General features: G+C 72.0%; 98 protein-coding genes, 1 tRNA gene and 1 pseudogene. 32 read left to right on the forward strand and 68 right to left on the reverse strand.

The features are described 5' to 3' along the window. From VGE38_RS12915 to pepN, 3 genes are all read right to left on the reverse strand, one after another. Positions 1–886 (reverse strand): AAA family ATPase (locus tag VGE38_RS12915; protein ID WP_331142953.1); only part of this gene is annotated, 886 nt, incomplete at its 3' end. Next, complete coding sequence (locus VGE38_RS12920) at positions 886–2,076, reverse strand: exonuclease SbcCD subunit D (protein WP_331142954.1); 1,191 nt, start codon at positions 2,074–2,076, stop codon at positions 886–888. The genes VGE38_RS12915 and VGE38_RS12920, both read right to left, overlap by 1 nt. 60 nt (positions 2,077–2,136) lie before the next feature. Further along, positions 2,137–4,581 (reverse strand): aminopeptidase N, encoded by a 2,445-nt coding sequence (pepN, locus tag VGE38_RS12925; protein WP_331142955.1) that lies wholly within the window; start codon positions 4,579–4,581, stop codon positions 2,137–2,139. A 26-nt stretch (positions 4,582–4,607) separates the two neighbouring features. Here pepN and VGE38_RS12930 point away from each other — a divergent pair, with 26 nt between their 5' ends. Next, entirely contained in the window at positions 4,608–5,087 is a 480-nt protein-coding gene (locus tag VGE38_RS12930; RefSeq protein ID WP_331142956.1) for an OsmC family protein, read from the forward strand. Here VGE38_RS12930 and VGE38_RS17590 read toward each other — a convergent pair. From VGE38_RS17590 to VGE38_RS12945, 3 genes and pseudogenes are all read right to left on the reverse strand, one after another. After that, the gene (locus VGE38_RS17590) at positions 5,074–5,469 is read right to left on the reverse strand and encodes a peptidylprolyl isomerase (protein ID WP_524538552.1); all 396 of its coding nucleotides are present in this window, start codon (positions 5,467–5,469) and stop codon (positions 5,074–5,076) included. The genes VGE38_RS12930 and VGE38_RS17590 overlap by 14 nt on opposite strands. A gap of 282 nt (positions 5,470–5,751) precedes the next feature. Continuing rightward, positions 5,752–5,811: pseudogene (locus VGE38_RS12940) on the reverse strand (hypothetical protein); the annotation flags it as partial. Between the two features lie 33 nt (positions 5,812–5,844). Continuing rightward, a complete protein-coding gene (locus VGE38_RS12945; protein WP_331142957.1) occupies positions 5,845–6,678 on the reverse strand; it encodes an aldo/keto reductase in 834 nt (277 codons plus the stop codon). A 63-nt stretch (positions 6,679–6,741) separates the two neighbouring features. Here VGE38_RS12945 and VGE38_RS12950 point away from each other — a divergent pair, with 63 nt between their 5' ends. Then, on the forward strand, positions 6,742–7,437 hold the full coding sequence (locus tag VGE38_RS12950; RefSeq protein WP_331142958.1) for a sortase domain-containing protein: 696 nt from the start codon (positions 6,742–6,744) through the stop codon (positions 7,435–7,437). A gap of 4 nt (positions 7,438–7,441) precedes the next feature. On the opposite strand, the gene VGE38_RS12955 is transcribed toward VGE38_RS12950, so the two are convergent. Then, positions 7,442–8,584 (reverse strand): zinc-binding dehydrogenase, encoded by a 1,143-nt coding sequence (locus tag VGE38_RS12955; RefSeq protein ID WP_331142959.1) that lies wholly within the window; start codon positions 8,582–8,584, stop codon positions 7,442–7,444. 61 nt (positions 8,585–8,645) lie between these two features. Here VGE38_RS12955 and VGE38_RS12960 point away from each other — a divergent pair, with 61 nt between their 5' ends. Both VGE38_RS12960 and VGE38_RS12965 read left to right on the forward strand, forming a co-directional pair. Then, entirely contained in the window at positions 8,646–9,134 is a 489-nt protein-coding gene (locus VGE38_RS12960; protein ID WP_331142960.1) for a GNAT family N-acetyltransferase, read from the forward strand. 52 nt (positions 9,135–9,186) lie between these two features. Next, positions 9,187–11,265, forward strand: a complete 2,079-nt coding sequence (locus VGE38_RS12965; RefSeq protein WP_331142961.1) for a putative bifunctional diguanylate cyclase/phosphodiesterase — start codon at positions 9,187–9,189, stop codon at positions 11,263–11,265. 180 nt (positions 11,266–11,445) lie between these two features. Here VGE38_RS12965 and VGE38_RS12970 read toward each other — a convergent pair whose 3' ends face one another. Together VGE38_RS12970 and VGE38_RS12975 are read right to left on the reverse strand one after the other, a co-directional pair. Then, positions 11,446–11,739 (reverse strand): hypothetical protein, encoded by a 294-nt coding sequence (locus VGE38_RS12970; protein WP_331142962.1) that lies wholly within the window; start codon positions 11,737–11,739, stop codon positions 11,446–11,448. Between the two features lie 150 nt (positions 11,740–11,889). Next, complete coding sequence (locus VGE38_RS12975; protein ID WP_331142963.1) at positions 11,890–12,081, reverse strand: hypothetical protein; 192 nt, start codon at positions 12,079–12,081, stop codon at positions 11,890–11,892. A gap of 65 nt (positions 12,082–12,146) precedes the next feature. Here VGE38_RS12975 and VGE38_RS12980 point away from each other — a divergent pair, with 65 nt between their 5' ends. Beyond that, positions 12,147–12,587 (forward strand): hypothetical protein, encoded by a 441-nt coding sequence (locus tag VGE38_RS12980; RefSeq protein WP_331142964.1) that lies wholly within the window; start codon positions 12,147–12,149, stop codon positions 12,585–12,587. A 16-nt stretch (positions 12,588–12,603) separates the two neighbouring features. On the opposite strand, the gene VGE38_RS12985 is transcribed toward VGE38_RS12980, so the two are convergent. The 3 genes from VGE38_RS12985 to VGE38_RS12995 are packed head-to-tail and all read right to left on the reverse strand — an operon-like array spanning position 12,604 to position 15,897. After that, entirely contained in the window at positions 12,604–14,949 is a 2,346-nt protein-coding gene (locus VGE38_RS12985; RefSeq protein ID WP_331142965.1) for an ATP-binding cassette domain-containing protein, read from the reverse strand. Positions 14,950–14,992: 43 nt separating this feature from the next. Next, complete coding sequence (locus VGE38_RS12990) at positions 14,993–15,403, reverse strand: VOC family protein (RefSeq protein WP_331142966.1); 411 nt, start codon at positions 15,401–15,403, stop codon at positions 14,993–14,995. Positions 15,404–15,408: 5 nt separating this feature from the next. Continuing rightward, positions 15,409–15,897, reverse strand: a complete 489-nt coding sequence (locus VGE38_RS12995) for a helix-turn-helix transcriptional regulator (protein WP_331142967.1) — start codon at positions 15,895–15,897, stop codon at positions 15,409–15,411. Between the two features lie 223 nt (positions 15,898–16,120). Here VGE38_RS12995 and VGE38_RS13000 point away from each other — a divergent pair, with 223 nt between their 5' ends. Beyond that, positions 16,121–16,273, forward strand: coding sequence for a hypothetical protein (locus tag VGE38_RS13000; RefSeq protein WP_331142968.1), 153 nt, complete (start codon positions 16,121–16,123; stop codon positions 16,271–16,273). A gap of 13 nt (positions 16,274–16,286) precedes the next feature. Here the strand turns inward: VGE38_RS13000 and VGE38_RS13005 are convergent, their stop codons facing one another. Beyond that, positions 16,287–16,514 (reverse strand): hypothetical protein, encoded by a 228-nt coding sequence (locus tag VGE38_RS13005; protein WP_331142969.1) that lies wholly within the window; start codon positions 16,512–16,514, stop codon positions 16,287–16,289. A 25-nt stretch (positions 16,515–16,539) separates the two neighbouring features. Beyond that, the gene (locus VGE38_RS13010; protein ID WP_331142970.1) at positions 16,540–17,556 is read right to left on the reverse strand and encodes a zinc-dependent alcohol dehydrogenase family protein; all 1,017 of its coding nucleotides are present in this window, start codon (positions 17,554–17,556) and stop codon (positions 16,540–16,542) included. A gap of 101 nt (positions 17,557–17,657) precedes the next feature. Here VGE38_RS13010 and relB point away from each other — a divergent pair, with 101 nt between their 5' ends. The 4 genes from relB to VGE38_RS13030 all read left to right on the forward strand — a co-directional run bounded on the left by relB (position 17,658) and on the right by VGE38_RS13030 (position 21,943). Continuing rightward, on the forward strand, positions 17,658–19,190 hold the full coding sequence (gene relB, locus VGE38_RS13015; protein WP_331142971.1) for a type II toxin-antitoxin system RelB family anti-toxin: 1,533 nt from the start codon (positions 17,658–17,660) through the stop codon (positions 19,188–19,190). Between the two features lie 9 nt (positions 19,191–19,199). After that, positions 19,200–19,964 carry a glycerophosphodiester phosphodiesterase family protein gene (locus tag VGE38_RS13020; protein ID WP_331142972.1) on the forward strand — a complete coding sequence of 255 codons (765 nt, stop codon included), beginning with the start codon at positions 19,200–19,202 and terminating at the stop codon, positions 19,962–19,964. Between the two features lies 1 nt (position 19,965). Further along, complete coding sequence (locus tag VGE38_RS13025) at positions 19,966–21,348, forward strand: MFS transporter (RefSeq protein WP_331142973.1); 1,383 nt, start codon at positions 19,966–19,968, stop codon at positions 21,346–21,348. A gap of 208 nt (positions 21,349–21,556) precedes the next feature. Then, positions 21,557–21,943, forward strand: a complete 387-nt coding sequence (locus VGE38_RS13030; protein ID WP_331142974.1) for an RNA polymerase-binding protein RbpA — start codon at positions 21,557–21,559, stop codon at positions 21,941–21,943. 3 nt (positions 21,944–21,946) lie between these two features. Here VGE38_RS13030 and VGE38_RS13035 read toward each other — a convergent pair whose 3' ends face one another. From VGE38_RS13035 to kdd, 7 genes are all read right to left on the reverse strand, one after another. Next, the gene (locus VGE38_RS13035) at positions 21,947–22,423 is read right to left on the reverse strand and encodes an FxsA family protein (RefSeq protein WP_331142975.1); all 477 of its coding nucleotides are present in this window, start codon (positions 22,421–22,423) and stop codon (positions 21,947–21,949) included. A gap of 7 nt (positions 22,424–22,430) precedes the next feature. Then, positions 22,431–23,162 (reverse strand): polyprenol monophosphomannose synthase, encoded by a 732-nt coding sequence (locus VGE38_RS13040; RefSeq protein ID WP_331143047.1) that lies wholly within the window; start codon positions 23,160–23,162, stop codon positions 22,431–22,433. Between the two features lie 40 nt (positions 23,163–23,202). Further along, complete coding sequence (gene lnt, locus VGE38_RS13045; protein WP_331142976.1) at positions 23,203–24,789, reverse strand: apolipoprotein N-acyltransferase; 1,587 nt, start codon at positions 24,787–24,789, stop codon at positions 23,203–23,205. A gap of 382 nt (positions 24,790–25,171) precedes the next feature. Then, complete coding sequence (gene kal, locus VGE38_RS13050; RefSeq protein ID WP_331142977.1) at positions 25,172–25,591, reverse strand: 3-aminobutyryl-CoA ammonia lyase; 420 nt, start codon at positions 25,589–25,591, stop codon at positions 25,172–25,174. Beyond that, positions 25,588–26,328 (reverse strand): lysine 5,6-aminomutase subunit beta, encoded by a 741-nt coding sequence (kamE, locus tag VGE38_RS13055; RefSeq protein ID WP_331142978.1) that lies wholly within the window; start codon positions 26,326–26,328, stop codon positions 25,588–25,590. The genes kal and kamE overlap by 4 nt, the downstream gene beginning before the upstream one ends. Continuing rightward, positions 26,325–27,893: a lysine 5,6-aminomutase subunit alpha gene (gene kamD / locus VGE38_RS13060; RefSeq protein WP_331142979.1), complete on the reverse strand. Its 1,569-nt coding sequence runs from the start codon at positions 27,891–27,893 to the stop codon at positions 26,325–26,327. The genes kamE and kamD overlap by 4 nt, the downstream gene beginning before the upstream one ends. Then, a complete protein-coding gene (gene kdd, locus VGE38_RS13065; RefSeq protein ID WP_331142980.1) occupies positions 27,893–28,912 on the reverse strand; it encodes an L-erythro-3,5-diaminohexanoate dehydrogenase in 1,020 nt (339 codons plus the stop codon). Before kdd ends, kamD begins: the two co-directional genes overlap by 1 nt. Before the next feature lie 103 nt (positions 28,913–29,015). Between kdd and VGE38_RS13070 the strand changes: the two genes are divergently transcribed. Further along, entirely contained in the window at positions 29,016–30,401 is a 1,386-nt protein-coding gene (locus tag VGE38_RS13070; protein WP_331142981.1) for a KamA family radical SAM protein, read from the forward strand. A gap of 3 nt (positions 30,402–30,404) precedes the next feature. On the opposite strand, the gene VGE38_RS13075 is transcribed toward VGE38_RS13070, so the two are convergent. Next, a complete protein-coding gene (locus VGE38_RS13075; RefSeq protein ID WP_331142982.1) occupies positions 30,405–30,860 on the reverse strand; it encodes an Lrp/AsnC family transcriptional regulator in 456 nt (151 codons plus the stop codon). Between the two features lie 121 nt (positions 30,861–30,981). On the opposite strand from VGE38_RS13075, the gene VGE38_RS13080 reads away from it, so the two are divergent. After that, a complete protein-coding gene (locus tag VGE38_RS13080; protein ID WP_414690954.1) occupies positions 30,982–31,884 on the forward strand; it encodes a 5'-3' exonuclease in 903 nt (300 codons plus the stop codon). 6 nt (positions 31,885–31,890) lie between these two features. Here the strand turns inward: VGE38_RS13080 and VGE38_RS13085 are convergent, their stop codons facing one another. The 13 genes from VGE38_RS13085 to dop form a co-directional block, all read right to left on the reverse strand. Continuing rightward, positions 31,891–34,713, reverse strand: a complete 2,823-nt coding sequence (locus VGE38_RS13085; protein WP_331142984.1) for a DEAD/DEAH box helicase — start codon at positions 34,711–34,713, stop codon at positions 31,891–31,893. A gap of 20 nt (positions 34,714–34,733) precedes the next feature. Further along, positions 34,734–35,627 carry a diacylglycerol/lipid kinase family protein gene (locus VGE38_RS13090; RefSeq protein WP_331142985.1) on the reverse strand — a complete coding sequence of 298 codons (894 nt, stop codon included), beginning with the start codon at positions 35,625–35,627 and terminating at the stop codon, positions 34,734–34,736. Positions 35,628–35,654: 27 nt separating this feature from the next. Continuing rightward, the gene (locus tag VGE38_RS13095; protein ID WP_331142986.1) at positions 35,655–36,842 is read right to left on the reverse strand and encodes a right-handed parallel beta-helix repeat-containing protein; all 1,188 of its coding nucleotides are present in this window, start codon (positions 36,840–36,842) and stop codon (positions 35,655–35,657) included. 31 nt (positions 36,843–36,873) lie between these two features. Continuing rightward, complete coding sequence (tatC, locus tag VGE38_RS13100; protein ID WP_331142987.1) at positions 36,874–37,719, reverse strand: twin-arginine translocase subunit TatC; 846 nt, start codon at positions 37,717–37,719, stop codon at positions 36,874–36,876. A gap of 10 nt (positions 37,720–37,729) precedes the next feature. Then, a complete protein-coding gene (tatA, locus tag VGE38_RS13105; RefSeq protein ID WP_331142988.1) occupies positions 37,730–38,023 on the reverse strand; it encodes a Sec-independent protein translocase subunit TatA in 294 nt (97 codons plus the stop codon). Between the two features lie 36 nt (positions 38,024–38,059). After that, the gene (locus tag VGE38_RS13110; protein WP_331142989.1) at positions 38,060–39,136 is read right to left on the reverse strand and encodes a helix-turn-helix transcriptional regulator; all 1,077 of its coding nucleotides are present in this window, start codon (positions 39,134–39,136) and stop codon (positions 38,060–38,062) included. Beyond that, positions 39,133–40,098 carry a helix-turn-helix transcriptional regulator gene (locus tag VGE38_RS13115; protein ID WP_331142990.1) on the reverse strand — a complete coding sequence of 322 codons (966 nt, stop codon included), beginning with the start codon at positions 40,096–40,098 and terminating at the stop codon, positions 39,133–39,135. Before VGE38_RS13115 ends, VGE38_RS13110 begins: the two co-directional genes overlap by 4 nt. Positions 40,099–40,163: 65 nt before the next feature. Continuing rightward, complete coding sequence (locus tag VGE38_RS13120; protein ID WP_331142991.1) at positions 40,164–41,138, reverse strand: FKBP-type peptidyl-prolyl cis-trans isomerase; 975 nt, start codon at positions 41,136–41,138, stop codon at positions 40,164–40,166. 104 nt (positions 41,139–41,242) lie between these two features. Beyond that, entirely contained in the window at positions 41,243–42,604 is a 1,362-nt protein-coding gene (pafA, locus tag VGE38_RS13125; RefSeq protein WP_331142992.1) for a Pup--protein ligase, read from the reverse strand. A gap of 87 nt (positions 42,605–42,691) precedes the next feature. After that, positions 42,692–43,510, reverse strand: a complete 819-nt coding sequence (prcA, locus tag VGE38_RS13130; RefSeq protein WP_331142993.1) for a proteasome subunit alpha — start codon at positions 43,508–43,510, stop codon at positions 42,692–42,694. Then, complete coding sequence (gene prcB, locus VGE38_RS13135; protein WP_331143048.1) at positions 43,507–44,346, reverse strand: proteasome subunit beta; 840 nt, start codon at positions 44,344–44,346, stop codon at positions 43,507–43,509. Before prcB ends, prcA begins: the two co-directional genes overlap by 4 nt. A 36-nt stretch (positions 44,347–44,382) precedes the next feature. Then, entirely contained in the window at positions 44,383–44,580 is a 198-nt protein-coding gene (locus VGE38_RS13140; RefSeq protein ID WP_331142994.1) for a ubiquitin-like protein Pup, read from the reverse strand. Positions 44,581–44,590: 10 nt separating this feature from the next. Beyond that, positions 44,591–46,105 carry a depupylase/deamidase Dop gene (gene dop, locus VGE38_RS13145; RefSeq protein ID WP_331142995.1) on the reverse strand — a complete coding sequence of 505 codons (1,515 nt, stop codon included), beginning with the start codon at positions 46,103–46,105 and terminating at the stop codon, positions 44,591–44,593. 84 nt (positions 46,106–46,189) lie between these two features. Here dop and VGE38_RS13150 point away from each other — a divergent pair, with 84 nt between their 5' ends. Continuing rightward, positions 46,190–47,026, forward strand: a complete 837-nt coding sequence (locus VGE38_RS13150; protein ID WP_331142996.1) for a DUF1206 domain-containing protein — start codon at positions 46,190–46,192, stop codon at positions 47,024–47,026. Here VGE38_RS13150 and VGE38_RS13155 read toward each other — a convergent pair. After that, the gene (locus VGE38_RS13155) at positions 47,012–48,424 is read right to left on the reverse strand and encodes a pyridoxal phosphate-dependent decarboxylase family protein (RefSeq protein ID WP_331142997.1); all 1,413 of its coding nucleotides are present in this window, start codon (positions 48,422–48,424) and stop codon (positions 47,012–47,014) included. The genes VGE38_RS13150 and VGE38_RS13155 overlap by 15 nt on opposite strands. A 53-nt stretch (positions 48,425–48,477) precedes the next feature. Between VGE38_RS13155 and VGE38_RS13160 the strand changes: the two genes are divergently transcribed. Continuing rightward, a complete protein-coding gene (locus tag VGE38_RS13160) occupies positions 48,478–48,960 on the forward strand; it encodes an aminoacyl-tRNA deacylase (RefSeq protein ID WP_331142998.1) in 483 nt (160 codons plus the stop codon). Positions 48,961–48,973: 13 nt separating this feature from the next. Here the strand turns inward: VGE38_RS13160 and arc are convergent, their stop codons facing one another. From arc to VGE38_RS13175, 3 genes are all read right to left on the reverse strand, one after another. Beyond that, the gene (gene arc, locus VGE38_RS13165; protein WP_331142999.1) at positions 48,974–50,731 is read right to left on the reverse strand and encodes a proteasome ATPase; all 1,758 of its coding nucleotides are present in this window, start codon (positions 50,729–50,731) and stop codon (positions 48,974–48,976) included. Between the two features lie 95 nt (positions 50,732–50,826). After that, complete coding sequence (locus tag VGE38_RS13170) at positions 50,827–51,843, reverse strand: tRNA (adenine-N1)-methyltransferase (RefSeq protein WP_331143000.1); 1,017 nt, start codon at positions 51,841–51,843, stop codon at positions 50,827–50,829. 10 nt (positions 51,844–51,853) lie between these two features. Further along, positions 51,854–53,005 (reverse strand): site-2 protease family protein, encoded by a 1,152-nt coding sequence (locus VGE38_RS13175; RefSeq protein WP_331143001.1) that lies wholly within the window; start codon positions 53,003–53,005, stop codon positions 51,854–51,856. A gap of 70 nt (positions 53,006–53,075) precedes the next feature. On the opposite strand from VGE38_RS13175, the gene VGE38_RS13180 reads away from it, so the two are divergent. The 3 genes from VGE38_RS13180 (at position 53,076) to VGE38_RS13190 (ending at position 56,424) form a co-directional block, all read left to right on the forward strand. Continuing rightward, complete coding sequence (locus VGE38_RS13180) at positions 53,076–53,939, forward strand: RecB family exonuclease (protein WP_331143002.1); 864 nt, start codon at positions 53,076–53,078, stop codon at positions 53,937–53,939. A gap of 8 nt (positions 53,940–53,947) precedes the next feature. Further along, the gene (locus tag VGE38_RS13185) at positions 53,948–54,991 is read left to right on the forward strand and encodes a S66 family peptidase (protein ID WP_331143003.1); all 1,044 of its coding nucleotides are present in this window, start codon (positions 53,948–53,950) and stop codon (positions 54,989–54,991) included. 203 nt (positions 54,992–55,194) lie between these two features. Then, positions 55,195–56,424 (forward strand): MFS transporter, encoded by a 1,230-nt coding sequence (locus VGE38_RS13190; RefSeq protein WP_331143004.1) that lies wholly within the window; start codon positions 55,195–55,197, stop codon positions 56,422–56,424. Here the strand turns inward: VGE38_RS13190 and VGE38_RS13195 are convergent. From VGE38_RS13195 to metH, 4 genes are all read right to left on the reverse strand, one after another. Continuing rightward, positions 56,396–58,519, reverse strand: coding sequence for a DEAD/DEAH box helicase (locus VGE38_RS13195; protein ID WP_331143005.1), 2,124 nt, complete (start codon positions 58,517–58,519; stop codon positions 56,396–56,398). The genes VGE38_RS13190 and VGE38_RS13195 overlap by 29 nt on opposite strands. Before the next feature lie 230 nt (positions 58,520–58,749). After that, a complete protein-coding gene (locus VGE38_RS13200; protein WP_331143049.1) occupies positions 58,750–59,454 on the reverse strand; it encodes an HAD family hydrolase in 705 nt (234 codons plus the stop codon). Between the two features lie 93 nt (positions 59,455–59,547). Beyond that, complete coding sequence (locus tag VGE38_RS13205; protein ID WP_331143006.1) at positions 59,548–62,730, reverse strand: M36 family metallopeptidase; 3,183 nt, start codon at positions 62,728–62,730, stop codon at positions 59,548–59,550. A 131-nt stretch (positions 62,731–62,861) separates the two neighbouring features. Beyond that, positions 62,862–66,614, reverse strand: a complete 3,753-nt coding sequence (gene metH, locus VGE38_RS13210) for a methionine synthase (RefSeq protein ID WP_331143007.1) — start codon at positions 66,612–66,614, stop codon at positions 62,862–62,864. 212 nt (positions 66,615–66,826) lie between these two features. On the opposite strand from metH, the gene VGE38_RS13215 reads away from it, so the two are divergent. Then, the gene (locus tag VGE38_RS13215) at positions 66,827–67,675 is read left to right on the forward strand and encodes a PAC2 family protein (protein ID WP_331143008.1); all 849 of its coding nucleotides are present in this window, start codon (positions 66,827–66,829) and stop codon (positions 67,673–67,675) included. Between the two features lie 113 nt (positions 67,676–67,788). Here the strand turns inward: VGE38_RS13215 and mshC are convergent, their stop codons facing one another. From mshC to VGE38_RS13235, 4 genes are read right to left on the reverse strand one after another with little or no spacing between them, the layout of a single operon-like run. After that, positions 67,789–69,027, reverse strand: a complete 1,239-nt coding sequence (mshC, locus tag VGE38_RS13220) for a cysteine--1-D-myo-inosityl 2-amino-2-deoxy-alpha-D-glucopyranoside ligase (RefSeq protein WP_331143009.1) — start codon at positions 69,025–69,027, stop codon at positions 67,789–67,791. Between the two features lie 23 nt (positions 69,028–69,050). Continuing rightward, entirely contained in the window at positions 69,051–69,812 is a 762-nt protein-coding gene (locus VGE38_RS13225) for an Rv2133c family protein (protein ID WP_331143010.1), read from the reverse strand. 27 nt (positions 69,813–69,839) lie between these two features. After that, the gene (locus VGE38_RS13230) at positions 69,840–70,460 is read right to left on the reverse strand and encodes an Rv2134c family protein (protein WP_331143011.1); all 621 of its coding nucleotides are present in this window, start codon (positions 70,458–70,460) and stop codon (positions 69,840–69,842) included. Positions 70,461–70,469: 9 nt separating this feature from the next. Next, complete coding sequence (locus VGE38_RS13235) at positions 70,470–71,195, reverse strand: Rv2135c family putative phosphatase (RefSeq protein WP_331143012.1); 726 nt, start codon at positions 71,193–71,195, stop codon at positions 70,470–70,472. Positions 71,196–71,240: 45 nt separating this feature from the next. Here VGE38_RS13235 and VGE38_RS13240 point away from each other — a divergent pair, with 45 nt between their 5' ends. Then, the gene (locus VGE38_RS13240; protein ID WP_331143013.1) at positions 71,241–72,221 is read left to right on the forward strand and encodes a magnesium and cobalt transport protein CorA; all 981 of its coding nucleotides are present in this window, start codon (positions 71,241–71,243) and stop codon (positions 72,219–72,221) included. A gap of 158 nt (positions 72,222–72,379) precedes the next feature. Here the strand turns inward: VGE38_RS13240 and VGE38_RS13245 are convergent, their stop codons facing one another. After that, positions 72,380–73,201 (reverse strand): undecaprenyl-diphosphate phosphatase, encoded by an 822-nt coding sequence (locus VGE38_RS13245; protein ID WP_331143014.1) that lies wholly within the window; start codon positions 73,199–73,201, stop codon positions 72,380–72,382. Positions 73,202–73,330: 129 nt separating this feature from the next. Here VGE38_RS13245 and VGE38_RS13250 point away from each other — a divergent pair, with 129 nt between their 5' ends. From VGE38_RS13250 to VGE38_RS13260, 3 genes are all read left to right on the forward strand, one after another. After that, positions 73,331–74,278: an aldo/keto reductase gene (locus VGE38_RS13250; protein WP_331143015.1), complete on the forward strand. Its 948-nt coding sequence runs from the start codon at positions 73,331–73,333 to the stop codon at positions 74,276–74,278. 38 nt (positions 74,279–74,316) lie between these two features. After that, positions 74,317–74,535, forward strand: a complete 219-nt coding sequence (locus VGE38_RS13255; RefSeq protein ID WP_331143016.1) for a DUF5703 family protein — start codon at positions 74,317–74,319, stop codon at positions 74,533–74,535. An 82-nt stretch (positions 74,536–74,617) separates the two neighbouring features. Next, positions 74,618–75,616 (forward strand): GGDEF domain-containing protein, encoded by a 999-nt coding sequence (locus VGE38_RS13260; RefSeq protein ID WP_331143017.1) that lies wholly within the window; start codon positions 74,618–74,620, stop codon positions 75,614–75,616. Between the two features lie 31 nt (positions 75,617–75,647). Here the strand turns inward: VGE38_RS13260 and VGE38_RS13265 are convergent, their stop codons facing one another. Beyond that, entirely contained in the window at positions 75,648–76,979 is a 1,332-nt protein-coding gene (locus VGE38_RS13265; protein WP_331143018.1) for a M20/M25/M40 family metallo-hydrolase, read from the reverse strand. 85 nt (positions 76,980–77,064) lie between these two features. Between VGE38_RS13265 and VGE38_RS13270 the strand changes: the two genes are divergently transcribed. After that, positions 77,065–77,148 (forward strand) — tRNA-Leu (locus VGE38_RS13270). Positions 77,149–77,231: 83 nt separating this feature from the next. On the opposite strand, the gene VGE38_RS13275 is transcribed toward VGE38_RS13270, so the two are convergent. Next, positions 77,232–77,906, reverse strand: a complete 675-nt coding sequence (locus tag VGE38_RS13275; RefSeq protein ID WP_331143019.1) for a FadR/GntR family transcriptional regulator — start codon at positions 77,904–77,906, stop codon at positions 77,232–77,234. 47 nt (positions 77,907–77,953) lie between these two features. On the opposite strand from VGE38_RS13275, the gene VGE38_RS13280 reads away from it, so the two are divergent. Continuing rightward, complete coding sequence (locus tag VGE38_RS13280) at positions 77,954–79,159, forward strand: MFS transporter (RefSeq protein WP_331143020.1); 1,206 nt, start codon at positions 77,954–77,956, stop codon at positions 79,157–79,159. Here VGE38_RS13280 and VGE38_RS13285 read toward each other — a convergent pair. Genes VGE38_RS13285 through VGE38_RS13315 form a run of 7 tightly spaced genes read right to left on the reverse strand, consistent with a single transcriptional unit; the run spans position 79,151 to position 87,106 of the window. Next, positions 79,151–80,614 (reverse strand): chlorohydrolase family protein, encoded by a 1,464-nt coding sequence (locus VGE38_RS13285; RefSeq protein ID WP_331143021.1) that lies wholly within the window; start codon positions 80,612–80,614, stop codon positions 79,151–79,153. The genes VGE38_RS13280 and VGE38_RS13285 overlap by 9 nt on opposite strands. Then, positions 80,611–81,417: an ABC transporter ATP-binding protein gene (locus tag VGE38_RS13290; RefSeq protein WP_331143022.1), complete on the reverse strand. Its 807-nt coding sequence runs from the start codon at positions 81,415–81,417 to the stop codon at positions 80,611–80,613. The genes VGE38_RS13285 and VGE38_RS13290 overlap by 4 nt, the downstream gene beginning before the upstream one ends. Beyond that, positions 81,410–82,438, reverse strand: a complete 1,029-nt coding sequence (locus VGE38_RS13295) for an ABC transporter ATP-binding protein (protein ID WP_331143023.1) — start codon at positions 82,436–82,438, stop codon at positions 81,410–81,412. Before VGE38_RS13295 ends, VGE38_RS13290 begins: the two co-directional genes overlap by 8 nt. Beyond that, positions 82,435–83,313, reverse strand: coding sequence for an ABC transporter permease (locus tag VGE38_RS13300; RefSeq protein WP_331143024.1), 879 nt, complete (start codon positions 83,311–83,313; stop codon positions 82,435–82,437). Before VGE38_RS13300 ends, VGE38_RS13295 begins: the two co-directional genes overlap by 4 nt. A 1-nt stretch (position 83,314) precedes the next feature. Further along, positions 83,315–84,265: an ABC transporter permease gene (locus tag VGE38_RS13305; RefSeq protein ID WP_331143025.1), complete on the reverse strand. Its 951-nt coding sequence runs from the start codon at positions 84,263–84,265 to the stop codon at positions 83,315–83,317. A gap of 3 nt (positions 84,266–84,268) precedes the next feature. After that, a complete protein-coding gene (locus VGE38_RS13310; protein ID WP_331143026.1) occupies positions 84,269–85,894 on the reverse strand; it encodes an ABC transporter substrate-binding protein in 1,626 nt (541 codons plus the stop codon). Between the two features lie 9 nt (positions 85,895–85,903). Then, the gene (locus VGE38_RS13315) at positions 85,904–87,106 is read right to left on the reverse strand and encodes an amidohydrolase (protein WP_331143027.1); all 1,203 of its coding nucleotides are present in this window, start codon (positions 87,104–87,106) and stop codon (positions 85,904–85,906) included. 172 nt (positions 87,107–87,278) lie between these two features. Between VGE38_RS13315 and VGE38_RS13320 the strand changes: the two genes are divergently transcribed. Next, positions 87,279–88,001, forward strand: a complete 723-nt coding sequence (locus tag VGE38_RS13320) for a GntR family transcriptional regulator (protein WP_331143028.1) — start codon at positions 87,279–87,281, stop codon at positions 87,999–88,001. 200 nt (positions 88,002–88,201) lie between these two features. On the opposite strand, the gene VGE38_RS13325 is transcribed toward VGE38_RS13320, so the two are convergent. Both VGE38_RS13325 and VGE38_RS13330 read right to left on the reverse strand, forming a co-directional pair. Further along, a complete protein-coding gene (locus VGE38_RS13325; protein WP_331143029.1) occupies positions 88,202–88,705 on the reverse strand; it encodes a flavin reductase family protein in 504 nt (167 codons plus the stop codon). Between the two features lie 29 nt (positions 88,706–88,734). Next, positions 88,735–89,586, reverse strand: a complete 852-nt coding sequence (locus VGE38_RS13330; protein ID WP_331143030.1) for a hypothetical protein — start codon at positions 89,584–89,586, stop codon at positions 88,735–88,737. Between the two features lie 107 nt (positions 89,587–89,693). Between VGE38_RS13330 and VGE38_RS13335 the strand changes: the two genes are divergently transcribed. The 4 genes from VGE38_RS13335 to VGE38_RS13350 all read left to right on the forward strand — a co-directional run bounded on the left by VGE38_RS13335 (position 89,694) and on the right by VGE38_RS13350 (position 92,275). After that, on the forward strand, positions 89,694–90,305 hold the full coding sequence (locus tag VGE38_RS13335; RefSeq protein WP_331143031.1) for a sulfite oxidase-like oxidoreductase: 612 nt from the start codon (positions 89,694–89,696) through the stop codon (positions 90,303–90,305). Beyond that, positions 90,302–91,021, forward strand: coding sequence for an FAD-binding oxidoreductase (locus tag VGE38_RS13340; protein WP_331143032.1), 720 nt, complete (start codon positions 90,302–90,304; stop codon positions 91,019–91,021). The genes VGE38_RS13335 and VGE38_RS13340 overlap by 4 nt, the downstream gene beginning before the upstream one ends. Next, entirely contained in the window at positions 91,018–91,593 is a 576-nt protein-coding gene (locus VGE38_RS13345) for a LysR family substrate-binding domain-containing protein (protein ID WP_331143033.1), read from the forward strand. Before VGE38_RS13340 ends, VGE38_RS13345 begins: the two co-directional genes overlap by 4 nt. A 67-nt stretch (positions 91,594–91,660) precedes the next feature. Beyond that, positions 91,661–92,275 (forward strand): hypothetical protein, encoded by a 615-nt coding sequence (locus tag VGE38_RS13350; RefSeq protein WP_331143034.1) that lies wholly within the window; start codon positions 91,661–91,663, stop codon positions 92,273–92,275. 76 nt (positions 92,276–92,351) lie between these two features. On the opposite strand, the gene VGE38_RS13355 is transcribed toward VGE38_RS13350, so the two are convergent. Genes VGE38_RS13355 through VGE38_RS13365 form a run of 3 tightly spaced genes read right to left on the reverse strand, consistent with a single transcriptional unit; the run spans position 92,352 to position 95,488 of the window. Beyond that, positions 92,352–92,891 carry a nucleosidase gene (locus VGE38_RS13355; protein ID WP_331143035.1) on the reverse strand — a complete coding sequence of 180 codons (540 nt, stop codon included), beginning with the start codon at positions 92,889–92,891 and terminating at the stop codon, positions 92,352–92,354. An 18-nt stretch (positions 92,892–92,909) separates the two neighbouring features. Next, positions 92,910–94,124, reverse strand: coding sequence for an acyl-CoA dehydrogenase family protein (locus VGE38_RS13360; RefSeq protein WP_331143036.1), 1,215 nt, complete (start codon positions 94,122–94,124; stop codon positions 92,910–92,912). After that, entirely contained in the window at positions 94,124–95,488 is a 1,365-nt protein-coding gene (locus VGE38_RS13365) for an acyl-CoA dehydrogenase family protein (protein ID WP_331143037.1), read from the reverse strand. Before VGE38_RS13365 ends, VGE38_RS13360 begins: the two co-directional genes overlap by 1 nt. A 98-nt stretch (positions 95,489–95,586) precedes the next feature. On the opposite strand from VGE38_RS13365, the gene def reads away from it, so the two are divergent. After that, complete coding sequence (gene def / locus VGE38_RS13370) at positions 95,587–96,180, forward strand: peptide deformylase (protein WP_331143038.1); 594 nt, start codon at positions 95,587–95,589, stop codon at positions 96,178–96,180. Between the two features lie 46 nt (positions 96,181–96,226). Here the strand turns inward: def and VGE38_RS13375 are convergent, their stop codons facing one another. The 3 genes from VGE38_RS13375 to cobA all read right to left on the reverse strand — a co-directional run bounded on the left by VGE38_RS13375 (position 96,227) and on the right by cobA (position 99,409). Continuing rightward, positions 96,227–97,288 (reverse strand): NAD-dependent epimerase/dehydratase family protein, encoded by a 1,062-nt coding sequence (locus tag VGE38_RS13375; protein ID WP_331143039.1) that lies wholly within the window; start codon positions 97,286–97,288, stop codon positions 96,227–96,229. A gap of 97 nt (positions 97,289–97,385) precedes the next feature. Next, a complete protein-coding gene (locus VGE38_RS13380) occupies positions 97,386–98,189 on the reverse strand; it encodes a TrmH family RNA methyltransferase (protein WP_331143040.1) in 804 nt (267 codons plus the stop codon). Then, positions 98,189–99,409, reverse strand: a complete 1,221-nt coding sequence (gene cobA, locus VGE38_RS13385) for a uroporphyrinogen-III C-methyltransferase (protein WP_331143041.1) — start codon at positions 99,407–99,409, stop codon at positions 98,189–98,191. The genes VGE38_RS13380 and cobA overlap by 1 nt, the downstream gene beginning before the upstream one ends. 82 nt (positions 99,410–99,491) lie before the next feature. On the opposite strand from cobA, the gene VGE38_RS13390 reads away from it, so the two are divergent. Next, positions 99,492–100,019, forward strand: coding sequence for a YbhB/YbcL family Raf kinase inhibitor-like protein (locus VGE38_RS13390; protein ID WP_331143042.1), 528 nt, complete (start codon positions 99,492–99,494; stop codon positions 100,017–100,019). A 59-nt stretch (positions 100,020–100,078) separates the two neighbouring features. Beyond that, positions 100,079–102,358, forward strand: coding sequence for an EAL domain-containing protein (locus tag VGE38_RS13395; protein WP_331143043.1), 2,280 nt, complete (start codon positions 100,079–100,081; stop codon positions 102,356–102,358). A 13-nt stretch (positions 102,359–102,371) separates the two neighbouring features. Here the strand turns inward: VGE38_RS13395 and VGE38_RS13400 are convergent, their stop codons facing one another. The 3 genes from VGE38_RS13400 to VGE38_RS13410 form a co-directional block, all read right to left on the reverse strand. Beyond that, positions 102,372–103,034: an FMN reductase gene (locus VGE38_RS13400; RefSeq protein ID WP_331143044.1), complete on the reverse strand. Its 663-nt coding sequence runs from the start codon at positions 103,032–103,034 to the stop codon at positions 102,372–102,374. A 2-nt stretch (positions 103,035–103,036) separates the two neighbouring features. After that, positions 103,037–104,212: an LLM class flavin-dependent oxidoreductase gene (locus VGE38_RS13405; protein ID WP_331143050.1), complete on the reverse strand. Its 1,176-nt coding sequence runs from the start codon at positions 104,210–104,212 to the stop codon at positions 103,037–103,039. Positions 104,213–104,354: 142 nt separating this feature from the next. Then, positions 104,355–104,742, reverse strand: a 388-nt coding sequence (locus VGE38_RS13410; RefSeq protein WP_331143045.1) for a class F sortase, incomplete at its 5' end; no start/stop codon positions are given.

The raw sequence follows: 104,742 nt of genomic DNA on the forward strand, positions 1-104,742 counted from the left end.
GGGCGGCGTCGAGCCGCGCCCGCCGCTCCGCGAGGGCACGGCCGTGCTCCAGCTCGGTGCGGACGGCGGTCTCCGCGGCGACCGCGGCTGCCGCCGCATCGCCGGCCTGCTGCCGCTCGATCCGGGCATCGTCGGCCAGACTCGCCACCCAGGCGGTGAGCGAGCCGTCGCCGGCAGGCAGGGCGAGGTCCGCGATGTCCCAGTCGTCGGGCAGCGCGACCCCGGTGGCCTCGCTGGTGCGGCTGACGACGTCGGCGACCTGCTGGTGGGCGGCCTCGGAGCGCCGTCGCAGCTCGACGCGGCGCTCACGCAGCCACCGCTCCACGTCGGTGAACCGCTCGGTGCGGAACAGCCGCTGCAGCAGCTCCTTGCGCTCCTCGGACCGCGCGCGGAGGAACGCTTGGAACCGCCCCTGGGGGAGCATCGCGACCTGGACGAACTGGGTGAGGTTCATGCCGAGCAGGTCCGCGACCAGATGGCCGGCCTCGTCGAGCCGCGTGGTGTGGGTGATCCACTCGCCCTCGACACGCTCCTGGACGACCACGGACGCCTGCTGGGTGGTGGTTCCGGTGCCGCGCTTCTTCGGGCGCTCCCACGCCGGGCTCCGGGTGAGCCGGAACCGCCGGCCCCCGAGCGTGGCCTCGAGGACGACTCGGGACGCGAGGCCGGGCGCGGCCTGGTCGGCGCGCAGCCGCTTGGCCGTTGACCGGTCACCGGGGACGTCGCCGTACAGCGCGAAGCAGACGGCGTCCAAGATGCTGGTCTTGCCGGCGCCGGTCGGCCCCGAGAGCAGGAACAGACCCGCGTCGGAGAGCCGGTCGAAGTCCACGGTGACGGTCTCGGTGAAGGGTCCGAAGGCGGTCACCTCGAGGTGGTGCAGTCGCATCAGAAGAGGACCTCGGCGAACTCCTCGGCGTCCGCGGTGGGGGTGACCAGCGTGTCGACGTCGCCGTCGGCGCAGCAGGCGTCGACGGCCCGGCCGAGCAGCTCGAGCTCGGCGGGAGACGCGGCGGTGCCACGCAGCTCGGCGACGAAGTCGGCGACGAGGTCCCGGTCGCGACGGCTGCTGGTGCCCGGGGTCGTCAGCGGGCCGATGACCGGGGCCGTCGACTCGAAGCCGAGGACCAGCGTGTGCGGGAAGCGGCGGCGGAGTCGCTCCATCGCCTGGGAGGGCCGCACGGCGTCGGTCAGGGTGACCTGCACCCAGCTGTCGCGATGGGCGTCGAGGTCGGGGTCGCTCAGCAGCGACTCGAGCTCGCCGCGCAGCCGGGCCAGTGAGCGGGGGACCGGCGCCGGGACGAACTCCGCGGTCGTCGCGCCCGAGCCGTCGAGATCGACGAGCCAGCTGCCCTTGACGTGCCCGGTCTCGGAGAACGAGTAGGCAAGGGGAGATCCGCTGTAGCGGACGGTGGCACTGAGCGACTGACTGCCGTGGAGGTGGCCCAGCGCGGTGTAGTCGATGCCGTCGAAGAGGGACGCGGACACCATGGACACCCCGCCGACGCTGATGTCGCGCTCGGAGTCGCTGGGCTCGCAGCCGGCCACGAAGGCGTGCGCCATCACCACCGAGCGGGCGCTGCGCCCGGTCAGGTCGGCGCGGACCCGGCGCATCGCCTCGGCCAGGGCGGCCTCGTGGGAGCGGGCGGGGAGCCCCCACGGCTCGCGCACCGCGTCGGGGTCGAGGTAGGGGATGCCGTAGACGGCGACCGGGCCGTGCTCGTCGTGCAGCAGGACCGGCTCCCCGACCCTTCCGGCGTCGGTCCTGATGAACACGCCCGCCGCGTCGATGAGCGAGGAGCCGAACCCGAGCCGCTGCGCGGAGTCGTGGTTGCCGCTGGTGAGCACGACGTTGGCCCGGGAGGCGGCCAGGCGTGCCAGCGTCTCGGAGGCCAGCCGCACCGCGTCGACCTGAGGCAGGGCCCGGTCGTAGACGTCGCCGGAGACCACCACCAGATCCACACGCTCCTGCTCGACCACCTCGAGGAGATGGTCGACGAAGGCGGCCTGGTGGGTCAGCATCCCCTCGCGGTGGAAGGACCTCCCCAGGTGCCAGTCGGAGGTGTGCAGGATCCGCATGCCCGCAACGTTAGGAGGCGCCGCCGACACTCCTGCGGACCCACGCCGTGGCACCCGGGCTCAGGCCGAGAACGCCCGCTTCACGGCGAGCTGGCGGCGCAGCAGGTCCGCCCGGTCGGCGAGCCGGCGCCGGATGGAGGCGTCGAGCGACTCGTCGCTCAGCAGCGCCTCGGCCCGCTCGAGCGTCGCCTGTTCGATGCTGCTGCTGGGGAAGAACCAGTCGGCGGCGTCGGCTAGCACCCAGCCGCTGCGCACCTTGGCGGTGCCGGGCAGCTCGGCGAAGTAGCGCTCGACGTAGGGTGCGGCCAGCTCCGGCTGACCGCTGCGCCACAGGCCGGCTGCGGCGGCCTCGATCTCGTAGTTCGGCAGGTCGACGTCGCCGGTGAAGACCGACCACGCGTAGGCCTTGGCGGCCTCGTCGGGCAGCGAGCACACGGCGCGGGTGTGCTGCACCCGGGCGTCGGCGGTCGGGTCGGCCTCGAACGACGCGGCCAGCTCGTCGCGGTCGGTGGCGCCGAGCTGGGCCAACCGCACCAGGATCCGCCAGGTGACGTCGCCGTCGACCTCGATGCCGTCGGGCGCACCGGCCAGCCACATCCGCAGCCGCTCGGGGGAGCGGCAGGTGGAGATCGCCGCGCGGAACGCCGCGAGCTGCGCCTCCGAGCCCGGCGCGGTCACCGCGAGCTTGCCGATCGCCGCGGCGTGCAGGCGGTCGAGCGCGTCGGCCGGGGCGAGGGGGACGACGGTGCCGAACAGCCATGCGCGGGTACGCCGGCCGTGGTCCTCGGCGTCCTCGATCGGCAGGCTCGCCACCGCGATCTCGACGACGTCGGCCGGGGAGACCAGGGCGTTGTGGAAGGCGCTGCGCAGGTTGTTCCACACGCCGGCGCGCAGCCCCTCGTCGCCGAGCGTCGGCAGCAGCCGCTTGAGCGACTCCACCGTGCCGGAGTCCGGCGTCAGCACCGCCCAGGTGTCGTCGTACGGGTCGAGCACCACCGCCTCCACCGCGCCCTCGGGCGCGTACGGCGTGCGCGGGCCGCTCACGGTGACGGTCTCGGTCTGCCAGCCGTCGTCGCGCGCGACCGCGACGCGGAACGTGTGCTCACGCTCGGCGGGCGCGGCGGTCGGGGGCTGGCGCACGATGACGCCGGCGTCGCGGTCCCAGTGGAGGTGGTCCGGCCCGGCCTTGCGCAGCCACTCCGAGGTGAAGTCGGACAGGTCGCCGGCGCCGGCCCGCTCCCAGCTCGCGATGAGGTCGGCCATCGTCGCGTTGCCGAAGCGGTGACTCTCGAAGTGGTCGACCACCCCGGCGAAGAAAGTCTCGTCGCCGAGCCGGGCGTTGAGCTGACGCAGGATCGCGGAGCCCTTGGAGTAGGAGATGCCGTCGAAGTCCTGCAGCGCGGCGACGGCGTCGACGGCGCCGTTGCCGGCGACCGGGTGCGTGCTCGGGCCCTGGTCGGCGACGAGGCCCCACTGCCGGCGGGCGTAGCTCATGTCGGTCCAGGTGTCGGCGTACTCGGTGACGTCGGCCGTGACCCGGTTGCCCATGTACTCGGCGAAGGACTCGTTGAGCCACAGGTCGTCCCACCAGCGCGGCGTCACGATGTTGCCGAACCACTGGTGCGCCATCTCGTGGGCGATCGTGGTGGCCCGCTGGATCCTCATCCCGCGGGTGACCCGGGAGGTGAACACCAGCGGGTCGCGGAACGTGACGCAGCCGGGGTTCTCCATCGCGCCCGCGTTGAACTCCGGCACGAACGCCTGGTCGTACTTGCCGAACGGGTAGCGGATCCCGAACAGCCGGTGGAACTCGTCGAAGGACTGCCGGGTCAGGGTCAGGATCTCCTCCGCGTCACGCTCCAGCGCGCCGGCCAGGCTCGCCCGCGCGGCCAGGCCGAGCGGGATGCCGTCGTGCTCGGCGCTGACCTGGTGGTACGGCCCGGCCGCCAGCGTGACGAAGTACGTCGACAGCGGCTGCGTCTCGGCCAGCTCCCAGACCCCCGGCTCGACCTGGGTGGCGGCGCCGTTGCCGATCACGACCCAGTCGCGAGGCGCCCGGACGTAGAAGGTGTAGGGCGCCTTGAGGTCGGGCTGGTCGAAGCAGGCGAAGATGCTGGGAGCGGCGTCCATGAAGGACATGCCGTAGACGTAGTGATGGCCGTCGGCCGGGTCGACCGAGCGGTGCAGCCCCTCGCCGTCGTTGCGGAACCGCATCGTGGCCGCGACCACGAGCTCGTTCTCGCCGGCCTCCGTCTCCAGCGGCAGTCGGCCGCGGTCGAGCAGGCCTGGGTCGACCGGAGAGCCGTTCAGGGTGACGGAGCCGACGGCGACCGGCTTGAGGTCGACGAACGTGGGGCCGCCCCTGCTGGTGAACCGGATCCGGGTCACCGACCCGAAGGTCGCCTCGTCACCAGCCAGGTCGAGCGTGACGTCGTACGAGGCGATGTCGAGGAGCGCGCGGCGGGCCTCGGCCTCCGTGCGCTGCAGGCTCAGGTCGGTGCTCACGGCCGACAGTCTGGCACGCTGGGACCATGACCTCTCCGACGACCGATCCCGCCTCGGCTCCGCGCTCGCCCGAGGATGCCTCCTACCGGTTCGTCGACCTCGAGAAGGTCGGCGAGCACCGCTTCAAGGCCACCAACGCACGGGGCGGCGTGCTGCCCGTGGGCCACGGCGAGGACCCGGACTTCACGCCGGTGGAGCTGCTCCTGGCGGGCCTGGCGGGGTGCGGCGCCCTCGATCTCGACTTCATCGCCGGGAAGCGCGCGCCGTTCGCGACGTTCGCCGCCCGCGCCGACGGGCACAAGGTCCGCGACGAGCAGGGCAACCGCATGGTCGGCCTGACGGTGACCTTCGACGTGACCTTCCCCGAGGGGCCCGAGGGCGACGCCGCTCGCGCTGTGCTGGCGCCGACGCTGCAGCGGGTGCAGGACCGGTTGTGCACCGTCGGACGCACCGTCACCGTCGGCGACGAGGTGAGGTACGTCGAGGGACCGCTCAGCGGATCTTGACCGAGGTGATCTCGACGGCATCCTTGGGCGCGCCGTCGCTCTGGCCGCTGTCGGTCCCCTTCTCCGCGATGGCGGAGACGGCGGCGACGCCCGCGGGGTCGACGGTGCCGAAGACCGTGTAGCTCGGCGGCAGCTGGGTGTCGGCGTACACGATGAAGAACTGCGACCCGTTGGTGTTCGGTCCGGCGTTGGCCATGGCCAGGGTGCCCGCGGGGTAGGTCTCGCTGCCGGCGAGCTCGTCGTCGAAGGAGTAGCCGGGCGTTCCCATGCCCGTGCCGGTCGGGTCGCCGCACTGGAGCACGAAGATCCCCTCGGTGGTCAACCGGTGGCACTCGGTCTTGTCGAAGTAGCCGCTCCCGGCCAGGTGGGCGAAGGAGTTCACCGTGCACGGCGCGGTGCCGGCGTGGAGGGTGAGCGCCAGGTCGACCGGGTCCGGCGTGGCCAGCGAGAGCGTCGCGGCGACGTCGGCGGTGCGGGTCGCGGTCGCCGGCGGCAGCTCCGCGCCCGGGTCCGAGCCGTCGGGCGTGTAGGCGCACGCCGGGCCGTCGGCGGCCGGGGCCGAGCTGCCCGCGCTCGCCGAGGCGTCCGTGCTGCCACGGCTCTCCGAGCTCGACGGCGTGGTGCGGGGCTCCTTGGCGGTGTCGTCGGACCCGCAGCCAGCGAGGACGGCGGTCGCGACCAGGGCAACGGCGGGCACAGTGCGCTTGAGCATGTCGGAATCGTAGGGGGATCGTGGCCCGGCCGGGGCGCCGGGCCGTCACTGCTCCTCGTGTGTCTCCGGATCGCCGCCGAAGAGCCGGCCGTCGGGTCGGCCGAGAGCGGTGATCGCGGCCATCTCCTCCTCGGTCAGCTCGAAGGAGAAGACGTCGAGGTTCTGCCGCTGGCGCTGGGGCGTCGCCGACTTCGGGATCGGGATCGACCCGAGCTGCACCTGCCAGCGCAGGATGACCTGGCCGGGGGAGAGGCCGAGCCGCTCGGCGGCCGCGGCGACGGGCGGCTCGGTGAACGGCGCCTGCCGCTTCCCGAGCGGGCTCCACGACTCGGTCTGGATCCCGAGCCGCTCGTGCACGGCCCGCATCTGCGGCTGCGGGAAGTACGGGTGCAGCTCGATCTGGTTGACGGCGGGCGTCACGCCGGTGTCGGCGATGATCTGCTCCAGATGGGCCTCAGTGAAGTTGGAGACGCCGATCGACGCGACCAGGCCCTGCTCACGCAGGTCCACCAGCGCTCGCCACGCCTCACCGAAGAGCCCGACGCTCGGGTTGGGCCAGTGGATCAGGTGCAGGTCGAGGTGGTCCAGACCGAGGCGCGAGAGCGACTCCTTGGTGGAACGGACCGCGTCGTCGTACGCATGGTGCCGGCCGGGGAGCTTGCTGGTCACGAACAGCTCCTCGCGGGGTACGCCGGAGCGCCGGATCGCCTCGCCGACCTCGCGCTCGTTCCCGTAGTTCACCGCGGTGTCGACCAGCCGGTAGCCGACCTCGATCGCGGACGTGACAGCAGCCACCCCCTCCTCGCCGGTCAACGGATAGGTGCCGAAGCCGATGGCGGGGATGGTGCGGCCGTCGTTGAGGGTGCGCGTCAGCGTCATGGGACCAACCTAGGACGGCGATCCAGGCGCACTGAACCGGCTGGGCGTGGGTACCGCGCGCCCATGACCCGCACCCGCACCCGTCTGCGCAGGTCGGCCGGCGCCATCGCCGCCGTCGCCCTCGGCGCCGCGCTCGCCACCGTGCCCGCTCCGCCGACCTCCGCCGCCGAGGGAGCCGCCGAGGGTGACCTCACCGCGGGAGCCGCCTCCGTCGCCTACAGCACCGGCAAGCCCCGCAACGCGCGGCTGACCATCCCGGCGATCGGGATCCACCGGCTCCCGGTGATCGCCTACCGAGGCAAGACCGACGACGGGCCCGGCACCCGCATCCAGAACCGCGGCATCGCCGCCAGCCCGCACGGCCCGCGGGGCGGCACCGGACCCGGTGGCGTCGGCAACTACCAGGTGACCGCGCACCGCTCGTCGCACGGCGCGGCGTTCTGGCGCACGCCGTCTCTCAAGCGCGGCGCGCGGGTGTTCGTCGACGCCGGTCGGTGGCGCTACGTCTACCGGATCGTGAAGACGCGGTGGGTGTCGTTCCGTTCGGCGAAGTCGCTGCGGGCGCAGCGCGCCGCCGTGCCGGGTCGTCCGGGTGTGCGGCCGACCCGTGGCTTCGTCACGATCTCCACCTGCGCCACGCCGGAGGACCGGGCCGCGGGCAACCACTGGCGGGACCGGTTCGGGAACCCCGAGCACCGCATCGACAAGATCGGGGTCCTGGTCAGGCGGGTGCCCAATCCGCACTTCCGACCGCGATGACGGCTCAGCGGCTCGGGTCGACCAGGATCTTCGCGTGCCGCTCCGGGTCGGCCAGGTCTGCGAACGCGCCGGCCACACCGTCGAGCCCGACGGTTCCGGTGTGCAGCGGGGCCGGGTCGACCTTGCCGTCGGAGATCAGGTCGAGCGCGGCGGCGAACTCCGCCGGGTCGTAGCCGAACACGAAGCGGAGGTCGATCTCCTTGTGGATGGCCACCGCGGGACGGAAGGTGTCGGGCTCCATGCAGACGCCCACCACCACGATGCGTGACTGCAGCGGAACGCCGGCGATCACCTCGTCGAGGATCCCGGGCACCCCGACGCACTCGAACACGACCGGACCGGCCGGGCCGGCGCCCAGGACGTTGGCGGCCCGCATCAGCCGCTGCCAGGGGAGGAGCGGAACCTTGCGCAGCAGGCCGGTCGCCTCGACGGCGAGGTCGAGGTAGCCCGGCAGGGAGCGCAGCGGACCCGGCACCGCGAGCTCGGCCCAGAGGTCGGTCTCGCGAGGGTCGACGACGACGTCGGCACCACACTGGCGGGCCAGCTCCCGACGGGCGGGGGAGAGGTCGGAGGCGATCACGCGACGCACGCCGGATGCCTTCAGCATCGCGATGACCGCCAGCCCGATCGGCCCGCAGCCGACCACGACGGCCGGTCGGCGGCCGACGCCGGCGCGGCGTACGGCGTGCAGGGCGACGGCCAGGGGCTCGGTGAAGACAGCCGCGTCGTCCGGCACCCCGTCCGGCACCGGGAAGGCGAGCGCCTCCTGGACGAGCACGTGCTCGGCGTAGCCACCCGGGGCGGCCTCGTCGAACCCGACCAGCCGAGCCGCGCCACCGGTGCGCAGGATCGGCATCGCGACCACCCGGGTGCCGCGCTTCCAGCGGCGGCGGGTGCCGGGGCCGTAGGAGACCACCTCACCGAGGATCTCGTGTCCCATCACGACCCGGTGCTCGGGGCGCATGACGGTGGCGTAGCCGAGCCCCGCCGCCACGTCGGCCAGCACGTCGGCGTGCGCGCGGGCGTGCAGGTCGGAGCCGCAGATGCCGGTCCGCAGAGTGCGGACCAGCACCTGGCCGGCACCCGGCACCGGGGTGGGGACCTCGCTGACCTCGAGCTCGGACTGGTGGGTGACGACGGCGCGCATGGCGACACTGTGGCAGGTGCCCACGCCCGCCGCGAGCCGACCGGCCCAGTACCGTGACGACGTGGACGCCGCGGACCTGCGCTTCGAGCTCGACGATCTCAGTCGCCCGGCGGTCGCGGCGCTGCTCGAGCAGCACCTCGCGGAGATGCACGCGACCTCGCCGCCCGAGAGCGTGCACGCGCTCCCGATCGCCGCGCTGCGTGCGCCGGAGGTGGCCCTGTGGTCCGCCTGGGCGGGGCAGGAGTTGCTGGGCGTGGGCGCACTGAAGCTGCTCGACGGCGCGCTCGCCGACGCCGTCGAGGTCAAGTCGATGCGCACCACGGCGGGGGCGCGGGGTCGCGGCGTGGGCACGGCCCTGCTGCGCCACCTGCTGGACCAGGCCCGGGCCGCCGGCCGGCGCAGGGTGCTGCTGGAGACCGGGGCGGAGGACTACTTCGCGGCGGCGCGACGGCTCTACGCCCGGCACGGGTTCCGGGAGCGGCCACCGTTCGGGCACTACCGGCCCGATCCGCTCAGCGTCTACATGGAGTTGGTCCTCGAGCCCCGGTAACCCGTGCGTGTCGGCCGGCGTCAGGCGATACCATCAGCCGTCCAACGATGACATGCCCTCGGGGGCCGGCATCACCAGCCCGGAGGGAGGCGCGGCCGCGATGACGCACGCCCACGCATCGGCGCACCACGATCCCTTCCTAGTGGCTACCGCTGCGTTGCTGTGCCTGGCCGGCGCCTGGGCGACATCGCGGTTCTTCCAGCGGATGACCGACGACCGCTACGGGCAGCGGGCGAGCTGGCTGTTCCTGACCGCCTTGGCCAGCGGCGTGACGATCTGGTGCACGCACTTCGTCGCGATGCTCGGCTACCACCCGGGCACGCCGATGGACTTCGACCGCTGGCAGACGGCGCTCTCGCTGGCGGTCGCCGTGCTGGGCAGTGCGGCCGGCTTCCTGGTCGCGGGTGGCGACCAGCCGTCGCGCTTCCGTCCGGCCCTCGGCGGGGTCCTCGTCGGCCTCGCGGTCGCGTCCATGCACTACGTCGGCATGAGCGCGCTGCGTGTGCAGGGGACCGTTCTCTGGGACACGCCGGTGGTCGCGGTCTCGGTGGCCTGCGCCGTCGTCCTGGGGGCCGGTGCGCTGCACGTCGCCCGGCGACCGCTGCGTCACGCCGGCAACCTGATGTGGGTGCTGTTCGCCGCGTCGGTGCTGCTGCTGCACTTCGTCGGGATGCGCGCGATGGCGGTCGTCCCGTCCTCGGTCGACGCCACGTACACCGACGACGAGTCCCTCTACGTCCTCGCGGTCACCATCGCGGCGCTGTCCTTCGTGACCATCGGCGCCGGGGCGGCCGGCTACCTGATCGACGACCGGACCCGGACGGCCGCCGTGGAGCGGTTCCGTCGGCTCGCGCTGACCGACGTGCTGACCGGCCTCCCGAACCGGGCCAGCTTCAACGAGCGTCTCCACGCCGACATCCAGCGCGCGCGCCGGCAGGGACACCGGCTGGCGCTGGTCGTCATCGACATCGACGACTTCAAGGAGATCAACGACCTGCGCGGTCACAACGTCGGCGACGAGGTGCTCAGCGTGCTGGGTGGCCGCATGAGCGAGCTGGTGCGCGAGGACGCGGGCGCCTTCATCGCGCGCGTCGGAGGCGACGAGTTCGTCGCGCTCGTCCGGGTGGGGGAGGACCGCGACCTGCCCGGCTTCCTGGCCCGGCTGCAGCACGCGCTGTCGGCGCCCATCCACCTCGACTCCGACCTGCTGGCCCCGCAGGCCAGCATCGGCGCAGCGGTGTTCCCGGACGACGCCGCCGACGCCGAGACGTTGATCAACAACGCCGACCTGGCGATGTACCGCGCCAAGAGCGACCCGCTGCACGAGCTGCAGGTGTACGACGCGATGCTCGATGAGCAGACCCGCGTTCGCCGGGGGATGGCAGCCGATCTCCGCAAGGCGCTGGAGCGGGACGAGCTGTCGCTGCAGTACCAGGTGCAGACCGCCGTCCCGTCGGGCGAGATCCGCGGCTACGAAGCGCTGCTGCGCTGGCAGCACCCGACGCTGGGACCGATCTCACCGGCGGAGTTCATCCCGCTCGCTGAGGCGACCGGCCTCATCGTCCCGATCGGCGAGTGGGTGCTGCGCACGGCCTGTGCCGAGGCGGCGACCTGGGAGCCGGCGTACCGCGTCGCCGTCAACGTCTCCGCGGTGCAGCTGGCCCGGCCCGGCCTCGTCGAGAGCGTGCGCTCCGCGCTGGCCGACTCCGGGCTGCCGGCGGAGCGCCTCGAGCTCGAGCTGACCGAGACGGCGCTGTTCACCGAACGCCAGCGCGCCGGCGAGGCGCTGGCGGAGATCAAGGCGCTGGGCGTCGGCATCGCCCTGGACGACTTCGGCACCGGCTACTCGTCGCTGGACGCGCTGCGGTCGTTCCCGTTCGACCGGATCAAGATCGACCGGTCGTTCTTCTCCGGCTCGGGCACGCCGGAGCAGACCGTGGTGCTCGTCCAGGCCGTGCTGTCGCTCGGCAGGACGTTCGGCATGAGGGTGCTGGCGGAGGGCATCGAGACCACCGACCAGCTGGCGCTGCTGACGACCACCGGCTGCGACGAGGCGCAGGGCTACCTGTTCGGCCGGCCCACGCCGGTCGACGAGATCGTGCGTGCGGGGGACCTGCGCAGGAGCCGGTAGGGCCTCCTGCGCTGCGGCGAGCGCATCCTCCGCACGTGGATTGACATAATGTCGCTTATCGGCGTTCTGGATCACGCACTGCTTCGTCCCGATTTGTCACTACTGGTAGTGGCGCGCCCGGAACGAGCAGAGCCCGCCCCCGCGCAGCGCGGGGACGGGCTCTGACCGGAGTGGGTCCATTCAGCGGTCGACGGAACCGCGGTGGTCGCGGCGGGTCTCGGCGTTGTCGTCGAAGAACTGGCGGCTGCCGGACTTCGCCAGCCCACGGCTGATCATGTAGCCGATGGTCAGGAGCGAAACGTAGAACCAAGCCTCCTGCGCACCGAAGTCACGCTCGTCGACCACCGCGGCGGCGATGAGGACGCCGAGGACGGCAACGACGTACGCCACCAGCTCCGAGGTCTTGAACGACGGCTTGGTCTCGTGGCTGATCCGACGGCCGACGACCGCGCGGGTGGTGTCATTTGCAGACATATGCTCCGGTTCTCCTTTACACGTCGGGCTCTCGCAGAGGCCGACACGTTGATTCGGAATCGTCCGCGCCAGGATGCTGACGCAGTAGCGCTCTGTGACCCCTTCGCGCGCCGTTCAAACAGAGCGGGCGCCGCGCGGCACGTCTTGGTCTCAGTCCGCGTTGCTCGTCCGGCCGGCCAGGAACGGCTCCAGCGTGGCCGCGGGGGCGACGAGGCGCGACATCTCGTCGCCACCGTCGCACGTGAACAGGCCGACGGTGAGGTCGTCGCCGGACCGGCCCAGGACGCGCCAGGTGCCGCCGGCGTCCTCCCAGCGCGTCAGCTCTTCGATGACGTCGGTCACGTCTCCCAGCCTAGGCGCTCGGGCATGTGCGGATGAGCGTGTGCGGCGCCGGTATCGTGAACGCGATGGCTGCGACCGACGACTCGACCGATGACTACTGCGAACGCTGTGACCTGCCGTTGTCCCAGTGCATCCACGGACGGCCGGTCCCGGAGCCGGTCGCAGCACCTCCCGCGCCGCGCGCTGCCAAGCCGCGGACCCGTACGCCGGCAGCCAGCTCCGCACCGGTGACGACCAGTCGTCCGGTGGCCCGTCGCTGGACGCCGCCGGAGGTGCTGGAGCCGCTCATCGTGGACGTGCTGACCGAGGCCGGCGGCGAGCTCGCCGCCGACGACGTCCTCGGCGCCGTCGAGGCGGTGATCGGCGACGGCTTCCGCCCCGGCGACACCGAGCGGACGCCCGAGGGCGAGCTGCGCTGGCACTTCGCGGCGCGCCGGGCCCGGCAGTCCCTCATCCGTCAGGGTGTGATGGTGAAGGCCGGTCCGGGCGTCTGGAAGTTGACATAACGACCGTTCGGACGGGTCAGCTCCCGACGTACTCGGCCAGGTGCTGCCCGGTCAGCGTCGACCGGGCCGCGACCAGGTCCGCCGGGGTGCCCTCGAAGACGACCTGACCGCCGTCGTGGCCGGCCCCCGGGCCGAGGTCGATGATCCAGTCGGCGTGGGCCATCACGGCCTGGTGGTGCTCGATGACGATGACCGACTTACCGGCGTCCACGAGCTGGTCGAGCAGTCGCAGCAGGTTCTCCACGTCGGCCAGGTGCAGGCCGGTGGTCGGCTCGTCGAGCACGTAGATCCCGCCCCTCTCCCCCAGGTGCATCGCCAGCTTGATCCGCTGACGCTCACCGCCCGAGAGCGTGTTGAGCGGCTGCCCGAGCTTGAGGTAGCCCAGCCCGACGTCCGCGAGGCGCGCCAGGATCGCGGCCGCAGCCGGCGTCGCGGCCTCCCCCTCGGCGAAGAAGGCCTGCGCCTCGGCCACCGGCAGGTCGAGCACCTCGGCGATGTTCAGGCCGCCCAGGCGCAGCTCCAGGACCGCTGCCTGGAACCGCTTGCCGCCGCAGTCCTCGCAGGGCGTCGACACGGTGTCCATGAAGCCGAGCTCGGTGACGATGACCCCGGCGCCCTTGCAGGTCGGGCAGGCGCCCTCGGAGTTCGCCGAGAACAGCGCGGGCTTCACGCCGTTCGCCTTGGCGAAGGCCTTGCGGATCGGCTCGAGCAGGCCGGTGTACGTCGCCGGGTTGCTGCGACGCGAGCCCTTGATCGCCGCCTGGTCGACCGAGACGACGCCGGCGTCACCGGGCAGCGAGCCGTGGATCAGCGAGCTCTTGCCCGAGCCGGCGACGCCGGTCACCACGCAGAGCACGCCGAGCGGTACGTCGACGTCGACGTCGCGCAGGTTGTGCCGGTTCGCTCCCCTGATCTCGAGCCGGCCGCTGGGCGTGCGGACGTCGTCCTTGAGCCGCGCGCGGTAGCCGAGGTGGCGCCCGGTGAGGGTGTCCGCAGCGCGCAGGTCCTCGACCGTGCCCTCGAAGCACACCATCCCGCCGGCCGATCCGGCGCCGGGGCCGAGGTCGACCACGTGGTCGGCGATCGCGATCGTCTCGGGCTTGTGCTCGACCACCAGCACGGTGTTGCCCTTGTCGCGCAGCTCGAGCAGCAGGGTGTTCATCCGCTCGATGTCGTGCGGGTGCAGCCCCACCGTCGGCTCGTCGAACACGTAGGTGACGTCGGTCAGTGCCGACCCCAGGTGGCGCACCATCTTGGTGCGCTGCGCCTCTCCCCCGGACAGCGTCCCCGACGGGCGGTCGAGGGAGAGGTAGCCGAGGCCGATGTCCACGAACGAGTCGAGCAGGTGCAGCAGTCCCGCCACGAGCGGCGCGACTCCGGGCGCCTCGATCCCGCGCAGCCACTCGGCGGCGTCGGTGACCTGCATGGCGCAGACGTCGGCGATGCTGAGGCCGTTGATCTTCGAGGATCGCGCCGACTCGTTGAGTCGGGTGCCACCGCACTCGGGGCAGGTCTTGAAGACCGCGGCCCGCTCCACGAAGGCCTTGATGTGCGGCTGCAGCGAGTCGACGTCCTTGCTGAACATCGACTTGCGCAGCTTGGGGATCAGCCCGTCGTAGGTGACGTTGATGCCCTTGGCCTTGATCTTGGTCGTCTGCTTGTAGAGCAGGTCGTGGCGCTCCTTCTCGGAGTACTCCCGGATCGGCTTGGCCGGGTCGAAGAAGCCGGACTCGATGAACGTCGCCACCATCCAGCCGTCGGCGGTGTAGCCCGGGACGAGGATGGCGCCCTCGGTCAGCGACTTCGACTCGTCGATGATCACGGACAGGTCGAGGTCCGAGACGGTGCCGCGACCCTCGCACTCGGCGCACATGCCGCCGAGGTAGACGGCATCCTTGACGATCTTCTTCTCGCCGGTGGCCGTCGTGAAGACCCCGCTCGCCTTGGCCGTCGGGATGTTGAAGGAGAACGCCGTCGGACCGCCGATGTAGGGCTGCCCGAGCCTGCTGAACAGCGAGCGCAGCATCGCGTTGGCATCGGTGACGGTGCCCAGCGTCGAGCGCGGGTTGGCACCCAGCCGCTCCTGGTCGACCAGGATCGCCGTCGTCAGGCCCTCGAGTGCGTCGACCTCCGGGCGCGGCAGGTTGGGCATGAAGCCCTGCACGAACGTGGAGTAGGTCTCGTCGATGAGCCGACGCGACTCCGCGGCGATCGTCCCGAACACCAAGGAGCTCTTGCCCGACCCCGACACACCGGTGAAGACCGTCAGCCGGCGCTTCGGGATCTCGAGATCGACGTCCTTGAGGTTGTTCTCGCGAGCGCCGACGACGCGGATGACGTCGTGGCTGTCGGCGGAGTGCATGCGGTCGGGCTCCTCAGGTGTGGTGCGGGCGTGGCAGTCGAGCTCAGTCGACCTGGTTGATGCGGATGTGGTTGCCGGCCGGGTCACGGAAGGCGCAGTCGCGGACGCCGTACGGCTGGTCGGTCGGCTCCTGGATCACCTCCGCGCCGGTGGCCTGGATCCGGTCGAAGGTGGCCTCGAGGTCCGTGGTGGCCAGGATGAGCCGGGCGTAGCTGCCCTTGGCCATCATCTCGAGGATCGCGCGGCGCTCGTCGTCGACCAGGCCCGGGTCCATCGCCGGGGGCTCCAGGACCAGGTTGGTCTCCGGCTGCCCGGCCGGCCCGACCGTGATCCAGCGCTGGCCGCCGTAGGCGACGTCCTTGCGGACCTCGAAGCCGAGCGTGTCGCGGTAGAACGACAGCGAGGCCTCCGGGTCGGTGTGGGGCAGGAACGTGGTGTGAATGCTGAGATCCATGGCCGTCACGCTAGTGCGGGGGCGACGGGCGTCGCTTCTCGATTCCTGACGGGTCGGGTGACCTGCTTCGTCACGCACGACGGCATCTCCGCCGCTCCGGCCGTCTCCTCGGCCGCGGCCTCGGCGGCCTTGCGGCGGTACACGCCGGGCGAGACGCCGACGAGCTCGGTGAAGCGGGTGCTGAAGGTGCCCAGCGACGCGCAGCCCACCGCGAAGCACACCTCGGTGACGCTCAGGTCGCCACGGCGCAGCAACGCCATCGCGCGCTCGATGCGTCGCGTCATCAGATAGCTGTACGGCGACTCGCCGAACGCGAGCCTGAACTCGCGGCTCAGGTGACCCGCCGAGAGGTGCACGCCGCGCGCGAGCGCCTCCACATCCAGAGGCTGGGCGTACTCCCGGTCGATGCGGTCGCGGACCTGGCGCAGGCGGGCGAGGTGGCGCAGCCGCTCGGGGCTGACCAGCTCGTCGAACGGCACGGACGCATCAAGCACTCCTCCATCCTGTCGTCCCCCACCGACAGCGTCCACCCGGGCGGCCACCCGGGCGTCCACCCCGCCTGGCCCGACCAGGCTGGCCCACCGTGACCAGGCGCGCGGCACCGGTATGGCCCGGGCGGGTCAGATTCGTCCCCAACACGGCGGGTTCTGCGGCGATCCTCCGAAGAACCGGGCCCCTGCCGATCTAGCGTGGAGATGCCACCGAGGGAGTAACGCCATGTGGGACACCGTCGAAACGAACACCGAGCACCTCTCGCACGACCTGCCGTGCCAGTACTGCGGCCACGCCGGTCATGTGTTCCTGCCGTGCGACCAGGACTGCGGCTGCGAGCCCGCGCTCGTCGGCCAGTCCGGTCGAGCCGGCCGCTGACGGCGCCGGCCGGTCAGTCGACCGACGGCCGCTGCGCGGGCGTCGAGGTCTGCTGGTAGCTCTCCCCCGTGCCTTCCGGGTCCGCGGTGCGCTCGTCGGACTCCTCGAGGATCTCCTCGGCCTGTGCCTGCGGGTCCTCGCTCCCGACGACCTGCTCCTCCGGCAGCAGCGCTGCCCGGGTCTCGGCCCGCTCCCGGTCCCGCTGGTTCCCGGTCGCCTGTCCCGGCTGGTACTCGTCCATGAGGGACCGGTACCCCGCTGGCGGATCAGGGCTGCAGGAACACCTTGATCGCGGTGCGCTCGTCCATGGCGCGGTAGCCCTCGGCGACTTGGTCCATCGGGATCGTCAGGTCGAAGACCGGCCCCGGGTCGATGGTGCCGTGGAGCACGAGCCCGAGCAGCTCGGGCAGGTAGCGGCGCACCGGCGCCATGCCGCCGTAGAGGCCGACGTTGCGACCGAACATCGCGTTCACCGGCAGGTTCACACCGTGCGGGACGCCGACGAAGCCCACCATGGAGCCGGGACGGGCCACCTTGAAGGCGGTCTTCATGGCCTGGTCGGTGCCGACGCACTCGAGGGTGTAGTCGGCGCCGACGCCGCCGGTCAGCTCCCGCACGGCAGCCTCCCCGGACTCACCGCGTTCGGCCACGATGTCGGTCGCGCCGAAGCGCCGAGCCAGCTCCTGGCGGTCCTCGTGGCGCGACATCGCCACGACCCGCTCGGCGCCCAGCTGGCGGGCTGCGATGACGCCGCACAGTCCGACCGCGCCGTCCCCCACGACGACGGCGGTGCCGCCGCGGCGTACGCCGGCACAGACCGCCGCGTGCCAGCCGGTGGCCATCACGTCGGTCAGCGCCAGCAGTCCCGGCAGCAACGCGTCGTCCGGGACGCCGTCGGTGCGCACCAGGCTGCCGTCGGCCTGCTTGACCAGCGCGTACTCCGCCTGTCCGCTCGTGGTGAACCCGAGGTTCTCGCACACCGACTGGGCTCCGGCGCGACAGTGGGCGCAGGTGTTGTCGCAGTGACAGAACGGCACGATCACGAAGTCGCCCGGACGCACGGCGCTCACCGCCGCGCCGACCTCCTCGACGACACCGAGGCACTCATGCCCGATCGTCATGCCCGGGGTGATCTTGTTCTCGCCACGGTAGTTCCACAGGTCGGACCCGCAGATGCAGCTGGCCACCACCTTGACGATCGCGTCGGTCGGCTCGGCGATGACGGGGTCCGGCACCTCGGTGAAGCGGATGTCCCGGTCGCCGTGGAGAGTGGTGGCACGCATGCGGCCATCTTGGCAGGCGGTCCCCCGTCGCCTTCCGAGGTCCCCTACCAGGCCGATCGACGCCGCGTTGCGATATCTCATATATGAGTTACCGTTGTCGCATGAGTGAGGGATACAAGGGCCGCATCGGGAACCTCGTCCGCGACGCCCGCAAGCACCGTGGTCTCACCCAGGCCCAGCTGGCCGAACGTCTCGGGACCAGTCAGAGCGCCATCAACCGGATCGAGCAGGGCCAGCAGAACCTCTCCCTGGAGATGATCGCCCGGATCGGCGCTGCCGTCGACTCCGAGATCGTCTCACTCGCCGCCGGGCCCACGCACCTGCGGGTCACCGGCCCGACCACGCTCTCGGGCAGCATCGACGTGAAGACCTCGAAGAACGCCGGGGTCGCGCTGCTGTGCGCGTCCCTGCTGAACCGGGGTCGGACCACGCTGCGCAAGGTCGCGCGCATCGAGGAGGTCAACCGGCTGCTGGAGGTTCTGCGCTCCTTCGGGGTCCAGACCCGGTGGCTCAACGACGACAACGACCTGGAGATCATCCCGCCGCGCGACCTGCGGCTCGACGCCATCGACGAGGACGCCGCTCGGCGCACCCGCTCGGTGATCATGTTCCTGGGTCCGCTCCTGCACCGCGCCGACAACTTCGAGCTGCCCTACGCCGGCGGCTGCAACCTCGGCACGCGCACCGTGGAGCCGCACATGGCGGCGCTGCGTCCGTTCGGCCTCGAGGTCAAGGCGACCGAGGGCTCCTACCACGCGCGGGTCACCCGGTCGGTCGAGCCGGGTCGCCCGATCGTGCTGACCGAGCGCGGCGACACCGTCACGGAGAACGCGCTCATGGCCGCGGCGCTGCACCCGGGCACCACGGTGATCCGGAACGCGTCGTCGAACTACATGGTCCAGGACCTCTGCTTCTACCTGCAGAAGCTCGGCGTGAGCGTCGAGGGCGTCGGCACCACCACACTGACGGTCACGGGCGTCGAGACCATCGACGTCGACGTCGACTACGCGCCGTCGGAGGACCCGATCGAGGCGATGAGCCTGCTGGCGGCCGCCATCGTCACCGACTCCGAGATCACCATCCGGCGCGTCCCGATCGAGTTCCTCGAGATCGAGCTCGCCACGCTGGAGGAGATGGGCCTGGTCTACGAGCGCGGCGAGGAGTACGTCGCCCGCAACGGCCGGACCCGGCTGGTCGACATCACCACCGGCCACTCGGTGCTGCACGCGCCGCTGGACAAGATCCACCCGATGCCGTTCCCCGGCCTCAACATCGACAACCTGCCGTTCTTCGCGGTGATCGCCGCCGTGGCGCAGGGCCAGACGCTGCTGCACGACTGGGTCTACGAGAACCGCGCCATCTACCTCACCGAGCTCAACAAGCTGGGCGCCTCGGTGAAGCTGATGGACCCGCACCGGGTGATGATCGAGGGGCCGACCCACTTCTCCGGTGCCGAGATCGTCTGTCCGCCCGCGTTGCGTCCCGCCGTGGTCATCCTGCTCGCGATGCTGGCCAGCAAGGGCACCTCCGTGCTCCGCTCGACCTACGTCATCGCCCGCGGCTACGAGGACCTCGCGGAGCGACTCAACGAGCTCGGCGCCAACATCGAGCCGTTCCGGGACATCAGCAACTAGCCTCCACCTGTGACCTCGTCGGCCGCAGTTCTCGCCTTCGCCCACCGCGGCGGCGCCTACCACCCGGAGATCGAGGGGCTCGAGAACACCCTGGCGGCCTTCGAGCATGCCGTGGCGCTCGGCTACGACTATCTCGAGACCGATGTCCACGTCACCCGTGACGGCGTGCTGCTCGCATTCCACGACGCCGTGCTGGACAGGGTCACCGATCAGCGCGGCGCGATCGCCGAGCTCACCTACGAGCAGGTGCGGACCGCCCGCGTCGGCGGTCACGAGCAGGTGCCCACCCTCGTGGAGCTGCTCGACGCGTTCCCGACGGCGAAGTTCAACGTCGACCTGAAGGCCCGTCGGGCCGCGGCCGCGCTCGCCGCGCTGCTCGACGATCGCGGTGACCACGACCGGGTGATCGTCGGGTCGTTCTCCCCCGCCACGCTGCGGGAGTTCCGCCGACTCTCGCGCGGCCGGGTGCGCACCTCGGCGCACCCCCTCGAGGTCGTCGCCTTCCTGGCACTGCCGAGCGGCCGGCTCGCGGACCGCCTCACCCGCCGCCGGGTCGCGGTGCTGCAGGTGCCGCACCGGCGCGGCCCGTTGACCGTCGCCTCCCGCGGCCTGGTACGCCGCGCTCACGCCGCGGGCAAGCAGGTGCACGTGTGGACGATCGACGACCCCGCGGAGATGAGGGAGCTGCTCGACCGGGGCGTGGACGGCCTGATGACCGACCGGACCGACCTGTTGAAGGACGTGCTCGCCGAGCGCGGCCAGTGGAGGGACTGAGATGAGCAGCGGCGCAACGAGCGACGGCACGCCCCGGGGTGCGACCGGGATCGCGGACCTGGGTCCGCTCGCGCGGCAACGCGAGCAGCGGGGGTGGTACTGGTACGACTGGGCCAACAGCGCCTACGTCACCACCGTCGCGACGGTCATGTTCGCGCCGTACCTCATCGAGGTCGCGGAGGCGGCCGCGGTCGACGACCGCATCAGCGTCGTCGGGCTCTCCGTCGCACCGGGCTCGCTCCCGGCGTACCTGGTGACGTTCTCGACCATCGTCTCTGCGGTCCTGCTGCCTCCGCTCGGAGCCCTGGCCGACCGGGTCGCGAACAAGAAGGGGCTGCTCGGCGCCTTCGCCTGGAGCGGTGCGGCGTTCGCGGCGCTGCTGTTCTTCTGCGCCGGCGACAACTGGCAGATCGGCGCGATCGCGGCGATCGGCGCCAACATCTGCCTCGCGGCCTCCATGGTGGTCAACGACTCGATCCTCCCGCTGATCTCCGAGGAGGACGAGCGGGACCGGGTCTCCTCGCGCGGCTGGGCGTTCGGCTACCTCGGCGGCGGGCTGCTGCTGGTGGCCAACCTGGTGCTCTTCCTCGGACACGACGCCTTCGGGCTGACCGAGGCGATGGCGGTGCGGATCAGCATGCTGTCGGCCGCGGCCTGGTGGGCGGGCTTCACGCTCATCCCGTTCCTGCGGCTGCGCCACCACGAGCCGGTGCACGTCGTCGCGGAGTCCGGCAGCATCGTCAAGCAGAGCTTCGGCCAGCTCCACGCCACGCTACGCGACCTGAGGAACTACCCGATGGCGCTGACCTTCCTGCTGGCCTACCTCTTCTTCAACGACGGCATCCAGACGGTCATCGCCTCAGCATCGGTGTACGGCGAGAAGGAGCTCGGCTTCGAGACGTCGGTGCTGATCGGCACGATCCTGCTGGTCCAGTTCGTGGCCTTCGGCGGTGCGCTGCTGTTCGGCAGGGCCGCCGGGCGGTACGGCGCCAAGCGGGTCATCCTCGTCGGCATCCTGATCTGGATGCTGATCGTCACGGTCGCGCTCTTCCTGCCCGAGAAGCAGATGGTGCCGTTCCTCCTGATGGGCGCGGCGATCGGGCTCGTCCTGGGTGGCACGCAGGCGCTGGCCCGGTCCTACTTCTCGCTGCTGATCCCGCGGGGCAAGGAGGCGGAGTACTTCAGCTTCTACCACGCCATGGACCGGGGCACGTCGTGGTTCGGCACCCTGGTCTTCGGCCTGGTCTACCAGTTCACCGACTCCTACCGGCCGGCCGTCTTCGCCCTGATCGCGTTCTTCGCCGTCGGCGGCCTCATCCTCACCCGGGTCGACACCGCGCGCGGGATCCGCGACGCAGGGAACGTCGCACCCGCTGTCGTGTGAGCCGTCGTCGGGGCCCTCGGCGCCGCGTGTGACGGACTCGTGCTGCGGGAACCGGCAATTGTCGGAATCCTGACGGCCTCGCTACCGTTGAACACTTCATCGGGGGGAAGCGGGTGTCGCCACGAGCGGGCGCTGCGGTCGTCCCTCCGACATCCCGAGGTGGCAGCCTGACCAGGCGGGCCACGAGGAACTAGCTGGGAGGTGGCTCATGGCGGAGCGCACACTACGGGGCGCCCGACTGGGCGGACAGAGCTTCGAGGACGAGCGCGGCATCGAGTTCGCCGCGCGCCAGCAGGTCGGCTACCGCTGCCCGCAGAACCACGAGTTCGAGATCACGATGTCGGTCGAGGCCGACGTCCCGGCGGTGTGGGAGTGCCCACGCTGCGGTCAGGAGGCGCTCAGCGTCAGCGGCGAGCAGCCCGAGGCCAAGGCGGAGAAGCCGGCGCGCACGCACTGGGACATGCTGCTGGAGCGGCGCTCGGAGAAGGAGCTCGAGGACATCCTCAAGGAGCGGCTCGAGCTGCTCCGCGGCGGTGAGATCGGCCCCGCCCACCTGCACCGCGCGAACGCGAAGAAGCGCAAGGCGAGCGCCTGAGGCTCACTCGTCGTCGATCACCTCGCCCCGGACCACGTCAGGTCCGGGGCGAGTGTCGTCGTGGGGGCCGCGGCGCGGCGTGGCGACGAGCAGCCGGCGTGAGACCAGGCCCGAGAGCAGCCGTCGGCCCAGCGGCCGCGTCACCGGCACGATGAGCACCAGCCCGACCACGTCGGTGACGAACCCCGGGCTCAGCATCAGCGCGCCGCCGGTCAGGATCAGAGCGGCGTCCGCGAGCTCACGGCCGGGCATCCGGCCGTCGGTGACGGCCTCGTGCAGCGCCCGCCAGGCTCGGGCGCCCTCCCGCTTGATGAGCCAGGATCCGACGACGGAGTCGGCGACCAGCAGCAGGATCGTCCACCAGGCGCCGATGACCTGCCCGACCTGGATCAGGACGTACAGCTCGGCGAGCGGGACCAGCACGAAGGCCGTGACGAGGACCCAGGTCCAGCGACGGCGGCGGGACGGGGAAGGGTTCACAGCTCCATCATCGCGCGAGCCATCGCTCGCGGGCACGTCGCACCTGCTCGCGGCGCTCCAGCAGCCCCCAGTGGGTCACCCGGCGCATCGACTCGGCCGCGACGGCCCCGCTCATCTTGGAGGCGCCCCGCACCCGCTCGACGAACTCGATCGGCACCTCGCGGACGGTGAGTCCTGCGTGCAGGGTGCGGGTGACGAGATCGGTCTGGAAGACGTAGCCGGTCGACTCGACGCCGCCCAGGTCGATCTTCTCCAGGGTCTGGCGCCGGAACACCCGGTAGCCGGCGGTCGCGTCGTGGACGGGGATGCCGAGCAGCAGCCGCACGTAGAGGTTGCCGCCGCGCGAGAGCGCGAGCCGGCCCAGCGGCCAGTTGACCACGCTGCCTCCGGGGACCCAGCGCGACCCGATCACGAGGTCGGCCTCGTGCAGCGCCTCCAGCAGCCGGCCCAGCTCCTCGGGCTGGTGCGAGCCGTCGGCGTCCATCTCGCCGATGACGTCGTAGCCGCGCTCCAGCGCCCATCCGAACCCCGCCAGGTACGCCGCGCCGAGTCCCGCCTTCTCGGTGCGGTGCAGCACGTGCACCTGCGGGTCGGCCGCGGCCAGGCGGTCGGCGATGGCGCCCGTGCCGTCCGGGGAGCCGTCGTCGACGACCAGGACGTCGACGCCCGGCTGCGCGCGCCGGAGCCGATCGACGATCCAGGCAAGGTTGTCGGCCTCGTTGTACGTCGGCACGACCATGACGACAGCGCCGAGGTCGCTCCCCCGGCGTCCTCCCAGGTCAGCTTCCACTTGGCACTCTCTCGCTCGGATCCTGCTGGACGGGACCGCCCGGCGCCGCGAGCACCGGTCCCGGGGCATCGTCGTCCCCACGGCGAACGCTACGCCGACGGCCGGCCACCACGGCGATCAGCAGGCCGAGGACCGTGACCGCCGCGGCGCCGCGTGCCGGCCAGGCGCCGAGCCGCACCGCCGGCGTCAGTCCGCTGACGAGCCCCACCCGCTGCACCAGCACGTCGGTGGTGCGCGGCGTCGCGCGGTCGAGCACGTGGCCGTCCGGCGCGACCACGCCGGTGATGCCGTTCGGGGACGCGACGACGACGTACCTCCCCGTCTCCAGGGCGCGCAGCCGGGTGATCGCGAACTGCTGCTCGATCTGGTGGGTCTCGATGAACGTGGCGTTGCTGGTCTGCACCGTGACCAGCTGGGCGCCCCGCCCGACCTGGTCGTGCAGCACGTCGTCGTAGGCGATGTCGAAGCAGATCGCGTCGGCGACCGAGATGCCGGCGACGGTGAGCGGCTCGGTCCGGGTGCCGGCGACCATGTCGCGACTGATCACGGCGAGCCGCCCGAAGTTGCGGTCCTCGAAGAACTGCCGGAACGGGATGTACTCGCCGTACGGCACCGGATGGCGCTTGGTGTAGCGGTCCCCCGGCCCGGTGACGGGATCCCACACGATGCCCTGGTTGAAGAAGTGGGTGGCGTCGCCGTCGACGATGCCACCCACGAGGACCGGCACGCCCACGGCGGCGACGGCCGACTCGATGAGCGCGTGGTCCTCGGCGTCGGCGAAGGGGTCGACCGCGGTGGAGTTCTCCGGCCAGAGCACGAAGTCGGGCCGGGTCTCCTCGCCGTCCTCGACCCGGCGTGCGAGGTCGACGGTCGCCTCGGCGTGGTTGCGGGTGACCCCGCGGTGGTCGTAGAGGATGTCGTTGCCCGGGCCGGGGACGTCACCCTGGACGGCGGCCACGGTCGCCTGGCCCGTGATCTCCGGGCTCCACGGACGCAGGGCGGCCAGCGAGGTCAGCCCCGCGACGGCCGCCAGGCCCACGAGCGTACGCCGGCGGCGCGGGTCGGCGACCAGGGCGGCGAGCAGTGCGCCGGCCAGCGCCAGACCCGCGCTGACCCCGGTCGCTCCGACGTAGGGCAGCGCGGCTGCCACGGGCGTGTCGGCCACCCCGTACGCCAGCCGGCCCCAGGGCATCCCGCTGAAGGGCCAGCCGCTGCGCACCGCCTCCATCGTCGTCCAGGCGGCGGCGACCCACACCGGCCAGCCGGGCAGCCGGCTGAGGGCCGTGGTGACCGGAGCGAGGACGGCGTAGAACAGCGCCTCGACGCTCGCGAGCGCCAGCCACGCGTCGGTGCCGACCGCTCGCATCCAGACGATGTGGGTGAAGTAGAAGGCGATGCCGAACGCCAGGCCGACCAGGAGCGAGCCACGCGGGCGCAGGCCGCGCACCGCCAGCACGTAGCCGGCGACGGCGAAAGGGATGACGAAGGGCAGCGCGACGGGCTCGAACGCGGCCGCGAGCACGAGTCCCGCCGCGACGGCGAACCCGACCCGCAGCGGCAGGACCTGCTGTGGCACCGTCCCACGGTACCGGGCCGCAGAGCGCGGAAGGACCCCGGCGCCCTTCGGTCCGACCTGGTCATCGACCGGCTGCCGGTGCCGAGGTCGTTGTCTAAGGAGGTCGGGGCCCTTCCGTGTCCGTCCTCGCGACCCGGACCGACCTCCGCGGACCGGGTCATCCACGTGCCTGGAGCGGCACGCTCTGACCCGACCACTCGGACGGCGGTCCGGTTGCCGCGATCTGCCTGGGCGGACTGCGACAGACTCACGATTCGTGGTCTCGCCGTCAACTGGCTGCTGACCTGCGCAAACGCACGTCTTCGCAGGTCAGACGCGGTGTGTCGTCAGCAAAATTGACGAAGAAATCCCCTGGCTCACGGCGTGTCGGCGTGACAGCGGCCTAGACCACACCGGGCAGCTCGCCGGGGACGACCACGGTGCCTCGGGCCGTCGTCGCGACCACCGGCTCCGCGAGGAGCGTGGCCGCGCCGGGACGCTCGGCCGTCGCGGCGCCGCGGGCCACCACCGTCGCCGTGAACTCCATGACCCGCGACCGGGTCCCGGCGCGCACCAGCTCCGCCGTCACCTCGAGGATGTCCCCGGCCCGCACCGGGGCGCGGAACTGGACCTCGTCGTAGGAGGCGAACAGGCCCTCGTCGCCGTCGGTGCGGATGCACAGCTCGGTGGCGACGTCCCCGAACAGCCCGAGGCTGTAGGCGCCGTCGACCAGGTTGCCGGCGTAGTGGGCGTGGGAGTAGGGCACGTAGCGGCGGTGGGTGACAGTCGTGCCGACCAGAGCGCCGATCGTGGGGCCGGTCATGGAGCCTCCGTGGGTCGAGAGATCCGGTGGACGAGATAGGAGGCGACCTCGGCCGGCGTCGTGCCGCGACCGAAGATCCGGTCGACGCCGAGCTCGGAGGCCATCGACTCGTCGAACCGCGGCCCGCCGACCACGAGCAGGGGCCGCTCATGGCTCGGGTAGGCCTCCCGGAACGCCGCCGACATCTCGCGGGTGTTGAGCAGGTGCGCGTCGCGCTGCGTGACGACCTGGGAGACCAGCACGGCGTCGGCGCGCTCGGCGCGCGCCCGCTCCACCAGCAGCGGCACGTCGACCTGGGCGCCGAGGTTCACGACCCGCAGCTCCTGGTAGTACTCCAGCCCCTTCTCCCCCGCGAACCCCTTGATGTTGAGGATCGCGTCGATCCCGACGGTGTGCGCGTCGGTGCCGATGCAGGCGCCGACGACCGTGAGCGGGCGCCGCAGCAGCCGCTTGACCGCGGCGTTGACCTCCTTGGGGCTCAGCAGCGGGAAGTCCCGCTCCACGACGTCCACCTTGTCGGTGTCGACGAGGTGGTTGACCCGGCCGTAGACCACGAAGAAGGTGAAGTCGGGCCCCATCGGCTTGCTGTGGACCACGAGCGCGGGATCGAGGCCCATCTTGGCCGCGAGCTGGCGCGCCGCGCCGTCCGCGATCTTCGAGTGCGCCAGGGGCAGCGTGAAGCTCAGCTGGACCATGCCGTCGCCGGTGGTGTCGCCGTACGGGCGGATGATGCTCATTGGCCGCCTCCCGTCAGGATCTCCGTGGCGGGGTTGACGTAGACGGGCGACTTCCGCGCCACGCCCTCGAGCCCTCTCCCGCCGTCGGCGGGGCGCTTCATCAGGCCGAACGTGCCGTCCGCGATCGCGTCCAGGAACCCGTGCTCGTGGTCGACGATGCGCTCCAGCAGGTCGATCGACTCACCGAGCACCCGGCGTGCGCGCTGGACGATGAAGCCGTCCGGAGCAGGCCGGAAGTCCTCGTGCAGGTTGCCGGCGGCCTCCAGGACGTAGCGGACGTTCTGCAGCGCCAGGTCGCGGTCGGAGAGCCAGGGCGTCACCACGGCCTCGGTCATCATCCCGACCAGCAGGATCCCCTGCCCGGTCAGCGCGCCCGCGAGGTTGAAGAAGCCGTCGAGCAGGTAGCCCCGGAAGACGTCGCCGGTCATGTGGCGCGTCGGTGGCATCCACTTCAGCGGCGCGTCGGGGAAGAGCTCGCGCGCGAGCAGGGCGTGGGCGAGCTCGAGCCGGAAGGAGTCCGGCACGTCGGGGTCGATCTCGAAGGCGTGGCCGAGGCCCAGCTGCCAGTCCTCCAGACCGGCCTCCTTGGCGAAGTACTCGTTGAGGAGCTGGCTGGTCGTGACCGTGTGCGCCGCCTCGACGGCGTCGGCGGTGGTGAGGTAGTTGTCCTCGCCGGTGTTGATGATGATGCCGGCGCGGGCGTGGACCTGGCGGCTGAACCGCTGGTCGACGAAGGTGCGCACCGGGTTGATGTCGCGGAAGAGGATCCCGTACATCGAGTCGTTGAGCATCATGTCCAGCCGCTCCAGGCCCGCGAGCGTCGCGATCTCCGGCATGCACAGGCCTGAGGCGTAGTTGGTGAGCCTGATGTAGCGGCCCAGCTCCCGCGACGTCTCGTCCAGCGCGGCCCGCATCAGCCGGAAGTTCTCCTGCGTGGCGTAGGTGCCGGCGAAGCCCTCCCGGGTGGCGCCCTCGGGAACGAAGTCGAGCAGGCTCTGGCCCGTCGACCGGATCACGGCGATGACGTCGGCGCCCGCCCGTGCGGCCGCCTGCGCCTGCGGGATGTCCTCGTAGATGTCGCCGGTGGCGACGATGAGGTAGATCCACGGCTGCCGCGGCGCGTCGCCCACGCGGGCGACCAGCTCCTCGCGGGTACGCCGGGCCGCGTCGATGCGCTCGATGCCCGACCCGATCTGGCGGGCGGCCGCGCGGGTGGCGCGGGCGGCGTCCTCTCCTTCGGGGACGCGGAACGTCACCGAGCCCGCGGCCGCCTTCTGGGCCAGCGCGGTCAGATCCTCGCCCTCGGCGCGCCGCAGGGCGTCCCAGACCGGGAGCGTCACCCCGTGCTCGAGGCCGACGTCGGCCCGGACCGCGTCGACGAGCCGGTTGACCCACGGCGTGCCGTCCGGATCAGCCCCGGAGAGCCCGGCCAGCCGGAGCGTCGCCCGCTCCACCGAGACCGTGGTGTGCTGCTCGGCGAGCTCGACGATCGGGCGGCCTACCGTCCGAGCCAGCTCGCGCGCCCGGCGTACGGTCGCCGGGTCCAGGTCGAGCTTCCCCGTCATCACAGCCTCGCCTCGAAGAGCGCCCGCACGCCGGCGCTCTCCCGCAGTAGGGACAGGGCGTACTCGGCGTGGCCGGGGACGTAGCCGTTCCCGATCAGCATCGTCACGTCGGCCGCCAGCCCCTCGGCGCCGAGCGCGGCGGCGGGGAACGAGGTGGCCATCGAGAAGAAGACGACCGTCCCGCCCTCCGCGGTGGCGAGGATGGCGCCGCCCTCGCACCCGGGCACGTCGACGCAGACGACGGTCACGTCGGCCGGTCCGCCGGCGCCGGTGACCGCCTCACGCAGCGCGATCGGGTCACGCGCGTCGGCGACCACGACCTCGTCGGCCAGTGCGGTCGGACGCAGCCGCGCGGCCTCCGCCTCTGTCGGCACGACGCCGATGGTGTGGCGGGCGCCGGCAGCGCGGGCGGCCGCCAGGCTGAGGGACCCCGACTTGCCGCCCCCGCCGATTACCGCGACGACGGGCGCGTCGTACTGGCCGACCACCCGTCTCGTCAGCGCCGGCGCGCCGCAGACGTCCATCACCGCGAGGCTCAGCTGGGTGGGGAGGTCGTTGGGCAGGACCGCGGCGATCGAGCGGCCGAAGAGGATCGCGTAGCCGTCGCACGGGACCTGCTCGCTCCCGCCGTCCCAGCGGGCCAGTCCGTCCTCGATGACGAGCGGGGTGAGCGTCAGCGAGACCAGCGTCGCCACCCGATCGCCCACCCGCAGCCCCAGCGGCGACGCGGGTCCGATCTCCTCCACCGTGCCGACCAGCATCCCGCCGGAGCCGGTGAGGGGGTTCTGCATCTTGCCCCGACTTTCGACGATGTCGAGCACGGCGGCCCGCACCTTGTCGCCGTCGCCGTAGGCCTCGTGGAGCTGCCGGAAGGACGCGGCGTCGAGGTTGAGCCGCTCGACCCGTACCCGGACCTCGTCGGGCCACAGGTCGGGGCGGGTGTCGAGCCGGTCAGCCGCCTGGGGCAGCACGGCGGCGCCGTCGAGCACGCGGTGCAGGCCGGTCGGATCGGAGCGCATGAAGGCAGATTGCCACAACTTCGCCGCGACGTCGCGACACGCGACGCAACGATTTCCTGTTCGATGCTTCCTAGGCCGGACGTTCTGTGCCTAACCTGCGGATATGACGGCAACCATCGCGAGCGCGGCCACGACCGGCCAGCCCTATGTCTACCGCCGCGCCGAGCTCGTCGAGCCGGACTGGACCCGGTTCCCCGGCTGGCGCGACGTGGACGAGGCCGAGTGGCGTGACGCCCAATGGCAGCGGGTCCACTGCGTGCGCAACGTCCGACAGTTGCGCGCCCTGATGGGCGACCTGCTCGACGAGCGCTTCTACACCGACCTGGAGCGGGACCAGGCGGAGCGCGCCACGATGTCGATGCTCGTCCCGCCCCAGATGCTCAACACGATGGTGCCCGCGGGGGCGCCGGCCGGGCCGGAGTTCACCGAGGCGTTCTACGCCGACCCCGTACGGCGCTACATGATCCCGGTGCTCAGCGACCGCCGGACCGACTGGCCCTCCCACCCGCACGCGACCCGTGACTCCCTCCACGAGCACGACATGTGGGTGGCCGAGGGGCTCACCCACCGCTACCCCACGAAGGTGCTCGCCGAGCTGCTGCCGACCTGCCCTCAGTACTGCGGTCACTGCACGCGGATGGACCTGGTCGGCAACTCCACGCCGACGGTGGAGAAGCTCAAGTTCCTCGGCAAGCCGGTCGACCGGCACACCGCGATGCTCGACTACCTCCGGCGCACACCCCAGGTCCGCGACGTCGTCGTCAGCGGGGGCGATGTGGCCAACCTGCCGTGGCCGCGGTTGGAGGACTTCCTGACCCAGCTGCTCACGATCGACAACATCCGTGACATCCGGCTCGCGACCAAGGCGCTCATCGGCCTGCCGCAGCACTGGCTGCAGGCCGAGGTCGTCGACGGCGTCGGTCGGGTCGCCTCGATCGCCCGGGCCCGCGGCGTCAGCCTCGCGATCCACACCCACGCCAACCATGCCAACTCCGTGACGCCGCTCGTCGCCGAGGCGGCCAGGGCGATGTTCGACGCCGGGGTCCGCGACGTGCGCAACCAGGGCGTGCTGCTGGCCGGAGTGAACGCCGACGCGCACACGCTGCTCGACCTGTCCTTCCGGCTCCTCGACGGCGCCCAGGTCCTGCCCTACTACTTCTACATGTGCGACATGATCCCCGCCGCCGAGCACTGGCGGGTGTCGGTGGCCGAGGCGCAGCGGCTGCAGCACGACATCATGGGCTACCTGCCCGGCTTCGCCACGCCGCGCATCGTCTGCGACGTGCCGTTCGTCGGCAAGCGGTGGGTGCACCAGCTGGCCGACTACGACCGTGAGCGCGGCATCTCGTACTGGACCAAGAACTACCGCACCTCGATCGAGGCCAGCGACCTCGAGGCCCTGGAGCGCACGCACGCCTACTACGACCCGATCCACACCCTCCCCGAGGCCGGTCAGGCTTGGTGGCGCGAGCACGCCGGGGATGCGTGAGCCTCAGTCGCTGACCGGGCGGTTCTCGAAGTACGTCGACAGCACGATCGTCGTGCGCGTCGAGACCGCCGCGGCCGCGCGGATCCGGGCGAGGAGGTCCTCGAGGGCCGCCGGCGTCGCCGTGCGGACCTTGAGGACGTAGGACTCCTCACCGGCCACCGACCAGCACGACTCGATCTCGGGGATGTCCTGGATCCGCACCGGACAGTCGTCGGCCGCGGAGGGGTCGAACGGCCGGATCGAGACGAACGCGGTGAGCGGCAGCCCCAGCTCGGCGTGGTTCACCGTGGCGCCGTACCCCTGGATCAGGCCGCGCTGCTCGAGGCGCTTGACGCGCTGGTGCACCGCCGAGGTGGACAGGCCCGTCGCCTTCCCGAGGTCGGTGAACGACATCCGTCCGTCCGCGGCGAGCAGCTGCAGGATCTTGCGGTCGGTGCCTTCGACCTCCGGAGCGCTCACGGCCGTCACTGTAGCCAGCGTCACGCGCCCGCGCCCGCATGATTGGATGCTGGACGTGCCGGACCAGACCACCTCCTCCCCCGCCGACGCCGCCAGCGAGGCTCCCGCCGCGGCGCCCCTCATGCTGCTCGACACCGCCAGCATGTACTTCCGGGCGTTCTTCGGCGTCCCCGAGATCAGCGCACCCGACGGCACGCCCGTCAACGCGGTGCGGGGGCTGCTGGACTTCATCAGCCGGCTGGTCGAGCGGTACTCCCCCGGCGAGCTGGTCTGCTGCTGGGACAACGACTGGCGTCCGCAGTGGCGCGTCGACCTGCTGCCGTCGTACAAGGGGCACCGGGTGGTCGAGGAGCGCGACGTCGCCCCCGACGTCGAGGAGGTGCCGGACCCGCTCCAGGTCCAGGTGCCGCTCATCCTGGACGTGCTGGCGGCGCTCGGCATCGCGGTGCGGGGCGTCGACGGGTACGAGGCCGACGACGTCATCGGCACCCTCGCCACCGGGGCCGGGCGGCCCGTCCTCGTGGTGACCGGCGACCGCGACCTCTTCCAGCTCGTCGACGACGCGGCCGACGTCCGCGTGGTCTACATCGCGCGCGGCGTCAACAACCACGACCTGGTCGACAACGCCTGGGTCGAGGCCAAGTACGGCGTCGCCGCGCGACAGTACGCCGACTTCGCGACGCTGCGCGGCGACGCCTCCGACGGCCTGCCCGGTGTCGCCGGCGTCGGCGACAAGACCGCGGCCACCCTGCTGCAGCGTCACGGCGACATGGCCGGCATCCTCGCCGCCGTCGAGGACCCCGACTCCGGGCTCGGCCCGGGGCCGCGCGGCAAGCTCCGGGCCGCCGAGGCCTACCTCGCGGTCGCGCCCCGGGTCGTCGCGGTCGCCCGTGACCTCGACGTCGACCGCACGGGCCTGACACTCCCCCGCGTCCCCGCCGACCCCGAGCGGCTGGCCGAGCTCGCCGAGCGCTACAACCTCTCCGGTCCGGTCGGGCGGCTGCTCACGGTGCTGGGGCGCTAGCCGCGGCTACTCGGTCAGACCCGAGTAGGCGACGACACCCCGCTTGAGCACGTCGACCACCTCGCGAGCGGTGGCGCGCAGCGCCTTGTCGTTGCCGGCCGCGTTGGCCACCTGGCCGGCGAGGTCGATCAGCTGCTTCATCCAGCGCACGAAGTCGCCCGCGGCGAGCTCGATGTCGCCCAGCACGTCGTCGAGGTCGTCGCCCTCGGCCCAGCGGTAGGCGGCCCAGGCGAAGCCGAGGTCGGGCTGGCGCAGGAAGTCGAGCTTGTGGTCGCGCTCCAGCGCGTAGAGCTGACCCCATAGTCGCACCATGCCGGCGATGGCGTCCTTGGCGCGTCCGCCCGGCAGCCGGGGCGCCGAGGCGTCGTCGGGCCGGCGGGCCTCGAAGACCAGCGTCGACAGCGCCGCGGCCAGCTCCGAGGGGCTCAGCCCGTGCCACAGGCCCTCCCGCAGGCACTCGGCCGCCAGCAGGTCGAGCTCGGAGTACAGCCGCATGAGCGCCTGGCCGCGGTCGGTCACCAGCACGTCGCCCGGATGGTCCGGATCGTCGGCGAGGTAGCCCAGGGCCGTCAGCACGTCGCACACCCGGTCGAACTGGCGGGCCACGGTGTTGGTCCGCGACTCGACGCGGCGTCTCAGCGTCTCCGCGTCCCGCTCGAGCTTGAAGTACCGCTCCGCCCAGCGGGCGTGGTCCTCCCGATCGGGACAACTGTGGCAGGGATGCGACTTCAGCTCGCTGCGCAGCTCGGCGATCTCCTGCTCCACCTCGCTGGGGATGCCTCCGCGCGGCCGGTCCGCCCGGCCGCGGCCGGTGGGCAGGTCACGGGTCCGCTCGCGCAGCGCTGCCGCGAGGTCCCGTCGCATCTGCGGGTTGCGGCCGTTGAAGTTCTTCGGCACCCGCATCCGGGTCAGGGACGCCACCGGGCTCTGGAAGTCGATCATGCCGAGCCGCCGGGCCTGCCGGTCCAGCGTCACGACGTACGGCCGCGGCCCCTCGGGGCTGTAGCCGGGATCGATGACCACGGCGAGACCGGCGAACTTGCCCGACGGCACCTCGATGACGTCGCCGGGCCGAAGCCGTTCCAGCGACGCGATCGTCTCGTCACGCCGGTCGGCGCGCCGCGCGCGGGACGCACCCTTCTCGACGTCGCTGATCCGGCGACGCAGGGCGGCGTACTCCATGAAGTCGCCCTTGTCGCAGGTGGCGGCCTCGCGGTAGCCCTCCAGTGCCTCCTCGGCCTTGCGGACCTGCCGCGCCAGCCCGACCACGGCCTTGTCGGCCTGGAACTGCGCGAAGGACTGCTCCAGCAGCTCGCGCGAGCGCTCGCGGCCGAACTGGTGCACGAGGTTGACCGCCATGTTGTACGACGGCCGGAAGCTGCTGCGCAGCGGATAGGTGCGGGTGGAGGCCAGCCCGGCGAGGTCCTTGGGGCTCATTCCGGGCTGCCAGAGCACGACGCCGTGGCCCTCGACGTCGAGGCCGCGGCGGCCGGCGCGGCCGACCAGCTGGGTGTACTCCCCCGGCGTCAGGTCGGCGTGGTTCTCACCGTTCCACTTCGTGAGCTTCTCGATGACGACCGTGCGCGCCGGCATGTTGATGCCGAGCGCGAGGGTCTCGGTGGCGAAGACGACCTTGATCAGGCCGCGGACGTAGAGCTCCTCCACGACCTGCTTGAAGGCCGGCAGCATGCCGGCGTGGTGGGCCGCGATGCCGCGGGTCAGCCCGTCGAGCCAGTCGTGGTAGCCGAGCACGTGCCGGTCCTCGGCGGGCAGGTCGCGACAGGCGTCCTCGACCATCTCGAAGATCGTGTCGCGCTCGGCGGGCGTGGTGAGCCGGACGTTGGCGGCCAGGCACTGGGTGACCGCCGCGTCGCACCCGACCCGGCTGAAGACGAAGACGATCGCGGGCAGCAGGTGGTCGCGCTCGAGCGCCGCGATCACCTCGACCCGGCTGGGGATCCACACCCGGCGGCCGTTGCCGACCTGTCGTCGGTCCCCGGGACCGCCGCGGCGGTCCTTGGGTGAGCGGCGGTCACGGATGCGGCTGGAGGCCCAGTCGTCACGGGCGATCTTCATCAGCTCGCCGTTGACGGGAGCGCCCTCCTTGACGAAGCCGGCGGCGGCGTCGACGTCGGAGGAGGCGAACAGGTCCAGGATCTTGCGACCGACCATGACGTGCTGGAAGAGCGGGACGGGCCGCCTCTCCTCCAGGATCGTCGTCGTCTCGCCCCTGACCGTCTCGAGCCACTCGCCGAACTCCTCGGCGTTGGAGACCGTCGCGCTCAGCGAGACCAGCGTCACCGACTCGGGGAGATGGATGATGACCTCCTCCCACACCGCGCCTCGGTTGCGGTCGCCGAGGTAGTGCACCTCGTCCATGACCACGAACCCCAGGCCGCGCAGCGTGTGCGAGCCGGCGTAGAGCATGTTGCGCAGCACCTCGGTCGTCATCACGACGATCGGCGCCTCGCCGTTGACGCTGTTGTCGCCGGTCAGCAGACCGACCTGGTCGGCGCCGTAGCGCGCCACCAGGTCGTTGAACTTCTGGTTGGACAGCGCCTTGATGGGCGTGGTGTAGAACGCCTTGCGTCCCGTGGCGAGCGCGAGGTGGATGGCGAACTCACCGACGATGGTCTTGCCGGATCCAGTCGGAGCCGCGACCAGCACACCGCGGCCCTCCTCGATCTCCCGGCAGGCGCGGGCCTGGAAGTCGTCGAGCCCGAAGTCGTAGAGGGCGGCGAAGTCGCGGAACACCGGGTGCTGCTGGTCGCGCCGGAACTCGGCGTACCGCTCCGACGGACTCTTCTGGCTCGTCAGGTCGGCGTCCATCCTCCCAATCTACCGGGCGGCTAGGGGGCCGCCGGCGCGAAGACCCGCAGCGCCTGTGGCACTACCTCGACGGTGAGCGGCAGCGCACCGAAGCGCTCGCCGTCGGCATAGGCCACCACGCCCGCGGCGGCCACGGTGACGCGCCGTACCTGGTGGCGCTCGTACGCCGGATGGCGGGTGTGGCCGCCGGAGAAGATCTTCGGATAGCTCGTGACGAGCTCGCGCTTCGGCACCGGGTGGAAGAGCACGACGTCGAGCAGGCCGTCGCTCAGGTCGGCACCGTGGGTGACCTTCAGCCCGCCACCCATCGAGTCACCGTTGCCGATCGAGACCAGCATGGCGTCGAGCTCGCGGGTCTGCCCGTCGAGGTCGAGGGTGTAGCGCAGCGGGCGGAACTCCCGCAGCACGGCGAGCAGCGCGAGGGTGTAGCGGGCGTTGCCCTGGGGCCAGGTCATCCGGTTGGCCCGCTCGTTGACGGCGGCGTCGAAGCCGGCCGCCATCACCGTCACGAAGTAGCGGTCGCCGCTGCGGGCCAGGTCGATGGTCCTGGTGCGCTGGGCTACGACGAGGTCGGCTGCCGCCATCGGGTCGCGCAGCGGGATGCCGAGCGAGCGGCAGGTGTCGTTGCCGGTCCCGCGCGGCACGATGCCGAGCGGTAGGTCGGTCCCGGCGAGCACCTGCGTGCCGAGGTGCACCATGCCGTCGCCACCGACCACCACGAGGGCCTCGGCGCCGGCGGCCACCGCCTCCCGGGCGAGCGTGAGCGACTCCTCCGCCGAGCCACCGAGCAGCTCCCGGACCGCGAACCCGGCATGCCGCAGCCGGGCCGCGACGGCGGCCACCGCGGGGTCGTTGTCACCCTTCCCTGCGACCGGGTTGGGCAGGAGGGCGATGTCCCGGGCACGGCGATCCACGCGCGGAACACTAGTTGCTCCGCGACCTCAGCGACGCTCGAACGCACCGAGGTCGATGCGGCCGACGCGCGGCCGGCGCACCTGCTGGGTCAGGTGCCGATACTCCCAGCGGGCCCGCCATCGCCGTGGCACCCGCACGCCTCGGTCGACCGCCGGGGCGAAGGCCCGCAGCCGGAAGTCGTCGACGCCCGGCCTCCGGAAGTGCCGTGGCCTCGCACGCCGGTTGGCCAGCGCGGAGGCCGCGGGGCGGTCGGTCAGCTCACCGGGCCCGACCAGCAGGTTGTTGCGCAGGTGCGCCCGGCTGCCCGCGGCGAGCGCTAGGAAGGTGCCGGTCGAGCGGCGGTTCACGAAGGTGTTGTTGACCACCCACAGGGTGCGGGAGGAACCGGCGAATCCCTCCGCGCCGTAGGAGACCAGGGCGGAGTTCTCCGAGTGCGGGCCCTGGATGACGACGTTGCCGGCGACCAGGGACGTGCCGCCGTTCGGCAGGTCGATCGAGTAGCTCGCGCTGGCGTTGCCGTCGGTGATCCGGTTGCCGACGATGGTGGTGCGAGCGGCGCGGGACTTCAGCTCGTGGCCGGTGACCGCTCCTTGCAGCAGGCTGCCGGTGACGGTCAGGGAGCGCACGGCGCCGACGTACAGGTTGTGGCTGTAGCCGTCCCCCGCGCCGTTGGCGAAGAAGCGCGAGCGCCGGATCACGATGTCGCTGGCCGGGTTCGCGCCCGCGAGGATCCCGTTCTCGTTGTCGTGGAACCAGCTGCGCGTCACGACGAGTCCCGCGCCCTCCTGGCGGATGCCGGCGCCGTTGCGGTCCGGGACGGCCGCGCCGCTGAACTCGAGCCGGTCGATCCTCGTGCGATCGCCGGCGATCACCCAGATCGCCTTCCCCTGGGCGCTCCGCCCCGCGGCGCGGAGGTGGGCCCGCCCGCCGACACCGCGCAGGGTCAGGTCGTCCTGGGTCCAGGCCGCCACGTCACCGGCGTAGGTCCCGGCGTCGATCAGGACGGTGTCGCCGTCGCGTGCCACCGCCGCCGCGGCGCTGGGAGTGGCCAGCGGCCGGCCCGGGCCGACGTGCCACACGCGCGGTCCCTGCTCGGCCTGCGCGCCGGCGTGCACCACGCCGGGGAGCAGGGTGAGCAGCGGGCTCACGAGCAGTACGACGACGCCGCGGACCGTCGCACGTCGTCCGGTCCGACCCGAGATGCTGGTTCCCATGGGCCCAGTGTGACCGACGGGACGAAGCGGCTCAGAGCGGCGAGAGCTCGTCGTCGGCCCACTGGTCGGTGCCGGCCGACCGGCGGGCGCGTCGGCGGTCGACGAAGCGGGCGATCACCTCGGCCGCGACGAACAGCACCAGCATCGGGACCGCGAGCATCAGCATCGAGAACGGGTCCGTCGAGGGCGTCGCGACCGCGGCGAAGACGAAGGTGCCGATGACGATCCAGGGCCGATGGCGACCCAGGGCCTGACCGGAGACCACTCCGGCGAGGTTGAGCATCACCACGAACAGCGGGATCTCGACCGCGATGCCGAAGACCAGCAGCATCCGAACCACGAAGGAGAAGAAGTCGCCGAACTCCACGAGGTTCGTGGCATCCAAGGGCGTGAAGCCGATGAGGACCTCGATGCCCTTGGGCAGCACGTAGTAGCCCAGCGCGACCCCCGCGATGAACAGCGGGCCCGCGACGGCCGCGAAGACTCGGGTCCAGCGGCGCTCGTTGTCGTGGAGGCCGGGCAGCACGAAGCCCCAGATCTGGAGCAGCCAGTACGGGCTGGAGGCGATGACCGCCGCGACCCCGCACAGCTTCAGCTGCACCAGGAGAGCCGTCGTGACGCCGGTCAGCACGAGCTCGCTGTCGACCTTCTGCCCGAGCCGCTCCATCGCGTGGAAGTAGGGCTGGGCGATGAGGTCGAGCAGGTAGGGGTCGTAGAAGAAGAGCGCCACCACGAAGGCCGCGACCAGCACGACCGCGCTGCGCAGCAGCCGGGCGCGCAGCTCGCGCAGGTGGTCGGACAGCGCCATCTGCCCGTTCGCACCGACCGGGTGGCGGGGCCGACCCGAGAACACGTCGGCCAGTCCAGTCAGGGACACCGGCGAGCGGTCAGCTCAGGTCGCCGCGAGGGGCGCGTTCACGCTCGGCGCGCTCGGCCTCGGCGGCCTCGGACGACTCGTCCACCCGGCTGGACGGGATCTGGCGCGGCGCCTCAGCGGACCTGGCGGCCGCGTCGTCGTCATCGTCGGTGAGGCCCTTGGTCTCGGCCTTGAAGATCCGCAGTGCACGGCCGGTGCCGCGCGCCAGCTCGGGAAGCTTCGTGGCGCCGAAGAGGAGGATCAGCACCGCGAGGATGATGAGGAGCTCGGTCGTACCGAGGTTGGCGATGAACGGGCTGGTCATGGGGTCCTCACAAGGGGGTCGGCAACAGAGACCATGCTACTCGCCACGGAGCGGACGGCCGCCCCCTGCGGTCGAGCGGCCGTACAGATCCCGAGCTCGAGCGGCCCGGTCGTGCAGCGCCGCGGCGTACGGCGCCGGCGCGACGACCCGCGCGTGCGGCGCCAGCCGCAGCAGCAGCCGGGTCAGCCAGCGCTCGTCGGCGACCAGCAGGTCGACCTCGTAGCGTCCGTCGGCGCCCGGCCGCACCGCCTCGACGGGGTAGTACTCCGTGACCCAGTAGGCCTCGTGCGCCAGGTCGAGCGTGACCAGCGTCAGGTCCTCGCCGCGGCTGAACAGGCCGTCGGCCAGGTCGCGCGCCGCCTCGGGCTCGGTGGTCGTGTGTGCCTCCAGCACCTCGGCGCTGCGGATCCGGTCGAGCCGGAACCAGCGCGGCGCCTCGGCGACGTGGCACCAAGCGTCGAGGTACGTCGCGCCCGCGTGGTCGCTCAGCGCGTGGGGGTCGACGACCCGCTCGGACTCCTCGTCGCGCGCGGGCACGTAGTAGACCAGCCGGACCTGGCGACGCTCCTCGACGGCCCGCTGCAGCCGGGAGCGGAGCTCGACCAGCCCCGCCTCGGGCGCCTCGCCCGGGTCGACCAGCGGCGTGGTGGCCGCACCGGCCGCGGCTGCCTGCTCCAGCTTGGCCAGCGCGCGGTCGACCACCTCGCGGGTCTCCTCCGAGACCGCTCCCCCGCGCAGCGCGCGGAGCGCCACGATCACCGCGGTCGCCTCGGTCGGCGTCAGCCGCAGCGGCCGGGAGAGGTAGTCGGCGTTCGAGACCCGGATGACGCGGTCGCCCTCGGGGTCCTCGAGGGCGTCGATGTCGACGTCGATGAGGTCGTCGGGGTAGCCCCCGGGCAGGCCGCAGAGGAAGAGGACCTTGAGGTCCTTGACCAGCTGCTGCGGGGCCACGCCGAGATCCGCCGCCGCCGCGTCGAGCCGCACCTGGCCGCGGGCGTGCAGGTAGGGCACCAGGGCCAGCAGGCGCGCCACCTGGTCCTTGGCGGTCTGGGCCGTCCTCTGTGCCGTCTTCTGTGCCGTCCTCTGTGCCGTCCTCGGGGCAGGCCTGCTCATCGGTCCACCTCCGCCAGCAGGGCGTCCAGCCGGCCGACGACCTGCTCGCGCAGCTCGGGCGGCTCCTCGACGTAGACGTCGGGCCCGTGCGAGAGCAGCTCCGCGGCGAGGTCGACCGAGCCGCGGCTCAGCACGATACGGTCCCAGCGGCCGTCGCCGGGACCTGTGACGTCGTGCTCGACGGAGCTGGCCGCGCGGCGCAGCGGATGACCGGTGCCGGGTCGGACGAGCACCACGGCGGTCGTCTCCACGACCGGAGCCGTGAGCCGACCGGCGACGGCGCGGACGTCGGTGCCGGCCGGGATGTCGTAGGCGCCGGGCTCTCCGACCTTCCGGGCCTCCCCGCGCACGCGGCTGAGCCGGAAGACCCGCTCCTCGCCACGGTCGGTGTCGAAGCCCACGGCGTACCAGCGACCCGAGGAGCGTACGACGCCCCACGGCTGCAGGTGACGGGTGACCGCGGGGCTGGTGCCGCGCTGGTACTCGAAGTCGACCTCGCTGCGCTCCTGGGCGGCCTCGAGGAAGACCTCGAAGGCCGGTTCGTCGGCGCCGAGCCGCGGCTGGACCAGGTCCAGCGCGGCGACGTCGAGCTCGACGCCCGCTGCCGTGAGCTTGCGGACCGCGTCGGTGGTCGCCTCGGCGAGCCGGGCGTGCTCCCACACCTTGGTCGCCAACGACACCACCGCCGCCTCGTCGGCGCTCAGGCTGATGTCGGGCAGCGCGAACTCGCTCTGCACGATGCGGTAGCCGTAGTCGTCACCGAACAGCGGGTCGGAGCCGCCCACGTCGATGGGAACACCGAGGCTGCGCAGCTCCTCCTTGTCCCGCTCGAACATCTTCTCGAAGGCGTCGTCGCTGGCGCCCGGGTAGAGGATGTCGCGGATGCGGTCCTTGGTCACGTAGTGGCGCTGGACCAGGAGCATGATGAGCAGGTTCATCAGCCGCTCGGTCTTGTGAGCCATTCCCGCCCTCCTGCCCCGTGTCCTGCCCGTGTCCTGCCTGTGTCCTGCCCAGCGTCCGCGCGTCGTCAGGAGGCGCCGAGGATGTCGACGACGAAGTAGAGCGTGTCGGTGCCCTTGATGCCCGCGTCGGCGTTGCCCTTGGAGCCGTAGCCGAGCGCCGGCGGGATCGCCAGCAGCACCCGGCTGCCGACCTTCTGGCCGGCCAGTCCCTGCTTCCAGCCCGCGACGACGCCGTCGAGCGAGAACGGCTGCAGCTCGTTGGCCGCCTTGTCGAAGTTCTGGTCGAACGGCTTGGCCCCCTTGTAGACCTGACCGAGGTAGCGGACCAGGACGCTGCCGTCGGCCGGAACCTCCGCGCCGGTGCCCTGGACCAGCACGGCCTTGCGCAGCTGCTTGGTCGGGGCCGGTGCCTTGCTGAAGTCGAGCCCGGTCACGGCTCCCTCGGCCTCCACGAGGGCCGGCGCCCAGGCCGGAGCGGGCTGCGCGGCACCCTCGACCTTGTCGAGGATCGGGCTGACGACGTCCATCACGATGAGGACGGCGTCCTCGTTCGCGACGCCGATGCTCGGGTTGCCGGCCTCCCCGAAGACGTCCGCCGCGTTGGCGACCGCAGCGAGGCGGGACCCCGCCTTCGCGCCGGTGAGGAGGTCGGCGAAGACGGCGCTGAGGCTCTTGTCGTCGGCGGTCAGCATCTCCGGCTGCCCGCCCTCGTAGCCGCTGTAGGCCTCCTTCTTGGTGTAGCCGTTGCCGACCCAGAGGTAGGCGAAGGCCTGGTCGCCGGCCTCGATGGTAGGACCGTCACCCTCGACCAGCGTCTTGGTCTCGGTCTTGTCCGCGGACATCTGCGACTTCCACGTCACCTCCGGTGCGGCACCGAAGTCGCCGGTGATCTCCACGGCGTCGAACCCGGGCCGCAGGTCCTCGCCGAGTCCGACCGACTTCTCGCCGCCGCAGGCGGCCAGGGCGGGCAGCAGCAGCGCCAACAGGAGGCCGGCGGGCGTCAGGCCGCGGGTGTGAGGACGGGGCGCACGGTGAGACACGGGTGACTACCTCTGGGCTCGGGGGTGGGTCAGCGCTGGGCCAGTGTGGGTCCAGCACAGCGCGCACACCCTACTAAGGGATCGTGAAACCAGCCTGAGAGGCCTCACATGCCGTCGACGAGACGCTGCACCCGCTCGTCGTACGCCCGGAACGGGTCCTTGCACAGCACCGTGCGCTGAGCCTGGTCGTTGAGCTTGAGGTGGACCCAGTCGACGGTGAAGTCGCGGCGCCGCTCCTGTGCCTTCTTGATGAACTCCCCGCGCAGCCGCGCCCGCGTGGTCTGCGGCGGGATCGACTTGGCCTCGAAGATCCGCAGGTCCGTGGTCGCGCGGGCGACCGCACCCCGCTTCTCCAGCAGGTAGTAGAGGCCGCGGCCGCGGTGGATGTCGTGGTAGGCCAGGTCCAGCTGGGCGATCCGCGGGTGGCTCAGCGGTAGACCGTGCTTGGCGCGGTAGCGCTCGATGAGCTTGAGCTTGATGACCCAGTCGATCTCGCGCTCGACCAGGCTGAGGTCGTCGGACTCGACGGCCTTCAGCCCGCGCTCCCACAGGTCCAGGGAGCGTTCGATGGTGGGTGTCGAGATCTGCCGGCGGTCGACGAAGTCCCGCGCCTTGCCGAGGTACTCCTGCTGGATCTCGAGCGCCGTCGCCTCCCGGCCGTTGGCGAGCCGGACCTTGCGGCGCCCGGTGGGGTCGTGGGCGATCTCGCGGATCGCGCGGATGGGGTTCTCCATCGTGAGGTCGCGCATCACCACGCCCTCCTCGATCATCCGCAGCACCAGGTCGCACGAGGCGAGCTTGAGCATCGTCGTGGTCTCGGACATGTTCGAGTCGCCGACGATGACGTGCAGCCGGCGGTACTTCTCGGCGTCCGCGTGCGGCTCGTCGCGGGTGTTGATGATCGGCCGGCTGCGGGTCGTCGCGCTCGAGACGCCCTCCCAGATGTGCTCGGCGCGCTGGGAGATGGAGTACGACGCACCGCGGGGCGTCTGCGTGATCTTGCCCGCCCCCACCACGATCTGGCGGGTGACGAGGAACGGGATGAGCACGTCGGCGAGTCGGCTGAACTCGCCCTGCCGGCTGACGAGGTAGTTCTCGTGGCAGCCGTAGGAGTTGCCGGCGGAGTCGGTGTTGTTCTTGAACAGGTAGATCTCGCCGGCGATCCCCTCGTCGTGGAGCCGCTGCTCGGCGTCGAGGAGCAGCCCCTCGAGGACCCGCTCCCCCGCCTTGTCGTGGGTCACCACCGAGACCACGTCATCGCACTCCGGCGTGGCGTACTCCGGGTGGCTGCCCACGTCGAGGTAGAGCCGAGCGCCGTTGCGCAGGAAGACGTTGCTGCTCCGACCCCAGCTGACGACCTTCCGGAAGAGGTAGCGCGCCACCTCGTCGGGACTCAGCCGCCGCTGTCCGCGGAACGTGCAGGTGACGCCGTACTCGTTCTCGATCCCGAAGATCCGGCGGTCCATGCAGCGAGCCTAGACCCGGACCGCAACGTCGGGGGCTCGATCAGCGCGCGCCGCAGCTCCGGCGTGTCCCTCGTGCGGAGGGCCAGGTCAGAGCGGCGGTGCCAGCGGGGGCTCGTCGTCCGGGGCGCCGTCCGGGCCGCCGTCCGGGCCGTCGGGCGGGGTCGAGGAGCCGGGCGCGGTGCTGGCGCCCTCGGCCGGTGAGGTCTGCCCGCGCTCACCGAGCAGGTCGGTGAGGCGCGCCGGGCGCAGCCGGAGGAACTTCCGGGGCTGGGTCCGGGTCCGGTCGAGCACGGCGACCTCGAGATCGCCGACCGGGATCACCCGGTCACCGGTGTCGCTGTGGCCGAGCGCCGCCACGGCGAGCTGCAGCGCCTCCTGCAGGCCCAAGGCGGCGGCGTACCGCTCTTGGAGGTAGCCGGCGACGACGTCGGCGGCGCCGCCCATGACGGCGTACCCGTGCTCGTCGGCGACCTGGCCGTCGTAGGTGAGCCGGTAGAGCTGGTCGGCCTCGGGCGTGTCGCCGATCTCGGCGACGAAGATCTCCACCTCGTAGGGCTTCTCGCCGCCGCTGGAGAAGATCGTGCCGAGCGTCTGCGCGTAGGCGTTGGCCAGACCGCGGCCGGTGACGTCGCGCCGGTCGTAGGCGTAGCCACGCATGTCGGCCAGCCGGACCCCGGCGATGCGGAGGTTCTCGAACTCGTTGTAGCGGCCGACCGCCGCGAAGGCGATGCGGTCGTAGATCTCCGAGACCTTGTGCAGCGCCGCCGAGGGGTTCTCGGAGACGAAGAGGATGCCGTCGGCGTACTGCACCGCGACGACCGACCGGCCGCGCGAGATGCCCTTCCGGGCGAAGTCCGCCCGGTCCTTCATCAGCTGCTCGGGACTGACGTAGAACGGCGTGCTCATCGCTGCTCCTCGGTCGTCGAGCCGGACCCCGACAGGGGCTCGGCGTGCGGGCCGTCGGGCCGCTCCATGCGGCCCGCGACGACCCGGTCGGCGATGGCCGCGACCTCGGTGTCGGGCAGCCGGCGACCGCCGTCGGCGGTGATCAGGTGGACGACGGGGAAGATCCGCCGGGTGAGGTCGGGCCCGCCGGTCGCGGAGTCGTCGTCGGCCGCGTCGTAGAGCGCCTGGACGACGGCCGAGACGGCGCCGGACTCCTCGAAGTCGTCGCGGTAGAGCTTCTTCAGCGCGCCGCGCGCGAACACCGAGCCCGAGCCGACCGAGTGGAACGACGACTCCTCGTAGCGGCCGCCGGTCACGTCGTAGCTGAAGATCCGGCCGATCTGCCGGTCCAGGTCGAAGCCGGCGAAGAGCGGCACCACCGCCAGGCCCTGCAGGGCCATCCCGAGGTTGCCGCGGATGAGCGCGGCCAGGCGGTTGGCCTTGCCGTCGAGGGAGAGCGTGGTGCCCTCGATCTTCTCGTAGTGCTCGAGCTCGGTCTGGAAGAGCCGGACCATCTCGACCGCGATGCCGGCGGCGCCGGCGATGCCGACCGCGGAGTACTCGTCGGCCGGGAAGACCTTCTGGATGTCGCGCTGGGCGATGACGTTGCCCATCGTCGCGCGCCGGTCGCCGGCCATCACGACGCCTCCGCGGTAGGTGGCGGCCACGATCGTGGTGCCGTGCGGGGCCAGGTCGCCCAGACTGCCGGCGGGGCCTTCACCCATGCGGCGGCCGGGCAGCAGCTCGGGGGCGTGGTCGCCGAGGAAGTCGGCGAAGGAGGAGGTCCCCGGCGCCATGAACGCGGCGGGGATGCGGGAGTCGCCGCTCAAGGACTACTCCCCGCCCTTCTGGATGAAGGACTTCACGAAGTCCTCGGCGTTGGTCTCCAAGACGTCGTCGATCTCGTCGAGGATGTCGTCGACGTCGGCGTCGAGCGACTCCTTGCGCTCCGCGACGTCGGTCTCCGGAGCGGTCTCGACCTCTTCGATCTCCTCGCTAGCCTTCCGCGGCTGCTTCTGCTCCTGTGCCATACCTCTGACCCTATCCATTGCCGGTCAAGGCGGTGAACAGATCCACGGCCGTGTCACAGCGGTCCAGCAGCTCGCCGACGTGCGCCTTGCTGCCGCGCAGCGGGTCGATCGTCGGGATCCGCTGCAGTGAGTCGCGCCCCGGCAGGTCGAAGATGACCGAGTCCCACGACGCCGCGGCCACGCTGTCGGCGTACTTCTCCAGGCAGCGGCCGCGGAAGTAGGCCCGGGTGTCGGTCGGCGGCTCGTGGGTGGCGGCCGCCACCGAGTCGTCGTCGAGCAGGCGCTCGATGCGCCCGGCGCGGAGCAGCCGGTGGTAGAGCCCCTTCTCGGGCCGGATGTCGGCGTACTGCAGGTCGATGAGATGCAGCTTCGCGTCGTCCCACTCCAGACCGTCGCGGTCGCGGTAGGACTGCAGCAGCTTGAGCTTGGCCACCCAGTCGAGCTCGGCCGCGCACAGCATCGGGTCGCGCTCCAGCCGGTCCAGGACCGACTCCCACCGGGTCAGGACGTCCCGGGTCTGCGCGTCGGCGTCGGCGCCGTAGCGGTCCTCGACGTACTTCTTGGCGAGGTCGAGGTACTCGAGCTGCAGCTGCACGGCCGTCACGGTGCGGCCGTCCTTGAGGGTGATGGTCTGCCGCAGCGTCGGGTCGTGCGACACCGCGCGCAGGGCCGCCACCGGGCCGTCCACCGACAGGTCGTGGCCGATGAAGCGGTCCTCGATCATGGCCAGCACCAGCGAGGTGGTGCCGACCTTGAGGTAGGTCGAGATCTCCGACAGGTTCGCGTCACCGATGATCACGTGGAGCCGGCGGTACTTCTCCGGGTCGGCGTGCGGCTCGTCGCGCGTGTTGATGATGGGCCGCTTGAGCGTGGTCTCGAGGCCGACCTCCACCTCGAAGTAGTCGGCGCGCTGGCTGACCTGGAAGCCGTGCTGGCGGCCGTCCTGCCCCAGGCCCACGCGTCCGGCGCCGGTGACGACCTGCCGGCTGACGAAGAACGGGGTGAGGTGCCGGATGATCTCGGCGAACGGCGTGGACCGCCGCATCAGGTAGTTCTCGTGGGCGCCGTAGGAGGCGCCCTTGTTGTCGGTGTTGTTCTTGTAGAGCGTGATCGCGGGCGCGGTCGGCAGCTGCCGGGCGAGCTCGGTGGCGCGGAGCATGACCTGCTCGCCGGCCTTGTCGAAGCGGACGACGTCCAGTGGCGTGGTCACCTCGGGGGTGGAGAACTCCGGATGGGCGTGGTCGACATAGAGGCGGGCGCCGTTGGTGAGGATGACGTTGGCCAGGCCGAGGTCCTCATCGGTGAGCTGGCTGGGGTCGGCGACGGTGCGCGACACGTCGAACCCGCGGGCGTCGCGTAGCGGCGACTCCTCCTCGAAGTCCCAGCGGGCCCGGCGGGCCTTGAGGGTCGCGGAGGCATAGGCGTTGACGACCTGGCTGGAGGCCACCATCGGGTTGGCGAGCGGCTGCCCCTGCACGGAGATGCCGTACTCCACCTCGGTGCCCATCACTCGGCGAACGCTCATGGCGACGAGCGTACGCGGACCCGCCGACGCCGAGGTGTCGCCACGGGCGCGTTCGGGTAGTGAGATCCCGAGAGGGTGGGTGCGATGGACACAGGGAGAGGCGCGTCGGACTCGGCGCAGGACGCCGCGCGCGAGGCGCGGCAGCATCCGGCGATGCGCTGGCTGGCCCGGGTCGGCTTCCTGGCCTACGGGCTGGTGCATCTCGTGCTCGCCTGGCTGACCGCTCAGCTCGCACTGGGCGACCGCGAGGGCCAGGTGTCGAAGGACGGTGCTCTCCAGCAGCTCGCCGGGCAGCCCTTGGGCCAGGCGATGCTGTGGGTCGCCGCGGTCGGGCTGGCCGCGCTCGTGGTGTGGTCGCTCGCCGATGCCGTCGTCGGCCATCGCGGCGAGGACGGTGCTGAGCGGTGGCGGCATGCGGCGGGCTCGCTCTTCAAGGCGGTCGTGTACGCCGTGCTGGCGTGGTCCGCGGTCCGCGTCGCGACCGGCGACTCCGGCGGCAGCGGGTCCAGCACCCGGGGCTGGACCGCGCGGCTGATGGAGATGCCGCTCGGGCCGCTGCTGGTCGGGATCGTCGGCGCCGCGGTGATCGGCTACGGCTGCTACAGCGTCTACCGGGGACTGAGCGACAAGTGGCGCGACCAGCTCGACGCGGCCGGCTCCACCGGACGCACGGGAAAGGCCCTCACCTGGCTCGCGTACGTCGGCTACTGCGGGCGAGCCGTGGCCTTCTGGGCCGTCGGCGGGTTCTTCGTGTGGGCGGCGCTTACGCATGATCCCGCGAAGTCGGCCGGACTCGACCAGGCGCTGGGCCGGCTCAAGGAGGCGCCGCTGGGGCCGGTGCTGCTCCTGGTCGTCGCGCTGGGACTGGCCTGCTACGGCGTCTTCAACATCGCCAAGGCGCGGCATCTACGTCCGGCGTGACCCCTGCGCGGCCGCGGCGCAGCGCCGCAGCGCCACGAGGCTGCGCTCCACGTCGGCGTCGGTGGTGGCCCAGTTGCTCACCGAGATCCGGAGCACGGACCGCCCGTGCCAGCGGGAGCCCGACATCCAGGTGGTCCCGTCGGCCAGCAGCCGGCCTACCACCTCCTCGGTGCGCTCGTCGCCGCCGAACCAGACGCACGCCTGGGTGTAGACCACCTCGTTGAGCACCTGCGCGCCCGGGATCGTGCGCACGCCGTCGGCGAAGGTGCGGGCGTGGCGCGCCATGCCCTCGACCAGCTCACCGACGCCGCGGCGGCCGAGCGCGCGCAGCACCGCCCACACCGGTACGCCGCGAGCGCGCCGCGACAGCTCGGGCACATGGTCGAACGGGTCCCCCTGCTGGTCGAGGATCAGGTAGTCGCCGTGCTTGCCGGTCGCTGCGCGCGCGGCGGACGCGTCCTTCACGATCGCGACCCCGCAGTCGTACGGGACGTTGAGGGTCTTGTGGGCATCCGTGGCCCAGGAGTCGGCCTCCTCGAACCCCGACGTCAGGTGCCGCAGGCCGGGCGCTGCCGCCGCGAAGAGGCCGAAGGCGCCATCCACGTGGACCCACGCACCGCCCTCGTGCGCCGCCTCGATCGCGGGCCCGAAAGGGTCGAAGGCGCCGGAGTGGACGTTGCCTGCCTGCAGCACCACGATCGACGGCCCGCTCCCCCGGCCGAGCGCGGCGCGCAGCGCGTCCGGGTCCAGGCGTCCCTGGTCGTCGGCCGGGACCTGCTCCGGCGCACCGAGACCGAGATAGCGCAGCGCGTAGCCGACGCTCTCGTGGCCCTCGGCTCCGGTGAGGACCCGGACCCGTGGGGCGCTCGCCAGCCCGTCCTGGGCCACGTCGTGGCCGGTCCGGCGCAGGACCGCGTCACGCGCCGCCGCCAGGCAGGTGAGGTTGGCCGTCGTGGCGCTGGTGGGAAATCCGACCGCCGCATCCGCGTCCAGCCCCAACAGGTCCAGCAACCACGCGGCCGCCACCTCCTCGACCGCCGCCGTCGCGGGGGTGAGTCGCCGCAGACCGGTGTTCTGGTCCCAGGCGCCTGTGAGCCAATCGGCGGCGAGCGCAGCGGGGTGGCTGCCGCCGATGACCATGCCGTAGAACCGGCCCGAGGGCATCGCGGTCAGGCCCGGCTCGCACGCCGTCACCAGCAGGTCGAGCACGTCCCCGGCGTCGCTCGGACCCTCCGGCAGGCGACGCCCGAGGGCGTCGGCGACCTGCGGCGCCGTCGCGAGCGGCGCCACCGGCCGCTCGTCGAGGGACTCCAGCCAGACCAGCGCATGACGCAGCGCCTTCTCCAGGGTGCCGTTCGTCGCCGCCCGCACCGACTCCACCGGCAACCGCGCCTCCATTCGCCGATGCTCCTCCCGCGGACCCCCGATCCGCAACGACCTAGGCTCGCGGCATGGCCGACACCGATCAGTCAGCGCGCGTCATCGCGGCAGCCGATGCCCTCGGGCTCACCTACCAGGTCACCCGGCACGGACCGGTCCGCTCGCTCGCGGAGGCAGCGACCGCGCGCGGCGTCGAGCCCCGTCAGATCGTGAAGACGATGGTCGTACGGGTGAGCGGCGGCGACCATCGCTTCGTGCTGGTCCCCGGCGACCGCGAGATCGCGTGGCCCAAGCTGCGCACCCTGCTGGGCGTCAACCGGATCTCGATGCCGAGCGCCGAGGCGGCGTACGCCGTCACCGGGTTCGTCCGCGGCACGATCACGCCGCTGGGGGCCGCCACGCCGCTCCCCGTCATCGCCGACGAGCGGGTCACCGGGACGGTGTCGATCGGCGGCGGCGCGCACGGCGTCGCGCTCACCGTGGCGGCCGACGACCTCGTGGCCGCGCTGGGCGCCACGGTCGCCGACGTCACCGAGGCCACCGGCCCGGCCTGACGGGTCGACCCGGTCAGAGGTACTGGCCGGTGTTGGCAACCGTGTCGATGGACCGGCCGGGCTCGGTGCCCTGCTTGCCGGTGATGAGCGTGCGGATGAAGACGATCCGCTCGCCCTTCTTGCCGGAGATCCGGGCCCAGTCGTCGGGGTTGGTGGTGTTGGGCAGGTCCTCGTTCTCCTTGAACTCGTCGACGCACGCCTGGAGCAGGTGGGAGACTCGCAGGCCGCGCTGGTCGTGGTCGAGGAAGTCCTTGATCGCCATCTTCTTGGCGCGGTCGACGATGTTCTGGATCATCGCGCCGGAGTTGAAGTCCTTGAAGTACAGGACCTCCTTGTCGCCGTTGGCGTAGGTGACCTCGAGGAAGCGGTTCTCCTCGGACTCGGTGTACATCCGCTCGACGGTCGCCCGGATCATCCCCTCCACGCACGCCTGGCGGTTGCCGCCGAACTCGGCGACGTCGTCGGGGTGGAGCGGCAGTTCCGCGGTGAGGTACTTGCTGAAGATGTCGCGGGCACCCTCGGCGTCGGGACGCTCGATCTTGATCTTCACGTCCAGCCGGCCGGGGCGCAGGATCGCGGGGTCGATCATGTCCTCGCGGTTGGAGGCGCCGATGACCAGGACGTTCTCCAGCAGCTCCACGCCGTCGATCTCGCTGAGCAGCTGCGGGACGATCGTGTTCTCCACGTCGGAGGAGACGCCGGTCCCACGGGTGCGGAAGAGCGAGTCCATCTCGTCGAAGAACACGATGACGGGCGTTCCGGCCGAGGCCTTCTCCCGCGCCCGCTGGAAGACCAGCCGGATGTGGCGCTCGGTCTCGCCGACGTACTTGTTGAGGAGCTCGGGGCCCTTGATGTTGAGGAAGTACGACTTGCCCTCGGCCCCGGTCTTCGTGGCGACCTTCTTGGCGAGCGAGTTGGCGACCGCCTTCGCGATCAGCGTCTTGCCGCATCCCGGCGGGCCGTAGAGCAGCACGCCCTTGGGCGGCTTGAGCTGGTGCTCCTTGAAGAGCTCGGGGTAGAGGTAGGGCAGCTCGACGGCGTCGGTGATCATCTCGATCTGGCTGCCCAGGCCGCCGATGGCGTCGTAGGAGATGTCGGGGACCTCCTCGAGGACCAGCTCCTCGACCTCCGACTTCGGCACCTTCTCGTAGACGTAGCCCGAGCGCGGCTCCAGCAACAGGGAGTCGCCGGCCCGGATGACCTCGTCGCGCAACGGCTCGGCGAGCCGGACGACGCGCTCCTCGTCAGCGTTCGCGATCACCAGGGCACGCTCGCCGTCGGCGAGCAGCTCCTTGAGCATCACGACCTCGCCGACCTTCTCGAAGGCGAGCGCCTCGACCACGTTGAGCGCCTCGTTGAGCATGACCTCCTGGCCGCGGCGCAGCGTCTCCAGGTCGACGCTGGGCGAGACCGTCACCCGCAGCTTGCGGCCACCGGTGAAGACGTCGACGGTGTCGTCGTCGTTGCGCCCGATGAAGGTGCCGAAGCCGGCCGGCGGCTGGGCAAGGCGGTCGACCTCGTCCTTGAGCTTCAGGATCTGGTCGCGGGCCTCCCGCAGGGTCGAGGCGAGCCGCTCGTTCTGCGACGTGACCGCGGCCAGGGAGCGCTGCGCGTCGGCAAGCCGCAGCTCCAGCGCCTGCGAGCCGCCGCCGGGCACCTCCCCGAGACGGCGGCGCAGGTCGCGCACCTCCGCCTCGAGAGCCCGGACCTGACCCTCGAGCTCCTCGGGGTCACGGCTGTAGGGAGTCGGGAATGCGTCGGATGTCGACATGGGCGCCACCTCCTGTGATCTCGACCCTACTCGCGGTACCCCGCGACGGAAGGGGACTCCCCGCAGTGTCGATCACGATTTGGCCGCGCGGCGGCTCAGTCCTCGGACGCCTCCGTGACCACGTGCTGGACCGGGTCCTGGACCAGTTCCGGGGCAGGCTCGCCGGTGGGCACCCCGGCCGGGCGCGGGCCGGTGTAGTCAGGACCGTAGGCGCCGGGCGCCGGGCGGCGGGTCTTGCGCGGCGGGCGCGCGCCCGGGGCGAGCCGACGGGCGGTGACGAGGAACGCGGTGTGGCCGATCATCTTGTGGCCGGGGCGTACGGCGAGCCCCTCCACGTGCCAGTCGCGCACCAGTGACTCCCACGCCTGCGGCTCGGTAAAGCCGCCGTGCACGCGCACGGTCTCGACGAACCGGGAGAGCTGGGTCGTGGTCGCGACGTAGGCGCACAGGATGCCGCCCGGGTACAGCGCGCCGGCCGCGGCGTCCACGCACTCCCACGGCGCCAGCATGTCGAGGATCACCCGGTCGGCGCGCTCACCGCCGGCCGGGAGCTCCTCCTGCAGGTCGCCGAGGCGCAGCTCCCACGCGGGGTGCGACTCGCCGGCCGGCGTACCGAAGAACTGGTCGACGTTCTTGCGGGCCACCGCGGCGAACTCCTCGCGCCGCTCGAAGGAGAGCACCGAGCCGAAGGGCCCGACGGCACGCAGCAGCGAGCAGGTGAGCGCCCCCGAGCCGACGCCGGCCTCGATGACCCGCGCGCCCGGGAAGATGTCGACGAGCGCGACGATCTGGGCGGCGTCCTTGGGATAGACGACGGCCGCGCCGCGCGGCATGGAGACGACGAACTCCGAGAGAAGCGGGCGGAAGACGAGGTACTCGCCGCCGGCGGACGAGACGACCGTGAAGCCCTCCTCGCGGCCGATCAGCTCGTCGTGCTCGAGGTGGCCCTTGTTCGAGAAGAACCGCTTGCCGGGCACCAGCTCGAAGTTGTGCTTGCGGCCCTTCTGGTCGACCAGCCGCACCCACTCGCCGGCCCGCAGCGGTCCGCGGTGGACGCCGGACCAGGCCTCGGCCGGGACGTCCTCGGTCACGGGGGTGTGCTCAGGCGCCATGGGGCAGAAGTTAGTGGCCCGCCCCGCGGAACGCCGCATCGACGTCGGAGGTCGCCAGCACGCCGTAGATCGCGCCCTGCTCGTCGAGGAGGAGGTACTCGGCGGCGGGGGTGCGCATGAGGGCGCGCAGCAGCTCCTCCCCCGCCAGCCCGGCCGCCAGCGTCAGACCCGGGTCCAGGGTGCGGGCCACCGTGGAGGTGGCGACCCACGGCCGCCGCTCCTCCGGCGTCGCCAGCAGCGCCGCCTCGTGGACGATCCCCACCGGCGTACCGTCGCTGGCGACGGTCACGATGCTCCCGGCCTGGGCGTCCTGGGCGCGGCGCACCGCCTCGGCCAGCGGCAGCTCGCCCGGCACGGCGAGGGTGCGCCGGGCCAGGTCACGGGCCACCAGGTGCGGCATCGTACGGCGGAACCGTGACGCCGCGAGCGCGGCGCTCGCACCCGACCACAGGAACATGGCCACGATGAAGGCCAGCACGTAGTCGAGGATGTCGACGCCGTAGCCGAGCACCTCGGACTGGAAGGTCGGCCAGAACAGCGCCAGCACCGCGACGCCCCGACCCGTCCAGCCGGCGACGGTCGTGCCGAGGTGCGGCTTCCCGCTGACGCCCCAGACCACCGACTTCAGCACCCGACCACCGTCGAGCGGCAGGCCCGGGACCAGGTTGAGCACGCCGACCAGGAGGTTGGCCCCGGCGAGCCCCTCCACGGCCATGAGCAGCAGCCCCTCGAGCTCCACGGTGAGCCGCACCAGCAGCGCGACACCGCCGACCGCGAGCGACGTCAGCGGACCGACGACCGCGATCCAGAACTCCTCGCGGGCGCGCTTGGACTCGCCCTCGACGGCCGTCGCGCCGCCGAGGAAGTGCAGCGTGATCGACGCGACCGGGTAGCCGTAGTGCCGGGCGACGACCGCGTGCGACGCCTCGTGGAGCAGCACCGAGCCGTAGAGGATCACCGCGAAGGCGAAGCCGGCGACGTACTTCCACGCCCCCAGGCCCGGCGTCACCTGGTCCACGCGCGGTGCGACCAGGACCGCGATCAGGCCCGCGATGAGGAACCAGGAGCTCGAGACCAGCACATCGGCGCCGGCGACGCTCCCGACCCGGAGGGTGCCCGGCGGGCGCGGGGCACGGGGCGAGGCAGGCTCGGGGGATGACACGCAGCGAGGCTAGCCGACGGGCGGGAGCCGCTCGGCACGCGTGTCGGTGGCGTCACCTAGGGTGCAGGACATGACCACCTCGCCGGCCGACGCGCTCTCCACCCCGGTGGACGGCGTCGACGTGATCGGCGCGCTCTCCCCCAGCCGCGCGGGCGACTTCCTCACGTGTCCGCTGCTGTACCGCTTCCGCACGATCGACAAGCTCCCCGAGCCGCCGTCGGTGGATGCGGTGCGCGGCACGGTCGTGCACCGGGTGCTGGAGCAGCTGTTCGACCTGCCGGCCCCCGAGCGCACGGCCGGGCAGGCCAAGGGTCTTCTCGGACCGGCGTGGGAGGAGCTGCGGGAGACCGAGCCCGAGGTCGCGGCGCTCTTCGCCGACCCCGAGTCGCTCAGCGCCTGGCTGGAGACCTGCCGGGTCGTCATCGAGCGCTACTTCAGCCTGGAGGACCCCACTCGGCTCGAGCCCGCGGAGCGCGAGCTGTACGTCGAGGCGGTGCTGGACTCCAAGCTGCTGCTGCGCGGGTTCATCGACCGTCTCGACGTCGCACCGACCGGCGAGATCCGGATCAGCGACTACAAGACCGGCCGGTCGGTGAGCGAGGCGTTCGAGGCGAAGGCGCTGTTCCAGCTCAAGATCTACGCCCTGGTGCTGTGGCGCACCCGCGGCGTGGTGCCATCGATGCTGCAGCTGATCTACCTGGGCAACGGCGAGATCCTGCGCTACGAGCCGGATGCGGCGGACCTGATCGCCACCGAGCGGAAGGTCGACGCGATCTGGCAGGCCATCGAGCGTGCCCGCACCTCCGGCGACTGGCGGCCACGACGCAGCAGGCTGTGCTCGTGGTGCTCCCACCAGGCCCTGTGCCCCGAATTCGGCGGCACCCCGCCGCCGCTGCCGGACACCGCGGTGACGGAGTTGCCGGTCGTTGGTTGACTGACCACATGGACCTGATCGCTCCGCCGAAGGCCGCCGCCGGCGACAAAGTCGCGGTCGTCTCACCGTCGTTCGCCGCCCCCGGCTTCGCGCCTGCGGTGCACGAGCAGGCCATGGTCCGTCTGGCCGAGCTCACCGGCCTGGTCCCGGTGGAGTACCCCACGACCCGCAGACTGGACGCCTCGCCCGAGGACCGTGCCGCCGACCTCAACGCCGCCTTCGGCGATCCGTCGATCCGGGCGGTCCTGGCGTCGGTGGGCGGCGAGGACCAGATCACCGTGATTCCCCACCTGGACGCCACGTTGGTGCGCGCCGACCCGAAGCCGTTCCTCGGCTACAGCGACAACTCCAACCTCCTCAACTGGCTGTGGACCAACGGCGTCGCGGCCTTCCACGGCGGCTCCACGCAGGTGCACCTCGGACCGGGACCGTCGGTCGAGGACATCCACGTCGCCTCGCTGCGGGCGGCCCTGCTCACCGGAGGACGGCTGGAGATCACCGACCCGGGCGAGTCCGAGGACTTCGGGGTCGACTGGCTCGATCCGGCGGCCATGACCGCGAACGGCGAGCGTGAGCCCACCGACCCCTGGACCTGGGCCGGCCCGGCGCGGACGGTCACCGGACGCACGTGGGGTGGCTGTATCGAGGTCGTGCAGTGGTTCCTCACGGCGGGGCGGTTCCCGGCCGACCCGTCCGTGGTCGAAGGCGGCGTGCTGCTCGTGGAGAGCTCGGAGGAGGTCATCCCGGCGCGCGAGTTCGGCTGGATCCTGCGCTCCCTGGGCGAGCGCGGCATCCTCGCGGCGGTCGACGCCGTGGTCGTCTCCCGGCCGCCCGCCCACAGCCGGGAGCATCCGCGTCCTGTCGAGGAGCGGCGCGCCCACCGGGCGGAGCAGCGCGACATGGCGATCTCCACCGTGCAGCGCTACAACCCCGACGCCGTCGTGGTCGTCGGCGTCCCCTACGGCCACACCCGACCGCACTGGATCCTTCCGTACGGCGGGTTCATGACGGTGGACGGCGCTGCCCGGCGGGTCTGGGCCGACTACACCTGAGGCGCCGGTCGCGTCACCGCGCCAGGTTGAGCAGCACCGTCAGCAGCACCGAGAGCACGACCGAGATCAGGATCATCATCAGGCAACCGAACGCTCCGCCGAGCGGTCGCACACGCACAGGGCTCATGAGCCCTCCGTACCCGTGCGCGGCTCGCGTAACCGATTCGTAAAGACACACGGGCGCGCCCTACGTTGAGCGCGTCATGCCCTTCCTCGCCTCCTACCGTCGCATCCTGGCCGTGCCGGGGGCCGCGCTGTTCTCCGCCACCGGGCTGGTCGCCCGCCTCCCGATCTCCATGGTCGGGCTGGGGATCGTCCTGCTGGTGGAGTCCGCGACCGGGTCCTACGGCGTCGCCGGCGCGGTGTCGGCCTGCTACATGATCGCCAACGCCGTCCTCGCGATCTTCCAGGGCCGGTTGCTCGACCGACTCGGCCAGGCCCGCGTGATCGGGGTCGCGAGCATCCTCTTCGGCGTCGCGATGGTGGTGTTCGTGGTGGCGGTGCGCGCCGACTGGTCCAGCCTGGTGTCGTACGGCGCGGCCGCGGTCGCCGGCGCCTCGCTCCCCCAGGTGGGCTCCTCGGTGCGCGCCCGCTGGTCCTTCGTGCTGGAGACGCCGGCCGACAAGCAGACGGCGTTCGCCCTCGAGGCGGTCGTCGACGAGGCTGTCTTCATCGTCGGCCCGATCCTGGTCACCGTGCTCGCGACGACGGTCCACCCGGTGGCCGGCCTCGGCGCCGCGATCGTCGTGGGCGTGCTCGGCAGCGTCGCGTTCGCGGCGCAGCGCCGTACCGCGCCGCCCGTGCACGCGGTCCGGCGGCACCACGTCGACCGGCCCGCGATGCCGTGGCGCACCGTCGCGCCGCTCGTCGTGATCGCCGCCGCCCAGGGCGTGCTCTTCGGCGGGGCGGAGGTCACCACCGTCGCGTTCGCCGAGGAGCAGGGCAACGAGGGGTACGCCGGCGGCCTGCTCGCCCTCTGGGCGCTGGGCAGCCTCCTGGCCGGTGTGATGACCGGCGCGGTCACCTGGCGCGCCGGTGTCGCGACCCGGGTGCGCTGGGGCAGCGCCGCGATGGCGCTGACGATGGCCCCGCTGCTCTTCGTGGACTCCGTGCCGCTGATGGGCGTGGTCCTCCTGGCTGGCGGTCTGGCGATCGCACCGACCCTGATCGCCGCGATGTCCGCGATCGAGCAGAGCGTGCCGTCGGCGCGGCTGACCGAGGGCATGGCCGTGTTCCAGACCGGTCTGGTCGCCGGGGTGGCGCCGGGCGCGCTGCTCAGCGGCGTCGTCGTGGACCATCACGGCGCGTCGACGGCGTACCTCGTGAGCCTGCTGGCCGGCGTGGCCGCGGCGCTGGCCGCCCAGGCGCTGCCGCGCCGTCCGCGGGTCGACGCCCCGGGCGCCGTCAGCCGCGCGCCGCGAGGGAGTCGGTGAGCAGCGAGACCAGCGCCTCCAGCCGGACGTCGGCGGTCGTCGTCTCCTCCTCGGTGGCACCGTCCAGGGCGCGTGCCGCCAGCCCCGCCTTGCTGTCGATGAGGTCGGCGATCCGGGCGTCGATGGTCTGCGCGGCGATGATCCGCCAGGCCGTGACCGGCTCGGTCTGGCCGATGCGGTGCACCCGGTCGATGGCCTGGGTCTGCTCGGCGTTGGTCCACGACAGCTCCGAGAGCACGACGTTGGACGCGACCTGCAGGTTGATGCCGACGCCGGCCGCGGTCAGCGAGCACACGATCACGCCGACCTCGGGATCCTTGACGAACGCGTCGATCGCCTTGGTGCGCGCGGTCGCGGACTGGTCACCTCGGATCTCGGTGTAGCGGATGTCGCGCTTGGCGAAGACCTCGGCGGCGGTGTCCATGACGTCGAGGTGCTTGGCGAAGAACACGACCTTGCCGGCGCTGCGCACCAGCTGGGCGGCGTAGTCGGCGGCCAGCGCCGCCTTGGCGCGGCCGATGCGACGTACCATCGCGAAGACGTTGTCTCCGCTGGAGTCGTCCTCGGCGTCGGCCAGCTCCCAGCCGGCGACGCGGCGGACGAGCTCGTGGTCGATCCCGTCGACCTCGACGCCGCGGTGCTCGCGCCTGGCCTCGACGGCGGAGTCGTAGCGCTTGACCAGCCGCGCCGCCAGCTCGCGCTCGGCGTCACGGATGGAGCGGCTGTCGGCCTCGTCGAGCTCGACGGGCAGGTCGGCGATGCGTCGGGCGGGGATGTCGGCAGCGACGTCGACCTTCCGGCGCCGCACGATGCCCATGTCGACGACGGCCTGCCGGGCGGCCGGGTAGAACCCGAAGTCGGCCGGCGTCATGCCGTTCTCCTCGAGCTTGGCCATCAGCAGCGGCCCCGGCTTCTTCTCGTCGATCCAGCCGAGGAACTGCCAGATCGTGCGGAAGTCGTCGACGTCGTTGATGAGCGGCGTGCCGGTCAGCGCCATCATCAGCGGCCGGGCGACGCGCCGGCGGATCCGGTCGGCGATCTCGAGGACGTTCTGGGAGCGCTGGGACTTCTTGTTCTTGATGAAGTGCGCCTCGTCCACGATCATCCCGCGGAACCCGTGCTCGCCGATCCAGCCGACGTGCCGGTCGAGGATCTCGTAGTTGACGACGATGATGTCGGCGAACCCGTCGACGTCGAGGCCGTCGCCGTGCACGACGCTCACGGTCTTCGACGGCGTCCAGCGGGCGGCCTCGCGCGCCCAGTTGGTCTTGACGACGTTGGGGACGACCACGAGCAGCGGGTACGCCGCCGCGGCGTGCGCCGCGAGCAGCGACTGCGCCGTCTTGCCCAGGCCCGGCTCGTCGGCGAGCAGGAAGGTGCGGTGACCGTCGCCCACTGCGGCCACCAGGCGCGCCTGGTGGCCCATCAGCTCCAGTCCGGCCGGCAGCATCGCGGGACGCGGCTCGGGCAGGTCCATGCACGAGGAGACGCCGGGGGTGGCGTGCTCGAAGGAGTTCAGCAGCGGGCCGATCAGCTCCCAGCCCGCGAGTCGGTGCTCCTGGATGCGCGGCGGCGCCGCGCTGAAGTCGGGCACCATGAAGGGGTTCGCCAGCTGCGCGCGGATCACCGACTGCGGCACGACCTGCCGCTCGGAGCGTACGGCGGTCGCGCCGTTGCGGCGCGGCTCCACCGTGTCGGCCGACGGCTCGAGGCCGGCCGCCAGCTGCATCTCGCGCTTGAAGTGCCGGGTCGCCTCGGTCATCTCGGCGTCCTCGGCAAGGAGCGCGAACAGCGACGGCTCGCGCGCCGCGGTCTGGGCCAGGATCGTCGCGATGCCGTCGAGCCGCTTGAGCTGCGCGTCCCGCTCGGCATCGGTGAGTGACTCGTCGCCCTTCAGCCGCGCCCGCTCCTCGCGGACGAGGAGCGCGATGACCTGGAACCGCGCCCGCTCGACCCGGCCCTTCTGGACACCGGTCTCCACGGCGCGGACGGCCTTGGCGAGGACGGGGATGATGCCCTCGTTGTCCTGTGCGCGGCGCCGGTTCCTCTGCGGGCTCCGTGTGGACCCCGAACGGCGCTGACCCTGTGCGGCCAAGCGAACTCCTCCTGCGTCACCGGCCAGCGGTGACACGCACCCGACACGCACCACGCTGCGGTGCGTCGAACGGAACGATCCCGGCGCCGACTGTCTCGCTCGGGTCCTGGGACCCGGGGGTGTACCTGCACCGGGGCCCGACGGGAGCCGGGCTCACCCCCAGGGTAGCCCCGACGTCCCCGGATCGCGGCATCAGGGGCCGGATTGGCCCGAACAGGTCACGCCCCAGGTCAGAGCAGCAGCTCGCCGAGGTCCGCTGCTCCGAGCCCGGCCAGCGTGTCGCGGAAGACCCGCCGGGGCGCGGCGAGCACGGGCACGTGGTTCTCGACGACCAGCACGGTGCAGCCGGCGCTCTCCGCCGACTTCGCGCCGGTGTTGGAGTCCTCGATGGCGACGCAGTCGGAAGGCTCGACGCCGAGCGACGCGGCCGCCATGAGGTAGGGCTCGGGGTGCGGCTTGCCGAACTCCACCTGGTCGCCGGTCACCACGACCGAGAACGTCTCGGGCGGCAGCTGACGCAGGATGGGCGCGACGAACCGCTGCCACGACATGGTCACCAGCGCGCACCGCACCCCGGCCTCGTGCAGCGAGACCAGCAGCTCACGGGCGCCCGGTCGCCACGGCACCGCCTGCTCGACCCGCTCGACGACGCCGTCGAGGAGCATCTCGACGATCTCCTCGGGCGTGTGCTCCATGCCCATCCGGCTCTTGATGTAGCGGGCCGAGGTCAGCAGGTCGTTGCCGACGAGCTGGAGCGCGTCGGCGTGCGACCACTCGCCGCCGTACTTCTCCGCCATCGCGAACTCGGTCTCGATCCAGTACGGCTCGGTGTCGACGAGCGTGCCGTCCATGTCCCACAGGACGGCGGCAGGCAGCCGCCGACCGGCTTCGTGGTGCGGACCTGCAGGCTCACCAGTGAACGCGGTGTTCAGAATGCCCTCCGACAAGCTCCATGCGACGAACGGTGCGACTAGCGAGGCGACTATGCACCCCGCGTGCGCCGCTTGCCCCATCGGCGAGCATCCGCGCTACTTGGTGTCGGTGATCGTCAACGTCTCCTCAGCGGCGGCTCCGGCGTAGAGCGACGTCAGGATGTAGGCGGTTCCCGACGGGATGGTGCCGCTCTCGTTCGGAGACGCGGTCGCATACGCGGCGAGCTGAACGCAGTCTGCGTCGTACAGGTAGACGTCCGCGTCGACCGCGGTCGGCCCGGAGCTCAGCTGGAAGGCATGCTGGCCGTCACCGGCCTCGCCCTCCAGCACCGTCACGTGCCCGTCGGAGTCCTGGCTGGCGGGGGGAACGACGCAGGCGTTCTCGAGCTCGGTGCCGACGACGCCCGGGGAGACGAGGTTGCCAGGGTTGCCCGCAGCGATCGTGAACGTGTCGGTGACCGGGGCGTCCAGCGGCGGCGGGGGCGGTGGCGTGAGACCAGACACGCTGCTGCTGAAGACCTGGATGTCCCCGACCTGCACAGCGGTCATGGTGTCGCCCTGCGGCTCGTCCGCCCAGAACCGGATGTAGCCGGCCTTGGTCGGCGTCGGAAGCCGGAACCTCTTGTAGTGCAGGTCCGGGGCGACCGGCCGCGGCGTCTGGTAGCCGAAGGCGTTGGTGCCACCGACCGAGTGCGTCTTCCAGTTCACGCCGTCGGTGCTGGTCTGCAGCGTGAAGCTCTTCAGCCCTTCGAACCGGCTGTTGGTGTAGGCGCTGATCTGGACGGCGTCGATCACCGCCGGCGTGGCCAGCTTGATGATGGTGCTGGTGCCCTTGGTCGTCTTCCATGACGACGCCTCGGTGTCGTCCATCGCTGCACCTGCCCCGCCGGTCACCGCCGTGGCCCCGAAGGTCTTCGACGCGAGGTTCGGGGCCAGTGCGACGTTCTTGGTGACGGTCTTCCCCTTGGCGACGACGATGCCCTCGAGGGTGGTGGCGCCGAAGCCCGGGGCCTGCACGGTGAGGGGGTACGTCGCCTGGGTCGCGGTGATCCGGAAGCCGCCGGTCGGCCCGGTCGTGGCCACCGGGGTCGCACGCGCCTCGAAGCGCCCCAGCATGATCCGTGCGCCCTGGACGGGCTTGCCGGTGGAGGCGTTGTAGATCGTGCCGGTGATGGTGCCGTTCAGCTCGGGGTTGCGGTGGTCGAAGCCCGGCACGCCGTCGGTGTCGTTGCTACCGGTCGGGTCCGCGTCGGTCGTCGCGTTGCGGGCGGAGAGCCCCATGCCGCGCTGCGCGAAGACCGAGTAGACGGTGTCGACCAGCGTGTCGAAGTCGTCACGGGCGTGGTACCGGTTGTCGAGCGCGGTCATGATCGCGGTGCGCTCGTCGAGCATGGAGGGATTGTTGGGACTGAGCGGCATCGCGTCGGTCACGATGTGCTCGGCGATGTCGGAGCCGTCCTGCATCCCGTACTTGGCGCGGAGGGCCTTCGTCATCTGCCACAGGGTGGCGGTCCAGATCTCCCCGTCCGCGTGCACCTCCGGTCCGACCAGGTCGTAGCCGATGTCGCCGAACGTGGTGGGGTTGGCGTCGTAGGCCCAGTTCCGGATTCCGCGCACCTTGTTGCCGGTCACGTAGGCGCCGACCACCGAGTCGGTCTGGTAGCCCGCGCGGGTGAGGTGGTCGAGCGCGTACCAGTCGCCCCACCCCTCCCCCATGGATCCGGACTGGTGGGTGCCCAGCGAGCCATCCTCGGTGCCGACGTAGCGGTTCGACAGGCCGTGGGAGTACTCGTGCTGGATGACACCGGCGTCGAGGTCGCCGTCCGCGCACGGGCCTTCGAAGGCGTCGTTGATCGGCTCCCACAGGAACATGCCGCTCCACGGCGGGATGCCGTCGGGGAGAGTGAGCATGTAGGCGTTGTCGCGGCCGGTGTAGGTCGGGCTGCCTCCGGAGAGCGCTCCCGCCTGCGTCAGGCCCTGGATCGGGTCACCGCCCAGGCCACCGGTGCCGGCGCCGTCGGTGAGCTGGAAGTTGCCGCCCGACTCGGTGAAGCCGAGCCGGTAGTAGTCGTCGTGGATCCGGTTGTGCTGGTAGAAGAGGTTGGTGCTGGCAGCGTCCTGGTCCTGGGGATAGGACGTCGGGTCGCACTCGGACCGGCCCCAGTGGTCGGCGAACACGTAGTCGAACTGGCCGGTGGGGCTGATCGGCCGCGGCGCCTGGTCGGCGGGAACCAGGAAGTTCGACCAGTTGGCGTGCGCGTTGGCGTTGTTGCCGAAGGTGGTGATGCCGGTGCCCAGCAGCCCGGTGGGGTCGACGTAGCCTCCTGGCGATGCGTCGGTCGGGCCGAACGAGACGTGACGCGGCTGGCCACCGGCGGGCGCGCCGGGATAGTTGTCGTAGATGGTGCCGCCAGCCTCGTGGTCGACGAGGCTGGCCTGGTAGAGCTGCTTGCCGGTCTCGGCGTCCACGACGACCTCGTAGGCCTCGTCGAGCTTCTCGACGAACAGCACCGAGTACGCCGCGCGCGCACCTTCCGCTGTCGGGAACGCCGCCCTCTTGACGTAGGACGGCCCGGCGAAGGGTCCGCGGGCGAAGGTCTCGTAGCCGGCCGTCGTACCGGTCCTGGTCGCGATGAACGCCGCCGCTCCGGCGAGCGTGCCCGCCACGCCCTGCAGGGCCCGGGCAGCGGACAGCTCGAAGCTCCCCGCCAGGCCGCTGGAGCGGATGGTCTCGCCCGTGTAGCTGAGAACCGAGCCGTCCTTGCGAACCGCGACGCCGAGCGATCCGCCTCGCGTCGCAGCGACGCCGTCGAAGGTCTGGATGAACTGCACGACGTGCGTGCCGGTGCCCGGCAGCACGTGGTCGCGGCGCAGCCGCAGCGCCGCGATGTCGGCGGAGGTGAGGCCGAGCGCCTGCCGGTGCTGACCCAGCCACGCCCTCGCCACCTCGACCGCGCCGCCGGACGCAGGTCCGGACAACGTGTGGCGGATCGCCGGCGTGAGCGTCCGCGGAGTGCCGAACCGGCCGTCCCAGGTGGCGCGGGCGCCGGGGCTTGCCTCGATGATCGCAGCGACGGCGTCAGCCTGGCTGCGAGTCGGGCTCACCAGCGTCCCGTCCCGGGTATCGCTCGCGGTGCCGCCATCCGCGCCGTCACCAGCGGTGGCGAGGATGGGGGCGGGGTCCGTGACGGCCGATGCGCCGTTGGGGCACCCGAGGGCGGTGATGGCAGCGGCTGCTGTCGCAGCCGCCAGCACCTGCGTCGTACGGCGGTTCCGCATGGATCAGTCCTTCCCGAGACTGCGCATGCGGTCGAGCACCCACGCGCGTTGAACCCCTCAACGGCACAGCAGGTGCATGGTTACGCCGGGCCGACGGCATCACCCCACGATGCCCCGCGCGGCCGTTCCGCTCAGTCCTCCGGGTCGTAGCCGAGGTTGGGCGAGAGCCAGCGCTCCGCCTCGGCCAGGGTCCACCCCTTGCGCTCGGCGTAGTCGGCGACCTGGTCCCGACCGAGCCGGCCCACGACGAAGTACTGCGCCTCCGGGTGGCTGTAGTAGAGCCCCGAGACCGAGGCTCCCGGCCACATCGCCATCGACTCGGTGAGCTCGATGCCGGCGTTGGCCTGCACGTCGAGCAGCTCCCAGATCGTGCGCTTCTCGGTGTGGTCGGGGCAGGCCGGGTAGCCCGGTGCCGGCCGGATGCCGGTGTAGCGCTCGGCGATCAGGTCATCGTTGGTCAGGGACTCCCCCGGAGCGTGTCCCCAGAACTCGGTGCGGACCCGCTGGTGCAGCCGCTCCGCGAACGCCTCGGCCAGCCGGTCGGCCAGCGCCTCCAGCATGATGGCCGAGTAGTCGTCGAGGGCGTCCTTGAACGCCATGATCCGCTCGGGCAGTCCGATGCCGGCCGTCACGGCGAAGGCGCCGACCCAGTCGGCGCGGCCGGCTGCGGAGTCGACCGGGGCGACGTAGTCGGCCATCGAGCGGTTCGGGATGCCGTCGCGGTGCTGGCCCTGCTGGCGCAGCTGGTGGAGCACCGCTCGCGCGTCGGAGCGGTCCTCGCCGGCGTACACGACGACGTCCTCGCCGGTCGACGCGGCTGGGAACAGCCCGTAGACACCGTGGGCCGAGACCCACTTCTCCGCGACGATCCGGTCCAGCATCTCCTGCGCGTCGGCGTAGAGCTTCGACGCCGCCTCGCCCGTCGTGGGGTTGTGCAGGATGTCGGGGAACTTGCCCTTCATCTCCCAGGCGTTGAAGAACGGCTGCCAGTCGATGAACTCCCGCAGCTCGGCCAGGTCGTAGTCGCGGAGCACGTGCACGCCGGACGTGTGGGGAGCGGGCGGGACGTACGACGACCAGTCGATCGGCGTCGCGTTCGCCCGGGCCTGCTCGAAGCTGAGCTGGGGTCGCTCGGACTTCTGGGAGTGCCGGGCCCGCAGCGAGTCGTAGTCGGCCTTGATGTCGGCGAGCAGGGCCTTGCGCCGCTCGGGGTGGAGCAGCGCCGCCGCGGTCGGGACGGAGCGGGAGGCGTCCTTGACCCACACGACGGGGCCGTCGTAGGCACGGTCGATCTTCACCGCGGTGTGGGCGCGGCTGGTCGTGGCGCCGCCGATGAGCAGCGGGATCTCGAGGCCGGCGCGCTGCATCTCCCCGGCGAACGCGACCATCTCGTCCAGGGACGGGGTGATCAGGCCGGAGAGCCCGATCAGGTCGGCGCCGACCTCCTGGGCGGTGTCGAGGATCTTCTGGGCCGGCACCATCACGCCGAGGTCGATCACCTCGTAGTTGTTGCACTGCAGCACGACGCCGACGATGTTCTTGCCGATGTCGTGGACGTCGCCCTTCACGGTCGCCATGACGACCGTGCCGTTGGTCTCCTTCGCCGTGGCGAACTCGGGGTTGTCGAGCTTCTCCTGCTCGATGAACGGGATCAGGTAGGCGACCGCCTTCTTCATCACCCGGGCGCTCTTGACCACCTGCGGCAGGAACATCTTGCCGGCGCCGAACAGGTCGCCGACCACGTTCATGCCGTCCATGAGCGGGCCCTCGATGACCTCGATCGGCCGGCCGCCTCGTGCGGCGATCTCCTGCCGCAGCTCCTCGGTGTCGGCCTCGACGAAGGCGTCGAGGCCCTTGACCAGCGCGTGGGTGATCCGCTCGCCGACCGGCAGCTCCCGCCAGGCGTCGGCCTTCACGTCCTCCGCGGCGGCCGCCTTGTTGTGCGCCTCCGCGATCTCGAGCAGCCGCTCGGCGGCGTCGGGACGCCGGTTGAGGATGACGTCCTCGATCCGGTCCCGCAGCTCGGGGTCGATCTCGTCGTAGTTGACCAGCGCGCCCGCGTTGACGATGCCCATGTCGAGCCCGGCCGCGATGGCGTGGAAGAGAAAGACCGCGTGGATCGCCTCACGGACGGGGTTGTTGCCGCGGAAGGAGAACGACACGTTCGAGATGCCGCCCGAGACCGAGGCGTGCGGCAGGTTCTGCTTGATCCAGCGGGTCGCCTCGATGAAGTCCAGGCCGTACGACGCGTGCTCCTCGATCCCGGTCGCGACTGCGAAGACGTTGGGGTCGAAGATGATGTCGCAGGGGTCGAACCCCACCCGGTCCACCAGGATGTCGTAGGCGCGGCGGCAGATCTGCTGGCGACGTTCCAGGGAGTCGGCCTGGCCGTCCTCGTCGAAGGCCATGACGACCGCCGCGGCGCCGTACTTGCGGCACAGCCGCGCGTGCTCGACGAACGCCTCCTCACCCTCCTTGAGCGAGATGGAGTTGACGATCGGCTTGCCCTGGACCGTGCGCAGGCCCGCCTCGATGACCTCCCACTTGGAGGAGTCGATCATGAGCGGGACCCGGCTGATGTCGGGCTCGGAGGCGATGAGCTTGAGGAAGCGGTCCATGGCCGCGACCCCGTCGATCATGCCCTCGTCCATGTTGACGTCGATGACCTGCGCGCCGCTCTCGACCTGCTGCGCGGCCACGCTCAGGGCGGTGTCGTAGTCACCGGCCTTGATCAGGTTGCGGAACCGGGCGGAGCCGGTGATGTTGGTGCGCTCGCCGACGTTGACGAACAGGCTGTCCTCGGTGACCGTGAACGGCTCCAGGCCGGAGAGGCGCAGCGCGGGCTCCACGACCGGCGGCACCCGCCCGGCGGTGCCCGCGACGGCCTCGGCGATGGCCCCGATGTGGGCCGGCGTGGTGCCGCAGCAGCCGCCGACGAGGTTGACCAGACCGGCGTCGGCGAACTCCGCGATGATCGCGGCGGTCTCAGCCGCCGCCTCGTCGTACTCACCGAAGGCGTTGGGCAGCCCGGCGTTGGGGTAGCACGAGACGAACGTGTCGGCCACCCGGGCGAGCTCGGCGAGGTAGGGCCGCATCTCCTTCGCGCCCAGCGCGCAGTTGAGCCCGACGGCGAGCGGCCGGGCGTGTCGCACGGAGTTCCAGAAGGCCTCCGTGACCTGGCCGGACAGGGTGCGGCCGGACGCGTCGGTGATCGTGCCCGAGATGATCACCGGCCAACGCCGGCCGGTCTCCTCGAAGAGCGACTCGATGGCGAAGATCGCGGCCTTGGCGTTGAGGGTGTCGAAGATCGTCTCGATGATGAGCAGGTCCGCGCCGCCGTCCACCAGGCCGCGGGCCGCGGTGGTGTACGCCGCCACCAGCTGCTCGTAGGAGACGTTGCGAGCACCGGGGTCGTTGACGTCGGGGCTGATGCTGGCCGTGCGGGTGGTCGGTCCGAGCGCGCCCGCGACGTAGCGCGGTCGACCGTCGGCCGCGACCTCGTCGGCGATGCCGCGTGCGAGCCGGGCGGCCTCGAGGTTGAGCTCGTAGGCCAGCTCCTCCATGCCGTAGTCGGCCAGCGACACCGCGTTGGCGTTGAAGGTGTTGGTCTCGATGATGTCGGCGCCCGCGGCGAGGTACTCGCGGTGGATGTCGGCGATCAGGTGCGGCTGGGTCAGCGTCAGCAGGTCGTTGTTGCCCACCACGTCGCTGGGCCAGGCCTCCTTGTCGCGGAACCGCTCGCCGCGGTAGCCGGCCTCGTCGGGCCGGTCGCGCTGGATCGCAGTGCCCATCGCGCCGTCGATGACCAGGATCCGCTCGCGCAACGCCGCGGCCAGCTCCTCGGTCGCATCGGGCCGCCAGGCCTGGTGTCCAGCGTCGTTCACCACGTCACTCCTTCCGTCACGGAAGGCGTCCTTGGATCCGCCGGCCCGAAGGCACGGCACCAGCCGAGCGTGGCGGATGCCGCAGCACCCGTTGCAACGCCTCTCGGCTCAGTGAATCCTACGTGCCTCTCGGGCAGCCGGCGCATCGCGCCCGCATGCTGACCCCGCACGCTGGCGCCGCATGCTGACTCGGGCGCGACTAGGCTGGGAGGGTGATCGAGATCGAGGGCACCCACGAGCTGGTGGACCCCGTGGTCATCGCCGCCTTCGAGGGCTGGAACGACGCGGCCGACGCCGCCTCCGGCGTCATCGACCACCTGATGACGGTGTGGAACGCCCGCGTCGTCGGCGCGCTCGACCCCGAGGAGTTCTACGACTTCCAGGTGAACCGGCCCCAGGTCGGCACCGACGCCGAGGGGCATCGTCGGCTCACCTGGCCCACGACCCACGTCGCGATCGCCTCTCCCCCGGACCTGCACCGTGACGTCATCCTGATCCGGGGCATCGAGCCCAACATGCGGTGGCGACAGTTCTGCGCAGAGCTGCTGGCGGCGTGCGACCACCTCGGCGGCCAGCTCCTGGTCACGCTGGGCGCGCTGCTGGCCGACACCCCGCACACCCGTCCGATCCCGGTCAACGGCACCGCCACCGAGCCGGAGCTCGTCGACCGGCTGCGGCTGGAGCCGTCCAGCTACGAGGGTCCGACCGGCATCGTCGGCGTACTGCAGGACGCCTGCGTGCGCCTCGACGTCCCGGCGGTGTCCTACTGGGCGGCCGTGCCGCACTACGTCGCGCAGCCGCCGTGTCCCAAGGCCACGCTCGCGCTGATCGGTCAGCTCGAGGAGCTGCTGGAGGTCTCCATCCCGCTCGGAGAGCTCGCCGAGGACGCCCGCGCCTGGGAGCGCGGCGTCGACGAGCTGGCGGAGGAGGACGAGGACATCGCCGACTACGTCCGGGCGCTCGAGGAGACCCGCGACACCGCGGATCTGCCCGAGGCCTCCGGGGAGGCGATCGCGCGGGAGTTCGAGCGCTACCTCCGCCGCCGCTCCGACGAGAGCTGACCCGTCCGTCGAGTCCCGGGTCGTGGCCCCGCCAGTCCCGGGTTGTGGCCCCACGACCCGCCACTCAACGGGCCACAAGGCGGGTTTCGCGGGGCCAGGAGGCGGGACTCGACTCAGAGCTGCAGGCCGAGGGCGGCGTCGAGCAGGACGCCGATCGACGCGGCGGCGTGCGGGTCGCTCGCGTCCGCGAGACCGTCGGTGCCGAGCGTCGCGTCGACCCAGTCCTGGACCAGCTCAACCGCCGCCGGGGCGTCGAGGTCGCTCGCGAGCACCCCCAACACGTCCTCGACGACGGGCTCCGCCGGAGCACCGCGGCCCAGCGCCAGCGCCTTGCGCCACTGCCCGAGCGTGTCGACGGCGTCGAAGAGCTGCTCGTCGGTCCACTCCCAGTCCGAGCGGTAGTGGTGGCGCAGCAGCGCCAGCCGGATCGCCATCGGGTCGATGTCGCTGTTGCGCAGGGCGGAGACGAAGACGAGGTTGCCCTTGGACTTCGACATCTTCTCGCCGTCGTAGGCGACCATGCCGGCGTGGGCGTACATCCGCGCGAACGGCGTGCCGGGGTCGGCGACGTGGGCGTGGCCGGCGCACATCTCGTGGTGCGGGAAGACCAGGTCGGAGCCGCCTCCCTGGACGTCGAACCCGCCGCCCAGCTGGGTGCGGGCGATCGCGGCGCACTCGATGTGCCAGCCCGGCCGGCCCGGTCCCCAGGGGGACGGCCAGGACGGCTCGCCGGGCCGCTCGCCGCGCCACACCACGCAGTCGAGCGGGTCCCGCTTGCCGGGACGGTCCGGGTCGCCGCCGCGCTCGGGGTAGATCTCGAGCATCTGCTCGCGGGGGAAGCCGGACTCCTCGCCGAAGGCCGGGTCCGCCGTCACCGAGAAGTACAGGTCGGTCTCGACCTGGTAGACCGCACCGGCCGCCTCGAGCTTCTGGATCAGCTCGATCACGAGCGGGATGGACTCCACGGCACCGGTGTAGTGGTCCGGCGGCAGCACCCGCAGCGCGGTCATGTCCTGGCGGAACAGCTCGGTCTCGCGCTCGGCCAGCTCCACCCAGTCGATGCCAACCTTGGTGGCGCGCTCGAGCAGCGGGTCGTCGACGTCGGTCACGTTCTGGGCGTAGACCACCTCGTGGCCGGCGTTGCGCCAGGCGCGGTTGAGCAGGTCGAAGCCGACGTACGTCGCGGCGTGGCCCAGGTGGGTGGCGTCGTACGGCGTGATGCCGCAGACGTAGAGCCGCGCCGCGCCCTCGGGGGTCGTCGTGACCAGACGGCCGGTCGCGGTGTCGTGGAGCGCCACCTCCGGACCGGTCACGGGCAGCGAGGGGAACTCCGGAGCGGGCCACGCGTGCATGCGGGGAACTCTATCGGCGCGCTCTAGAAGGGTGGCCACGGGATCGCCGGCCACTCCCCGCTCGGGTGCGGAAGCACGCCGTCGGCCAGCAGCCGCTCGCACCGCACGGCGAGCGCCTCGATGTCCCCGACGGCGAGGTAGTCGGCCAGCGTGTCGCCCAGGTCGCCGTCCAGCGCGGCCCGCAGGCGGCGTACGACGGCCGCCTCCTCGTCCGTGAGCGGACTGCCCGCCCAGCCCCACAGGACGGTGCGGAGCTTGGGCTCGCGGTGCAGGGTGACGCCGTGGTCGATGCCGTAGCGGTGTCCGCCGCTGACCGGCAGGACGTGGCCACCCTTGCGGTCCGCGTTGTTGACCAGGACGTCGAAGACCGCGATCCGGCGCAGCTCGGCGGTGTCCTCGTGGACCAGCGAGACCGGCTCGTCGTCGGCGTCGAGGCCGTCGAAGACGTGCCGCCACCCCGGCGGGGTCGCCCCGGCCGGCACGATCGTCACCGGCTCGACGTCCTCCTCGACGGTGCACCAGCGCTGCACCATGCCGGTGCCGTGGGGGCCGTCGGCCAGCCAGGTCTCCGGCACGATGTCCCAGCCGGTGGCCTGCGAGACCAGGTAGGCCGCCACCTCGCGGTGGGCCAGGTTGCCGTCGGGGAAGTCCCACAGCGGCCGTTCCCCGCGGATGGGCTTGTAGACCACGGCCAGCGCCTCGTCGCCGTCCCTGGGCGCGATGGTCGCGAGGAAGGTCGCGTTCGAGGCCGGCATCACCCGCCCCTGCAGCACCAGCTCGGTCATCGGGCGCCCGTCAGTCACCGGCCGGGCTCACGGGTCACGGCGCTTGAAGCCGTTGGCCCGCGGGCAGAGGTGGCCGTCGGGATCGATCGGGCCGCCGCAGAAGGGGCACCCGGGCCGGCCGGCGTCGACGACACGCTGCGCGCGCGCGACGAACGCCCGCGCCTGGCCGGCGCCGAGTCGCACCAGCAGCATCTCGTCCGGCTCCGGGTCCTCGGCCAGCGCCTCCTCGAGCGCCTCCTCCAGCTCGGCCTCGGGGTCGAGCTCGAGCGCCTCCAGCTCGTCGGGCGTGATCACCTCGATCTCGATCAGCGGGAACACCTCGATGACGACCCGCTCATCGCGCGGGTCCCACGACAGTGTCATGGTGCCGGCGCGGAACTCCTCCTCGATCGGCTGGTCGAGCGGGGCGTCGTCGGACAGGCTCAGCGGCGCGACGGCGGGAACCACGGAGGCGGCGCTCCCCATCACCTCGTCGAGCAGCTCGTCGACGCGCTGGGCGAGCGCGGCCACCTGCTGCTTCTCCAGCGACACGCTCACCAGCCGGGTGCCGGCGCGGGCCTGGAGGAAGAACGTGCGGGAGCCGGGCTCGCCGACGGTCCCGGCCACGAAACGGTCGGGCTGGTCGAAGCGGTGGACGAGGGGCGGCATGGCTCCAGCCTAGGCAGGCTCGTCGGCGGGCCCGGCGCCACCACCGACCACGGCGTCGTCGGACCGGCGACGCCGCGCTCCTCGGCGGCGCTTCGGCGCGGCCGCGAGCCAGCCGAGGTCGCCGGCGTGGGTGTTGGTCGCCAGTACGTAGGGCCGGGACTCGGTGTAGCGCACGATCGAGATCGACGCGGGGTCGACGTGCAGCCGCTGGAACAGGTCCAGGTGCAGTCCGAGCGCGTCGGCGAGGACCGCCTTGATGATGTCGCCGTGGCTGACCACCGCCCATACCGCGTCCGGCCCGTGCTCGTCGGCGACGGCCGCGTCGTGCCGGCGTACGGCGGCCACCGCGCGCGCCTGCATGGCGGCCATCGACTCCCCGCCCGGGAAGGCGGCCGCCGAGGGCTGGCTCTGCACCACCCGCCACAGCGGCTCCTTCGCGAGCGTCGTCAGGCTCTGCCCCTGCCAGTCGCCGTAGTCGCACTCGGTGAGCGCCTTGTCGGTCAGCTGCGCCGGTGTACCGTCCTGCCGCGTCAGGATCTCCCGGGCGGTCTGGCGGCAGCGCACCAGCGGACTGGTCACCAGCCTCCGCAGCGGGACCGCCGCGAGTCTCTCGCCGGTCGCGGCGGCCTGCGTGCGGCCGGTCTCGTCGAGCCGCACGCCCGTCAGGCGGCCGGCCAGCATCCCCGACGCATTCGCCGTGGTGCGGCCGTGCCGCACGAGGATCACCGTCGCCATGCGCGTCAGCCTAACGACGGGCCCGGGCTGCCCTAGGTTGGACGGGTGATCGTCGACAGCGCGCTCTACCGCGACGGCGTCCGGGTCGCCGGCGGCGGCGACCCGCCGGACTACGCGACGCTGCGCGCGGGCGTGCGCCGCCCCGGCGACTTCGTGTGGCTCGGTCTCCACTCCCCCTCCGCCGATGAGCTGGCCGAGGTCGCCGACGCGTTCGGACTGCACCCGCTCGCCGTCGAGGACGCCGTGCACGCCCACCAGCGGCCGAAGCTGGAGCTGTACGGCGAGAGCCTGTTCCTGGTCCTCAAGACGCTCTGGTACGTCGACGACACCGACCAGGTCGAGACCGGCGAGGTCAACGTCTTCGTGGGCGCGGACTTCGTGGTGACCGTGCGTCACGGCGCCGGCAGTGCCCTCGAGCCCGCTCGGCTCGCGCTGGAGGCCGACCCGCGCCTGGCCGCGCAGGGGCCGTCCGCCGTCGTGCACGCCGTCGCCGACCGGGTGGTTGACGGCTATCTCGGCGTCGTCGCCGAGCTCCAGACCGACGTCGACGAGGTGGAGACGTCGGTCTTCTCCGGGCTGCGCACCCGCGACTCGGCACGGATCTACACCCTCAAGCGCGAGCTCGCGGAGGTACGCCGGGCCGTCCAGCCCCTGCGCGAGCCGGTCCGCCGGCTCGCCGGCGGGCAGATCGCGCTCGTTGACGGCGATATCGAGCCGTTCTTCCGCGACGTTCTGGACCACCTCACCCGCGCCGCCGAGGACGTCGACACCATGGAGGCCCTGCTCTCCTCGGCGTTCGAGGCGCACCTGGCGCAGATCTCGGTCCAGCAGAACGACGACATGCGCAAGATCTCCGCCGGCGCGGCGCTGGTCGTCGTACCCACCCTCATCGCCGGCGTCTACGGCATGAACTTCCGGCACATGCCGGAGCTGGAGTGGACCCTCGGCTACCCGTTCGCGCTGCTGCTGATGGCGTCGGTCGTGGCTGGGCTCTGGGTGTTCTTCAAGAGGTCCGGCTGGCTCTGACCGGGCCATCACGGGCGGCCGCCGTCGCCCGCAAACTGTCACGGTGACACCTGCAAACTGTCACGGTGACAGTTGGCGTCGAGGGTGACGGTTCAAAGTGTCACCCGTGACGCGAAAGGTCACGGTGACAGTTTGCGAGCCGGGCTCGGGCAGGCGACTCAGGCCGTGAGCACGCCGGCGGCGACCAGCAGCAGCGTCGCGCCGCCGAGCAGCACGCGGTAGAGCACGAACGGCGTGAAGGACTTCGTGGCGACGTAGCGCAGCAGCCAGGCGATGGCGGCGTACCCGACGACGAACGAGACGACCGTGGCGAGCAACGTCGGTCCCCAGCCGTAGTCGTTGTGACCGTGCGGGATCTCCTTGAGCTCGAAGATGCCCGCGCCGATGACGGCGGGGATCGCGAGCAGGAAGGCGTAGCGGGTCGCGGTCGCACGCTCGTAGCCGAGCGCGCGGCCCATCGAGATCGTCGCGCCGGAGCGGGACACGCCCGGGACCAGCGCGGCGGCCTGGGCCAGGCCCATGAGCACCGCGTCGCGCAGGCTGAGGTTCTTCAGGCTCTTGCGCTGGCCACCGAAGCGGTCGGCGAGACCGAGGACGACGCCGAGGACGATCAGCGTGGTACCGATGACCCACAGGTTGCGGAAGTCGGACTCGATGACGTCCTTGAGCAGGATGCCGAGGATCACGATGGGCAGCGACCCGACGATGATGTACCAGCCCATCCGGGCGTCGAGCTGACCGCGGAGCTCGGCGCGGAACAGGCTGCGGACCCAGGTGGAGCCGATCCGCCAGATGTCCTTCCAGAAGTACAGCAGCACCGCCAGCTCGGTGCCGATCTGGATCACCGCCGTGAACGCAGCGCCCGGATCACCCCAGCCGAACAGCTCCGGGAAGATCCGCAGATGCGCGCTGGAGGAGATCGGGAGGAACTCCGTCAGCCCCTGGATGAGGCCGAGGACGATCGCTTCCAGGTAGTTCATGCCAGGCGCTTTCCGGTCGTTCGGTCACGGCGCCGCACACGCTACACAGGCGCACAGTCGCCAGCCGCCGTACCCACGCCCGGCGAGCCGAGGCCGGCACACGCCGTTGGTGGGGCTATCTTCTGGCGCATGCAGGAACGCTCCGTCGGCGCCACCGGCCTGTCCGTCTCCCGGCTCGGCCTCGGCACGATGACGTGGGGCCGCGACACCGACGAGCACGAGGCCCGCGACCAGCTCATCGCCTTCGCCGAGGCCGGCGGCACGCTGGTGGACACCGCGGCGGCGTACGGCGGGGGCGCGTCCGAGGAGCTGCTGGGCTCCCTGATCGGCGATGTGATGGCGCGCGACGAGCTGGTGCTGGCGACCAAGGCCGGCATCTCGGCCCGCCGTGGCGGTCGCACCCACAACACCTCCCGCGGCCACCTTCTCGCCACCCTCGACGCGTCGCTGCAGCGGCTCGGCACCGACCACGTGGACCTGTGGCAGGTCCACGTCTGGTCCGACGAGGCGCCGCTCGAGGAGACCCTGTCCGCGCTCGACCAGGCGGTGACGAGCGGCCGGGCGTCCTACGTCGGCATCTCCAACTACACCGGCTGGCAGACCGCCTGGGCCGCCTCGTGGCAGCGGGCGGTGCCGGGCCGGACGCCGCTGGCCTCCACGCAGGTGGAGTACTCGCTGCTCAACCGCGCTGTCGAGGCCGAGGTGCTGCCGGCCTGCGCCGCGCTGGGGCTCGGGGTCTTCCCGTGGTCGCCGCTGGGTCGTGGCGTGCTGACCGGCAAGTACCGCACCGGGACGCCGGCCGACTCCCGCGCCGCCTCCAACCACTTCTCGGGTTTCGTCGGCGCCTACCTCACCGAACGCTCGGCGGGCGTCGTGGAGGCGGTGGCCCGAGCGGCCGACGGCCTGGGCTGGACGCCGCTGCAGGTGGCGCTGGTCTGGCTGCGTGACCGTCCCGGCGTCACCGCTCCGATCGTGGGCGCCCGCACCGCCGCGCAGCTGCGCGACTCGCTGGCCACCGACGAGCTGACGCTGCCCGACGAGATCGCCGACGCTCTCGACGACGTGTCGGCCGAGTAGCTGAACTAGCTGGACTAGCTCGAGGAGCAGGAGGAGCCATGGCCCGGGCCGACCGCCGACCACCCGCTGCCGGGGTGGAGTGGGAGTTCGACAAGGTCACCTTCACCCGCGAGCTGCCCCGCGGCGTCGTCACGAAGCTGCTCGTCGAGCGCGCCGAGCACGGCGGGTGGGAGCTGGACCGGGTCCGGATCACCCCCGACGGCCTGCGCAGGGTCGTGCTGCGCCGCAAGATCATCCGCGCCGTGCGCACCGCCTGAGAGGCAACGCACACCCACCACAGCACGGCGTCCACTACGGTGGGCGGGACCACCTGCCGCCGGAACGCAGGAGCACTGCCGCATGCCCGAACTGACCGCGCCCCCCGGGGGACGCTCGTCGGCGTCCGCCGCGGGTCTGCGGTGGCACGACGGCGCGGCAGTGGGCGTGCTGGCCATCGCGGCGGTCTGCACCCTCGCGGGTCTGGTGGGCGACGATCCTGCGACCGCCGTCCTCGCCCACGCCGCCGCTGGCCTGGCCGCCATCACCCTCACCTGGCTGGTCGTACGGCGGCTGCAGCGCACCAGCGTCCGCCTGCTGATGGTCTGGCCGCTGCTCGTGGTGGGCTGCGTGGCGCTCGGCTCGGCGCTGGTCCCTCATGCGGCGACGCTGACCCTCCAGGTGCTGACGCTCGCCTTCCTCTTCGTGGGCCTGACCCAGGCGCGCGGCGCCTCGCTCCCGCTGCTCCCCGCGGCACTGCTCGCCCAGTGGCTGGTCATCGACCTGCCGCCGGAGGACGCGGCCGTGCGGATGTCGATCGCCGCGTGCGTGTGGACGGCGGTGGCGGAGCTGTCGGCCTGGCTCACCAGCGCCCTGCGGGCGGCCCGGCAGGAGCTCGCCCTGCAGGCCGCGACCGACCCGCTCACCGGGCTCGCCAACCGGCGCTCGTGGGAGCCGCGGGTCGACGTGCTGCTCCGCGAGGCCCGCAGCTCCGGGCGCCCGCTCACGCTGCTGATCGCGGACCTGGACCACTTCAAGGCCTACAACGACCAGTACGGCCACCTGGCCGGCGACGAGCTGCTCCGTTGCTTCGCCGGTGGCCTGGGCTCGCTGCTCCCGGCGACGGCCGCGCCGGCCCGGTGGGGCGGCGAGGAGTTCGTCGTCGCGCTTCCCGACCTCTCGGGCGCCGAGGCGCACGCCGTCGCCGAGCGGATCCGCACCAGCGTGCCGGACCGGCAGAGCTGCTCGATCGGCCTGGCGACCTCGCAGGCCGATGACACGGTGCTGAGTCTCCTCGGCCGCGCCGACGCCGCCCTGTACCGCGCCAAGGACCGGGGCCGCGACCGCGTCGAGGCGGCCTGAGCGGTCGTGGTGCCCGGCCGCTCAGGCCAGCTCAGGCCAGCTCGAGGAACCGGTCCAGCACCCGCGCGCCGAACTCCAGCGCATCGACCGGCACCCGCTCGTCGACACCGTGGAAGAGGCCGGTGAAGTCGAGGTCGTCGGGCAGCCGCAGCGGCGCGAAGCCGTAGGTCCGGATCCCGAGGCGCCCGAAGTGCTTGGCGTCGGTGCCGGCGCTCATGAGGTACGGCGCGACGACCGCGTCGGGGTCCTCCGCCAGCAGCGACTGCTCCATCGCCGCGACCAGGCGGCCGTCGTACGGCGTCTCCCAGGGCGGCTGCCGGGAGACGAAGTCGATCTCCACGCCCTCGCCGCACAGCTCGGCCAGGGTCGCGAAGAACTCGTCCTCGTAGCCGGGCAGGAACCTGCCGTCGACATGGGCCGTCGCCTCGGTGGGGATGACGTTCACCTTGTAGCCGGCGCCCAGCATCGTCGGGTTGGTCACGTTGCGCAGCGTCGCGCCGATCATCCGCGCGGCCGGACCGAACTCAGCCACGAGCGCCTCGGCGTTCGCCGGCGTCGCCTCCTCGCCGGCCAGCTCGCCGACCGCAGCCAGGAGGGTCTGCATGGTGGGGGTGAGCTGGACCGGCCACTCGTGCGCGCCGATGCGCGCGACGGCGGTCGCGAGCCGGGTGACCGCGTTGTCGCGGTTGATCATCGACCCGTGCCCGGCGGTGCCGCGGGCGGTCAGCCGCATCCACGCCATGCCCTTCTCGGCGGCCTCGATCAGATACATGCGCCGGCCGCGGACCGTCGTACTGAACCCGCCGACCTCACCGATCGCCTCCGTGACCCCTGCGAAGTCGTCGCGGCGGTCCCGTACCAGCGGCTCCGCGCCCCGATGGCCGCCGGCCTCCTCGTCGGCGGTGAACGCCAGCAGCACCGGGCGCGCCGGCACCCGCCCGGCCCGCTGCCGAGCCCGCACGACGCTGAGCACCATGGCGTCGAAGTCCTTCATGTCGACCGCGCCGCGGCCCCACAGGTAGCCGTCCTGGATCTCCCCGGAGAACGGGTGCACCTGCCAGTCGGAGGCCTCGGCCGGTACGACGTCGAGGTGGCCGTGGATGAGCAGCGTGTCGTCGCGCGTCGGACCGTTCGTCGAGCCCCCGCCCCAGTGCGCGAGCACGTTGGTGCGGCCCGGCTCCGACTCGTGGATGGTGGTCGCGATCCCGACCTCCTCCAGCAGCGCGGCGACGTGCTCGGCCGCCTTGCGCTCCCCCGGCCCGGAGCTGTCGCCGTAGTTCGAGGTGTCGATGCGCAGGAGGTCACGACAGATGTCGACGACCTCGCCTGCCGGGTCGGTCCGGGCACTGGTCGCGGCGTCCATGTCGCACACGCTAACGGCCCCGGGTGGCCCGCCGACCCCCGATTCGTCTCCCCAGCCTCGCGCTGCTAACGTTTCCCCCGCACTCGCGCGGGTGGCGGAATAGGCAGACGCGCTAGCTTGAGGTGCTAGTCCTCGAAAGAGGGTGGGGGTTCAAGTCCCCCCTCGCGCACGCGATGCACACCGGCTCCGACCTGGCTCACAGGTCGGAGCCGGCTCGCATTTCCACCCCGAAGTTGCGCGCGGAGAAGCACGTCACGCGCCCGATGCCTCGTCCTCCGAGCGACGCAGCAGCCCACCCGTCGCCTCGCGGGCCGCGGCCCCGTCCTGCGCCGCGAGTGCGTCGTAGAGCCGGTCGTGGTCGGCGCACGAGCCGGCGGCCTCGCCCGAGGGGAGCTCGATGCTGTCGCGCAGAGTCGCCACGAAGCCGTCGTACAGCTCGGACAGCAACGGGTTGCGGGCTGCGGTGACGACGCCCACGTGGAACTCCACGTCGGCGGTCACGAACGCCTCGGCGTCGCCGGCGGCCAGGGCGGTCGACCGCGCGGTCAGCGCCTGCGCGAGGCGGGCGAGGTCCTGCTTCGTACGCCGCTCGGCCGCGAGCTCCGCGGCGGAGGTCTCGATCGCGTGCCGGACCTCGAAGACGTGCCCCAGGTCGGCGCGCGCCAGGTGGCGGCGCATCACCCCGGCGACCTCGTTGGCCGAGACGACGTACGTCCCGTCCCCGCGCCGGACCTCGAGCACGCCGGAGTGGGACAGGGCGCGGACTGCCTCGCGCACCGTGTTGCGACTGACGCCGAACTGCTCCGCGAGCACCGGCTCGGGCGGAATCCGTGTGCCGACCGACCACTCGCCACTGCCCAGCAGTCCACGCATGGCGTCGATGGCCTGGTCGACGAGGAGGTGAGGCGTGACGCCAGCGATCGGCATGGTTGACCCTTTCGTCCAATCATCCTATGTCTGACATACTAGCGCCCGTGACGATCCCGACCCGCGAGCGCGCCGCCTCTACCGTCGGCACTGCCAGGGGTCGTCACTGGATCCTCCTCGCGATCCTGCTCGTCGCGCTCAACCTGCGGATCGGCATCACGAGCCTCGGCGCGCTGCTCGACCTGGTCAGCCGTGGCACGGGCCTCGCGCCCACCGCCGCCGCCTTCGCCACCAGCCTTCCGGTCATCTGTTTCGCCGCGGTCGGCGCGCTCGGAATGCAGGTGACGCGCCGGGTCGGGACCCACCGCGGCCTGACCCTGGCGGTCGTGGCGATCACCGTGGGCCTGACCCTGCGGGTCCTCGCCGGGGAGGGCGTGCTGCTGGTCGGCACGTTCCTCGCGTGCTCCGGCATCGCTCTGGCGAACGTACTGGTGCCGGTGCTGGTCAAGCAGCACTTCCCCGACCATCTCGGCGAGGTGACCGGCGCGTACACCGCGGTGATGTCGACAGGAGCGGCGCTCGGGGCGGCGCTCGCGGTGCCGGTCGCCGCGTCCACCGGCGACTGGCGCGGTGGGCTCGGGCTGTGGAGCCTGGTCGCCGTCGCTGCCCTGCTGATGTGGCTCCCCCTGCACCGACGACCCGACGCCACCGGTGTGCGGACCGGCGACTTCGGCCTCCTGCGCGACCGGCTCGCGTGGTGGGTCACGCTCGTCTTCGCCACGCAGTCGCTTCTGGCGTACGTCGTCATGAGCTGGCTGCCGAGCATCTACGCCGACGCCGGCTTCGATGACCGGCAGTCAGGACTGCTGCTTGCGGGCTCCATCCTCATCGGCGTCCCGGCGTACTTCGTCGCCCCGCGCCTCGCGACCCGGCTGCGTTCGCAGGGGCACCTGATCGCCGGCCTCACGGGGCTGTTCGCCACCGGGATGGTGGGGCTGCTGCTCGCGCCGACGGCTGGGGCGTGGCTGTGGGCCGCCCTCATCGGAGTCGGCGGCAGCGTCTTCCCCGTCGCGCTCGCGCTCTTCGGCCTTCGCACCAGGACAGCATCGGACACCGCCGCGCTCTCGACGATGGCCCAGAGCATCGGCTACCTGCTGGCCGCCGCAGGCCCGTTCGCCGTGGGGCTGATGCGTGAGGCCTCCGGCAGCTGGGCGCTGCCCATCGGCCTGCTGCTGGCGACCTGTCTCGTGCAGGTGGCGGCCGGCTACCTGGCGGGGCGTCCCCTGCTGGTCCGGCCGTCGCGCTCAGAGTGAGGGGAACGTCGGCGGCATGAGCTCCGCGGTCGACCGCCGCCGGCTGTCGCGGTCGCTGAACGAGGTGCGGTAGACGTCGAAGAGCTCTTGCGCCCGGCTCCGCATCGACGCCTCGTCGACCCCGGGCACCCGGCCGTCGACGACGACGGTGCGGCCGTCGACCACCACCCGGACCACCGGAGCAGCGCCGAGCACCATGGTCCGTACGGGGTCCTCGACCGGCCCGGTCCGCAGGTCGCCGAGGCCCACCACCACGAGGTCGGCCTTCGCGCCCGCGGCCAGGCGGCCGAGGTCCTCCCGCCCGAGCGCGGCGGCGCCACCGAGGGTCGCGGCCCGGTACAGGTCGGCGACCTGGCCGGCGTCCTGACTCCGCTCGACCGCCTTCGTGAGGATCGAGCCCTGGTCGATCGCCCGCAGCATGTCCGGCGGGAAGGTGTCGGTGCCGAGTCCGAGACGCACGCCCGCGGCCCGGTAGCGGTCGAAGGACTCCATCACCATGGCGTAGCGGCCAGCCGCCAGCGGACAGAAGGCGACGGTCGTGCCCGAGTCGGCGAGCCGACGCAGGTCCGAGCTCCCGTGGGCCGCCTCGGGCGGCCCCACCTCGGAGTGGCCGTCGACCGCCCAGGCGTGCGGGATGATCGTGCGCGGTCCGAGCACACCGAGTGAGTCCAGCACCTCCACAGGTCGGGTGCCGTACGCCGCCCGCAGGTCGGCGAGCTCCTCGTGCGACTGGCCGGCGTGCAGCCGCAGCGGGCAGCCGAGCCGGTCGGCCGCGCGGCGCGTGGCCCGCAGCGACTCCGCGGTCTGGGTCTCGATCCGGGCCGGGGCGAGCAGTCCGCGGATCCGGCCGGACTGCGCGCCGTCGAAGCGCTCGACGAAGTGCTCCGCGGCGCGCAGGCCCGCGTCGCCCTCGCGGGCGTCCCAGTGGATCGACCGGTGGCCGCCGGCGTCGACGACGGGGACGCCGTACCGGTAGCTCGGGCCGAGGTAGAGCCGGTTACCCAGCCGCCCGGCGATGGCCACGACGTCCTCGAACTCCTCCTCGGTCTCCGCCCAGGCTCGATAGGACTCCGCCGCGATGGGCAGCGCCGTCGTCACGCCGTGGAGGAGCAGCTGCACCAGCGCGTACTCACGCCGGAACGCCAGCTGCTCGGCGGTGAGGAGCTCGGCCCGACGGCCGACGTACTCCGAGGACCACTCCTGGCCGAGCAGGAGGTCGGGGGTCTGGAAGCTGTCGAAGATCGCGTGGTCGATGTCGGCGAGGGCGTTGAGGTCGACGAACCCGGGCGCGACCACGGCGTCGCCGCAGTCGATCCGCTCGTCCACGCGACCCTCGAACGGACCGCCGACGTGGAGGATCGTGTCGCCCTCCCAGACCACCTCGCCGTCCAGGATCAGGCGGTGGTCGCCGTCGGCGTACCCGATGACATGCCGGGCACGCAGGCTGGACCTCACGCGGTGGACCGGATCGGCACCCAGCCGGGGCGCGGCACCGCTGCGATCAGGCGGCGGGTGTAGTCCTGCGTGGGCGCGGTAAGCAGCTCCCTGGTCGGTGCCTCCTCGACGACCGCGCCGCGACGCATCACGAGCGTGCGTTCGCAGAGCTGGTTGACGACGGCGAGATCGTGGGAGATGAACAGGTACGCGATCTCCCGGCTGTCCCGGATGTCGCAGAGCAGGTTGAGGATCTGCGCCTGGATCGAGACGTCGAGCGCGGCGACCGCCTCGTCGAGGACCAGCACCGACGGCTCCGCGGCGAGCGCCCGCGCGATCGCGACGCGTTGCCGCTGACCGCCGGAGAGCTGGCGGGGGAACAGCTCCGCATGGCGCGGCTGCAGCCCGACCTGCTCCAGGAGGGCCGCCGTACGGGACCTCAGCTCAGCGCGGCCGACGGCGAACTGCAGCCGGATGGCGGTCTCGACGATCGTCCCGATCCGCTGGGAGCGGTCCAGGGAGAGGTACGGGTCCTGGAACACCAGTTGCATCTCGCGGCCGCGTCGACGCCGTTCGCGGGTGGTCGGCCTTCCGGTACTGCGCCGCCGGCCGCAGACCTCGACGAGCCCGGACGTCGGCCGCTCCAGACCCATCAGCATCCGAGCCACCGTGGTCTTGCCGGAGCCGGACTCTCCGACGATGGCCAGCGACTCCCCCGCGCCCAGCTCGAAGCTCACGCCGTCGACCGCCGCCACGTCGGGGGCACCACCGTGGCCGGGGAACACCTTCCGCAGCCCCTCGACCTTGATCACCTGGTCAGACATCGACGCTCCTCTCCACGGGCGCACCGGTGGGCGCCGCGATCGGCTCCCCCGCGAGCACGCCGGTCAGCTCCTCGTGACGGTGGCAGGCCACCTCGCCCTCCAGGCGGTGCTCGACGGGCGGCCGCTCCCGATGGCAGCGGTCGAGCGCGAAGCCGCACCGCGGCGCGAACGCACAGCCCTCGCCCGCCTCGAAGGCGGCGACCGGCCGGCCAGGGATCACCGGCAGGCGGTGCGCCACGGTCTCGATGCTCGGGCGCGAGCCGAGGAGGCCCGAGGTGTACGGGTGCAGGGGCTGCTGGGCCAGGGACTTCGAAGGTTGCCGCTCGACGATGCGACCGGCGTACATGACGGCCGTGCGGTCGCAGGTGGCGGCCGCCAGCTCGAGGTCGTGGGTGATGAAGAGCATCGCCATTCCCCGCTGGGTCCGCAGCTCTCCGAGGATGGCCATGACCTCCGACTGCGTCGTCACGTCCAGCGCGGTGGTCGGCTCGTCAGCGAGGATGAGGTCCGGCTCGATGGCGATCGCCGCGGCGATCATCACCCGCTGCAGGAGGCCTCCGGAGAGCTCGTGGGGGTACTGCCGCAGACGCCGCTCGCCGTCGGGGATGCCGACGTCGGCGAGCAGTCCGACCGCCCGGCGGGCCGCGCCGGCCCGGTCCATGCCCAGGTGGCGGCGGAGGGCCTCGGTGAGGAAGTCGCCGATGCGGTGCACGGGATTGATGTGCGCCCGGGGGTCCTGGAAGATCATCGCGACCCTTCGGGAGCGCAACGCCGTCAACCCACGGCGGTCGGCACCGAGCACCGAGAACCCGTCGACCTCGATCCGGCCCGAGACCTGGGAGCCGGCCGGGAAGAGGCCGAGCACGGTCCTCGCGGTGATCGACTTGCCCGAGCCGGACTCTCCGACGAGGCCGAGTGCCTCGCCGCGCTCGATGTCGAGGCTCACGCCGTCGACGATCGTGCGCGGGCCGTCCTGAGAGCGGACCCTGACCACCAGGTCCTCGATCGTCAGCATGCTCATGCTCGCTCCTCCGCTCGCTGCGAGAGCCGGTCACCCAACACGATCACCGAAGCCACCAGCAGGGCGATGCACAGACCGGCCGACAGCGCCTCGCCGGCGTGGCCCCGCAGGGCACTGTCCAGGCCCGCCCGCATCGTCAGGCCCCAGTCCGAGCCGGGAGGCTGGACGCCGAGCCCGAGGAAGGACAGCGCCGAGAGGTCGATCAGCGCGAAGCCGAGTGAGCTGACGGCCTGCGCGATGATGAGGGACTTCAGGTTCGGCAGCAGGTGGCGCAGGCAGACGGCAGTGCCGCTGCGGCCCTGCACCCACGCGGCGGCGATGTAGTCCATCCGCACCTCGCGCATCGCGGCGCCGCGCACCACGCGGGCGACGTACGGCGTGTAGCCGACGGCCAGACCGGCGACCACGCCCTTCGGGCCGGGTCCCATGACGCTCACCGCTGCGAGAGCGAAGACGATTCCCGGCACCGCGAACAGGATGTCGAGCACCCGGGAGACGAACGCGTCGACGAAGCCGCCGACCCACGCGCTCACGAGCGCCACCGCGGTGCCGACCACCGTGGAGATCACGATGATCGAGGCGGACGCCGCGAGCGCCACGCGGGCGCCGTACATCAGGCGCGACAGCAGGTCGCGACCCAGGGCGTCGGTGCCCAGCGGGTGGGCGCCCGAGGGGCCGGCGTACGCCTCCAGCGGCCGGGGCAGGTTCGGGTCGTACGGCGCGAGCCACGGGGCTGCCGCGGCCACCACCACGATGACGGCGAGGAAGCCGGTGGCGAGCAGGCCCGGCACGCCGAGCACCCGGACTGCGGGCCGCAGCCGTGAGGCGCGCGACGGCGTCGGCGTCATGGGAAGGGTGACCGTCTCGACAGCCATCTCAGCGCCCCCCTGCCAACGAGATCCGCGGGTCGACGACCGTGTAGAGGACGTCCACCACGGTGTTGACGAGCACGAAGGTGACGACCAGGACGAGGATCACCGCCTGCACCACGACGAAGTCGCTGCGCAGGATCGCCTGCACCAGCAGCGACCCCAGCCCGTCGAGTGCGAAGACGTTCTCGACCACGACGGCACCAGCGATCAGGGTGGCGACGGTCAGCCCCAGCACCGTGGTGACCGGGATGAGTGAGTTGCGCACGACGTGGTGACGCAGTACGTAGCCGGACTCCATCCCGCGGCTCCGTGCGGTCTCGACGTGCTCGCCGCGGAGCTCGGTCTGCACCGCGGCCCGCGTGATCCGCGCCAGGTACGCCGCCGAGGCGAGGCTGAGTGCGATCGCCGGCAACGTCAGGTGCCACACCCGGTCCACCAGGCCACTGCCGCCACCGAACCCGGGGAACCATCCCAACTGCACGGCGAAGATCCAGATGAGCGCGACGCCGCTCACGAAGACGGGGGTCGCCAGGAAGGCCGTCGTGATGCCGGTGATGACCGCGTCGAGCCGGCCGGGGCGGGCGCCGGCGAGAACCCCGAGGCCGAGGCCCACGACCGCGATGATCACCGCGGCGTACGCCACCAGCAGCACCGTCGTCGTCACCCGCGTCGACAGCAGGTCCAGCACGCTCTGCTTGTAGGCGACGCTGCGCCCCAGGTCGCCGTGCAGGACGTCGACCAGCCAGGCGCCGTACCGGCTCAGGAACGGGTCGTCGAGGCGGTACTCGGCCCGTACGGCGGCCACCTGCTCCGGCGTCGCGCTGCGGTTGCCGAGGAGGAACGTGAGCGGGCTGCCGGGGGCCAGGTCCATGAGGCTGAAGACGAGGAAGGAGGCCGAGAGCGTGACCACCACGAGCGTGGCCGCGCGTGTCAGGAGGAAGCGGAGCAGTGCCATGGTCTAGCCCTTCGTGCCGATGCCTGCGGCCCAGGGGTAGTAGAGGTAGTTCGACGACGCGGTCGCCCCCGTGATCCGGTCGCTCTGGAAGAGGATCACGGGAAGGAACTCCAGCGGGGTCCACACCGCGTCCTCGAGGACCTTCGTCTGGATCTCAGTGACCGTCGTCGCCCTGCTCTCCGGGTCGATGTCGTTCCTGGCGGCGGCGACCTGGTCGGAGACATCGGCGTAGTCGGTGAAGTTGCTGTAGTCGCCCTTCACGAACATCGTGTACGCGTCCAGGGGGTCCGGCACGCCGTAGTAGGTGCTCAGGAAGGCGTCGATCCCCTTGCGCGCACCCGGATCGACGTAGACGTTCCCGTACTGCTCGACCGGGATGCTGCGGATCTTCACGGTGAGCCCGATGGCCTGACCGGCCGCCTGGATGAGGTTGCCGGTCTGCTCGTGCACCGCCGAGCTGCCCTGGACGGCCAGCGTGATCGGCTGCTGCGGCGAGCCGGCCTCCTTGACGAGCTCCTTGGCCTCCGTGAACTGGTTGTCCGTCGACTCCACCTGGTCGTACGCCGAGGAGAAGGTGTCCTTCGCGTAGGTCCACGACGCCGGCGGGGCGAGCGTCTTGGCGGGGATCGCCGCGCCCTGGAACGTGGCCGCGGCCAGGGACGCCCGGTCGACGGCCATCGAGAGCGCCTTGCGGATGCGTGGGTCGGCGTACGGTCCCGACGTGGCGCTGCCGATGAGCGTCCAGTAGATCTGCGAGTCACCCATGACGACGTCGCCCTCCTTGGACGACTGCAGCTTCTCCAGGCCGGCGGGGGGCAGGTAGAAGAACTGGCCGTCGAGCTGGCCGCTGCTCAGCGCGAGCACGCTCGTGGACTCGTCGGCCACGAACGACAGCTCGAGTCCGGAGGACTTGGCCTTCAGCTTCGGGTCCCAGTAGCTCTCGTTGCGGGTGAAGCTGAGCCGCTGTCCCGGCGCCCAGGAGGCCAGCTGGAACGGGCCCGTGCACATGGGCAGGTGCTCCGGGGTGCCGAATTCCTTTCCGGCCTCGATCGTCGCCGCCTTCTGCACCACGATGCCACCGAGTGCGGCGAGCGCCTGCTGGAGCAGGGCGTCGGGCTGCTTCAGCTTGATCGTGACCGTCCGCGGCCCGGTCGCGTTGATCGAGTCGACGTTGACGAAGTACTTCCCGAGATAGCCGCCGTTCTCCGGGTCCAGGTTGCGGCCGATGCTCCAGGCGACGTCCTCGGCGGTGAGCGGCTTGCCGTCCCAGAACGTGACGCCCTCGCGGATCGTGTAGACCCAGGTCGTCGGGTCGGGGTTCTCCCAGGACTCCGCCAACCCGGGTCCGACGGTGAAGTCGGGCTCGGCGCGGAGCAGGCTCTCGCAGGCGTTCGCCAGGGCCGTGTTCTCGGAGTAGTTGAACGACTTGATCGGGTCCAGGCTGAGCGGCTCGTAGGGCAGGTTCCACTTGATGGTCCCCGCGTCGCCCGAGCCCACCGGGGTCGTCGTCCGCAGGTCGTCGAAGTCCAGCTTGCTGCTCGGCTTGCTGGTGCTCTCGCTGCACGCGGCGCTGCCGAGCAGCGTGAACGCGGCCACCGCGGCCGTGAAGGTAAGACGGAAGGTGCGCACGGGGTTCTCCTAGAAGGTTGCGGGGATGGCGGTGAGGGCGCCGTCGCGGGCTACGACGCGGCCGGCGCGGAACACGTAGTGAGGCAGGGGGCGGTCGATGACCACCTGGGCGGGCACCTCGCCGGGGACGAGCATGAAGTCGGCGGGGTCACCGACACGGAGGCCCGAGCGCTCCAGTCCGAGGAAGTCGGCACCGGCGTGGGCCGCCACATCGAGGCATGCCTCGAGCTCGGCGTCGGTCACGGCGCCGGTACGCCAGGCGAGCAGGTGCGTCCGGTCGAGCATGTTGCCGTTGCCGAACGGGCTCCACGCGTCCCGAACGCCGTCGGACCCGAGGACGACCCGGCAGCCCAGCTCCTGGAGGCGGGCTACCGGCAGCACGGGCGAGTCGCCGAGTGCGCAGGTGGCGAGCGTGATGCCGGCTGCGGCGGTCGCCTCGCCGAGCGCCGTGAGCTGCGCATCGTCGCAGTCGGAGTAGCAGAAGGCGTGCCCGATGGCGACGCGCCCTTCGAGACCCGCGTCGTGGGTGCGGCGGATGATCTCGCGGACCTGACCCATACCGTGCTCGCCACCGTCGTGGAGGTGGATGTCGAGGGAGACGCCGAGCTCGATGGCGAGCCCGAACACGGTGTCGAGCTGGCCATGCAGGTCGCCATCGAGGCCGCCCGGGTCGATCCCTCCGATGACGGTCGCACCCGCGGCGACCGACTCGCGCATGAGCTCGGCGGTGCCCGGCGTACGCATGACGCCCAGCTGGGGGAAGGCCACCACCTCGACGTGCAGCGCGTCGGCGAGGGCGTCGGCCGCCTCCACGACACCGCGGATGTTGTCGAGTCCGTAGACGGGGGCGACATCGACATGCGCCCGGACCGCGCGTGCCCCGGCTGCGACGTACGCACCGAGCAGACGCTCGGCCCGCGTCCGCACCGGTGTCGCGAAGGACCGCTGCAGGAGGACGTCGTTGGCGATCAGCTCCTCAAGGGTCGCGGCAGGCTGTCGAGAGACCCACGGCTCGTCCCAGGCGGTCTTGTCCGGGTGGCAGTGACCGTCGACGAGCGTCGGGAGCAGCAGGGCGCCCTGGGCATCGACCACGGACTCCCAGTCGTGAACGCTGCCGGCGGCCCGGACGGCGCTGATCCGTCCGTCCTCGACCTCGACGTCCACCGCACCGCTCCCATGGATCCGCGCGTTCCGCACCAACAACGACGCCACGCCGTTCTCCCTCGTCTAGTGGTATACCGTTAGTTCGGGGAACGTAGCACTGCGCGGATGCGTTGTGAACCCCCTCACATCGAAACTTGACCGAATGCGCTATCAACGGCACCGTGGATCCGCATACTGACAAGCGGGGATGGCTCCGCAGTGGAATACCAAGAATGAGGCGATGATGGATCGTGAGAGCGCCAGGCGCTCGCTGGGCCACCAGGCCTACCGGCTGCTCAAGGACCAGATCATCGGGCTGCAGCGACCTCCGGGACAGCGGCTGGTGGAACGCGACTTGGCGACCGAGCTGGAGATCTCACGGATCCCTCTGCGCGAGGCGTTGCGGCTCCTGGAGGCCGAAGGTCTCGTCGTCATCGTGCCGCGCCAGGGCGCCATGGTGGCGCCCTTCACCGCCGCGGACGTGCGGCACCTCTTCGACGTGCGTGAAAGCGTCGAGGTGCTCGCCGCGCGGCTGGCCGCCCAGCACTACGACGGCCCTGGCCTCGCGCAGGCCCAGTCCCAGCTCGTCGCCGCGCGGGAGGCGCTCGCCCGGAATGACGGCATCGCCCATGCCACGGCGAACGCGGGCTTCCACGAGTGCGTGATCGCGATGAGCGCGAACCCGCTGCTGCAGTCGATGATGCAGCCGATCAACGCCCGCGTGTCCTGGCTGTTCCACCTCACCACCCAGAACCAGCCCGACAGCACCCAGTGCGTCGAGCACGAGGCGATGTACCACGCGATCGCTGCGGGCGACGCCGACCGCGCGGGCGAGCTCGCCTATCAGCACGTCCGCGCCACCCGGGAGCCGTCGCTCGAGATGGCCGCCCGCTGGACGCTCACGCACCTGGACCCGGTCGAGGTGACCCGCACCCGTCAGCGCGAACGGCGGGCCGCGTTGTGAGGTCCACCGGACACCACTAGACAGGATTGACCTTGGCAGACCGCCACGTCATCCGACCGTCCGGCTCGCAAGCTGCCTGCGCGCAAACTGTCACCGTGACCCTTCGCGGCGAGAGTGACAGTTCGAAGCGTCACTCTCGTGACGAACTGTCACGGTGACAGTTTGGGGCGGCGGCCACGGCGGCGGGGCGACTCGGGGCGTCAGGCAGGGTGCCCGGGCTCGATGTCCATGGCCTGACGGACGGTGAGTACGTCGGAGCCGCCCGAGCCGTCCTCGGCCACGACGGAGACCGGCTCGAGCAGGTGCCCGACGTGGTCGCCGAGTGGGATGCGGAGCAGCACCCGGCCGACGAGCCGCCGCCGGCAGTCGGTGAGCAGCGGCACCCCGGCCGGCCCCTCCTCCCACGCCACGGCGGCAAACTTGTCGACCTCGTCGCCGGTCTCGCCGCCGAAGACCTCCGCGAGCGGGTGGTCGGCGCTGTCGAGCAGGTGCACGGCGAGGTACGCCGCTCCGTGGGCCACCTCGAGCGTGTGGTTCGCCTCCGACAGGCAGACCATGAGGCGCGGCGGAGAGATGCTGGTCTGCGTGGCGAACCCGACCAGGCAGCCGGCGCGGCCCGCTGCCGAGGCAGCCGTGACCACGAAGACCGGGTAGTCGATGCCGTCGACGAACGCGTCGAACTCCTCCGTGCTCAGCGGGCGCATGCCTCGATGATGACGCACCGGCCCGCGGGTCACTCCTCGCGGGGTGAGGGGCGTCGCGGGTCGTCGGTGCCGAGCATCACCGCGATGTCGGCGAGGGTGTCGAACCGGTCCAGGCTGGCCTCGTCGATGACGTTCTCCTCACGCGGATCCTCGCGCTCCCGGTCCCGGCGCCGGTGCGAGCGCCGACCCAGCCGCTCCTCGGCCATGTCGGTCAGCACGGTGATCTCGGCACCCATCCGGATCAGCTGCTCGTAGGCAGGGTGCCCCTTCACGACGCCTCCGGCGGCGGCCCGCTGGACCAGGAAGTCCAGCAGCCGCTCGGCCTGCGGCAGCAGGTCGGCGACGCGGGTGAGCGCGGCCGGCGGCACGCCGAGCTCGACGAAGACGGCCGCCGCGTCGCGCACCGTCTCGTAGGCGTCGGCGACGTCGCATCGCACCCGACGTCCGGTCGGCCGCAGCGCGTCGAAGTAGCTCTGCGAGCGCAGCAGCGTGGCGAACCCGGCCACCAGGAACCCCACCATCACGACCGCCACGAGCAGGTCGCCGATCCCCTCGGGGGCCGACGGACCCGAGAAGTGGGTGGCGAGGAAGACCACGACCACCGCGCACACCGCGGTCACCGCGAAGGTGACGACGGGGACCCACACCGCCGCCTGCTGGTCGAGCTCCTTGGCACGACTCTGCTCGGGCGGCGTCAGCACGACCCGCTCCAGGTTGTGGAGGTAGCGCGCGACGACCATCCGCTCCTCGACGCGGCGGCCGAACTCCGCAGAGGTCTCCTCCTGGGTCGGCAGCGCGTCGTCGGTGACGCCGTCCACCTCGACCGCGGGTACGACCCAGGCGTGGGCGTGGAGCGGTCCCCGCGGATCGGCGTCGGTCATGGGCTCCTGATCGGCGGGCGACCGGTCCGGTTGAGGCACGAAGGCCGTCTATCGGCAGGTTTTGTCGCCGACTGAGCGGACTGCGCCCCAGCCGCTAGCGTGGGGCCGTGCCCATCACCCGCGGCTTCACCGGCCGGCCCCGCCGTGGCCGACCCGACCGGCTGCCGCCAGGTCAGTACGACGCCGGCGCGGACTGGCCCGTCCTGACCGCCGAGGTCACCCCGCAGCTCGTCCCCGAGGAGTGGACGATCACCGTCGACGGCCTCGTCGAGCGGCCGCGGACCTGGAGCTGGGCCGAGGTGCACGAGCTGCCCGGCTCGACGTACTCCGGCGACATCCACTGCGTGACCACGTGGTCCAAGCTCGACGTCACCTTCGGCGGGGTGGGCGTCGAGACGCTGCTGGAGCTGGCGGGGCCGCTGCCGGAGGCCGGCTACGTGATGGCGCACTCGACCACCGGCTACACCACCAACCTCCCGCTGGACGACGTGCGCGGGGGCAGGGCCTGGCTCGCCTGGGAGTACGACGGCCGCCCGCTGCCGCCCGAGCACGGAGGCCCCGTCCGGCTGCTCGTGCCGCACCTGTACTTCTGGAAGTCGGCGAAGTGGGTGACCCGGCTGGAGCTGATGGCCGCGGACCGGCCGGGCTTCTGGGAGCGCGGCGGCTACCACGACCGTGGCGACCCGTGGCTCGAGCAGCGCTACCAGGGTGACCCGTGAGCGCGCCGGAGCCGCTCCTGGACACGACGACCGCCGTGGGCGCCTGGACGACGGGGACGATCGTGGAGATCGAGCGCACTGCCCGGCTCGTGCGGCTGCGTCTCGTGGTCGCCGACCCGGTCGACCACCTGCCGGGCCAGCACTACGCGGTGCGGCTGCGTGCCGAGGACGACTACACCGCGACGCGTGCGTACTCCATCGCCTCCGACCCCGGCGACGCGCTGCTGGAGCTGATGGTCGAGTGCCTGCCCGGCGGCGAGGTGTCCGGCTACTTCCACGACGAGGCCCGCGTCGGCGACATGGTCGAGCTGCGCGGCCCGATCGGCGGCTGGTTCACCTGGAACGGCGATGTCACGGCCGTCTGCCTCGGCGGGGGCTCCGGCGTCGTGCCGTTCGTGGCGATGCTGCGGCACGCCCGCCGACTCGGGGTGACCGACCGGTTGCGCGTCGTCGCCGTCGCCCGCACCCTCGACGCGCTGCCCTACGCGGCGGAGCTGGACGAGGCCGGCGCGTTCATCGCGCTGACGCGGGAGAACCTCGACGGCCGGGTCGCGGCGCCGCCGTACGTCGAGGAGCTGCAACCGCTGGTGGACGGGGTCGAGCGCGGCTACGTCTGCGGCTCGGTCGGCTTCGCGTCGTACGCCACCCGCATCCTGGGCGAGGCCGGACTCCCGGCCGCCGCCATCCGTGTCGAGCAGTTCGGAGCCACCGCATGACCTTCCACCTCGGGTTCGTCACGGGCGCCACGCCCGACAAGTGGGCACGCACCTGGCGCGAACGGACCAAGGAGCGGCTCGAGCTCGTGCCGGTCGCCGAGGACGAGCAGGAGGACCGCCTCCGCTCCGGCGAGCTGGACATGGCGCTGGTGCGGCTGCCGATCGACCGCGAGGGCCTGCACTGCATCCCGCTGTACGACGAGGTGCCGGTCGCCGTGGTCGGCAAGGACCACTTCCTGTCGCTGGCCGAGGAGGTGACCCTCGCCGAGCTCGCCGAGGAGCAGCTGGTGCTGCCCCACGCCTCGGGATGGACACCGTCCGTTCCGCAGCTCGACTGGCCGCCGATGAGCGCCCAGGACGCCATCGAGACGGTCGCGGCCGGGACGGGCGTCGCGATCGTGCCGATGTCGGTCGCCCGGCTCTACCACCGCAAGGACGTGGTGCACCGGCGCGTGACGGATCTGGCACCCACCACGGTCGGACTGGCCTGGCGGGTGGACCGCGACGACGAGCGGACGCAGCTGTTCGTCGGGATCGTCCGCGGGCGCACCGCCAACTCCTCGCGCGGCTGACGCTCCCGACCGCCAGGGACACGTGGAGGGAGGCGTGCAGGTGGAGCCGACCGGGTAACGGTCCGGGATGAAGAAGACGCTCTCCCCCACCGCCGTTCTCGGGACGCTGTCCCACACCGTCCGTCACCCGCGCCGCTCCGTGGGCGAGGCCGTCGCCCTCGCCCGGGGCGTCGCCATGCACCTCATGGCCGGCCGGGAGAGCCAGCCCGGCTGGCAGGGGTCCGAGCGGGCCGGGAGCACCGGCCCGGTGGCGAGCCCCGCCGCCCCGACCAAGGTGCACGGCGACAAGCTGGCGCCCGAGTCGGCGCCGCAGCATCACGGTTCGCCCGCGGAGGCGCCGGAGGCCGCGGAGGCGGGGGCCGCGGAGCCGGCCGTTTCCTCAGCGCCGGCCGAGCCTGCCGAGCCCCGGCCGGCCGTGACCACGGAGCCGTCGTCTCCGGCGGGAGCGGGCGGCGAGGTGGACGAGATGCTCGACGAGGCTGCCCAGGAGCTCGAGGACGACGACACCGGCATCACCACTCCGGTCGGCACGACAGGCGCCGACGTCGGGCACAACCCCGACACGGCCGAGACCGACCTCCAGCAGCCCGGCACCGAGCCGTTGATGGACCCGTCGACCACCAAGAAGATCAAGGCGGAGAGCGACGTGCTGCGCAAGGCTGCCGACCCCGACAAGGGCTGAGCGCCCACCGGCGGACGTCATACGGAGTGGCGCCTCTGGCGACCGCCTCGTATGACGTCAGACGCGTCAGCCGGCGTCAGACGAGGTGCGCCGCCAGCCAGGCCCCGAGGTCGCGCGCGCTGGCGTCGACGAGGCTCGCCCAGTCCAGGGACTCCTCGTCGGCATTGTCGGAGACGTGCTTGACCAGCCGCACGGGCACGCCGGCGGCGCGGCACGCCCAGGCGACGGCGTACCCCTCCATGTCGACCAGATGCGCCTGCTCGGCGAGCCGGAGGCGGGTGGTGGTCTCGTGCACGAACAGGTCACCGGTCGCCAGTGCGATCGGCGCGGGACCGACCTCCAGCCACTCCTCGGGGTCGTAGCCGATCGCGCGCAGCGCGCCCGCGGACAGGTCGTGGTTGAGCACGCGGCCGACCTCGAAGACGCCTCCCAGCCCGTCGCGCAGCGCCCCGCACGAGCCGATGTTGACCACCAGGTCGACCGCCGGATCGGCCGCCAGCGCACGCGCGACGGCCGAGGCGGCCGCCACCTTCCCGATGCCGGTGACGAGCACCGACAGGTGGGAGGGGACGTGGGCCGCCTCGGCCGCCGTCGCGGAGACCACGAGCACGCTCATGGCGTCCGACCCTAGGACCTACTTCAGCTCCGCCGAGCTCAGCCCCAGGATCCGGCGGGCCACGATGAGCTGCTGGATCTGCTGGGTGCCCTCGAAGATGTCGAGGATCTTGGAGTCGCGCGACCACTTCTCGAGCAGCTCGGCCTCGGCGTACCCCACCGAGGAGCACAGCTCCACGCACGACAGCGTGACGTCCGAGCCCACCCGGCCGGCCTTCGCCTTGGCCATCGAGGCCTCCAGCGAGTTGGGCTTGCGGTTGTCGGCCATCCAGGCCGCCTGCAGGGTGAGCAGGTACGCCGCCTCCCAGTCCGCCTCCAGCTGGAGGAACTTCGCCGCCGCGGCGCTCTGGACCGTCGCGGGCCGGTCGTAGTCGATCTCGACGCCGGCCTGCGTCAGCAGCTCCCGGGTCAGGTCGAGCGAGGCGCGGGCACAGCCGACCGCCATCGCCGCGACCAGTGGGCGGGTGTTGTCGAAGGTCGCCATCGCGCCGGCGAAGCCCTCGGCGGTGTTGATCTCCGGCGACCCGAGCAGGTTCTCGGCCGGCACCCGCGCGTCGGTGAAGGTGATGACGGCCGTGTCGGAGGCGCGGATGCCGAGCTTATGCTCGAGCCGCTCCACCTTCACGCCCGGAGTGTCCTTCGGGACGACGAACGACTTGATGGCCGCGCGCCCCAGGCTCTTGTCGAGCGTCGCCCACACCACCACCGAGTCCGAGCGGTCGCCGGAGGTGACGAAGATCTTCTCGCCGTTGATGACGTACTCGTCGCCGTCCTTGGTCGCGGTCGTCGACACCTTCGCGGAGTCCGACCCGAAGGACGGCTCCGTGATCGCCATCGACGCCCAGGTGCCCTTGAACCGCTCCAGCTGCTCGTCGTTGGCGACGCTCGCGATGGCGGAGTTCCCGAGTCCCTGGCGCGGCATGGCCAGAGTGAGCCCGACGTCGCCCCAGCACATCTCGGCCACCGACATGACCGAGGCCATGTTGGAGCCGTTCTTCACGGTCGTGTCGTCGGCAGTGCCGGAGCGGCGTACGCCGGTCGCGCCCGCTCCCTCCCCGGCGCCGGACTCCGCGAGCCCGTCGGCCATCGCCGCGAGCATGTCGAGCTCCTTGGGGTAGGCGTGCTCGGCCTGGTCGTACTTCCGGCTGATCGGCCGCAGCATGTTCATGGCGACCTGGTGCACCTGGTCGCGCAGCGGCGTCAGCTTCTTGGGGTCCTCCAGGTTGATCGCCATCAGACGAGCACCGTGCCTTCCATGATCCCGATGGCCCGCAGGTCGCGGTACCAGCGCTCGACGGGGTGTTCCTTGACGAAGCCGTGGCCGCCGAGCAGCTGGACGCCGTCGAGGCCGATCTGCATGCCCTTCTCCGTGCACAGCCGGCGCGCGAGCGCGATCTCCCGGCTCGCGTCGATGCCCTGCGCGACCCGGGAGGCCGCCTTGTAGGTGACCAGCCGCATCGCCTGCAGCTCGATCGCGATGTTCGCGACCATGAACGCCACCGCCTGGCGGTGGGCGATGGGCTCGCCGAACGCCTCGCGCTCCTTGACGTACGGCGTCACGTAGTCGAGCACCGCCTGACCCGTGCCGACGGCCAGCGCGCACCACGCCAGCCGGGAGAGCCGCACGCACTCGGTGTAGGTCTCGCCGTCGGTGGTGCCGAGCACCGCCTCGGCCGGGACGGTGACGTCGGTCAGCGTGAGCCGCGTCAGACCCGCGGCCCGCACCCCCATCGCCGGGTCGCCCTCGATGGCGAGACCCGGCGTGCCGGCCTCGACGAGGAACAGCACGGGGCGACCCTCGAGGCTGGCGCCCACGACGAACAGCTCGGCGTCGGCACCGCGGGCGACCAGCGACTTGACGCCGTTGAGGACGAAGCCGCCGCTCGTGCGGGTGGCCGTGGTCTGCGGCGCGAGGACGTCGAAGAGCACGCGGGGCTCGTTGAGCGCCAGCGCCGCCGCCGGCACGGCGTCGCCGGTGAACGCCGGGAGGTAGGTCTGCTGCTGTTCGTCGGTGCCCCACAGCCCCAGGGCGGTCGCGACCGATCCCGGCGCCAGCGTGGCGACGGCGAGCCCGAGGTCGCCCTTCGCGAGCGCCTCGGCGACCAGCGTGCCGGCCATCGCGCTGCGCGTCTCCGAGATGCCGCCGAGCTCCTCGGGCACACCGAGGATCGGGAGCCCGATCTCCAGGCTGGCCTTGAGCAGGGCGTCAGGGGCGGCGCAGGCCTCGTCGGCCTCGGCGGCGGCCGGGCGGACGACCTCGGTCGCGAACTCCGACACGACGTCGACGAGCATCTGCTCGTCCTCGGTCGGGGTCAGGTCGAAGACGCCGCTGCGCTGGGCACTCGCGACTCGCATCCCCGGCTTGCCCTTCTTGCCGGCCTTCGCGAAGGTGCGCCCCGCGTTCGTGGCGACCTTGAAGCCGCTGCGCGTCACGGTGAAGACGGTCTGCTCGGTCTGCCTGCGGATCCCGAGTCGGTCGAGCATCTCGCTCTGCGCCAGCCGGTTCAGAGCGGCGACGGCGTACCCGATCGGGTCGCGGCTCTCGTGGGACGGAACGCCGAACCGGCCGCCGCCCTTGAGGTTCTGGAGAAGGGACATGACGACAATGTAACTCTGAGTTACAAGATCCGCTACGCCTGACGCGATGCCGCAGGTCACACGGTGGTCGCCCGCGAGGCCCCGATAGTCTCCGTGGCATGGCAGCCACGCCCCAGAGCGACGTCCACGCGCCGTACGGCCCCCTCCCCGACGGCGGGACGGTCCGCCCCATCACCCGCTGGGGAACGCCCGTGATGCACCGCCCGCAGGCCCGCGTGACCGTCTTCGACGACGCGCTGCGGCGGCTGGCCGCGGACATGGTCGCCACGATGTACGCCGCCGACGGGGTCGGCCTCGCCGCCTGCCAGATCGGCGAGGACGTCGCCATGTTCGTCTTCGACTGCCCCGACGCCGCCGGAGAGCGGTGGGTCGGCGTGGTGTGCAACCCCGAGGTGGAGGTGCCCGAGGGGCGTGAGCGACGCCTCGACGACGATGACGAGGGCTGCCTGTCGTTCCCCGGCGCGTTCGTGGAGTGCGCCCGCCCGGACTACGCGACGGTGCGCGGCCAGGGCCTCGACGGCGAGCCGGTGGAGTTCAGCGGCGACGGGCTGCTCGCCCGCTGCCTGCAGCACGAGACCGACCACACCCTCGGCACCGTCTTCGGCGACCGGCTCCCCGCCCGGGCCCGCAAGAAGCTCCAGAAGCTGCACGACAAGGCGGCCGACGACTACCCCACCACCTGGCCCGCCTGACCGGTCGAGTCCCGGACCGTGGCCCCGCGAGACCCGGGCCGTGGCCCTAGGGGAGCCTGCGATGGTCGACCGCGCCACGACGCCAGGCGTCGGCCACGGTCTCGCGGACGGTACGGCGGCGTAACACCGGCGTCCCCGCGGACGCCCTTTCCACCATCCCGTCGATGACCTCCGCCATCACGGCCGGTCCGTCGAGACTCGGCGACCAGTCGAGGACCGAGCGGGCGCGCCCGGCGTCGAGCAGCGGTAGTGACATCGCCATGTCGAGCCAGCCCGGATCGACCTGCTGCAGGTGGGCGCGCCATGATGCGGCGACACCCAGCCGGAGGAGCCCTCCGGGGACGTGGACGAGACGTGCGCCGAGCGCCTCCGCGATCACCTCGGCGGTCACCGGCGTCGGTGCCGCGAGGTTGAAGGCGCCACCGATCCGCCGCGAGATGATCCTCGCGAAGGCGTCGGTCACGTCGTCGACATGTACGGCCGAGAAGGCGAGCCGCCGGTCGAGCGGCAGCACGGGCAACGCCATCAGCGCGCGGCCCGGAACGATGCCCGGGACCGTGTAGCGCAGCAGCGAGGAGCCAGCCTGACGCTGGCCGATGATGCCCGGCCGGGTGCGCGTGACGACGAGCGAGGGATCGGCTCCCTCGAGGTCGTCGAGGAGGCGCTCGGCGCGCGCCTTCCGGGTGCTGTAGCCCGAGGACGGCACGCCTCCGGTCGGCCAGCTCTCGTCGACCGGCCCGGCGTCGGGCCCGGGCGAGTAGGCACCGAGCGAGGACTGGTGGACCAGGTGCCCGACACCGGCTGCCCGTGCTGCCGCGATGACCCGTGTCGTCCCGCCCAGGTCGAGGGCGGTGAGATAGTCCTGCCGGTGGCTGGGCTGGAAGCCCCAGGCCAGATGCACAACGGCGTCCGCGCCGTCGAAGGCCGCGACCAGGTCCGGCTCCGCCCCGGGGAGGCTCAGGTCGATCGAGCGCCAGGTGGCGACCCGCGATCCCGGTCCGTCGGGAAGGCGCCGCGCGATGCCGACGACCTCATGGCCTTCCTCGGCCAGCCGCCGCACCAGCCTCCATCCGACGTTCCCCGTTGCTCCGGTCACTGCGATCCGCATGGCGACCGGTGCCCGACCGGCACCATCGGCAACCCAGGGCCAGGACCCGAGACTCGACGGGCCAGGGCCCGGGACTCGACGGGCCAGGGCCCGGGACTCAACGGCGGGCGGTGACGTAGCAGGCGACCGCGCTGGCGGCGGCGACGTTGAGGGAGTCCACGCCGGCGCTCATCGGGATCACGGCGCGCCGGTCGGCGGCCTCCTGCCATCGGGTGGACAGGCCGTGGCCCTCCGAGCCCAGGACGAGCGCGACGCGGTCGAGGCCGGCGACCGCCTCCTCGATGGGGACGGCGTCCGGCGCGAGGGTGAGCGCCACGGTGGTGAAGCCGAGGGCGGAGAGCGACGGCAGCGCGTCGTACCAGTCCGGGAGACGGGTCCACGGCACGCTGAAGACGGTGCCCATGGCGACCTTGATCGAGCGACGGTAGAGCGGGTCCGCGCAGCGCGGCGCCAGCAGCACGGCGTCGAAGCCGAGCGCGGCACCGGAGCGGAACACCGCGCCGACGTTGGTGTGGTCGACGACGTCCTCGAGCACCAGCACCGAGCGCGCGCCCTCGAGGACCTCGGTCACCGAGGGGAGCGGGCGGCGCTGCAGCGACGCGAGCGCGCCGCGGTGTACATGGAAGCCGGTGACCTCCTCCGCGAGCCGCTCGGGCATGACGTAGCAGGGCGCCTCGGAGCTCGCGAGGACGTCGGCCAGCCCGTCGAGCCACTTGGGGGCCATCAGGAACGAGCGCGGCGAGTAGCCGGCGGCCACGGCGCGGCGTACGACCTTCTCGCCCTCGGCGAGGAAGAGCCCGTGCTCGGCCTCGAGGTGCTTGCGGAGCTCGACGTCGCGCAGGTCGCGGTAGTCGGCGAGCCGCGGGTCGTCGGCCGCGGTGATCTCGACGAGCTCGGCCATCAGTACGCGTCGGGGTGCGCCACTCGCACCACCTCGCCGACGACGATGATCGCCGGAGGCCGCACGGACTCCTCCGCGAGCCGGTCCGCCAGGGTGCCGAGCGTGGCGAGCACGGTCCGCTGCGTGGGCATCGTTCCGTCGCAGACGACCGCCACCGGTGTCTCTGCCAGGCGGCCGCCGTCCAGGAGCGCGGCGGCGATGGCGGGGGCGTTCTCGACGGCCATCATCAGCACCAGCGTGCCGGCCAGCCCGGCCACCGCGGCCCAGTTGGTCAGCGACTCCGGGTGGCCCGGCGGGAGGTGGCCGGAGATGACGGTGAACTCGTGGGCCACCCCGCGGTGGGTGACCGGGATGCCTGCCACGGCCGGGACGGCGACCGGCGAGGTCAGGCCCGGGACGACCGTGACCGGCACGCCGGCCTCGCGGCATGCCAGGACCTCCTCGTAGCCACGGCCGAAGACGAAGTTGTCCCCGCCCTTGAAGCGCACGACGCTCCTGCCGGCCAACGCCTGCTCGACGATGACCCGGTTGATCTCCTCCTGCTGGGCCGAGCGGCCGCGGGGAAGCTTCGCGACGTCGATGAGCTCGACGTCGGCCGGCAGCTCGGAGAGCAGCTCGCGCGGGGCCAGCCGGTCCGCCACGACGACGTCGGCCTCCATGAGCGCGCGTCGGCCGGCGACGCTCATCAGCTCCGGGTCGCCCGGGCCGCCCCCGACCAGCGTCACGCCGGCGACGCGATCGCGGTGGTGCCGGGACGCGATCGTGCCCTCGCGCAGCCCCTCGACGATCTCGTCGCGGACCGCCGCCGAGCGGCGCGGGTCACGGTTGCCGAGTACGGCGACGGTGACGCCGGCGTGGCGACCGACCGCCGGCGTCCACGCGGTCGCGGCAGGAGCGTCGTCGGAGCGGACGCAGAAGACCCGCCGCTCCTCGGCCGCCTCGGAGACGTCCTGGTTGACCTGGGAGGAGTCGGTGGCGGCGATGGCGTACCACGCCCCGTCCAGATCGGTCGGCTCGAAGGGACGCCTGGTCCAGGCGATCTCCCCGGCGCCGGCCAGCCCCTCGAGGGCGGGCGTCACCTGTGGGGAGACGACCTCCACGATCGCGCCGGCGGCGATGAGGGCGGGCACGCGGCGCTGGGCGACGTGCCCACCGCCCACGACGACGACACGGCGGCCGGCGAGGCGCAGGCCCGAGGGGTACGGCGGAAAGTCGGCCACTCCCCCATTCTCGCGGTCCCGCCGACCGGCCCCTCGCCCCGCCCACCGGCCGGACTGGTGTGACCGGACTATCGTGCGAGACATGGCCCTGGACCGCCCCGTGACCCCGAACCCCTACGACCTGCTGCCACCGGTGCCCGACTTCACCGTGACCAGCGACGACGTGACGGACGGTGCTCCCCTCAAGGACGAGCAGGTCGCGGCGTACGGCAACACCTCGCCGCAGCTGACCTGGTCCGGGGCGCCGGCCGGCACGCGCAGCTACACCGTGACCTGTTTCGATCCCGACGCCCCCACACCGAGCGGCTTCTGGCACTGGGTCCTGGTCGACCTGCCGGCCGACGTGACCAGCCTCCCGGCCGGCATCGGCGCGGCAGGCAGCGACCTGCCGGGTGGGGCGTTCATGGTCCGCAACGACATGGGTGAGCCGGCGTTCATGGGCGCCGCCCCGCCGGCAGGCGACCAGGTGCACCGCTACTACTTCGTCGTGCACGCCGTCACCGAGGAGACGCTGGGCGTCGACGCGGACGCGACGCCGGCCGTGGTGTCGTTCAACCTGGCCTTCAAGACGGCCGCCCGAGCCATCCTTCACGGCACCTACCGACACTGAGACGAACTTCCTCGCCGATGGGCCGGTGAGCGGGGGCGGCTGGCCCTAGGCTGCGGTCCGTGCCCGGGTCCCGTCAGCGCCGCGTGCGCGCCTTCGACACACTGCTGGTCGTCGGCGCGATCGTCGTCGTGGCCACCTCGTTCGCCGGCTGGCACGACGGTGTTCCCGAGGTCGACCCGGTCGCCCTGCTCGCACTAGCGCTCGCGGCCGTCGTGGTCAGCGTCGCTGGCTTCATCCTCAACACCTCCGCGACCCAGGGATCGACGCCCTTCGTGCTCGGTGTGGTGCTCGCGGTCGTCTCGGGCACGCAGGCCGAGGGTGCCCCGACGGTGCTGCCGCTGTGGGCGATCGTCGCGCTCGCCACCTACGCCGTGGTGCTCGGACGCGGTCGCGCCGGCATGCCCCGGTGGGCGATCGTCGTGCTGGCCGGCCAGGCGATGGTCAGCGTGGGACGCATGGACGAGCTCGGCACGGCGCCGTACAGCCGACTGCTGGTCGGGTTGGCGGTGTACTTCGCCGGCCTGTGGCTGCTCGACAACATCCGGGAGCGGCTGCGCGGCAGCCAGCGGCCCTCGCTCACCGTCCGCCAGGTCGTCTTCGGGGCCGTCGGTGCTGCGTACGCCGGCTGGCTGCTCGGCGTGCTGCACGTCCTCTCCCGCGACGACCAGAGCCGCGCGGTCACCGTGGCGATCGCCGGGGTGACGGTCCTGGGTGTGGCAGCGGGCTGGCTCGCGCTGCGCGTGGCCACCCTGCGCCGCCTCTCCGAGGCCCTGATCCAGGCCGCCGTCGCGACGCCGTGGCCCTCCGGGCAGGTCGACGAGACCCTGACCGACCTGGTCCGCCGGCACGTCCGGGCCAGCAGCGTCGGGATGGAGTCGCGGCCCGGCGAGCCCGAGGCGCTGAGCCAGCAGGTCCAGCAGGGCCGGTTCCTGGTCGTGCGCCGCGAGCCCGGTGACTTCGCGTTCAGCAGGTACGACGGCCAGCTGGTCGCGGGCCTGGCCTCGATGGCCCGCGCGTCGCACGATCTCGACGCCAAGGTGGCGCAGCTGGAGACGCGCGCCGTGACCGACGACCTGACCGGCCTGCTGGAGTACGGCGCCTGGCGCGAGATCCTCGACCAGCTCCTGGACGAGCCGGGGACCGGAGAGCGGCTGGCCGTGGTGTTCTTCGACCTCGACCACTTCAAGCAGCTCAACACCAAGCACGGGCACCTGCGTGCCGACGACGTCCTCGCGGCGGTCGGCGCGCGGCTGCGCAAGGCCTCCAGCGACTGGCGGTTCGCGCGGTTCGGCGGCGACGAGTTCGTCGGCGTGCTGCGTGAGGTGCGCGACGCCGCCGCACTCGACGACGCCTGCGCGGCGCTCGGCCGGATCGTCGCCGAGCCGGTCGAGTCGCAGGGTCGCGAGATCGTGGTGACGGCGACGATCGGCCGCGCCCTCGCGGCCGGCGCCGAAGGCGCACCCGACAGCGCGGCGGGTCTGGTCGGCCGCGCGGAGGCCGACCTGCGCCGCCGCAAGGCGGCCCGCCCGATGGGATCGCTGCCGACCGACGAGGACGTCGTCCACGCCCTGCTCGACGGCGGGCTGGAGGTCGTCTACCAGCCGGTCTTCTCGATGCCCGACGGCGAGCTGCAGGGCTGGGAGGCGCTGCTGCGCGGCAGCGTCGGCTCCCACGGCCCGATGTCACCGGTCGACCTCGTCGGCGCCGCGGGGCGGCTCGGCGTCCTCGACGTGGTGAGTCTGGAGGTGGCCCGACAGGCCCTCGCGACCGCCGAGGAGGCCGTACAGCGCACGGGCCGCCGGCTCTCGATGTCGATCAACCTGGAGGCCGCCCAGCTCACCTGGGACAGCCGGCTGCTCCACTGGGTCCTGGAGCGCGCCGCGACGTCTCCGGCGCACCTGGTGCTCGAGCTGACCGAGCGCGGCGACACCGAGTGGACCGCCGACCAGGCGGCGGTCGCCGACGAGCTCGGCCGTCGTGGCGTCGGACTGGCCATCGACGACTTCGGCACCGGCCAGGCGCGGATGACGGCGCTGGCCCGGCACACCTGGGCCTGGGTCAAGCTCGACCGCGGATTCCTGGCCGACGAGCGCAGCCGGGTGCTGCTGCGCCACACCGTCCGGATGCTCGACGAGCTGGGCACCCCGGTGGTGCTCGAGGGCGTCGAGACCGCGGAGCACCGTGCGCTCGCCGCCGATCTCGGCGTCGCCTACGCGCAGGGCCGGCTGCTCGGACCGCCCGTCCCGGCCGCCCGGCTGCTGGCCACCCTTCCCGCCACCCTGCCCGCCGACCTCCCCGCCGCGGTCCGGGACGAAGCCGAGCCGGTGGGCGGGCCGTAGCCGAGCGGGCGGGCTAGAACTCCGGCGGGCCGTCGCTGGCGGCGCGGAGCAGGTCCTCGAACGACGTCGGGTTGTCGAACTCGTCGTCGACGGTCCGCTGGTGGGCCGCGGCACGCACCGGGCCGGCTGCCGGACCGCCCACCAGGGCCGCGAGCTCGGTGGCGGCCCGCACGACCCGCTTGCCGAGCTCCTGGGACTCGCCGCCCGCGCTCGAGCCGAAGTCGGAGCTCGCCGCGAACACGCCGGTCGGCACGACGACGGCGCGCAGGTAGGCGAACAGCGGCCGGAGCGCGTGGTCGAGCACCAGGCTGTGCCGGGCGGTCCCGGCGGTGGCGGCGACCAGGACCGGCTTGCCGTCGAGGAGGCCGGGCTCGAGGACGTCGAAGAACGTCTTGAACAGTCCGGAGTACGACGCCGAGAAGACCGGTGTCACGACCACGAGCCCGTCCGCGTGGCGGACCTTGTCGATGGCCGCCTTCAGGTCACCGGTCGGGAAGCCGGTCAGCAGGTGGTCGGCGAGGGCGTGCGCCAGCGGGCGCAGCTCCACGATCTCGACCGACGCCTCCGAGCCACGCTCCTCCACCGCGCGCTGCGAGGCCTCGGCCAGCATGTCGGCGAGCAGCCGGGTGGAGCTCGGCACGCTCAGGCCGGCGCTGATCACGACGATGTGGCGCATCCTCAGATCTCCGCTTCCAGGACCTTGGCGACCTCGGGGTCGTCCAGCGGCCGGTCGGTCGTGCCGGTGGCCGAGTCGCCCTCGGCGTACACCGTCGCGTCCTGCGGCCCGCCTGCCTTCGCCACGAGGCTCGTGTGCGTGGGCGCGTCCGGCACGCCCGGCTTGCGGAGCTTGGCGAACTCCTCACGCAGCGTGGGCAGGATCTCGCCGTAGAGGTCGAGCTGCTCCAGCACCGTCTTGAGCGGCAGGCCGGCGTGGTCGAGGAGGAACAGCTGGCGCTGGTAGTCGCCGACGTACTCCCGGAACGAGAGGGTGCGCTCGATGACCTGCTGGGGGCTGCCCACGGTCAGCGGCGTCGCCTCCATGAAGTCCTCCAGCGCCGGGCCGTGGCCGTAGACCGGCGCGTTGTCGAAGTACGGCCGGAACTCGTTGATGGCGTCCTGGCTGTTCCTGCGCATGAAGAACTGGCCACCGAGGCCGACGATCGCCTGCTCGGCGGTGCCGTGCCCGTAGTGCTCGAAGCGCTGCCGGTAGAGCCGCACCATCTGCTCGGTGTGCGAGGCGGGCCAGAAGATGTGGTTGTGGAAGAAGCCGTCGCCGTAGTACGCGGCCTGCTCGGCGATCTCGGGGCTGCGGATCGAGCCGTGCCAGACGAAGGGCGCGACGCCGTCGAGCGGGCGCGGGGTGGAGGTGTAGCCCTGCAGCGGGGTGCGGAACCGCCCGCTCCAGTCCACGACATCCTCGGTCCACAGCCGGCGCAGCAGCGCGTAGTTCTCGATGGCCAGGTTGATGCCCTGCCGGATGTCCTTGCCGAACCAGGGATACACCGGGCCGGTGTTGCCGCGGCCCATCATCAGGTCGACGCGACCGTCGACCAGATGCTGCAGCTTGGCGTAGTCCTCGGCGATGAGCACCGGGTCGGTGGTGGTGATCAGCGTCGTGCTCGTCGAGAGGATGATCCGCTCGGTCTGCGCGCCGATGTAGGCCAGCGTCGTGGTCGGCGCGCTCGCGATGAACGGCGGGTTGTGGTGCTCGCCGGTCGCGAAGACGTCCAGGCCGATCTCCTCGGCCTTCTTCGCGATCGCGACGGTCGCCTTGATCCGCTCGTGCTCCGTGGGCGTGCGCCCCGTGGTCGGGTCGGTCGTGACGTCGCCGACCGTGAAGATGCCGAACTGCATGCCCATCGTCGTGCCTTCCGTGAGAGGAACCGCCAGGCTAGTTGAATCCTGAACCACCTAGCTCAACCTGCGACCTTGCCACGGTATTCCACGGCACGAGGACCCGCGCGTCGGCCGTCGGCTCCCCGCGCGGAAGCTCTGCTCAGGCAGTGCCGGGCCGGGCGGTGACCACGACGTTGCTCAGGAACCGGGTGCCGTCCCAGTCCTCGCACGTGACGACCACCAGCCGATGCGCTGCGTGCTGGTCGAAGAGCCGCTCGGCATGCCGGGCGAGCTCGCCCTTGGTGAAGATCCGCACCCGGGTGACGACGTAGGTCAACGTGCTGCGACCGGTCCTCACCGCGACCTCGTCGCCCCGGCGCAGCCGCTCCAGGTCGTCGAGGGCACCACGCGCGGCGCCGTGCACGGTGTGACCAGCCAGCAGGGCCGCGCCACGGCGGGCCCCCGGGCGGACGCCGTCGGCCCACCAGCCCAGCTGCGCCGGGTCGCGCGGCGGCACGAGGTTGCGACCGGGCGCCCGCACCGGGACC

This window comes from Nocardioides sp. (assembly GCF_036405735.1).
Taxonomy (GTDB): Bacteria; Actinomycetota; Actinomycetes; order Propionibacteriales; family Nocardioidaceae; genus Nocardioides.

Coding starts and splice junctions, on each gene's coding strand:
- VGE38_RS12920 (WP_331142954.1), bottom strand. CDS start 2,076: ATGCGGATCCTGCACACCTCCGACTGGCACCTGGGGAGGTCCTTCCAC.
- VGE38_RS12930 (WP_331142956.1), top strand. CDS start 4,608: ATGACCTCTCCGACGACCGATCCCGCCTCGGCTCCGCGCTCGCCCGAG.
- VGE38_RS12945 (WP_331142957.1), bottom strand. CDS start 6,678: ATGACGCTGACGCGCACCCTCAACGACGGCCGCACCATCCCCGCCATC.
- VGE38_RS12950 (WP_331142958.1), top strand. CDS start 6,742: ATGACCCGCACCCGCACCCGTCTGCGCAGGTCGGCCGGCGCCATCGCC.
- VGE38_RS12955 (WP_331142959.1), bottom strand. CDS start 8,584: ATGCGCGCCGTCGTCACCCACCAGTCCGAGCTCGAGGTCAGCGAGGTC.
- VGE38_RS12965 (WP_331142961.1), top strand. CDS start 9,187: ATGCCCTCGGGGGCCGGCATCACCAGCCCGGAGGGAGGCGCGGCCGCG.
- VGE38_RS12970 (WP_331142962.1), bottom strand. CDS start 11,739: ATGTCTGCAAATGACACCACCCGCGCGGTCGTCGGCCGTCGGATCAGC.
- VGE38_RS12980 (WP_331142964.1), top strand. CDS start 12,147: ATGGCTGCGACCGACGACTCGACCGATGACTACTGCGAACGCTGTGAC.
- VGE38_RS12985 (WP_331142965.1), bottom strand. CDS start 14,949: ATGCACTCCGCCGACAGCCACGACGTCATCCGCGTCGTCGGCGCTCGC.
- VGE38_RS12990 (WP_331142966.1), bottom strand. CDS start 15,403: ATGGATCTCAGCATTCACACCACGTTCCTGCCCCACACCGACCCGGAG.
- VGE38_RS13000 (WP_331142968.1), top strand. CDS start 16,121: ATGTGGGACACCGTCGAAACGAACACCGAGCACCTCTCGCACGACCTG.
- VGE38_RS13005 (WP_331142969.1), bottom strand. CDS start 16,514: ATGGACGAGTACCAGCCGGGACAGGCGACCGGGAACCAGCGGGACCGG.
- VGE38_RS13010 (WP_331142970.1), bottom strand. CDS start 17,556: ATGCGTGCCACCACTCTCCACGGCGACCGGGACATCCGCTTCACCGAG.
- relB (WP_331142971.1), top strand. CDS start 17,658: ATGAGTGAGGGATACAAGGGCCGCATCGGGAACCTCGTCCGCGACGCC.
- VGE38_RS13025 (WP_331142973.1), top strand. CDS start 19,966: ATGAGCAGCGGCGCAACGAGCGACGGCACGCCCCGGGGTGCGACCGGG.
- VGE38_RS13030 (WP_331142974.1), top strand. CDS start 21,557: ATGGCGGAGCGCACACTACGGGGCGCCCGACTGGGCGGACAGAGCTTC.
- VGE38_RS13040 (WP_331143047.1), bottom strand. CDS start 23,162: ATGGTCGTGCCGACGTACAACGAGGCCGACAACCTTGCCTGGATCGTC.
- kal (WP_331142977.1), bottom strand. CDS start 25,591: ATGACCGGCCCCACGATCGGCGCTCTGGTCGGCACGACTGTCACCCAC.
- kamE (WP_331142978.1), bottom strand. CDS start 26,328: ATGAGCATCATCCGCCCGTACGGCGACACCACCGGCGACGGCATGGTC.
- kamD (WP_331142979.1), bottom strand. CDS start 27,893: ATGACGGGGAAGCTCGACCTGGACCCGGCGACCGTACGCCGGGCGCGC.
- kdd (WP_331142980.1), bottom strand. CDS start 28,912: ATGCGCTCCGATCCGACCGGCCTGCACCGCGTGCTCGACGGCGCCGCC.
- VGE38_RS13070 (WP_331142981.1), top strand. CDS start 29,016: ATGACGGCAACCATCGCGAGCGCGGCCACGACCGGCCAGCCCTATGTC.
- VGE38_RS13080 (WP_414690954.1), top strand. CDS start 30,982: ATGCTGCTCGACACCGCCAGCATGTACTTCCGGGCGTTCTTCGGCGTC.
- VGE38_RS13085 (WP_331142984.1), bottom strand. CDS start 34,713: ATGGACGCCGACCTGACGAGCCAGAAGAGTCCGTCGGAGCGGTACGCC.
- VGE38_RS13095 (WP_331142986.1), bottom strand. CDS start 36,842: ATGGGAACCAGCATCTCGGGTCGGACCGGACGACGTGCGACGGTCCGC.
- tatA (WP_331142988.1), bottom strand. CDS start 38,023: ATGACCAGCCCGTTCATCGCCAACCTCGGTACGACCGAGCTCCTCATC.
- VGE38_RS13110 (WP_331142989.1), bottom strand. CDS start 39,136: ATGAGCAGGCCTGCCCCGAGGACGGCACAGAGGACGGCACAGAAGACG.
- VGE38_RS13115 (WP_331142990.1), bottom strand. CDS start 40,098: ATGGCTCACAAGACCGAGCGGCTGATGAACCTGCTCATCATGCTCCTG.
- pafA (WP_331142992.1), bottom strand. CDS start 42,604: ATGGACCGCCGGATCTTCGGGATCGAGAACGAGTACGGCGTCACCTGC.
- prcA (WP_331142993.1), bottom strand. CDS start 43,510: ATGAGCACGCCGTTCTACGTCAGTCCCGAGCAGCTGATGAAGGACCGG.
- prcB (WP_331143048.1), bottom strand. CDS start 44,346: ATGGCGCCGGGGACCTCCTCCTTCGCCGACTTCCTCGGCGACCACGCC.
- VGE38_RS13140 (WP_331142994.1), bottom strand. CDS start 44,580: ATGGCACAGGAGCAGAAGCAGCCGCGGAAGGCTAGCGAGGAGATCGAA.
- dop (WP_331142995.1), bottom strand. CDS start 46,105: ATGAGCGTTCGCCGAGTGATGGGCACCGAGGTGGAGTACGGCATCTCC.
- VGE38_RS13150 (WP_331142996.1), top strand. CDS start 46,190: ATGGACACAGGGAGAGGCGCGTCGGACTCGGCGCAGGACGCCGCGCGC.
- VGE38_RS13155 (WP_331142997.1), bottom strand. CDS start 48,424: ATGGAGGCGCGGTTGCCGGTGGAGTCGGTGCGGGCGGCGACGAACGGC.
- VGE38_RS13160 (WP_331142998.1), top strand. CDS start 48,478: ATGGCCGACACCGATCAGTCAGCGCGCGTCATCGCGGCAGCCGATGCC.
- arc (WP_331142999.1), bottom strand. CDS start 50,731: ATGTCGACATCCGACGCATTCCCGACTCCCTACAGCCGTGACCCCGAG.
- VGE38_RS13170 (WP_331143000.1), bottom strand. CDS start 51,843: ATGGCGCCTGAGCACACCCCCGTGACCGAGGACGTCCCGGCCGAGGCC.
- VGE38_RS13180 (WP_331143002.1), top strand. CDS start 53,076: ATGACCACCTCGCCGGCCGACGCGCTCTCCACCCCGGTGGACGGCGTC.
- VGE38_RS13185 (WP_331143003.1), top strand. CDS start 53,948: ATGGACCTGATCGCTCCGCCGAAGGCCGCCGCCGGCGACAAAGTCGCG.
- VGE38_RS13190 (WP_331143004.1), top strand. CDS start 55,195: ATGCCCTTCCTCGCCTCCTACCGTCGCATCCTGGCCGTGCCGGGGGCC.
- VGE38_RS13205 (WP_331143006.1), bottom strand. CDS start 62,730: ATGCGGAACCGCCGTACGACGCAGGTGCTGGCGGCTGCGACAGCAGCC.
- mshC (WP_331143009.1), bottom strand. CDS start 69,027: ATGCACGCGTGGCCCGCTCCGGAGTTCCCCTCGCTGCCCGTGACCGGT.
- VGE38_RS13225 (WP_331143010.1), bottom strand. CDS start 69,812: ATGACCGAGCTGGTGCTGCAGGGGCGGGTGATGCCGGCCTCGAACGCG.
- VGE38_RS13230 (WP_331143011.1), bottom strand. CDS start 70,460: ATGCCGCCCCTCGTCCACCGCTTCGACCAGCCCGACCGTTTCGTGGCC.
- VGE38_RS13235 (WP_331143012.1), bottom strand. CDS start 71,195: ATGGCGACGGTGATCCTCGTGCGGCACGGCCGCACCACGGCGAATGCG.
- VGE38_RS13245 (WP_331143014.1), bottom strand. CDS start 73,201: ATGAACTACCTGGAAGCGATCGTCCTCGGCCTCATCCAGGGGCTGACG.
- VGE38_RS13250 (WP_331143015.1), top strand. CDS start 73,331: ATGCAGGAACGCTCCGTCGGCGCCACCGGCCTGTCCGTCTCCCGGCTC.
- VGE38_RS13255 (WP_331143016.1), top strand. CDS start 74,317: ATGGCCCGGGCCGACCGCCGACCACCCGCTGCCGGGGTGGAGTGGGAG.
- VGE38_RS13260 (WP_331143017.1), top strand. CDS start 74,618: ATGCCCGAACTGACCGCGCCCCCCGGGGGACGCTCGTCGGCGTCCGCC.
- VGE38_RS13265 (WP_331143018.1), bottom strand. CDS start 76,979: ATGGACGCCGCGACCAGTGCCCGGACCGACCCGGCAGGCGAGGTCGTC.
- VGE38_RS13275 (WP_331143019.1), bottom strand. CDS start 77,906: ATGCCGATCGCTGGCGTCACGCCTCACCTCCTCGTCGACCAGGCCATC.
- VGE38_RS13290 (WP_331143022.1), bottom strand. CDS start 81,417: ATGTCTGACCAGGTGATCAAGGTCGAGGGGCTGCGGAAGGTGTTCCCC.
- VGE38_RS13295 (WP_331143023.1), bottom strand. CDS start 82,438: ATGAGCATGCTGACGATCGAGGACCTGGTGGTCAGGGTCCGCTCTCAG.
- VGE38_RS13300 (WP_331143024.1), bottom strand. CDS start 83,313: ATGGCTGTCGAGACGGTCACCCTTCCCATGACGCCGACGCCGTCGCGC.
- VGE38_RS13305 (WP_331143025.1), bottom strand. CDS start 84,265: ATGGCACTGCTCCGCTTCCTCCTGACACGCGCGGCCACGCTCGTGGTG.
- VGE38_RS13320 (WP_331143028.1), top strand. CDS start 87,279: ATGATGGATCGTGAGAGCGCCAGGCGCTCGCTGGGCCACCAGGCCTAC.
- VGE38_RS13325 (WP_331143029.1), bottom strand. CDS start 88,705: ATGCGCCCGCTGAGCACGGAGGAGTTCGACGCGTTCGTCGACGGCATC.
- VGE38_RS13330 (WP_331143030.1), bottom strand. CDS start 89,586: ATGACCGACGCCGATCCGCGGGGACCGCTCCACGCCCACGCCTGGGTC.
- VGE38_RS13345 (WP_331143033.1), top strand. CDS start 91,018: ATGACCTTCCACCTCGGGTTCGTCACGGGCGCCACGCCCGACAAGTGG.
- VGE38_RS13350 (WP_331143034.1), top strand. CDS start 91,661: ATGAAGAAGACGCTCTCCCCCACCGCCGTTCTCGGGACGCTGTCCCAC.
- VGE38_RS13355 (WP_331143035.1), bottom strand. CDS start 92,891: ATGAGCGTGCTCGTGGTCTCCGCGACGGCGGCCGAGGCGGCCCACGTC.
- VGE38_RS13360 (WP_331143036.1), bottom strand. CDS start 94,124: ATGGCGATCAACCTGGAGGACCCCAAGAAGCTGACGCCGCTGCGCGAC.
- VGE38_RS13365 (WP_331143037.1), bottom strand. CDS start 95,488: ATGTCCCTTCTCCAGAACCTCAAGGGCGGCGGCCGGTTCGGCGTTCCG.
- def (WP_331143038.1), top strand. CDS start 95,587: ATGGCAGCCACGCCCCAGAGCGACGTCCACGCGCCGTACGGCCCCCTC.
- VGE38_RS13375 (WP_331143039.1), bottom strand. CDS start 97,288: ATGCGGATCGCAGTGACCGGAGCAACGGGGAACGTCGGATGGAGGCTG.
- VGE38_RS13380 (WP_331143040.1), bottom strand. CDS start 98,189: ATGGCCGAGCTCGTCGAGATCACCGCGGCCGACGACCCGCGGCTCGCC.
- VGE38_RS13390 (WP_331143042.1), top strand. CDS start 99,492: ATGGCCCTGGACCGCCCCGTGACCCCGAACCCCTACGACCTGCTGCCA.
- VGE38_RS13400 (WP_331143044.1), bottom strand. CDS start 103,034: ATGCGCCACATCGTCGTGATCAGCGCCGGCCTGAGCGTGCCGAGCTCC.
- VGE38_RS13405 (WP_331143050.1), bottom strand. CDS start 104,212: ATGCAGTTCGGCATCTTCACGGTCGGCGACGTCACGACCGACCCGACC.